At 59.4% G+C, this 113,960-nt stretch carries 99 protein-coding genes, 1 tRNA gene and 2 pseudogenes (1 of these 102 running past the window's edge); 56 read left to right on the forward strand and 46 right to left on the reverse strand.

Going from position 1 to position 113,960, the window contains the following annotated elements; translation table 11 throughout:
• On the forward strand, positions 1–1,841 hold a 1,841-nt coding region (gene pnp, locus ACIQV9_RS11050), incomplete at its 5' end, for a polyribonucleotide nucleotidyltransferase (protein WP_403101047.1).
• A gap of 130 nt (positions 1,842–1,971) precedes the next feature.
• A tRNA-Thr gene (locus ACIQV9_RS11055) sits at positions 1,972–2,047 on the forward strand.
• A 9-nt stretch (positions 2,048–2,056) separates the two neighbouring features.
• On the opposite strand, the gene ACIQV9_RS11060 is transcribed toward ACIQV9_RS11055, so the two are convergent.
• The gene (locus ACIQV9_RS11060) at positions 2,057–2,965 is read right to left on the reverse strand and encodes a hypothetical protein (RefSeq protein WP_403101049.1); all 909 of its coding nucleotides are present in this window, start codon (positions 2,963–2,965) and stop codon (positions 2,057–2,059) included.
• 315 nt (positions 2,966–3,280) lie between these two features.
• Between ACIQV9_RS11060 and ACIQV9_RS11065 the strand changes: the two genes are divergently transcribed.
• Positions 3,281–3,586: a DUF6388 family protein gene (locus ACIQV9_RS11065; RefSeq protein WP_077747454.1), complete on the forward strand. Its 306-nt coding sequence runs from the start codon at positions 3,281–3,283 to the stop codon at positions 3,584–3,586.
• Positions 3,587–3,637: 51 nt separating this feature from the next.
• Here ACIQV9_RS11065 and nadC read toward each other — a convergent pair whose 3' ends face one another.
• Positions 3,638–4,486: a carboxylating nicotinate-nucleotide diphosphorylase gene (nadC, locus tag ACIQV9_RS11070; protein WP_403101052.1), complete on the reverse strand. Its 849-nt coding sequence runs from the start codon at positions 4,484–4,486 to the stop codon at positions 3,638–3,640.
• 285 nt (positions 4,487–4,771) lie between these two features.
• On the opposite strand from nadC, the gene ACIQV9_RS11075 reads away from it, so the two are divergent.
• The 4 genes from ACIQV9_RS11075 (at position 4,772) to ACIQV9_RS11090 (ending at position 10,774) form a co-directional block, all read left to right on the forward strand.
• On the forward strand, positions 4,772–6,979 hold the full coding sequence (locus ACIQV9_RS11075) for a DUF1631 domain-containing protein (RefSeq protein WP_403101054.1): 2,208 nt from the start codon (positions 4,772–4,774) through the stop codon (positions 6,977–6,979).
• 64 nt (positions 6,980–7,043) lie between these two features.
• Positions 7,044–7,604, forward strand: coding sequence for a 1,6-anhydro-N-acetylmuramyl-L-alanine amidase AmpD (gene ampD, locus ACIQV9_RS11080; RefSeq protein ID WP_403101056.1), 561 nt, complete (start codon positions 7,044–7,046; stop codon positions 7,602–7,604).
• The gene (ampE, locus tag ACIQV9_RS11085; RefSeq protein WP_403101058.1) at positions 7,601–8,437 is read left to right on the forward strand and encodes a regulatory signaling modulator protein AmpE; all 837 of its coding nucleotides are present in this window, start codon (positions 7,601–7,603) and stop codon (positions 8,435–8,437) included. Before ampD ends, ampE begins: the two co-directional genes overlap by 4 nt.
• Positions 8,438–10,069: 1,632 nt before the next feature.
• Positions 10,070–10,774: a methyl-accepting chemotaxis protein gene (locus ACIQV9_RS11090; protein WP_403101462.1), complete on the forward strand. Its 705-nt coding sequence runs from the start codon at positions 10,070–10,072 to the stop codon at positions 10,772–10,774.
• A gap of 124 nt (positions 10,775–10,898) precedes the next feature.
• Here the strand turns inward: ACIQV9_RS11090 and ACIQV9_RS11095 are convergent, their stop codons facing one another.
• A complete protein-coding gene (locus ACIQV9_RS11095; RefSeq protein WP_403101060.1) occupies positions 10,899–11,675 on the reverse strand; it encodes a TatD family hydrolase in 777 nt (258 codons plus the stop codon).
• Positions 11,676–11,678: 3 nt separating this feature from the next.
• A complete protein-coding gene (gene cra / locus ACIQV9_RS11100; protein ID WP_403101063.1) occupies positions 11,679–12,674 on the reverse strand; it encodes a catabolite repressor/activator in 996 nt (331 codons plus the stop codon).
• 291 nt (positions 12,675–12,965) lie between these two features.
• On the opposite strand from cra, the gene ptsP reads away from it, so the two are divergent.
• From ptsP to ACIQV9_RS11120, 4 genes are all read left to right on the forward strand, one after another.
• Positions 12,966–15,827 (forward strand): phosphoenolpyruvate--protein phosphotransferase, encoded by a 2,862-nt coding sequence (gene ptsP / locus ACIQV9_RS11105; protein WP_403101065.1) that lies wholly within the window; start codon positions 12,966–12,968, stop codon positions 15,825–15,827.
• Positions 15,827–16,768 carry a 1-phosphofructokinase gene (pfkB, locus tag ACIQV9_RS11110; RefSeq protein ID WP_403101067.1) on the forward strand — a complete coding sequence of 314 codons (942 nt, stop codon included), beginning with the start codon at positions 15,827–15,829 and terminating at the stop codon, positions 16,766–16,768. Before ptsP ends, pfkB begins: the two co-directional genes overlap by 1 nt.
• An 11-nt stretch (positions 16,769–16,779) precedes the next feature.
• Positions 16,780–18,519: a PTS fructose-like transporter subunit IIB gene (locus ACIQV9_RS11115; RefSeq protein WP_403101069.1), complete on the forward strand. Its 1,740-nt coding sequence runs from the start codon at positions 16,780–16,782 to the stop codon at positions 18,517–18,519.
• Between the two features lie 187 nt (positions 18,520–18,706).
• A complete protein-coding gene (locus tag ACIQV9_RS11120) occupies positions 18,707–20,248 on the forward strand; it encodes an alkaline phosphatase D family protein (protein ID WP_403101071.1) in 1,542 nt (513 codons plus the stop codon).
• A gap of 153 nt (positions 20,249–20,401) precedes the next feature.
• Here ACIQV9_RS11120 and ACIQV9_RS11125 read toward each other — a convergent pair whose 3' ends face one another.
• Positions 20,402–22,930: a PepSY domain-containing protein gene (locus ACIQV9_RS11125; RefSeq protein WP_403101073.1), complete on the reverse strand. Its 2,529-nt coding sequence runs from the start codon at positions 22,928–22,930 to the stop codon at positions 20,402–20,404.
• A gap of 167 nt (positions 22,931–23,097) precedes the next feature.
• The gene (locus ACIQV9_RS11130; protein WP_403101076.1) at positions 23,098–25,416 is read right to left on the reverse strand and encodes a TonB-dependent receptor; all 2,319 of its coding nucleotides are present in this window, start codon (positions 25,414–25,416) and stop codon (positions 23,098–23,100) included.
• 206 nt (positions 25,417–25,622) lie between these two features.
• Between ACIQV9_RS11130 and ACIQV9_RS11135 the strand changes: the two genes are divergently transcribed.
• Positions 25,623–26,303: a Fe2+-dependent dioxygenase gene (locus ACIQV9_RS11135; RefSeq protein WP_403101079.1), complete on the forward strand. Its 681-nt coding sequence runs from the start codon at positions 25,623–25,625 to the stop codon at positions 26,301–26,303.
• The gene (locus ACIQV9_RS11140) at positions 26,300–27,055 is read left to right on the forward strand and encodes a tetratricopeptide repeat protein (RefSeq protein WP_403101082.1); all 756 of its coding nucleotides are present in this window, start codon (positions 26,300–26,302) and stop codon (positions 27,053–27,055) included. The genes ACIQV9_RS11135 and ACIQV9_RS11140 overlap by 4 nt, the downstream gene beginning before the upstream one ends.
• Positions 27,056–27,224: 169 nt before the next feature.
• Here the strand turns inward: ACIQV9_RS11140 and ACIQV9_RS11145 are convergent, their stop codons facing one another.
• A complete protein-coding gene (locus ACIQV9_RS11145) occupies positions 27,225–28,388 on the reverse strand; it encodes a type III PLP-dependent enzyme (RefSeq protein WP_403101084.1) in 1,164 nt (387 codons plus the stop codon).
• A 664-nt stretch (positions 28,389–29,052) separates the two neighbouring features.
• Between ACIQV9_RS11145 and ACIQV9_RS11150 the strand changes: the two genes are divergently transcribed.
• Positions 29,053–30,297, forward strand: coding sequence for a DUF2599 domain-containing protein (locus tag ACIQV9_RS11150; RefSeq protein ID WP_403101087.1), 1,245 nt, complete (start codon positions 29,053–29,055; stop codon positions 30,295–30,297).
• Between the two features lie 114 nt (positions 30,298–30,411).
• Here the strand turns inward: ACIQV9_RS11150 and ACIQV9_RS11155 are convergent, their stop codons facing one another.
• Genes ACIQV9_RS11155 through ACIQV9_RS11170 form a run of 4 tightly spaced genes read right to left on the reverse strand, consistent with a single transcriptional unit; the run spans position 30,412 to position 33,889 of the window.
• Positions 30,412–31,581 carry a betaine/proline/choline family ABC transporter ATP-binding protein gene (locus ACIQV9_RS11155; protein ID WP_403101089.1) on the reverse strand — a complete coding sequence of 390 codons (1,170 nt, stop codon included), beginning with the start codon at positions 31,579–31,581 and terminating at the stop codon, positions 30,412–30,414.
• A complete protein-coding gene (locus ACIQV9_RS11160) occupies positions 31,578–32,231 on the reverse strand; it encodes an ABC transporter permease (protein ID WP_403101092.1) in 654 nt (217 codons plus the stop codon). The genes ACIQV9_RS11155 and ACIQV9_RS11160 overlap by 4 nt, the downstream gene beginning before the upstream one ends.
• A 12-nt stretch (positions 32,232–32,243) precedes the next feature.
• On the reverse strand, positions 32,244–33,152 hold the full coding sequence (locus ACIQV9_RS11165) for a glycine betaine ABC transporter substrate-binding protein (protein ID WP_403101094.1): 909 nt from the start codon (positions 33,150–33,152) through the stop codon (positions 32,244–32,246).
• Positions 33,153–33,172: 20 nt separating this feature from the next.
• Entirely contained in the window at positions 33,173–33,889 is a 717-nt protein-coding gene (locus ACIQV9_RS11170) for an ABC transporter permease (RefSeq protein WP_008148956.1), read from the reverse strand.
• Between the two features lie 527 nt (positions 33,890–34,416).
• On the opposite strand from ACIQV9_RS11170, the gene ACIQV9_RS11175 reads away from it, so the two are divergent.
• The 3 genes from ACIQV9_RS11175 to ACIQV9_RS11185 are packed head-to-tail and all read left to right on the forward strand — an operon-like array spanning position 34,417 to position 36,536.
• Positions 34,417–36,000 (forward strand): peptide chain release factor 3, encoded by a 1,584-nt coding sequence (locus ACIQV9_RS11175; RefSeq protein ID WP_007942808.1) that lies wholly within the window; start codon positions 34,417–34,419, stop codon positions 35,998–36,000.
• A 9-nt stretch (positions 36,001–36,009) separates the two neighbouring features.
• Positions 36,010–36,327 (forward strand): hypothetical protein, encoded by a 318-nt coding sequence (locus tag ACIQV9_RS11180; RefSeq protein ID WP_403101097.1) that lies wholly within the window; start codon positions 36,010–36,012, stop codon positions 36,325–36,327.
• Positions 36,324–36,536, forward strand: coding sequence for a hypothetical protein (locus tag ACIQV9_RS11185; protein ID WP_403101100.1), 213 nt, complete (start codon positions 36,324–36,326; stop codon positions 36,534–36,536). Before ACIQV9_RS11180 ends, ACIQV9_RS11185 begins: the two co-directional genes overlap by 4 nt.
• A gap of 184 nt (positions 36,537–36,720) precedes the next feature.
• Here ACIQV9_RS11185 and ACIQV9_RS11190 read toward each other — a convergent pair whose 3' ends face one another.
• The 8 genes from ACIQV9_RS11190 to ACIQV9_RS11225 all read right to left on the reverse strand — a co-directional run bounded on the left by ACIQV9_RS11190 (position 36,721) and on the right by ACIQV9_RS11225 (position 47,493).
• Complete coding sequence (locus ACIQV9_RS11190) at positions 36,721–37,692, reverse strand: peptide ABC transporter ATP-binding protein (RefSeq protein ID WP_403101103.1); 972 nt, start codon at positions 37,690–37,692, stop codon at positions 36,721–36,723.
• Entirely contained in the window at positions 37,692–38,660 is a 969-nt protein-coding gene (locus tag ACIQV9_RS11195; RefSeq protein WP_403101105.1) for an ABC transporter ATP-binding protein, read from the reverse strand. Before ACIQV9_RS11195 ends, ACIQV9_RS11190 begins: the two co-directional genes overlap by 1 nt.
• A gap of 10 nt (positions 38,661–38,670) precedes the next feature.
• Positions 38,671–39,600 (reverse strand): ABC transporter permease subunit, encoded by a 930-nt coding sequence (locus ACIQV9_RS11200; RefSeq protein ID WP_403101107.1) that lies wholly within the window; start codon positions 39,598–39,600, stop codon positions 38,671–38,673.
• A gap of 7 nt (positions 39,601–39,607) precedes the next feature.
• Positions 39,608–40,618 (reverse strand): ABC transporter permease subunit, encoded by a 1,011-nt coding sequence (locus ACIQV9_RS11205; protein ID WP_131063110.1) that lies wholly within the window; start codon positions 40,616–40,618, stop codon positions 39,608–39,610.
• Between the two features lie 72 nt (positions 40,619–40,690).
• On the reverse strand, positions 40,691–42,286 hold the full coding sequence (locus tag ACIQV9_RS11210) for an ABC transporter substrate-binding protein (protein ID WP_403101109.1): 1,596 nt from the start codon (positions 42,284–42,286) through the stop codon (positions 40,691–40,693).
• Between the two features lie 78 nt (positions 42,287–42,364).
• The gene (locus ACIQV9_RS11215; protein WP_403101111.1) at positions 42,365–43,783 is read right to left on the reverse strand and encodes an OprD family porin; all 1,419 of its coding nucleotides are present in this window, start codon (positions 43,781–43,783) and stop codon (positions 42,365–42,367) included.
• 174 nt (positions 43,784–43,957) lie between these two features.
• The gene (locus ACIQV9_RS11220; protein ID WP_403101113.1) at positions 43,958–45,559 is read right to left on the reverse strand and encodes an ABC transporter substrate-binding protein; all 1,602 of its coding nucleotides are present in this window, start codon (positions 45,557–45,559) and stop codon (positions 43,958–43,960) included.
• A 308-nt stretch (positions 45,560–45,867) separates the two neighbouring features.
• Positions 45,868–47,493: an ABC transporter substrate-binding protein gene (locus tag ACIQV9_RS11225; protein ID WP_403101116.1), complete on the reverse strand. Its 1,626-nt coding sequence runs from the start codon at positions 47,491–47,493 to the stop codon at positions 45,868–45,870.
• Positions 47,494–48,966: 1,473 nt separating this feature from the next.
• On the opposite strand from ACIQV9_RS11225, the gene ACIQV9_RS11230 reads away from it, so the two are divergent.
• Positions 48,967–49,335 (forward strand): DUF6124 family protein, encoded by a 369-nt coding sequence (locus ACIQV9_RS11230; RefSeq protein WP_403101118.1) that lies wholly within the window; start codon positions 48,967–48,969, stop codon positions 49,333–49,335.
• Positions 49,336–49,649: 314 nt separating this feature from the next.
• Positions 49,650–49,835, forward strand: coding sequence for a hypothetical protein (locus tag ACIQV9_RS11235; RefSeq protein ID WP_403101120.1), 186 nt, complete (start codon positions 49,650–49,652; stop codon positions 49,833–49,835).
• Between the two features lie 694 nt (positions 49,836–50,529).
• Here the strand turns inward: ACIQV9_RS11235 and ACIQV9_RS11240 are convergent.
• Positions 50,530–51,246 carry an SIMPL domain-containing protein gene (locus ACIQV9_RS11240; protein ID WP_403101122.1) on the reverse strand — a complete coding sequence of 239 codons (717 nt, stop codon included), beginning with the start codon at positions 51,244–51,246 and terminating at the stop codon, positions 50,530–50,532.
• A 362-nt stretch (positions 51,247–51,608) separates the two neighbouring features.
• Here ACIQV9_RS11240 and ACIQV9_RS11245 point away from each other — a divergent pair, with 362 nt between their 5' ends.
• The 4 genes from ACIQV9_RS11245 (at position 51,609) to ACIQV9_RS11260 (ending at position 56,176) form a co-directional block, all read left to right on the forward strand.
• On the forward strand, positions 51,609–52,871 hold the full coding sequence (locus ACIQV9_RS11245) for an ATP-binding protein (protein WP_403101124.1): 1,263 nt from the start codon (positions 51,609–51,611) through the stop codon (positions 52,869–52,871).
• A complete protein-coding gene (locus tag ACIQV9_RS11250) occupies positions 52,864–53,424 on the forward strand; it encodes a response regulator transcription factor (protein WP_007942792.1) in 561 nt (186 codons plus the stop codon). The genes ACIQV9_RS11245 and ACIQV9_RS11250 overlap by 8 nt, the downstream gene beginning before the upstream one ends.
• A 96-nt stretch (positions 53,425–53,520) precedes the next feature.
• The gene (locus tag ACIQV9_RS11255) at positions 53,521–55,248 is read left to right on the forward strand and encodes an ABC transporter ATP-binding protein/permease (protein ID WP_403101126.1); all 1,728 of its coding nucleotides are present in this window, start codon (positions 53,521–53,523) and stop codon (positions 55,246–55,248) included.
• 181 nt (positions 55,249–55,429) lie between these two features.
• A complete protein-coding gene (locus ACIQV9_RS11260; protein ID WP_403101128.1) occupies positions 55,430–56,176 on the forward strand; it encodes a FadR/GntR family transcriptional regulator in 747 nt (248 codons plus the stop codon).
• A gap of 36 nt (positions 56,177–56,212) precedes the next feature.
• Here ACIQV9_RS11260 and ACIQV9_RS11265 read toward each other — a convergent pair whose 3' ends face one another.
• The 3 genes from ACIQV9_RS11265 to ACIQV9_RS11275 all read right to left on the reverse strand — a co-directional run bounded on the left by ACIQV9_RS11265 (position 56,213) and on the right by ACIQV9_RS11275 (position 58,377).
• Positions 56,213–56,599, reverse strand: a complete 387-nt coding sequence (locus tag ACIQV9_RS11265; protein WP_403101130.1) for a hypothetical protein — start codon at positions 56,597–56,599, stop codon at positions 56,213–56,215.
• Positions 56,600–56,854: 255 nt separating this feature from the next.
• On the reverse strand, positions 56,855–57,046 hold the full coding sequence (locus tag ACIQV9_RS11270; protein WP_403101133.1) for a hypothetical protein: 192 nt from the start codon (positions 57,044–57,046) through the stop codon (positions 56,855–56,857).
• 14 nt (positions 57,047–57,060) lie between these two features.
• Positions 57,061–58,377 (reverse strand): phospholipase, encoded by a 1,317-nt coding sequence (locus ACIQV9_RS11275; protein WP_403101135.1) that lies wholly within the window; start codon positions 58,375–58,377, stop codon positions 57,061–57,063.
• Positions 58,378–58,611: 234 nt separating this feature from the next.
• Here ACIQV9_RS11275 and kdgD point away from each other — a divergent pair, with 234 nt between their 5' ends.
• The 5 genes from kdgD to ACIQV9_RS11300 all read left to right on the forward strand — a co-directional run bounded on the left by kdgD (position 58,612) and on the right by ACIQV9_RS11300 (position 65,253).
• Positions 58,612–59,523, forward strand: a complete 912-nt coding sequence (kdgD, locus tag ACIQV9_RS11280; protein ID WP_219095707.1) for a 5-dehydro-4-deoxyglucarate dehydratase — start codon at positions 58,612–58,614, stop codon at positions 59,521–59,523.
• 58 nt (positions 59,524–59,581) lie between these two features.
• The gene (locus ACIQV9_RS11285) at positions 59,582–61,027 is read left to right on the forward strand and encodes an aldehyde dehydrogenase family protein (protein WP_403101138.1); all 1,446 of its coding nucleotides are present in this window, start codon (positions 59,582–59,584) and stop codon (positions 61,025–61,027) included.
• Positions 61,028–61,210: 183 nt separating this feature from the next.
• Entirely contained in the window at positions 61,211–62,578 is a 1,368-nt protein-coding gene (locus ACIQV9_RS11290) for an MFS transporter (protein ID WP_403101141.1), read from the forward strand.
• A gap of 11 nt (positions 62,579–62,589) precedes the next feature.
• Positions 62,590–64,143, forward strand: coding sequence for a galactarate dehydratase (garD, locus tag ACIQV9_RS11295; RefSeq protein ID WP_403101143.1), 1,554 nt, complete (start codon positions 62,590–62,592; stop codon positions 64,141–64,143).
• A 168-nt stretch (positions 64,144–64,311) separates the two neighbouring features.
• Positions 64,312–65,253, forward strand: coding sequence for an AEC family transporter (locus ACIQV9_RS11300; protein ID WP_403101146.1), 942 nt, complete (start codon positions 64,312–64,314; stop codon positions 65,251–65,253).
• A gap of 129 nt (positions 65,254–65,382) precedes the next feature.
• Here the strand turns inward: ACIQV9_RS11300 and ACIQV9_RS11305 are convergent, their stop codons facing one another.
• The 6 genes from ACIQV9_RS11305 to gatC form a co-directional block, all read right to left on the reverse strand.
• A complete protein-coding gene (locus ACIQV9_RS11305; RefSeq protein WP_403101148.1) occupies positions 65,383–65,763 on the reverse strand; it encodes a carboxymuconolactone decarboxylase family protein in 381 nt (126 codons plus the stop codon).
• Positions 65,760–66,818: a calcium/sodium antiporter gene (locus tag ACIQV9_RS11310; RefSeq protein WP_403101150.1), complete on the reverse strand. Its 1,059-nt coding sequence runs from the start codon at positions 66,816–66,818 to the stop codon at positions 65,760–65,762. The genes ACIQV9_RS11305 and ACIQV9_RS11310 overlap by 4 nt, the downstream gene beginning before the upstream one ends.
• A 50-nt stretch (positions 66,819–66,868) precedes the next feature.
• Positions 66,869–67,243, reverse strand: a complete 375-nt coding sequence (locus ACIQV9_RS11315; RefSeq protein ID WP_403101152.1) for a septal ring lytic transglycosylase RlpA family protein — start codon at positions 67,241–67,243, stop codon at positions 66,869–66,871.
• Positions 67,244–67,487: 244 nt separating this feature from the next.
• Complete coding sequence (gene gatB / locus ACIQV9_RS11320) at positions 67,488–68,933, reverse strand: Asp-tRNA(Asn)/Glu-tRNA(Gln) amidotransferase subunit GatB (protein WP_403101154.1); 1,446 nt, start codon at positions 68,931–68,933, stop codon at positions 67,488–67,490.
• Between the two features lie 10 nt (positions 68,934–68,943).
• Positions 68,944–70,395 carry an Asp-tRNA(Asn)/Glu-tRNA(Gln) amidotransferase subunit GatA gene (gatA, locus tag ACIQV9_RS11325; protein ID WP_403101157.1) on the reverse strand — a complete coding sequence of 484 codons (1,452 nt, stop codon included), beginning with the start codon at positions 70,393–70,395 and terminating at the stop codon, positions 68,944–68,946.
• 16 nt (positions 70,396–70,411) lie between these two features.
• Positions 70,412–70,699, reverse strand: a complete 288-nt coding sequence (gatC, locus tag ACIQV9_RS11330) for an Asp-tRNA(Asn)/Glu-tRNA(Gln) amidotransferase subunit GatC (RefSeq protein WP_008026876.1) — start codon at positions 70,697–70,699, stop codon at positions 70,412–70,414.
• 214 nt (positions 70,700–70,913) lie between these two features.
• On the opposite strand from gatC, the gene mreB reads away from it, so the two are divergent.
• The 8 genes from mreB to tldD all read left to right on the forward strand — a co-directional run bounded on the left by mreB (position 70,914) and on the right by tldD (position 82,250).
• On the forward strand, positions 70,914–71,951 hold the full coding sequence (gene mreB, locus ACIQV9_RS11335) for a rod shape-determining protein MreB (RefSeq protein WP_403101161.1): 1,038 nt from the start codon (positions 70,914–70,916) through the stop codon (positions 71,949–71,951).
• A gap of 143 nt (positions 71,952–72,094) precedes the next feature.
• Complete coding sequence (mreC, locus tag ACIQV9_RS11340) at positions 72,095–73,240, forward strand: rod shape-determining protein MreC (RefSeq protein WP_403101464.1); 1,146 nt, start codon at positions 72,095–72,097, stop codon at positions 73,238–73,240.
• Positions 73,240–73,731 (forward strand): rod shape-determining protein MreD, encoded by a 492-nt coding sequence (mreD, locus tag ACIQV9_RS11345; RefSeq protein WP_403101164.1) that lies wholly within the window; start codon positions 73,240–73,242, stop codon positions 73,729–73,731. Before mreC ends, mreD begins: the two co-directional genes overlap by 1 nt.
• Before the next feature lie 42 nt (positions 73,732–73,773).
• Entirely contained in the window at positions 73,774–74,370 is a 597-nt protein-coding gene (locus ACIQV9_RS11350) for a Maf family protein (protein WP_403101166.1), read from the forward strand.
• 57 nt (positions 74,371–74,427) lie between these two features.
• Positions 74,428–75,885 carry a ribonuclease G gene (gene rng / locus ACIQV9_RS11355; protein WP_008008603.1) on the forward strand — a complete coding sequence of 486 codons (1,458 nt, stop codon included), beginning with the start codon at positions 74,428–74,430 and terminating at the stop codon, positions 75,883–75,885.
• A gap of 75 nt (positions 75,886–75,960) precedes the next feature.
• Positions 75,961–79,764: a YhdP family protein gene (locus ACIQV9_RS11360; RefSeq protein ID WP_403101168.1), complete on the forward strand. Its 3,804-nt coding sequence runs from the start codon at positions 75,961–75,963 to the stop codon at positions 79,762–79,764.
• 178 nt (positions 79,765–79,942) lie between these two features.
• Positions 79,943–80,803, forward strand: coding sequence for a carbon-nitrogen hydrolase family protein (locus ACIQV9_RS11365; protein WP_403101170.1), 861 nt, complete (start codon positions 79,943–79,945; stop codon positions 80,801–80,803).
• A gap of 4 nt (positions 80,804–80,807) precedes the next feature.
• Positions 80,808–82,250 carry a metalloprotease TldD gene (gene tldD / locus ACIQV9_RS11370; protein ID WP_403101172.1) on the forward strand — a complete coding sequence of 481 codons (1,443 nt, stop codon included), beginning with the start codon at positions 80,808–80,810 and terminating at the stop codon, positions 82,248–82,250.
• Between the two features lie 49 nt (positions 82,251–82,299).
• Here the strand turns inward: tldD and yjgA are convergent, their stop codons facing one another.
• On the reverse strand, positions 82,300–82,824 hold the full coding sequence (yjgA, locus tag ACIQV9_RS11375; RefSeq protein ID WP_054049927.1) for a ribosome biogenesis factor YjgA: 525 nt from the start codon (positions 82,822–82,824) through the stop codon (positions 82,300–82,302).
• 108 nt (positions 82,825–82,932) lie between these two features.
• On the opposite strand from yjgA, the gene pmbA reads away from it, so the two are divergent.
• The 6 genes and pseudogenes from pmbA to ACIQV9_RS11405 all read left to right on the forward strand — a co-directional run bounded on the left by pmbA (position 82,933) and on the right by ACIQV9_RS11405 (position 86,805).
• Positions 82,933–84,279 carry a metalloprotease PmbA gene (gene pmbA, locus ACIQV9_RS11380; protein ID WP_010463346.1) on the forward strand — a complete coding sequence of 449 codons (1,347 nt, stop codon included), beginning with the start codon at positions 82,933–82,935 and terminating at the stop codon, positions 84,277–84,279.
• Between the two features lie 246 nt (positions 84,280–84,525).
• Positions 84,526–84,683 (forward strand): annotated as a pseudogene (locus tag ACIQV9_RS11385) (FagA protein); the annotation flags it as partial.
• Positions 84,684–84,692: 9 nt separating this feature from the next.
• Positions 84,693–84,812 (forward strand): annotated as a pseudogene (locus tag ACIQV9_RS11390) (hypothetical protein); the annotation flags it as partial.
• Positions 84,813–84,839: 27 nt separating this feature from the next.
• Positions 84,840–85,268: a hypothetical protein gene (locus ACIQV9_RS11395; protein WP_403101175.1), complete on the forward strand. Its 429-nt coding sequence runs from the start codon at positions 84,840–84,842 to the stop codon at positions 85,266–85,268.
• 1 nt (position 85,269) lies between these two features.
• The gene (locus tag ACIQV9_RS11400) at positions 85,270–85,881 is read left to right on the forward strand and encodes a superoxide dismutase (RefSeq protein WP_403101177.1); all 612 of its coding nucleotides are present in this window, start codon (positions 85,270–85,272) and stop codon (positions 85,879–85,881) included.
• A 30-nt stretch (positions 85,882–85,911) separates the two neighbouring features.
• Positions 85,912–86,805, forward strand: a complete 894-nt coding sequence (locus ACIQV9_RS11405; protein ID WP_403101179.1) for a ZIP family metal transporter — start codon at positions 85,912–85,914, stop codon at positions 86,803–86,805.
• Positions 86,806–86,813: 8 nt separating this feature from the next.
• Here ACIQV9_RS11405 and ACIQV9_RS11410 read toward each other — a convergent pair whose 3' ends face one another.
• The 10 genes from ACIQV9_RS11410 to ACIQV9_RS11455 form a co-directional block, all read right to left on the reverse strand.
• Complete coding sequence (locus ACIQV9_RS11410; protein ID WP_403101181.1) at positions 86,814–87,089, reverse strand: HPr family phosphocarrier protein; 276 nt, start codon at positions 87,087–87,089, stop codon at positions 86,814–86,816.
• A gap of 15 nt (positions 87,090–87,104) precedes the next feature.
• Positions 87,105–87,962, reverse strand: a complete 858-nt coding sequence (rapZ, locus tag ACIQV9_RS11415; protein WP_145306962.1) for an RNase adapter RapZ — start codon at positions 87,960–87,962, stop codon at positions 87,105–87,107.
• A gap of 2 nt (positions 87,963–87,964) precedes the next feature.
• Positions 87,965–88,429 carry a PTS IIA-like nitrogen regulatory protein PtsN gene (gene ptsN / locus ACIQV9_RS11420; RefSeq protein ID WP_403101182.1) on the reverse strand — a complete coding sequence of 155 codons (465 nt, stop codon included), beginning with the start codon at positions 88,427–88,429 and terminating at the stop codon, positions 87,965–87,967.
• Between the two features lie 12 nt (positions 88,430–88,441).
• Complete coding sequence (gene hpf, locus ACIQV9_RS11425) at positions 88,442–88,750, reverse strand: ribosome hibernation-promoting factor, HPF/YfiA family (protein ID WP_149657581.1); 309 nt, start codon at positions 88,748–88,750, stop codon at positions 88,442–88,444.
• Positions 88,751–88,824: 74 nt separating this feature from the next.
• Positions 88,825–90,318 (reverse strand): RNA polymerase factor sigma-54, encoded by a 1,494-nt coding sequence (locus tag ACIQV9_RS11430; protein ID WP_403101185.1) that lies wholly within the window; start codon positions 90,316–90,318, stop codon positions 88,825–88,827.
• A gap of 184 nt (positions 90,319–90,502) precedes the next feature.
• Complete coding sequence (gene lptB, locus ACIQV9_RS11435; RefSeq protein WP_010463322.1) at positions 90,503–91,228, reverse strand: LPS export ABC transporter ATP-binding protein; 726 nt, start codon at positions 91,226–91,228, stop codon at positions 90,503–90,505.
• Positions 91,228–91,776 carry a lipopolysaccharide transport periplasmic protein LptA gene (lptA, locus tag ACIQV9_RS11440; protein ID WP_403101187.1) on the reverse strand — a complete coding sequence of 183 codons (549 nt, stop codon included), beginning with the start codon at positions 91,774–91,776 and terminating at the stop codon, positions 91,228–91,230. The genes lptB and lptA overlap by 1 nt, the downstream gene beginning before the upstream one ends.
• Positions 91,763–92,335 (reverse strand): LPS export ABC transporter periplasmic protein LptC, encoded by a 573-nt coding sequence (gene lptC / locus ACIQV9_RS11445; RefSeq protein ID WP_403101189.1) that lies wholly within the window; start codon positions 92,333–92,335, stop codon positions 91,763–91,765. Before lptC ends, lptA begins: the two co-directional genes overlap by 14 nt.
• 7 nt (positions 92,336–92,342) lie before the next feature.
• Positions 92,343–92,867 (reverse strand): HAD family hydrolase, encoded by a 525-nt coding sequence (locus tag ACIQV9_RS11450; RefSeq protein WP_007941249.1) that lies wholly within the window; start codon positions 92,865–92,867, stop codon positions 92,343–92,345.
• Positions 92,867–93,841: a KpsF/GutQ family sugar-phosphate isomerase gene (locus ACIQV9_RS11455; protein WP_403101191.1), complete on the reverse strand. Its 975-nt coding sequence runs from the start codon at positions 93,839–93,841 to the stop codon at positions 92,867–92,869. Before ACIQV9_RS11455 ends, ACIQV9_RS11450 begins: the two co-directional genes overlap by 1 nt.
• Before the next feature lie 277 nt (positions 93,842–94,118).
• Between ACIQV9_RS11455 and ACIQV9_RS11460 the strand changes: the two genes are divergently transcribed.
• From ACIQV9_RS11460 to hisC, 10 genes are all read left to right on the forward strand, one after another.
• A complete protein-coding gene (locus ACIQV9_RS11460) occupies positions 94,119–94,928 on the forward strand; it encodes an ATP-binding cassette domain-containing protein (RefSeq protein WP_131061203.1) in 810 nt (269 codons plus the stop codon).
• On the forward strand, positions 94,928–95,725 hold the full coding sequence (gene mlaE, locus ACIQV9_RS11465; RefSeq protein WP_010463310.1) for a lipid asymmetry maintenance ABC transporter permease subunit MlaE: 798 nt from the start codon (positions 94,928–94,930) through the stop codon (positions 95,723–95,725). The genes ACIQV9_RS11460 and mlaE overlap by 1 nt, the downstream gene beginning before the upstream one ends.
• Positions 95,725–96,192: an outer membrane lipid asymmetry maintenance protein MlaD gene (gene mlaD, locus ACIQV9_RS11470; RefSeq protein WP_109627992.1), complete on the forward strand. Its 468-nt coding sequence runs from the start codon at positions 95,725–95,727 to the stop codon at positions 96,190–96,192. Before mlaE ends, mlaD begins: the two co-directional genes overlap by 1 nt.
• An 11-nt stretch (positions 96,193–96,203) precedes the next feature.
• Positions 96,204–96,860: a phospholipid-binding protein MlaC gene (locus ACIQV9_RS11475; protein ID WP_403101194.1), complete on the forward strand. Its 657-nt coding sequence runs from the start codon at positions 96,204–96,206 to the stop codon at positions 96,858–96,860.
• Entirely contained in the window at positions 96,857–97,162 is a 306-nt protein-coding gene (locus ACIQV9_RS11480) for a lipid asymmetry maintenance protein MlaB (protein WP_403101196.1), read from the forward strand. Before ACIQV9_RS11475 ends, ACIQV9_RS11480 begins: the two co-directional genes overlap by 4 nt.
• 114 nt (positions 97,163–97,276) lie before the next feature.
• Complete coding sequence (locus ACIQV9_RS11485; RefSeq protein ID WP_007912386.1) at positions 97,277–97,516, forward strand: BolA family protein; 240 nt, start codon at positions 97,277–97,279, stop codon at positions 97,514–97,516.
• Positions 97,517–97,538: 22 nt separating this feature from the next.
• On the forward strand, positions 97,539–98,804 hold the full coding sequence (murA, locus tag ACIQV9_RS11490; protein WP_403101198.1) for a UDP-N-acetylglucosamine 1-carboxyvinyltransferase: 1,266 nt from the start codon (positions 97,539–97,541) through the stop codon (positions 98,802–98,804).
• Between the two features lie 268 nt (positions 98,805–99,072).
• The gene (gene hisG, locus ACIQV9_RS11495) at positions 99,073–99,708 is read left to right on the forward strand and encodes an ATP phosphoribosyltransferase (RefSeq protein WP_007901570.1); all 636 of its coding nucleotides are present in this window, start codon (positions 99,073–99,075) and stop codon (positions 99,706–99,708) included.
• A gap of 126 nt (positions 99,709–99,834) precedes the next feature.
• Positions 99,835–101,160 (forward strand): histidinol dehydrogenase, encoded by a 1,326-nt coding sequence (hisD, locus tag ACIQV9_RS11500; RefSeq protein ID WP_403101200.1) that lies wholly within the window; start codon positions 99,835–99,837, stop codon positions 101,158–101,160.
• A 2-nt stretch (positions 101,161–101,162) separates the two neighbouring features.
• On the forward strand, positions 101,163–102,215 hold the full coding sequence (gene hisC / locus ACIQV9_RS11505; protein WP_403101202.1) for a histidinol-phosphate transaminase: 1,053 nt from the start codon (positions 101,163–101,165) through the stop codon (positions 102,213–102,215).
• A 117-nt stretch (positions 102,216–102,332) separates the two neighbouring features.
• Here hisC and ACIQV9_RS11510 read toward each other — a convergent pair whose 3' ends face one another.
• The 3 genes from ACIQV9_RS11510 to algW form a co-directional block, all read right to left on the reverse strand.
• Entirely contained in the window at positions 102,333–103,052 is a 720-nt protein-coding gene (locus ACIQV9_RS11510; RefSeq protein ID WP_403101204.1) for a DUF4198 domain-containing protein, read from the reverse strand.
• A gap of 12 nt (positions 103,053–103,064) precedes the next feature.
• Entirely contained in the window at positions 103,065–105,170 is a 2,106-nt protein-coding gene (locus tag ACIQV9_RS11515; RefSeq protein ID WP_403101206.1) for a TonB-dependent siderophore receptor, read from the reverse strand.
• 80 nt (positions 105,171–105,250) lie between these two features.
• Positions 105,251–106,417, reverse strand: coding sequence for a Do family serine endopeptidase AlgW (algW, locus tag ACIQV9_RS11520; RefSeq protein ID WP_403101209.1), 1,167 nt, complete (start codon positions 106,415–106,417; stop codon positions 105,251–105,253).
• 102 nt (positions 106,418–106,519) lie between these two features.
• Here algW and ACIQV9_RS11525 point away from each other — a divergent pair, with 102 nt between their 5' ends.
• The 3 genes from ACIQV9_RS11525 (at position 106,520) to cysN (ending at position 110,353) form a co-directional block, all read left to right on the forward strand.
• Positions 106,520–107,278, forward strand: coding sequence for a Nif3-like dinuclear metal center hexameric protein (locus ACIQV9_RS11525; RefSeq protein WP_109628001.1), 759 nt, complete (start codon positions 106,520–106,522; stop codon positions 107,276–107,278).
• A gap of 249 nt (positions 107,279–107,527) precedes the next feature.
• Positions 107,528–108,445, forward strand: a complete 918-nt coding sequence (cysD, locus tag ACIQV9_RS11530) for a sulfate adenylyltransferase subunit CysD (RefSeq protein WP_010463281.1) — start codon at positions 107,528–107,530, stop codon at positions 108,443–108,445.
• 9 nt (positions 108,446–108,454) lie between these two features.
• Positions 108,455–110,353, forward strand: coding sequence for a sulfate adenylyltransferase subunit CysN (gene cysN, locus ACIQV9_RS11535; RefSeq protein WP_403101212.1), 1,899 nt, complete (start codon positions 108,455–108,457; stop codon positions 110,351–110,353).
• Positions 110,354–110,533: 180 nt separating this feature from the next.
• Here cysN and ACIQV9_RS11540 read toward each other — a convergent pair whose 3' ends face one another.
• The 3 genes from ACIQV9_RS11540 to ACIQV9_RS11550 are packed head-to-tail and all read right to left on the reverse strand — an operon-like array spanning position 110,534 to position 113,935.
• Positions 110,534–111,436 carry an acyltransferase gene (locus ACIQV9_RS11540; RefSeq protein ID WP_403101214.1) on the reverse strand — a complete coding sequence of 301 codons (903 nt, stop codon included), beginning with the start codon at positions 111,434–111,436 and terminating at the stop codon, positions 110,534–110,536.
• Positions 111,437–113,536, reverse strand: coding sequence for a phosphate acetyltransferase (gene pta, locus ACIQV9_RS11545; protein WP_403101216.1), 2,100 nt, complete (start codon positions 113,534–113,536; stop codon positions 111,437–111,439).
• Between the two features lie 60 nt (positions 113,537–113,596).
• On the reverse strand, positions 113,597–113,935 hold the full coding sequence (locus ACIQV9_RS11550; RefSeq protein ID WP_131061185.1) for a DUF3565 domain-containing protein: 339 nt from the start codon (positions 113,933–113,935) through the stop codon (positions 113,597–113,599).
• On the opposite strand from ACIQV9_RS11550, the gene ACIQV9_RS11555 reads away from it, so the two are divergent.
• On the forward strand, positions 113,904–113,960 hold the 5' end (the start) of the coding sequence (locus ACIQV9_RS11555; RefSeq protein WP_140666744.1) for a peptidylprolyl isomerase. 429 nt of this gene lie beyond the right edge of the window; the window shows 57 of its 486 coding nt (coding positions 1–57); its start codon is at positions 113,904–113,906; the stop codon falls past the right edge of the window. The genes ACIQV9_RS11550 and ACIQV9_RS11555 overlap by 32 nt on opposite strands.

A 113,960-nucleotide genomic window follows, 5' to 3' on the forward strand; every position in this document is an offset into this window, starting at 1 on the left:
CCCGGACTTCCCGACTGATCGACCGTCCGATCCGTCCGCTGTTCCCAGCAGGCTTCATGACCGAAGTGCAGGTTGTCTGCACCGTCGTTTCCACCAGCAAGAAGACCGATCCGGACATCGCTGCGATGATCGGTACCTCGGCTGCCCTGGCGATCTCCGGTATTCCTTTCGATGGACCGATCGGCGCTGCCCGCGTTGCGTTCCACGAAAGCACCGGCTACCTGCTGAACCCGACTTACGAACAACAGAAAGCTTCGAGCCTGGACATGGTCGTTGCCGGTACGTCGGAAGCCGTTCTGATGGTTGAATCGGAAGCCAAAGAGCTGACCGAAGACCAGATGCTGGGCGCGGTACTGTTTGCTCACGACGAGTTCCAGGTGGTGATCAACGCCGTCAAAGAACTGGCCGCTGAAGCTGCCAAGCCAACCTGGACCTGGGCTCCACAGCCAGAAGCCACTGCTCTGCTGGGCGCTATCCGTGCCGAGTTCGGCGACGCGATCTCCCAGGCTTACACCATCACCATCAAGGCCGACCGTTACGCTCGCCTGGGTGAGCTGAAGGACCAGGTTGTTGCCAAGCTGTCCGGTGAAGAAGGCCAGCCTTCTTCCAGCGAAGTCAAAGCAGCATTCGGCGAAATCGAATACCGCACCGTTCGCGAAAACATCGTAAACGGCAAGCCACGTATCGACGGTCGCGACACCAAGACCGTACGTCCTTTGAACATCGAAGTCGGTGTTCTGCCCAAGACCCACGGTTCGGCACTGTTCACCCGTGGCGAAACCCAGGCTCTGGTAGTCGCGACTCTGGGCACCGCCCGTGACGCACAGCTGCTGGACACCCTGGAAGGCGAGAAAAAAGACCCGTTCATGCTGCACTACAACTTCCCTCCGTTCTCGGTAGGTGAGTGTGGTCGCATGGGTGGCGCGGGTCGTCGTGAAATCGGTCACGGCCGTCTGGCCCGTCGTTCGATTGCAGCCATGCTGCCTGCTGCCGACGTGTTCCCGTACACCATCCGTGTTGTATCGGAAATCACCGAGTCCAACGGTTCGAGCTCCATGGCTTCGGTCTGCGGCGCTTCCCTGGCCCTGATGGATGCTGGCGTTCCGATGAAGGCACCGGTTGCCGGTATCGCCATGGGTCTGGTTAAAGAAGGCGAGAAGTTCGCCATCCTGACCGACATCCTGGGTGACGAAGACCACCTCGGCGACATGGACTTCAAAGTAGCCGGTACCGCCAAAGGTGTTACCGCGCTGCAGATGGACATCAAGATCAAAGGCATCACCGAAGAAATCATGGAAATCGCTCTGGGCCAAGCCCTGGAAGCGCGCCTGAACATCCTCGGTCAGATGAACCAGATCATTGGTCAGTCCCGCACCGAACTGTCGGAAAACGCTCCGACCATGATCGCGATGAAAATCGACACCGACAAAATCCGTGATGTCATCGGTAAAGGCGGCGCGACCATTCGTGCGATCTGTGAAGAGACCAAGGCTTCGATCGACATCGAAGACGACGGCTCGATCAAGATCTTCGGCGAGACCAAGGAAGCTGCTGAAGCTGCACGTCAGCGCGTTCTGGGTATCACCGCAGAAGCTGAAATCGGCAAGATCTACGTCGGTAAGGTTGAACGTATCGTCGACTTCGGCGCATTCGTCAACATCCTGCCTGGCAAGGACGGTCTGGTTCACATCTCGATGCTGAGCGACGCTCGCGTTGAGAAAGTGACCGACATCCTGAAAGAAGGCCAGGAAGTGGAAGTACTGGTACTGGACGTGGACAACCGCGGCCGTATCAAGCTGTCCATCAAAGACGTAGCAGCGGCCAAGGCTTCGGGCGTTTAATTACCCCTCGCCTGACCGTTCCAACGTTGTAAAAAATGCCCCGCAGTGAAAACTGCGGGGCATTTTTTTTGTCTGTGAAACAGCGCCTGAAGTTGCTGGTCCTCGAACCCGGTGCTAGGTTTAGCCCACCGCCCGTGTAGCTCAGCCGGTAGAGCAGCGCACTCGTAACGCGAAGGTTGCAGGTTCGATTCCTGTCTCGGGCACCATTTCCCCTCTTATTTCACCTTTCTGCTCAGATCTTCCACGGTGCGCTTGAGCTGATCGAGTTGATTGTCCTGATCGCTGACTTCCCGCTTAAGGCTGGACAGGTCGCTGGAGCTCGAGCTGGAACTCGATCCGGCGCTACGCTTGAGGTCTTCCACCTGGCTGGCAAGCCGTTTCAGATCGTTTTCCTGTTCGTTGACGGTACGCTTGAGGTCGCTCACTTCGCTGGAGCTGGAGTTTGAACTGGAGTTCGAGCCGCTGCTGCGCTTGAGATCGTCCATCTGACTGGCGAGTTTTTTCAGGTTGTTGTCCTGCTCGCTGACCGTGCGCTTGAGGTCGCTGACTTCGCTGGAACTGGAGCTGGAATTCGAGGTGCTATTGCGTTTGAGTTCGTCCACGGCCTTGGCGAGGTTTACCAAACCAGTGTTCTGATCACTGACCGTCCGTTTGAGGTCGTTAACTTCGCCGGTGCTGGCGCTGGAACTCGAGCCGCTGTTGCGTTTGAGTTCGTCCATGGCCTTGGCGAGGTTTTTCAGCGCCGTTTCCTGGTCATTGACGCTGCGTTTGAGTTTGTCTACTTCGCTGGCAGTTGAGCTCGAACTGGAACCCGTGTTCTTTTTCAAATCTTCGATGAGCCGCGCCTGTGCAGTGACGGTTTTCTTCAGCTCTTCCAGATCAGCCGTACTGGTTTTTACAACTCTTTGTAATGTTTCCACCTCCTCGATACTGACGTCGGACCTGACCATCACGTTTGTGCCGTAATAGTTGTGGAAAACCAGGAATTTATCGGAAGACGTAGCGCTGTCGGATTTGTATTCCAGACCGGCTTGAGCGCTATTGGGCAGCGCCAGGGTGCCGAGCAGAAGGGCGGCCATGCCAGTTGCAGACAGGATGGACGAAAGCTTGGAAAAGTTGCGCATCACCGGGTTCCTTGTGAAGTGCCTAGATGGCACATCGCTATGACTTTGCCTTTTGAACGTTGTTCCTGGGTAGCGAAGGAAAATTTGCAGAATGTGGGATCAAAGGTTTTTTTGTAGATTTGATGTAAAAGTCCATATAAATCGTCGACCAAACGTCCTATATTCGAACGTTGAACACGCACCACTTTGCAGTTTTCAGATGATCCCCGAATGGTTCTGAAGGCCAGACAAACCGGGCTTCAAACGGTTTTTTGCGTCAGAGAGATCCTTGATGATCCAGATCCATCTTCCATTCCCCAGATCAGCGAGAACGCCATGACCGTTAAAGAATTGACCCAAGAAGCCAGACACGAAGAAGCGCTTAAAAAGTACCTGCTTGAATCGCCCCAGCTAGCTGAAGAGATCAAGGACCTGCCAGCCGACGATCAGAAAGATCAGATCCAGTGGGCGTTCGAGGATGAGGCGGAATCCCAGGGTTTGCAGCCGTGGGAGCTGACGCTCAAGTACACCTCGACCCCTGAAGAGTTCGAGGCTGCGCGCCTGGTGCTGCACAAGGAGGCAGCCGAGGTGTTGGGCGTCGAGTGGGAAGAGTACTGCGAGATGAACAATCTGGTGGTCTGACAAAAACGCCAGCCTCAATGAGGCTGGCGTTTTTCATTCAGCTATGCGTGATCAGAGACTTAAGCGCATCGACAGGTCGACAGCCTTCACATCCTTGGTCATCGCACCAATCGAAATGTAATCCACCCCGGTTTCCGCGATCGGCAGCAGCGTGTTTTCGTTGATACCGCCGCTGGCTTCCAGTTTCGCTTTGCCTGCGTTCAGACTCACGGCTTCACGCATGTCATCCAGGCTCAGCTCGTCGAGCATGATGATGTCTGCACCCGCCGCCAGGGCTTCTTTCAATTCCGCCAGGTTCTCCACTTCAATCTCGACCGGCTTGCCCGGGGCGATCTTGTGCGCAGCGTTAATGGCTTCAGGAATGCCACCGCAGGCCGCGATATGGTTTTCCTTGATCAGGAAGGCGTCGTACAGGCCGATGCGGTGGTTGTGGCAACCGCCGCAGGTCACGGCGTACTTCTGCGCCAGACGCAGTCCTGGCAGGGTTTTACGGGTGTCTAGCAGCTTCACCTGCGTCTCGGCGACAAAATCCGCCAGGTATTGCGCGCGCGTGGCCACGCCCGAGAGCAATTGCAGGAAATTCAGTGCGCAGCGTTCGCCGCTCAGCAGCGAGCGTGCCGGGCCTTCGAGGTGGAACAGCGCCTGATTGGGTTTCACCCGTTCGCCGTCGCGCACCTGCCAGTGCACCGCGACCCGTGGATCGAGTTGCCGGAAAACGGCATCGACCCACGCGGTGCCGGCAATGACCGCGTCGTCGCGAGTGATGATGGTGGCTTTGGCCAGGCGTTCGGCCGGGATCAACTGCGCGGTGATGTCGCCGCTGCCGATGTCTTCGAGCAACGAACGGCGCACGTTGGCTTCGATTTCGGCGGTCAAATCGGCGAGACGTAGATTCGGCATAACGGGCTCCACAAACAAAGTGGCCCGATTATAGGGCCATGGCGCGAGGCAACCCAAGGCATCAGAAGCGTTCCCGTCGCCTGCAAACCTGCATTTGGTCGATTCCCTTGAGTCATCGGCGCTAAGTCAGTGTCTTCCCTACGCGTCTATTTCAATACGAAGCACAGAGTCTGCTGGTGCACGGGGGCGCTTTTGCAAGATAATCCGCCTTGCTTTTGACGCCATGGCTTTGACGTGTTCTTGAGTTCACGAATATTTGCGGAATCACCGTTTCAGGAGGCTTGGATGCACAACGACGGGAATGTAGTGCCTTTGCACAAGGTGGCTACCGATCAGGCGACGCAATCGCCGCTCGCCCGCCTGCCTGTGATTCTGCTTCAGGTTCGCGACAAGGCCACTCAACAGCTCAGGCATGGTTTGCAGGAGCTGTTTGATAACGCCGATGACACGCTGTTCGAAATGGCCGACCGGGCTCGCAACGACGTCGAGCAGAACCTCTTCTTCGAAGCCATGCGCGACTTGCGACTCAAGCGAAAAAGCATTGAGCGCGGTTTTCTCGAACAATTCTTCGAGGCGTTCGTCAGCCTCTCGCAGTACGACAGTAATCAGGCGGCCTTGCCTCAGGCATTGGCGTTCGATACAGATGCTTTGCCCAATGACGACCTGGAGCGCCGCGTCGCGGTGGAGGCCATGGTCAGCAAAGTGCTGAACCGCGACGGTTTCGCCCTTGACCAGCTCACGGCCCGACTCGGCGCTCTGCTGGGCAAGGCGCTGGACGATGAGCACAACCCGCTGGGACCTGCGCGGCTCTGCGAGTATTTCTTGCAGGCCTGGCGCAACCTGGGGGTGGAGATCAAGGTCAAGCTGATCATTCTCAAACTGTTCGACCGCTACGTGCTCAGCAGCGCTGATCAGCTGTACGCCGAAGCCAATCAACTGCTCATCGCAACCGGCGTGCTACCCGACCTCAAGCCTGCGCCCATGCGACGTGCCACCGATCATGCAGCCGCCAGCGCCCATGCCGAACCGATCGAGGCCGGCGTCCACTCCGGCAATACGCCGATCGACGACGGTGTGCAGGAAGTTTTTGCCGCGTTGCAGGAGCTGTTGTTGCACGTGCGCGGCAGCGTCGCCCCCACCCTCGACGCCAGTACCCAGACCCAGCCCATTTCCACCCGCGACCTGTTGCGCCTGCTCTCGCACTTGCAGCAGTACGTGCCGACGCTGGCGACTCAGGACGACTTCGATCTGCGTAACCAGCTCGAACAACTGCTGACCCGGGTCAGCGTCAAAAGCGGCAAGTCGCGCGTGGTCGGCGTGGCTGACGAAGACGTGATCAACCTGATCGCCATGCTCTTCGAATGCATCCTTGATGACCGCAATCTGCCGGACTCCCTCAAGGCGCTGATTGGCCGTTTGCAGATCCCGATGCTCAAGGTTGCGGTGCTCGACAAGAGCTTCTTCAGCCGCGCCAGCCACCCGGCCCGACGTCTGCTCAACGAAATCGCCGCCGCGGCGATGGGCTGGGGCGAGTGCGATGACCACGAGCGTGACAGCCTGTACCTGCGCATCGAGCAAGTGGTGCAGCGCCTGTTGAACGACTTTGTTGACGATCCGGCGATCTTTTCCGAGTTGCTCGCGGATTTTCTCGCCTTCACCAGTGATGAGCGCCGCCGCAGTGAATTGCTGGAACAACGCACCCGTGACGCCGAAGAGGGCCGCGCCAGGACCGAGCTGGCGCGCCAGCGTGTCGAGCAGGCGCTGAATCAGGCGTTATTCGGCAAAGTGCTGCCCCAGGGTGTGGTGGTCTTCGTGCAGGAGGCCTGGAGCAAAGTGCTGTTATTGACCTGCCTCAAACACGGTGATGCGTCGGCGCAATGGCATGCGGATGTGCAGACCATGGAGCAATTGATCTGGAGCGTGCAGCGCCATGACGAGCCTGATGCCGGCCTGCGTCTGTTGGCGCTGGTGCCCGGGTTGCTGAAGTCCCTGCGCGACGGGCTGAGCAGCTCGGCATTTGATCCGTTCGCCACCAGTGAGTTTTTCAGTGAGCTGGAAACCTTGCACGTGCAACTGTTCGAGCGCCCGGGCCAGGCGGCTGAACAGCCCGTCGAGCCACCGGTGATGGTCGAAGTGCTGCAGCACATCGTGCTGGAAACCGCCGACGAGGGCCCGACCGATGCTGTGTCAGTGCGGTTGCCGGCGGACGATGCCGGTTTGCTTCAGGTCGATCAATTGCGCCCCGGCAGTTGGGTCGAGTTTCAGGAGGACGATGAAAACACCCTGCGTTGCAAGCTGGCAGCGATCATCGATTCCACTGGCAAATACATCTTTGTCGACCGCACAGGCATGAAAGTGCTGGAGCGCAGCCGCACCAGCCTGGCTCTGGAATTTCGCCGTGGCGCGGTGCGAGCGCTGGACGACACCTTGCTGTTCGACCGGGCCCTGGAATCGGTGCTGGGCAATCTGCGGCGTCTCAATCGCGGCAAGTGATCGCGCCCCGAGGGCCTATCGCGGCATACTGGGCGCCAACACAGTCGTCGTTGAAGGAACCTGTATGCAGTTGGACCCCGCGAGCGGTTGGTGTCAGGGCGTGTGTGTATGCCCCTCCCCCAACTTCAATGCGCGCCCCTCGGGCGAAATTTCCCTGCTGGTGATCCACAACATCAGCCTGCCGCCAGCGCAGTTCGCCACCGGCAAGGTGCAGGAATTTTTCCAGAATCGTCTGGATGTCACGGAGCATCCCTACTTTGCAGGGATTGCTGACCTGCGGGTGTCTGCGCACTTTCTGATCGAACGTGACGGCACCGTCACTCAGTTTGTCTCTTGTCTTGAGCGCGCCTGGCACGCCGGTGTCTCGAGTTTCGAGGGGCGGGACACCTGTAACGACTTTTCCGTGGGTATCGAGCTTGAGGGCACGGATGATCTGCCGTTCACCGACGCTCAGTATCAAGCGTTGACGTCACTGACCCGACAGCTGCAAAGGACATTTACGGCGATCACCGCGCAGCGCATCTGTGGGCATAGCGACATCGCACCGGGGCGCAAGACGGATCCGGGACCCGCGTTCGACTGGGCACGCTATCGCACCGCCCTGGAAAAAGAGGAACAACAATGAGTTTTCTGGTGTTGCTGTTGGCCGTCTGGATCGAGAAGTTCTCGGCCCTGCGCCATCGGGTCCAACGTGACGGCGGTTGGGTACGTGAACTGAACAAGCTTGAAGTCAGTCCGCGCCTGATCGATCGGCCATGGCTGATATTGGTGGTGCTGGTGTTGTTGCCGGTGGCGCTGCTGGGTTTGTTGTTGGTGGTGCTTGAACCGGTGGCCTACGGGTTGCTGGCGTTGCCGGTGCACCTGCTGGTGGTGATTTACAGCCTGGGGCGCGGCGATTTGCTGGCCGGCCTCGGACCGTTTCGCGACGCCTGGCGCCGGGAAGACCTGCAAGCGGCGGCCCATGTGGCGAAGCGCGACGTGGACATCTGCGCCGATAGCGGCGAGCAACTGCTTGAGCGGGTCGAAGGCCATTTGCTGTGGGAGGCTTACCAGAGCTTTTTCGCGGTGATTTTCTGGTACTTCGTGCTGGGCCCGGTCGCCGCCCTCAGCTACCGGCTGCTGGCGCTGGCCGAAGAGCACGGACAGAACCCGGCCGTGGTCGAGCGGGCTGCACAGTTGCGTCATGCGTTTGATTGGGTGCCGGTGCGTCTGTTGGCGGCCAGTTTCGCGCTGGTCGGAAACTTTGTCGCGGTCAGCCGCGTCATGCTGCATGAACTGCTGAACTGGAACATCAGCGCTGCCCAGTTGATCGAGAAAGTTGGCTTGGTGGCTGGCGAAATTCCTGCACCGGTCGTCGGACCGGATGGCATCAACAGTCTGGACCGGATCTGGGAATTGCTGCTGCGTGCGGCGGTGCTCTGGTATGCCGGTTTTGCGTTGTGGACGGTCCTTCCATAGCCCAAATCTTCTTAGACTAAGAGGCTTGCCTGTGGCGAGGGGGCTTGCCCCCGTTGGGTCGCGAAGCGGCCCCAGCGTTCGCTCAGACAGATCGAGTTGTCTGGATTTACGACTGCTTCGCAGCCGAACGGGGGCAAGCCCCCTCGCCACAGGGATATCAATCGTCCCAAGTGCGCATCCCGCCGTTAACCTTAAGTTACAAAACCCCCTGCCGATTTAAGCTATACAGAGATAGCGCTGAATAGTGGCTATCTGCCGTCGATCCGCGCCTGCCAATAAAAATAAGAATCAAAAGGGAGACTTCCAGTGAAGAGCTTGCTCTATCCCGCCGTCGCGCTGATGAATCGCCTGAGCTTCGGCATGAAGTTCAGCCTGATCAGTGTGCTGTTCCTCGTGCCGATGCTGGTGACCAACTTCTATCTGGTCCGCGACTCCTATCGTGAATTCCAGGGCACACAGATCGAACTGCAAAGCCTCGACCTGCTCGGCAGCAGCCTGACCCTGCGGCGTGATCTGGAAACCCTGAACAACCTGGTGCAAATCAACGTCACCCTCGGCCAGTCCGGCAAGACCGGCAATGTCGAGACGAAGATCAGCACCCTGGAGCAAAGTGTTCTGGCCCGCCTGCAAGGGCTGACGGCGATGACCACTGATCCGGAACAGATCACGGTTTTCGATGGCAAGCGCGATGAAATGATCGCGGCGTTCAAGGCCCAGCAGACGGAAACCTCCCTGCAAAGTAAAAGCGCGCTGATCGGCAAACTGCTCGGCAATGCGCAGATTTTCAGCCAGATCATCGCCACTCAGGCCGGCCTGAGCCGCGACAGTCAAAGCGACATGCGTCAGCTCAGCGAACTCATTACCAACGTCACTCCGCCTGTGACCCAGATCCTGGGCGACGGCCGGGCGATGGGTTCCTATTCGCTGGGGCAAGGTTTTCTGAATTCGTCGTCGAGCACCCGGTTCGATGAGCTGCTGGCGCAGATCGAAAAGCTCCAGGGCGAATACGGTCTGAAGCTCAATGATGCATTGGGCTCCAGCAAAGCGGCGCGTGACACCCTGGCCGCCCAAGCCGAGAGCAGCAAGGCCTCGCTGAAAAAGGCCAGTGAGCTGTTCGAAGAACAGGTGGTGATGGCCGATACCCTCGATGCACCGTGGCAGGCCTTTTACGACCAGGTCACCGGCCTGATGGACCAGACCTACCAACTCAATGAAGCGACCCTGACATTCCTCGGCACCCAGTTGCAGCAGCGACTGGAGCAGAACCGCACCCACATGGTCTTGCAGGCCGTGGCGCTGTCGGTGGTGTTTGTGTTGATTTTTTACCTCTACGGCGGCTTCTACGCCTCGACCCGCACCACCCTCAAACGCCTGGGCGCGACGCTGGACAAAGTCGCGGCGGGCGACATGACGGTGACCTTCCGCGCCGAAAGCCGCGATGAGCTGGGCGAGTTGGGCGAGGTGTTCAACGGCACCGTGAAGAAAATCCATGACCTGATCGAACGCGTAGGCCAGACCGTCAATGAGGTCGAGCGCCAGGCCGGGCAGGTCGAAAGTGTGTCTGCCCAAAGTAACCAGGCGGTGGCGGGGCAGCGCTCGCAGATCGAGCAGGTCGCCACGGCCATGAACCAGATGTCGGCCACCTCACTTGAGGTGGCGCGCAGTGCTGCCGCGGCGGTCAGCAGCGCTCACAGCGTCAACGACGAGACCATCAGCGGTCGTGGCCTGGTGGCGTCTCAGCAGGGCAGCATCGCGCAACTGGCCAGTGAGATCGATCAGTCGGTGCGGGTGATCAATCAATTGGCCAGCGACAGCCAATCCATCAGTCGCGTGCTGGAAGTGATCAAAAGCATCGCCGAGCAGACCAACCTGCTGGCGCTCAATGCCGCCATTGAGGCCGCTCGGGCCGGTGAGCAGGGGCGTGGTTTTGCGGTGGTGGCCGATGAGGTCCGGACCCTGGCCAAGCGCACCCAGCAATCGACCGAAGAAATCGAGCAGATGATCACCAAGCTCCAAAATGGTGTCGGCGCGGCGGTGAAAGCCATGGGCGTCAGCCATCAAGTGGCCGATGGCACCGTCGGGCAGTCGGAAAAGGTCCAGCAGGCGCTGGAAAACATCCTCGGCGCCGTCGGCATGATCGTCGACCAGAACCAACAGATCGCCGCAGCCGTGGAGCAGCAGACCGCAGTGGCCCACGACATCGACCAGAACATCGTCGAGATCAACCGCGCGGGTGAACGCACCGCCGAAGGTGCGCACCAGACCGAAGATGCCAGCCGAGCGCTATCGGCCCAGGTGCTGGAACTCAAACAACTGATCAGCGCGTTCCGGGTCTGAAAACACCGGTTCCCTTGTGGGAGCGAGCTTGCTCGCGATAGCGGCCTTTCAGTCGACATCAGTGTCAACTGTCATACCGCTATCGCGAGCAGGCTCGTTCCCACAGGTTTTTGTGCAGGGCTGACTACCAGTTGAACAACTCACAGGCATTGGCCGTGCTCGCGGCGGCCAATTGTTCGGGACTGATCGACATGATCCCGGCCAGTGCCGAGCAGATCGCCGGCAAATGCGCCGGGCTGTTGCGTTGACCGGGAAACATCGCGGGCGCCATGTCCGGTGAATCGGTTTCCAGCACCACCGACTCTAGTGGCAAATCGGCGAGCACGCGGTGCATGCGCAACGCCTGCGGCCAGGTCGCGGCGCCGCCCAGGCCGAGTTTGAAACCAAGCTTGATATACTCGCGGGCCTCTTCCTTGCTGCCGGCGAAGGCATGAATGATGCCCGCGCGTTTCAATCGAAACCGTTTGAGCGTGGCAATCACCGCCGCATGGCTGCGCCGCACATGAATCAGCGCCGGAAGATTGAAGTCCACCGCCAGTTGCAGTTGCGCGTCAAACAAGGCCTGCTGGCGCTCACGGTCGAGTGTTTCGATGAAGTAATCCAGACCGATCTCGCCCACGGCACACAATTGCCGATGACCAGCCAGGCGGGTCAGCCAGTCACCGAGTTCGAGTAAATCGTCAGGGCGATGCTGATCCAGGTACACCGGGTGCAAACCGAGCGCCGCATGCAGGTCGGGATCGCTCTGCACCAGGTCCCAGACCCGCTGCCAATTGCCCTGATAAACCCCCAGCACCACCATCCGCCGCACCCCGAGGGCGCGGCTTTCGGCGAGTAGCGCCGGGCGGTCCTCGTCGAAGTCCGGAAAATCCAGATGAGTGTGGCTGTCGATCAGCTCCACGGTTCAGTCCTGGCGAATACGCTGCTTGAAGGTCCGCGCGATGGCTTGCACGCCGGGTTGGTAATCGGACTGCTCGATGGCGGCCAACGCCAAGGCCAGCGCCTTGTCGGCAATCAACTGATGCTGCTGGGCCATGGCGTTGACCGGCAGCGGCAGGAAGTCCAGCAACTGCGTGTCGCCGAAGGTGCCGAGGCGCAGCGGACGGGTTTTCAGCGGGAAGTCGTGCAAGGCATCGAACACACCTTGAAGCAGCACGTAGGACGTGGTCACCAGCGCATCCGGCAAATGCCCCAGGCGCTGCAGCATTTCTTCCATCAGCTGCTTGCCGCACTCGCGGCTGAACGACTCGGCGTGTTCGATCAGCACCTCGCCTTTGAAACCGGTCAATGCTTCCTTGAACCCGGCGGCCCGTTCCTGGCTGATGCTCAGCTCGGGCCGTGCGCCGATCAGTGCGATCTGCTTGGGTAGCGGGTCGAGCAGGCTGCGAGTCAGTTGCAGGCTGGCCTCGCGATCATCGCTGATCACCGAACAGAAATGCTCAGGCTCCATCACCCGGTCGATGGCGATGATCGGAATGCCTTTGGCTTGCAACTGACGGTAGCTGTCGTCACCGGCCGGCAGGCAACTGGCGACGATCAGCGCATCACAACGCCGGGCGCGGAACAGTTGCAGCAATTGCCGTTCGCTGTCCGGCGCATCGTCGGAACTGGCGATCAGCAATTGATAACCGCGCGCCCGGGCACCTTGTTCCAGCAGTTTGGCAATGCGTGCGTAACTGGGGTTTTCCAGGTCCGGCAGAATGAAGCCCAGAGTGCGGGTGTGCCGACTGCGCAGCCCGGCTGCCTGGGGATTGGGCGTGAAGCCATGTTGTTCGACGACCGCACGAACGCGCTCGACGGTGGCACTGCTGATACGTTGCTGCTCGGCCTTGCCATTAATGACATAACTGGCGGTGGTAACGGACACACCGGCCAACTGTGCGATATCACTGAGTTTCAACTCGGGATTTCCTTGTTTGTTCGAGCTTGCCCCGACATTTTCGCCAATCCTACCCGATTCGGGCAGACGACCATTGTCTGAACGCATCCGACAAGTTGGACTTCAAGGATGGGACATAATCGAGTAACGTGCCAATCATTCTAGATTAAACGTTTCAGCAAGCGTATTTTCTACGTTATAAGCGCATTTGGCCGGTTCTGCCGCGAAACCGCCAAAAGTGATGACTAAGCGCCTAAGCTGGAATCATTCAAAACAATACCTGGCGCGTACAGACGCCAAAAAGGAGAAAGCATGCTCGAGCTCACCATAGAGCAGATATCCATGGGCCAGTCGGCTGTGGATAAGTCCGAAGCCTTGCAGCTGCTGGCCCGGCATCTGGTCACCGATGGCCTGGTTGCAGAGGGTTATCTCGCCGGTTTGCAGGCGCGCGAAGCCCAGGGCTCGACCTTTCTCGGTCAAGGTATTGCCATCCCCCACGGTACGCCGGAAACCCGCGATCAGGTGTTTTCCACCGGCGTACGGTTGATGCAGTTCCCCGAAGGCGTGGACTGGGGCGACGGCCAGATTGTTTACCTGGCGATCGGTATCGCCGCCAAATCCGATGAACACTTGCGACTGCTGCAACTGCTGACCCGCGCGCTCGGTGAAACCGACCTGGGCCAGGCCCTGCGTCGCGCCAGTTCCGCCGAAGCCTTGTTGAAACTGCTGCAAGGCGCACCGCAGGAACTGGCGCTGGATGCACAGATGATCGGCCTCGGTGTTTCCGCCGATGACTTCGAAGAACTGGTGTGGCGCGGTGCGCGTTTGCTGCGCCAGGCGGATTGCGTGAGCAACGGTTTCTCCGCTGTTTTGCAGCAAGTCGAAGCACTGCCGTTGGGCGATGGCCTGTGGTGGCTGCACAGCGAACAAACGGTCAAGCGCCCGGGCCTGGCCTTCGTCACGCCGGACAAACCGATGCGCTACCTCGGTCAGCCCCTCAGCGGCCTGTTCTGCCTGGCCAGCCTTGGCGAGGCGCATCAGGCTTTGCTCGAACGTCTTTGTGCGTTGCTGATCGAAGGCCGTGGCCACGAATTGGGCCGCGCCACCAGCAGCCGTAAAGTCCTCGAAGTGCTGGGCGGTGAACTGCCGGCGGATTGGCCGAGCGCGCGCATTGCACTGGCCAACGCCCACGGTTTGCATGCTCGCCCGGCGAAGATCCTCGCGCAGTTGGCGAAAAGTTTTGAAGGCGAAATCCGCGTGCGCATCGTCGATGGCCAGGACAGTGCCGTGTCGGTGAAGAGCTTGAGCAAACTGCTCAGCCTCGGCGCCCGGCGCGGTCAGGTGTTGGAATTCGTCGCCGAACCGAGCATCGCTGCCGACGCGTTGCCGGCCTTGCTGGCGGCCATCGAAGAAGGCCTCGGTGAGGAAGTCGAGCCGTTGCCCGCCGTGAGCCAGCAGCGCGAAGTGTTTGCCGACGTGGCCGAAGTGCTCCTTGCGCCAGCGTCCGGCAGCCTGGTCCAGGCGATTGCCGCTGCACCGGGCATCGCCATTGGCCCGGCGCACATTCAAGTGCTGCAAACCATCGATTACCCGTTGCGTGGCGAGTCCGCCGCCATCGAGCGCGAGCGTCTCAAGCAGGCATTGGCTCACGTGCGCCGTGACATCGAAGGCCTGATTGAACGCAGCAAATCCAAGGCTATTCGCGAGATTTTCATCACCCACCAGGAAATGCTCGACGACCCGGAACTGACCGATGAAGTTGACACCCGCCTCAAGCAAGGCGAAAGCGCCGAAGCGGCATGGATGGCGGTGATCGAAGCGGCGGCCAAACAGCAGGAATCGTTGCAGGACGCCTTGCTCGCCGAACGGGCTGCCGACTTGCGTGACATCGGCCGTCGGGTGCTGGCGCAGCTCAGCGGCGTCGAAACCCCGAGTGAGCCTGACCAGCCGTACATTCTGGTGATGGACGAAGTCGGCCCGTCCGACGTCGCCCGTCTCGATCCGACCCGCGTGGCCGGTATTCTCACGGCCCGTGGCGGCGCGACCGCTCACAGCGCGATTGTCGCCCGGGCGCTGGGCATTCCGGCCTTGGTCGGCGCCGGTGCGGCGGTGTTGCTGCTGGCGCCGGGCACGCCGTTGCTGATTGACGGCCAGCGCGGTCGTCTGCACGTGGACGCCGACGCGGCGACCTTGCAGCGCGCCACCGAAGAACGCGACACCCGCGAACAACGCCTGAAAGCCGCCGCCGAAAAACGCCATCAACCGGCGCTGACCACCGACGGCCACGCGGTCGAAGTGTTCGCCAACATCGGCGAAAGTGCCGGCGTGACCAGCGCGGTGGAGCAGGGTGCCGAAGGCATTGGTTTGCTGCGCACCGAACTGATTTTCATGGCCCATTCTCAGGCGCCGGACGAGGCGACCCAGGAAGTCGAATACCGCCGCGTCCTCGATGGCCTGGCTGGTCGTCCCTTGGTCGTTCGTACTCTCGATGTCGGTGGCGATAAACCGCTGCCGTACTGGCCGATTGCGAAAGAAGAAAACCCGTTCCTCGGCGTGCGTGGCATTCGCTTGACCTTGCAACGTCCGCAGATCATGGAAGCGCAATTGCGCGCCTTGCTCCGTGCGGCGGACAACCGCCCGTTGCGGATCATGTTCCCGATGGTCGGCAGCGTTGATGAGTGGCGCCAGGCACGGGACATGACCGAACGCCTGCGTCTGGAAATCCCCGTCGCCGACCTGCAACTGGGGATCATGATCGAAGTGCCATCGGCGGCCTTGCTGGCGCCAGTGCTGGCCAAGGAAGTCGACTTCTTCAGCGTCGGCACCAATGACCTGACCCAATACACCCTGGCCATCGACCGCGGTCATCCGACGTTGTCGGCCCAGGCTGACGGCTTGCACCCGGCGGTGCTGCAACTGATCGACATCACCGTGCGTGCGGCCCATGCCAACGGCAAGTGGGTCGGCGTGTGCGGTGAGCTGGCGGCCGATCCGCTGGCAGTACCGGTGCTGGTCGGCCTCGGCGTGGATGAGTTGAGCGTGTCGGGCCGCAGCATTGCCGAGGTCAAGGCGCGCATCCGCGAACTCAGCCTGAGCCAGACCAGAATTCTCGCCCAACAGGCCCTGGCCGTGGGCAGCGCCAATGAAGTACGCGCATTAGTGGAGGCCCTGTAATGGCCAAGATCCTTACCCTGACGCTCAACCCGGCGCTGGATTTGACGGTGCAGTTGCCGCGTCTCGAGCCCGGCCAAGTCAACCGCAGCGACGAGATGCACACCCACGCCGCGGGTAAAGGCGTGAACGTGGCGCAGGTGCTGGCCGACCTCGGGCATCAGCTGACGGTCAGCGGTTTCCTCGGTGAGGACAACCTTCAAGCGTTCGAGACCCTGTTCGCCAAACGTGGGTTTGTCGATGCGTTCATCCGGGTGCCCGGTGAGACGCGCAGCAACATCAAACTGGCGGAAAACGATGGGCGCATCACCGACATCAACGGGCCAGGACCGATGGTCAATGAGGCCGCGCAGCAGGCGTTGCTGGATCGACTTGAACAGATTGCACCGGGTCATGACGCGGTCGTCGTGGCCGGTAGCCTGCCGCAAGGGATCAGTCCGCAGTGGTTACAGGCGTTGATTGAGCGTTTGAAAAACCTCGGTCTGAACGTTGCCCTCGACACCAGCGGTGAAGCCTTGCGTGCTGCACTCAAGGCCGGCCCGTGGCTGATCAAGCCGAACACCGAAGAGCTGGCCGACGCGCTGGGCTGCGAGGTGATATCGGTGGCGGCACAAGCTGAAGCGGCGAGCCGCTTGCACGCTCAAGGCATCGAGCACGTGGTGATCTCCCATGGTGCCGATGGCGTGAACTGGTTCAGTCTCGGCGCGGCGATGCACGCCACGCCGCCCAAGGTCAGCGTCGTCAGCACGGTGGGCGCGGGCGATTCGTTACTGGCCGGCATGCTCCACGGTTTGCTCAGCGCCGACACGCCTGAACAGACCTTGCGTACCGCCACGGCGATTGCCGCGATGGCGGTCACGCAGATCGGTTTCGGAATTGGCGATGTCGCGCAGTTGGCGCGGCTCGAACAGGGCGTGCGCATCCGCACCCTGACAGAACAATAAGAGGGTTTGTCATGAAGTTAGCCATTGTTACGGCCTGCCCGAACGGCATGGTCACCAGTGTGCTGTGCGCCCGTTTGCTCGAGGCAGCGGCCCAGCGTCAGGGCTGGAGCACCAGCGTCGAAGTGGTGGATGCCGCGCATCCGGAACGTCAGCTGTCGGCGGCCACGATTGACGCCGCCGAGTGGGTGTTGCTGGTCACCAGTACACCGGTGGATATGTCACGGTTTGTTGGCAAACGCGTCTTCCAGAGCACGCCGGCCCAGGCGTTGCAGGATGTCGAAGCGGTGCTGCGACGCGGTGTTGAAGACGCTCAGGTGTATGTCGCGCCCGAAGCGGTCGCGCAACCTGCTGCCACCGTTCAAAACGCGCCACGTCTGGTCTCGATCACGGCGTGTCCAACCGGTGTCGCTCACACGTTCATGGCTGCCGAAGCCCTGCAGCAAGCGGCCAAGCGCCTGGGCTACGACCTGCAAGTGGAAACCCAGGGCTCGGTCGGTGCGCGCAACCCTCTCAGCGCCGCAGCGATTGCCGACGCCGACGTGGTGCTGCTGGCTTGCGATATCGAAGTTGCCACCGAGCGTTTTGCCGGCAAGAAAATCTACCGTTGCGGTACTGGCATTGCCCTCAAGCAAGCCGAGGCGACGCTGAATAAAGCGCTGGCCGAAGGCAAACAGGAAACCGCATCGACCGGCACCAAAGGCCCGACCAAACAAGAGAAGACCGGCGTCTATAAACACCTGCTGACGGGTGTGTCGTTCATGCTGCCGATGGTGGTGGCGGGCGGTCTGATGATTGCGTTGTCGTTCGTGTTTGGCATCACCGCGTTCAAGGAGGAAGGCACACTCGCTGCCGCCCTGATGCAGATCGGTGGCGAGACCGCGTTCAAGTTGATGGTGCCGTTGCTGGCGGGTTACATCGCCTACTCGATCGCCGATCGTCCGGGCCTGGCGCCGGGGATGATCGGTGGCCTGCTGGCGAGCACCCTGGGCGCCGGCTTCATCGGCGGGATCATTGCCGGTTTCATCGCCGGTTATGCGGCGCAGGCGATCAATCGTTATGCGCGTCTGCCGCAAAGTCTTGAAGCGCTGAAACCGATCCTGATCATCCCGTTGCTGGCGAGCCTGTTCACTGGCCTGGTGATGATTTACATCGTCGGCAAACCGGTGGCGGGGATGCTCGAAGGGCTCACGCATTTCCTTGACAGCATGGGCACCACCAACGCGATTCTGCTCGGCGTGCTGCTCGGCGGGATGATGTGCGTCGACCTTGGCGGGCCGATCAACAAAGCCGCGTATGCGTTCTCGGTCGGGCTGCTGGCCTCGCAAAGTTATGCACCGATGGCCGCGACCATGGCCGCCGGCATGGTGCCGCCGATTGGCTTGGGGATCGCCACGTTTATCGCACGCCGCAAGTTTGCCCAGACCGAGCGCGAGGCCGGTAAAGCGGCGCTGGTGTTGGGGCTGTGTTTCATCTCTGAAGGGGCGATTCCGTTTGCCGCCAAAGACCCGTTGCGGGTGATTCCGGCGAGCATTGCCGGGGGCGCGCTGACCGGTGCGTTGTCGATGTATTTCGGCTGCAAACTGATGGCGCCGCACGGTGGGTTGTTTGTGTTGGCGATTCCGAATGCGATCAACCATGCGCTGCTTTATTTGTTGGCGATTGTGGCCGGGAGTTTGCTGACGGCGGTGGCGTATGCGCTGCTCAAGCGGCCTGAAGGTGTTGAGATGGCACTAGAACCCGCCAAGGCCTGACACACCACAAAACCTGTGGGAGCGAGCCTGCTCGCGATGACGGTTTATCAGTCAACAATGATGTTGTCTGGCACACCGCAATCGCGAGCAGGCTCACTCCCACAGGGGATCTGTGGTGTTGGCATATTTTGGTGTCACACCGGTTTCATGCACACGTGCTTTAGTTTTCCTTTTCAGGGAGAACACCATGAGCGAATTCGACCTCGGCCGCCGTCGTGTCATGCAAGCGGTCGGTGCCGGGCTTTTGCTTCCAGGGCTGGCGCCGGCCGTCATCGCCTCGGTCAAGGACCGTCCGCAACTTACCGATGGCGTGCAGTCCGGCGATTTAGCGGGCGACCGGGCGATGATCTGGAGCCGCAGTGACCGACCGGCGCGGATGGTAGTGGAATGGGACACCCGCAGCCTGTTCGGCAACCCTCGTCGATTTGTCTCGCCATTGGCTGATGCGCGCACTGACTTCACCGCGCGGGTCGAACTCACCGGCCTGCCCGCCGATCAAGCGATTTTCTACCGCGTTTATTTCGAAGACGCCCAAAGCGGCGTGGCCAGTGAGCCCTGGTTCGGCCACTTGCGCAGCGTGCCGCAAAGCCGGCGCGACCTGCGTTTCGTCTGGAGCGGCGACACCGTCGGCCAGGGCTTCGGCATCAACCCGGATATTGGCGGCATGCGCATCTACGAAGCCATGCGTCTGCGCCTGCCGGACTTCTTTATCCACAGCGGCGACACCATCTACGCCGACGGCCCGGTGCCGGCGCAACTGACCACCGAAAGCGGCCGGGTGTGGCGCAATATCACCAGCGAAGCCAAGAGCAAAGTCGCCGAGACACTGGACGATTATCGCGGCAACTACCGCTACAACCTGATGGATGAAAACGTCCGTCGCTTCAACGCCGAAGTCCCGCAGATCTGGCAGTGGGACGACCACGAAGTGGTCAACAATTGGTCGCCGGGCAAGCAACTCGATGATCGCTACAAAAGCAAAGATATCCACAGCCTGGTGGGCCGCGCCCGCCAAGCCTGGCTCGAATATGCGCCCATGCGTTTACAGAGCGCCGATGGTGGCGGGCGGATTTATCGCCAGCTCGGTTATGGGCCGATGCTGGATGTGTTCGTGCTGGACATGCGCAGCTATCGCGAAGCCAATGACGACAACCTCGGCGCTGCCAAACCCTTTCTCGGTCGAGAGCAACTCGACTGGCTCAAGGCTTCGCTGAAAGCTTCCAGTGCCCAATGGAAGGTCATCGCCGCCGACATGCCGATCGGCCTCGGCGTCCCCGACGGTGAAGTCAGCCCGGGTGTGGCGCGTTGGGAAGCGGTGGCTAACGGTGATCCCGGACCGGCCCAGGGACGTGAACTGGAAATCGCTGAATTGTTGGGTTTTCTGCGTGCCCAGCAGGTGCGCAATTACGTGTTCCTGACGGCGGATGTGCATTACTGCGCCGCGCATCATTACCACCCGGATCGCGCCGCGTTTCAGGACTTCGAACCGTTCTGGGAGTTTGTGGCCGGGCCGTTGAATGCCGGGAGCTACGGGCCTAATCCGCTGGATAAGACGTTCGGGCCCGAGGTGGTTTTCGAGAAGGCACCGCCGGCTCAGAACACCTCGCCGTTTGCCGGGTTTCAGTTTTTTGGCGAGGTGAATATCGATGGGCAGACGGGGGAGATGAGTGTGGTGTTGCGGGATCTGGATGGGGTGGCGGTGTTTGAGCAGAAGCTGCAGCCAACCTGAAAAAAGTCGCGAGCAGACACCAGATTCCTGTTTGATCGTTCCCACGCTCTGCGTGGGAATGCCTCAACGGACGCTCCGCGTTCGGCTCTGTAAGGGACGCAGAGCGTCCCCGGCTGCATTCCCACGCAGAGCGTGGGAACGATCAAAGTTGCGTCAATAGACGTCGCGGCGGTAGCGACCCTGTTCGATCAGGCGGTCGACTTCTTCAATCCCGAGCACTTCGTTGAGCACGTGATCCACCCCTGAAGCCATTCCCTGCAAGCTGCCGCAGATGTAGATGACGGCGCCATCAGCCAGCCATTTCTTCAGCTCGCCGGCAGACTCGCGCAGTCGATCCTGCACATAAACCTTCTCGGCCTGATCCCGCGAGAACGCCAGATCCAGTCGCTCCAGGTCGCCTGACGTCAGCCACTCCTCAAGCTCATCGCGACACAGGTAGTCGAATTCCCGATTACGCTCGCCGAACAGCAGCCATTGCCGTTGCTGCCCATCGGCAATGCGCGCCTTGAGCAAACTGCGCAGCCCGGCGAGCCCGGTGCCATTGCCCAGCAGGATCATCGGTACAGGCTCGGTCGGCAGGTGGAAACCACTGTTACGCCGCACCCGCAGGCTGATAGTGCCGCCTACCGGCGCGTGTTCGGTCAGCCAGCCGGAGCCGATGCCGAGGCTGCCGTCGGGGTGCAGTTCCTGACGCACGATCAGCTCCAGCATGCCGTCGGCGGCGATCGAGGCGATGGAGTATTCGCGCATGGCTAATGGCACCAGGGCGTCGACCAGCGCTTGCGCGTGCAGGCCGACCAGATGCGCTCTGTTCTCGGGCAGTTGGCGACTGGCGAGGGCTTGCTCCAGCGGTTGCGACAGGCCATCGAAGGTCACCATCGCCCGGCCTTCAATGCCCAGGCCATCAAGGAAATGCTCGATCGCCCACGGGCAATTGCGTGGCAGGACTTCCACTAGATCCCCGGCCAGCCAGCTGCTGGTTGTCGGGGCGGTGAGGCCCAGCAAGTACACCGGTGAGCCGCTGCTGTCCGGGTTCATCAACTCGCGGCGGGTCAGCGTCCAGTTGTCGAAGCTCGGTGCTTGCCAGGTGTCGACCGGTGCTTGCCCGGTCAACAGGCCGAGTTGTTGCTGCCAGTGACGCAAGGCGTAAGGGTCGCCGCTGTCGACTTCCACCGGGGCGAACAAGGTCGTGCCGCCATGCTCGCCGAGCCAGGTGTGCAAGCGTCGGGCGAAACCGCAGAAGTGTTGATACTGACGATCACCGAGACCCAGGACCGCGTAGTTCAGGCTCTCCAGGCTCGACGCCCGGCCCAGAACCTTGCGCTCGAAAACCCGGGCGCTGTCCGGCGCTTCGCCGTCGCCGAAGGTGCTGACCACGAACAACGCGTTGCTGGATTCACGCAAATCCTGTTCGCTGACATTCGCCAGTGGCTGAACCTTCACCGGCAGGCCGGCCGCCTGCAATTGCCCGGCGGTCTGCCACGCCAGTTGCTCGGCAAAGCCGCTCTGGCTGGCGAAGCCGATCAACCAGGCGGGCGCATTGTTGCCCGTTTGCGCGAAGTCTTTGCGGGCGTCCCTGATCTGCTTTTTCTTGCGGCGGCGATCCAGATACAACAACCAGCCAGTGACGAAGAACAGCGGCATGGTCAGCGCGGTAATGGTCAGGATGATCCGCCCGACGATGCCGAAGTAACTGCCGACGTGCAGCGCATAGATGCTGGTCAGCAGCTGCGCCTTGAGGCTCTTGTCGCTGTAACGGTCATGCCGTTTGACGAGGCCGGTGGCCGGGTCGAGGGTGATCTGGTTCAGCGCACGGTCATGGGGCGAGGTGTTCAACAGGTAGAAAACAGTCGCCGGTTGGCCGGCCACGGGTGGCATGCGGATGTTGTAGGCGCTGAGTGCCGGACCTGCGGCGCTGTAAATGCTGCTCCACATGGCGGCGTAATCGGCGGTGGGCGCCGGGCCGCTCGGTGCAGGGCCACGACCGCTGCGAACGCGCTCGTTTTGCGGTGCGTCAGAAAGCAACTGGGTCAGGCCCTTGTTGTACCACTCATAGGACCAGGACAACCCGGTCAGCGCTGACAGGAGGTAAAACACCAGGCACCAGGTGCCGGCCACGGAGTGCAGGTCCCAGTTGAAGCTGCGGCCCTTTTTCTTCCAGTCGAGGGTCAGCCATGCGCGCCAGTTTTTCCATTGGCGCGGCCAGCGCAGGTACAGGCCGGACAGGCAGAAAAACACCAGGATCAACGTGCACGCCCCGGTGATTTGCCGACCGGTATCGCCCATGGCGAGGAAGCGGTGCAGTCGCAGCATCAGGCCGAAGAAATCCTGGCCGGTGGCCTCACCCATGAACTCGGCGGTGTACGGATCGAAGTAGCGCATCTCGCCACGGCGTTCGCCCGGTGGCGGCGTGAAACTCACCCGCGCGGCGTTGCCGCTGTCGGTATCGACCCAGAGCATCGCGACTTTTTTGCCGGAGGCGCCCTCGATTTTTTCCACCAGTTCGGCGGGCGGCAGGACGCCGGCAACCTGCTTCTCGACCTGCAGCACGGACGGATTGAGCACGCTGAGGATTTCATCCTCAAACGATACCATCGCCCCGGTGATGCCCATCAGGGCCAGGACCAGCCCGGCACTGATGCCGAAAAACCAGTGCAACTGGAACAGGGTTTTCTTCAACACGTCGCTCGCCTTGTTCGTTCGAAATAATCATCACGGCGCGCATTATGCCGTGGGTTGCTGAGAAACATTCTTTTTTACGCACAAAAGCCCCGTTCATGTGGATGAACGGGGCCGGACTCTGATTTCAGCCTTCACCACTTTCCATGTGGGAGCGGTGTGGCTGGTAATCAGAAATGGAAGTTGGTGCTCAGCAATGCCGTGCGGCCCGCCGCCTGGTTGGCGAAGTGGGTCGAGAAGGCTTTGTCGTAGTAAGTTTCGTCGGTCAGGTTCTGCACGTTCAGTTGCAGGTCGACGTTTTTGCTCAACTTGTAGGCAGCCATTGCGTCGTAACGAACGTAGGAATCGACCATGGTGGTGTTGGCCACGCTGCCGAATACGTCATCAACATAGAACGCACCGCCACCGATGGTCAGCTTCGGCGTGACCTGATAGGTCGTCCAAAGGCTGGCACTGTTTTTTGGGGTGTTAGGCAGTTCGTTGCCATCGTTGACTGCGCCCAACGCACCTCCGTCGATCTGCTCGCTGTCCATGTAGGCGTAACCGGCGAAGACCTGCCATTTTTCGGTGATCTTGCCGCTGGCCGACAGTTCGATACCTTGAACGCGGGTTTTGCCAGCGTTTTCATAGGACGTGGTGTCGACCTGAACCCGGGCGTTGTCTTTCTCGGTGCGGAAGATATCGGCGGTCAGGGACAGGCGATCGTTCAGCAAGTCCCACTTGGTGCCGATTTCGTAGTTCTTGGTGGTTTCCGGCTCCATGTCGCTGCTCAACAGATTGCCGTTGCGATCCGGAGTGCCGCCCAACGGGTTGCCTTCCTGGCCTTCGCCCAGGGTGTTGCCCGGTGGCGTGGCGGACGTTGCGTAAGACGCATAGATGCTGCCGTTTTCGGCCGGTTTGTAGACCACGCCGAACTGGCCGGTCACGAACTCGCTGACGTCATCCCCTTTGGACGTGGTCACGCTGGACGCGTTGTAGGTTTTGTATTTCGTGTCGAAGTGGTCGTAACGCAGGCCCATGTTCACCAGCCATTGCTCGGACAATTCCAGGGTGTCGAACACATACAATGCATAGGTATCGGACTGGGTATCAGTGCCGGCGTAGTTACGCGAGATCGCACCGTTCCACGGATCGTTCGGGTTCGGGTTGGCCAGCGAGGTGCAGTTGTAGCCACTTGGCGCACCGATCAATGCCGGTGAGCAGTTGGTGGTCGCTGCCGCCGTTCTCGGGGTGGTATCGACGTTGACGTTGTACGAGGACTTCTGGCTTTCCTCGCGGCTCAACTCGATGCCGGTGGCGAAGCTGTTCTTGAAGCCGGCGATGTAGACGTCACCAAACAGGTCGGTCTGGTTGGTGGTGGTCTCGGTGTTGCTGACGCGGGTGTTGGCCCGGCGCCAGACGCTGCCGTTATTGACGTTGCCTTTGCTGTCGTCCGGCTGGGTCAGGATGTAATCCTGCATGCTGCTGCCGTGGCGCAGGGTGTTCTTGACGGTCAGCGCATCGCTCAGGTCGTGCTCGATGGCGAAGGTTGCCGTGTCGGTGCGGCCTTTGCGGAAGTCACGATCGTCCAGACCGTAGAAGTTGCTGTGATCGCCACCGGCGAACGGCTTGTCCGGGTTCGACTTGGTGCGGGCGGCGGAACCTGCGACAGGGATGGTGTACGGAATGCCCGAGTCCGGCGTGTCGTTGCTTTCCAGGTGGTAGTAATCGAGGTTGACCCGGGTGTCAGTGCCCAGGCCGAACGCCAGCGACGGTGCGATGCCCCAGCGGTCGTAATCGACGCTGTCACGGCCGGCGACGTTGCTTTCGTGGCTCATCAGGTTCAGTCGGCCAGCGGCTGTGTCGGTGAACTGGTAGTTGCCGTCCAGGGTGTAACGCTGGGTCTGGTCCGAACCCCAGGTAAAACCACCGTCAAACGAGTCACCCAAATGAGCCTTTTTGCTCACCAGGTTAATGCTGCCGCCCGCAGCGCCACGGCCGCCAATGGCCGAGTTCGGCCCTTTGCTGACTTCGATGGATTCTACGGCGAAGATCTCGCGGCTCTGCGAACCGGTGTCACGCACGCCGTCCAGATAGGTATCGCCCTGAGCGTCGAAACCACGAATGAACGGACGATCGCCTTGTGGGTTGCCACCTTCACCGGCACCGAAGGTGATGCCTGGAACGGTGCGCAGCGCATCCTGCATATTGAGGGCGCCGGTGTCCTTGAGCACCTGCTGCGGGATGACGGTGACCGAACGCGGTGTGTCCACCAGCGGTGCGGTGTACTTGGGCGAGGAGGCTTTTTCAACGTTGTAGGAAGTCGCATCCTGGGCTTCGCCAGTGATGGAGGTCGCCCCCAGGGAGATCGCATTGCCCGGCGCTTTTTCGTCGGCCTTTTCGGCCGCGAAAACCATGTGGCCGGCAGAGCTGGCAGTGATCGCCACGCCAATTGCAGACGCGAGCAAACGCGGTGAACTGATCGGTAAATGTGAGTGTTGGCGTGACATGTGAATTCCCCTCCCCAAGGATTTGAGGCCGCGGAATATAGGGTAGACGCGTATTTGTATCAATTGCGAAACGTTACTATTCGCGAGGAATTTACATTCTTTACAATTTAACCTTACGGTTTTTGATGATTCGTTCGTCGTGGGGGTTTTACACAGTCAATAAGAATCAATACCATTGCCGCCTCTTTGACTTCAGGTGTCATCCGATGCTGCTGCACATTCCCGGCGTGTTCGCGAAAGAAGAAGTGCAGCGCATCCGCGAGGCGCTGGAGCAGGCGGATTGGGCCGATGGCAAACTCACCGCCGGCTACCAGTCGGCCAAAGCCAAGCACAACCTGCAGCTGCCCGAAGGTCATCCGCTGGCGAAGGAAGTGGGCGCGGCCATGCTGGAGCGGCTGTGGAAAAATCCGCTGTTCATGTCTGCGGCGTTACCGCACAAAGTCTTTCCTCCGTTGCTGAACTGTTACACGGCGGGCGGCTGTTTCGATTTTCATATCGACAATGCTGTGCGCCAGCCCAAGGGCGCTATCGAGCGGGTCCGTACCGATCTGTCGGCGACGCTGTTCTTCAGCGAACCGGAGGACTATGACGGCGGTGAACTGGAAATCCAGGACACCTTCGGCACCCAGCGCGTGAAGTTGCCGGCCGGCGATATGGTCCTGTATCCCGGCACCAGCCTGCACAAGGTCAACGCCGTCACTCGCGGCACCCGCTATGCGTCGTTCTTCTGGACCCAGAGCCTGGTGCGCGAAGACAGTCAGCGCGCATTACTGTTCGAGATGGACGGGGCGATCCAGCAACTGACTCAGGACATGCCTGATCACCCGTCGCTGGTCCGTCTCACGGGCACGTATCACAACCTGTTGCGTCGCTGGGTAGACGTATGAGTTTTCAATTGCGCCGCGAGGAAGTCCTCGACGGCGATTCGCTTAAAGCCATGCTGGAGGAAAGCCCTGCGCGTGCAGCCCAGGCGATTCTGATCGCTGCCCGCGAAGGCGTGCTCGACGCTCAGGCCTTGCTCGGGCAGATTCTGCTGGACGGGCAGGGCATCGCGATGGATCAGGCGCTGGCACTGCGCTGGTTCGCGATTGCGGCTCAGGGTGGGCACTTGATGGCGCGCAACATGCTCGGTCGTTGTCTTGAACATGGCTGGGGGTGTGTGGCGGATGCTTCGGTTGCCGCGCAGCATTATCGAATCGCGGCAGACGCCGGACTGGATTGGGCGATGTACAACTACGCCAATCTGCTGGCGACCGGACGCGGGGTGACTGAGGATCAGTTGCAAGCGTTGAACCTGTATCGCCATGCGGCTGAGCTGGGTCATGCGAAGTCGATGAACCTGCTTGGGCGATATCTGGAAGAAGGGCGGGTGTGTCCGGCAGATCCGCAAACTGCGCGTGACTGGTATCGACGCTCGGCGGTCGGCGGGGATTTTCGGGGGCAGTTCAGTTATGCCGCTGTGCTGGCGGATGAAGGCAAGATCGACGAGGCGCTGGGCTGGTTGCGCAAGGCCTTGGACGGTGGGAATCTGAATTTCCTGCGGGTGGCGAGTCAGACCTTATCGACGTCGACCGATCCAAGAATTCACGGGCTGACCACTGAGTATCAACAGCGTGTTCGGGAGATCACTCTCGGATGATCGTTCCCACGCTCTGCGTGGGAGTGCAGCCCGGGACGCTCCGCGTCCCTGCCGAAGCGGACGCGGAGCGTCCATTGAGGCATTCCCACGCAGAGCGTGGGAACGATCACACCGGACACAAAAAAGCCCATGACACGTCATGGGCTTTTTGATTTCTGTGTGCAGCGTTTTACACGTAAAACGATTTCAACGGCGGGAAGCCATTGAATTCCACCGCGCTGTAACTGGTGGTGTAAGCACCGGTCGACAACCAGTACAAACGATCACCGATCGCCAGGTTCAGCGGCAAACCGTACTTGTAGTTTTCGTACATGATGTCGGCGCTGTCGCAGGTCGGGCCGGCGATGACCACTTCTTCCACTTCGCCTTTCTTCTCGGTCCAGATCGGGAACTTGATGGCTTCGTCCATGGTTTCGATCAGGCCGGAGAACTTGCCCACATCCGTGTACACCCATCGCTCAACGGCGGTACGGGATTTACGCGCAACCAGCACCACTTCGCTGACCAGGATGCCGGCGTTGGCAATCAACGAACGGCCCGGTTCCAGAATGATTTCCGGCAAGTCATCACCGAAGTCTTCCTTGAGGAAGCGAATGATTTCTTCAGCGTAGGTTTCCAGGCTGTTGGTGCGGGTGATGTAGTTCGCCGGGAAGCCACCGCCCATGTTGATCAGCTTCAGGTGAATGCCATCTTCTTCTTTCAGGCGCTCGAAGATCACTTTGACCTTGGCAATAGCCGCATCCCAGACGCTGATGTCGCGCTGTTGCGAACCGACGTGGAACGAGATGCCGTACGGCACCAGGCCCAGGTCACGAGCGAGGATCAGCAGGTCCATGGCCATATCGGTCTGGCAGCCGAATTTGCGCGACAAAGGCCAGTCAGCGGTGGTCGAGCCTTCGGTGAGGATGCGCACGTAGACTTTCGAACCCGGTGCAGCCTTGGCGATGTTGCGCAGGTCGGCTTCGGAGTCGGTGGCAAACAGACGCACGCCCTTCTCGTAGAAGTAGCGAATGTCTTTGGATTTCTTGATGGTGTTGCCGTAGCTGATGCGATCCGGGCCGACGCCCTGGTTCATCACTTTGTCGAGTTCATAGATCGAAGCGATGTCGAAGTTCGAGCCTTTCTCTTTGAGCAGGTCGATGATTTCGACGGCCGGGTTGGCCTTGACCGCGTAGTAGACCTTGGCGAATTCGAAACCGGCGCGCAGGTCGTCATAGGCCTGGCTGATCATCGCGGTGTCGATCACCACGAACGGGGTTTCCTGTTTGTCGGCGAAGGCCTTCATTTTGTTGAAGGTATCGCGCGCGAAATAGTCTTCGACGTTGATCGACATGCTTGGGGCTCCTACAGGGCAAACAAAAAAATAAATGGGCGCAAATGAACGTCCTCCGTATCCCCACTTTGGTTCGCCTACTTCCCAAGGCATGTCGCCGAAAGCAAAAAGGCCATGGGAGGCGGTGCTTTCCCTTGGCCTTGCTGTCTCGTCGTCAGTACTTGAGCCGGATGGATCGTTTCCAGCATGGACGTTCGGCGCGAACTTTAGGGCGTGAGGGGCTTGAGATCAACAAAAAATGTCGCGTTTTTGCACACATCCGTCGTGCGGTGCGCGTCAGTCACCTGTGTAACCGACCTGCGTGACAGTGTGATGTTCCCGAGATGCGGATTTTTTGAGGTGGATCCGCTCCACGGGCGATGACAGAAGCGTTCCAATCTCCATCCACCAAAAATGAATGTTTAGTTTGGCTATAAGTGTTTTAACTTTTATTTCAATAAGATCTTGGTTTGCAGTTTTAACCTGTTATTTCTGACAGTGGTCAGGCGGCGCATATTAATAAATACTGAGTTTGAAAGTTGCTCTTGAGTGGTGAGTGGCTTTCAAGAATTAAATCAGATTTTCTGAGGGGTTATCTCTGGCGAGCAAGTATTTGTTTGCGGGCGTAAGTTTGTCTGCGAATAAGCCGTTGCTCGTCGACTGAAATATCATTGAGGAATAGTTCATGTCTACTCATTCGGCTAGGACGCTGCTGAAGGCTGTCGTGTGTTTACTGTGCGCATCAAGTTCGCCTTGGTTACAGGCAAGTGCCGGTAATGATGTGGCGACGTTGATGACGTATTACTACAACTTCACCCCGAGGGATTGCGGTAACGGCAGGCTTGCCTCAAATTGCTCCGGGTTGATGCTCAGGGGAACCGACAGCGGGAAGGGATTCCATGTGTGGAATCCCAGCCCGGCATCAGTAAAAACTGGCGGTGTTTCTGTTTCTTATCTAAGGAAGGATGCCGAGTACCAAGATCTTGGGTTGCTGAAGAGTAATGGTTTTGTTTTAAAGCCGAATGATTTTTTATCCAGGGAGGAAGTTAAGGTTGACGTGAAATGCGCCTTTCCCACTGATGCCTGGACTGATTACAGAACAGACCAGGGATGCGCCGACAATTCAAATACAGCGGAAAAAGAAAGAACTTGCCAGGACGCCGGGATTACCACAGCTGCCGACTGGTTTAAGGATTATCGTCGCGTAAAAAGTAATCATCAAAAGCAATGTGGCTTTGTAATGGATGATCGTGGCAGTTTCAATAAAGGAGATGCTTTTTATCAGTTTATAAAGGCACGAGAGCTAATAAAAGACGAGTCGATGCAGACGCAGACCGAATTGCGCCTAGGGACTTGGGAACAGGATCTGCACCCGAAACTTCCAATACTGGGCTTTATTTACACCGCGTCTTCCGGTCTGAAACTCGCTCAAAGCGATCAGAAGGATTGGTACGACGCTACGCTGGCGAAAACCGGCAAAGGCGATTGGATACCCGTTATTGCCCTCAAGCTTCCTAAAACCACAACGCAGGACGCTACGTTTACCTACAACACAAGCGATCAAGGGATTCCACCCGGGGACGCAGACAAAGGGTCATGCGACAAGTACATCGAGAAAGCCGAGTGGAATGAAAAGTACTTCGAGCCTGATATGAATAAAACCATTGCCTCCCTGATGGAGACACCGACGGCTTGCGGTAGAACCATCGGGCCGGACAAAACCAATGTCGCCTATGCGGAATTGTTCAACCTTGCGGCCAATAACAATAACTGGAATTGGGGGCATGACGGCGGCAGCATGCGGCGGCAGTTCTCCTGCCATGTGGCCAATCCGAAGATCGCTCAGGACAAAGCCACCTGGAATCTGGAGCCGGCGCGTCCCTATGTGTCTCATGAAGATGCCGTAAACATGGATTGCAATCCACGCTGACCTTCGTGCCGGTATTGCGACGAGGGGTTGGACTTAATAGATGAGGGATTGGACTTAATAAAAGTGCAGCCGGGCGCGGGCTTGATAACCCGCGCTCCGACTGTCGTGAGGGCGTCAGGCGGTGGCTGCCTGCTCCGCTACTTCAGCAGGCGAAACAATACTGGTCTTGCCGCCACGGGACTTGCCGGAACTCAGATACTCGGCAATCGATTCCTGAGTCACTTCCCCCAGGAACACTCGCTCGGCATCCATCACCGGCAACCACGAGCGGTTGAACTCGTACATGCGCGACAGCAGGATGCGCAAATGTTCGTCGTACGCTGCGGTGGCGTTGAATTCGCGCAGGTATTGCGTACAAGTTCCGGTCTGACGGTGCAAGTCGCGGCGTCGTACATAACCCAGCGCCTTGTTCTCACCATCGGTGACCACCACATAACGACGGTCCAGTTCGTCCATCAACTCCAGGGCTTCAGCCACTGGCGTTTCCGGGCTCACCGACGGTGCGTTGTCCGCCGCATCTTCGGCTTTCACCAGCAACAGACGCTTGAGGGTGCTGTCCTGACCGACGAAGTTGCTGACAAAGTCGTCCGCCGGATGCGCCAGCAGCGTGTCCGGATGATCGATCTGCAGCAGCTTGCCGGCGCGGAAGATCGCAATCTTGTCGCCCAGCTTGATGGCTTCGTCGATGTCGTGGCTGACCATAATCACGGTCTTGTTCAGCGCGCGCTGCATTTCGAAGAACTCGTTCTGGATCATCTCGCGGTTGATCGGGTCGACCGCGCCAAACGGTTCGTCCATCAGCAACAGCGGTGCATCCGCCGCCAGCGCACGAATCACGCCGATCCGCTGCTGCTGACCACCGGACAATTCACGGGGGTAGCGATTCAGATACTGTTTGGGTTCGAGCTTGATCATGCTCATCAACTCACGAGCGCGGTCGTGGCATTTCTGTTTGTCCCAGCCCAGCAGGCGCGGAACGATGGTGATGTTTTCCTCGATGGTCATGTTCGGGAACAGACCGATCTGCTGGATCACATAACCGATGTTGCGACGCAGGGTCACGGCGTCGAGGTCGGTGGTGTCTTCGCCGTTGATCAAAATCTTGCCGGAGGTCGGCTTGATCAGGCGGTTGATCATTTTCAGCGTGGTGCTTTTGCCGCAGCCCGATGGCCCGAGGAACACACAGATCTCGCCTTCATTGACGGTCAGGCTTACCGAGTCCACGGCTTTCACATCTTTGCCGTTGCTTTGGAAGGTCTTGCTGAGGTTTTGAAGTTCGATCATTTGAGCAGTCCTTTTGGAGTCAGCGTGCGTTGCAGCCATTGCAGAAGCAGGTCGGCGAAGATGGCCAGGAGACTGACCAGCACGGCGCCGACGATCAGCATCGACATGTCGCTGCGGCTGATGGAAGCGAGAATGAGTACACCGAGGCCACCGGCACCGATGGTGGCGGCGATGGTCATGACACCGATGTTCATGACCACGGCGGTGCGCACGCCGGCGAGGATCACCGGCACTGCGATCGGCAGTTCGACCATGCGCAGGCGCTGGCCGAAGGTCATGCCAATTCCGCGTGCGGCTTCGCGAATGCCCGGTTCGACGCCGGTCAGCGCCAAATAGGTGTTACGCATGATCGGCAGCAACGAGTACAAAAACACCGCCGTGATCGCCGGCATCGGGCCGAGGCCCTGGCCGAATTTCGAGTAGAACGGCAGCAGCAGGCCAAACAGCGCAATCGACGGCACGGTTAACAGCACCGTGGCGCTGGCTTGCAGCGGGCCGGCCAGTGTCGGGAAGCGGGTCATCAGGATGCCCAGCGGCACGCCGACCAGAATCGCCAGGGTCACGGCGATGCCGACCAGGGTGATGTGCTGCCAGGTCAGGTTCAGGACCAGCGGCCAGTCGAGATGGGAAAAGGCGTTCAGAAATTCCATGGCTTTTCCTCCTTAGTTGATTGGATGCTGGCGCAGGAAATCGGCGGCAACGGATGAAGGGCTTTCGTGATCGACATCGACCCGCGCATTGAGCTGGCGCATGGTGGCGTCGTCGAACAGTTCAGCCAGCGGCTTTATTTCTTCCGCCAGTTTTGGATGGGCGTCGAGGTAGTCCTGACGCACCACTGGCGCGGCGGTGTAGTCCGGGAAGTAGTGCTTGTCGTCTTCCAGCAGTTTGAGCTTGAAGGCGTTCAACCGACCGTCGGTGGTGTAGACCAGACCGGCAAACACCTGGCCGTTACGCAGGGCGGTGTAGACCAAACCAGCATCCATCTGCCGGATGTTTTTGCGGGTCAGGTTCATGCCGTAGAGGTCGACCATGCCGTCCAGACCGTCGGAACGGTTGGCGAACTCGGTGTCCAGCGCCACCAGGTGATTAGTCTTGGCTTCAGCCTGCATCACCGTGTTCAGCTCGCTGATGGTGTTGATCTGCGGGTAAGCCTTCGCGGTGCTTTCCGGCAGGGCCAGGGCGTAGGTGTTGCTGAACTTCGACGGGGTCAGCCAGATCAGGCCTTTTTTCGCGTCGAGTTCTTTCACCTTGGCGTAGGACTGGGCGCTGTCGAGTTTTTCGGTGACATGGTTGTAAGCCACCAGTGACACGCCGGTGTATTCCCACATCAAATCCAGCTGACCACTTTCGTGGGCGCTGCGGGCGAGGTTGCTGCCCAGACCGCCGGTCACCTGGGTGTCGTAACCCTTGGTGCGCAGGTATTGGGAAGTGATTTCCGCCAGCAGGGTTTGTTCGGTGAACACCCGGGCACCGATGCGGATCACCGGTTTTTCAGCGGCTTGGGCAAATCCTGCGAACAGCAGGGCGCAGCCCATTATTAAGGTCATGCCTTTTAGGTGGAAAGCTTTCATAAATATTCCTTTGCCGAGGCTTAAGACGGGCGTAGGCCACGTTCGAGCCAGAGGCGGCTGGCGAGTGTCACCAGGCCGTCGAGCAGCAAGGCCAGCAGGGCGGTACAGGCCGCGCCGAGCAGCAGTTGCGGCTGATTGTTCAGGGCGATGCCGGGGAAAATCAGGCTGCCCAGGCTGTTGGCGCCGATCAGGAACGCCAGCGGGGCGGTGCCGACGTTGATCGCCAGCGCCACGCGCACGCCACCGATGATGATCGGCACGGCGTTCGGCAGTTCGACCCGCCACAGCACCTGAGTCGGGGTCATGCCGATGCCGACGGCCGCTTCCTTGAGTGAACCTTGGACGTTTTTCAGGCCTTCATAGGTGTTGCGCACGATCGGCAACAGCGAGGCGAGGAACAGCGCGAAAATCGCAGGACCGCTGCCGATGCCGAGGATCCCCAGGGCGATGGCCAGTACGGCAAGAGGCGGCACGGTGTTGCCGATGTTGAAGATCTGCATGAAGCGTTCAGCGCGGCCCACCATGGTCGGGCGGCTGAGGAAGATACCGGCGGGGATGCCCACAACGAGGGCGGCCAGCATGGAAGCGAGGACGAGAATCAAATGGGCTTGCAGGTAAAACAACAAATCGTCGCGGTAATGTTCGATCGTGTTGATGCCAATCCAGTGGACCAGCAGGGCCAGGAGAGCGACGACAACCGCACCTCCTATCAGCCCCTTGCCATAGCGAATAGCCACAGGCGGACTCCTTTTTTCTTTGTCGGCGAACGCAGTCCCGTGGGGCATGCCATTCCTGGCTGCCGGGATTGATCAACGTTCGCGAGAAGCAGCTCCTCATACTGATAAAACCGCATGAGATCGAGCCATAAGCGCAGCCTCGTCAGGCTAACTTGCAGGTTTTGCAAACCCTGCTACGAGAGCTGTAACAGGGGAGTGGACGCCTCCACCTTTTAAAAGGTTCCATAATTAACAGCATTTAGCCACCCCGCATCCCATATTGCACATGTAGCAGTTGCCGAGCCTGCGAGTTGTGGCGAGGGGATTTAGCGAAACGTCGCACCGCCCCGTTGGGCTGCGAAGCGGCCCCTGTTTTTCCAGCCACACTGCGTCCAATGGATTACGACGGCTTCGCCGCCGAACGGGGATAAATCCCCTCACCACAGCCTCGCAGGCTCGGCAGCTGCTACAGGCGAACGGTGGTCCGTGACGGTCGGTTTGCGCTATACTCGCCGCCCTTTTTTGAATCACCTGCCAGGCGATTTCCCATGACCAAACAGGCCGCCGAAGTCGCGAAACGCCGCACTTTCGCCATTATTTCCCACCCCGATGCCGGTAAAACCACCATCACCGAGAAGCTCTTGCTGATGGGCAAGGCGATTGCGATTGCTGGCACGGTGAAATCCCGTAAATCCGACCGCCATGCCACCTCCGACTGGATGGAAATGGAAAAGCAGCGTGGTATCTCGATTACCACGTCGGTCATGCAGTTCCCGTATCGCGATCACATGATCAACCTGCTCGACACCCCAGGCCACGAAGACTTCTCCGAAGATACCTACCGCACCCTGACGGCGGTGGATTCTGCCTTGATGGTCCTCGACGGCGGTAAGGGTGTAGAGCCTCGGACCATCGCGCTGATGGACGTCTGCCGTCTGCGTGATACGCCGATTGTCAGTTTCATCAACAAACTCGACCGTGACATCCGCGACCCGATCGAACTGCTAGACGAAATCGAAGCGGTCTTGAAGATCAAGGCGGCGCCGATCACCTGGCCGATCGGTTGCTACCGCGATTTCAAAGGCGTTTATCACCTCGCCGACGATTACATCATCGTGTACACCGCAGGCCACGGCCACGAGCGCACCGATGTGAAAATCATCGAGAAGCTCGATTCCGATGAAGCCCGCGCGCACCTCGGTGACGAGTACGATCGCTTCGTCGATCAGCTGGAACTGGTGCAGGGCGCCTGTCACGAATTCAATCAACAGGAATTCCTCGACGGCCAACTGACCCCGGTGTTCTTCGGTACTGCACTGGGCAACTTCGGTGTCGATCACGTGCTCGACGCCGTGGTCAACTGGGCGCCGAAACCGCTGGCCCGTGTCGCCAACGAGCGCACCGTGGAACCGGTTGAAGAGAAGTTTGCAGGCTTCGTGTTCAAGATCCAGGCGAACATGGACCCCAAACACCGCGACCGTATCGCCTTCATGCGTATCTGCTCCGGCAAATACGAAAAAGGCATGAAGATGCGCCACGTGCGCACCGGCAAGGACGTGCGGATCGGCGATGCCCTGACCTTCTTCTCCTCCGAGCGTGAGCAACTGGAAGAAGCGTTTGCCGGCGACATTATCGGTCTGCACAACCACGGCACCATCCAGATCGGCGACACCTTCACCGAAGGCGAAGTCCTGGGCTTCACCGGTATCCCGCACTTCGCCCCGGAACTGTTCCGTCGCGTGCGTCTGCGTGATCCGCTGAAATCCAAGCAACTGCGTCAAGGCTTGCAGCAATTGGCGGAAGAAGGCGCCACCCAGGTGTTCTTCCCCGAGCGCAGCAACGACATCATCCTCGGCGCCGTCGGTGTGCTGCAGTTCGATGTGGTCGCCAGCCGCTTGAAAGAGGAATACAAGGTTGAATGCTCTTATGAGCCGATCACCGTTTATTCCGCGCGCTGGATCGATTGCGACGATAAGAAGAAGCTCGAGGAATTCCGGGTCAAGGCCGTGGAAAACCTCGCGGTCGACGGCGGTGGTCACCTGACCTACCTGGCCCCGACACGGGTCAACCTGGCGTTGATGGAAGAGCGCTGGCCGGACGTGAAATTCCGTGCGACGCGTGAGCATCATTAATCGGTAAAGATGCTCAAGTACATAAAAGGCGAAGCTTTCGGGCTTCGCCTTTTTTATTGGGAAAATCAAAAGATCGCAGCCTTCGGCAGCGCCCACAGGCGCGTAGGAGCTGCCGAAGGCTGCGATCTTTTGATTTTGGTTTTTGATCTTTTTGATCTTTTTGACCTTTTCGGCATAACCCCTATTACAAACCAATCTTCCAGCCAGCGCGATTTTCTGCTACCCGGTAGCGTCCTGTCTGGAGAACCCGGTCAATCGGAACTAAATTTCACTCAGTACCTTTCAGGCATCCACGCGTCACCCAAGAAAGGATGGAATCGGCTATGAGTATTTATCAACGAATTATGATGTTGCTTAAGGTTTTGGTGATGCTGTCCCTCGGCACGTCGGCGGTGGCGTGGGCAGAATGTGAGAACCATGAAAAACAGGCTTTGAATGGGCAAGGCGTGCACAGCGAGCTGATGATCGCTGCGACCGAAGCAGACGAGGACGACCCAGACGTCGATGAGGAAGACGAGGAAGACACGCAAACGTAAATGACGGACAAAAGAAAACCCCTCCTGCCGGACTGATGTGCAATCCAGGCAGAAGGGGTTGTTTGGGCAGCACAATCCCTGTGGGAGCGGGCTTGCCCGCGAAGACGGAGTGTCAGTCACCACATATGTTGGATGTGCCGGCCTCTTCGCGGGCAAGCCCGCTCCCACAGTATTTTTTGTTCCTTTAATCCAAGAATTGCTCGGCGTAGTGACAAGCCACCTGACGGGTGTCGACCAGACGCAGGAGCGGTTCTTCCGTGGTGCAGCGCTCGGTCGCGTACGGGCAGCGCTTGTGGAAAGCGCAGCCAGACGGCGGGTTTAGTGGGTTGGGCAGCTCGCCGACGATCTTGATTTTCGGCTTGTTCGGGTCCGGGTGAATGGTCGGGGTGGCCGACAGCAGCGCCTGGGTGTACGGGTGCAGAGGACGCTCGTAGATGTCGTTCTTCGGACCCATTTCCACTGGGCGGCCGAGGTACATCACCATCACGTCATCGGCGACGTGTTGCACCACCGCCAGGTTGTGGGAGATGAACACGTAGGCGGTGTTGAACTCTTGCTGCAAATCCATGAACAGGTTCAGCACCTGCGCCTGAATCGACACGTCCAGCGCCGAGGTCGGTTCGTCCGCGACTAGCACTTTGGGTTGCAGCATCATCGCGCGGGCGAGGGCGATCCGCTGGCGCTGACCGCCGGAAAACATGTGCGGATAACGCTGATAGTGCTCAGGACGCAAGCCCACCTGCTTCATCATCGCTTGCACTTTCTCGCGACGCTCAGCAGCGCTCAGCTGGGTGTTGATCAGCAATGGCTCGGCCAGTTGATCACCGACTTTCTGCCGTGGGTTCAACGACGCGTACGGGCTCTGGAACACCATCTGCACGTCTTTGCGCAGTTGCTTGCGTTGAGCCTTGTCGGCGCCGGCAACTTCCTGCCCGGCGATTTTCAAGGAGCCGGAGGATGGCTCTTCGATCAGCGTCAGGGCACGGGCCAGGGTGGATTTGCCGCAGCCCGATTCGCCTACAACGGCGAGGGTCTTGCCGGCTTCCAGTTCGAACGACACACCGTTCAGGGCGCGCACGGTCGCATGGCCCTTGAACAAGCCTCGGGACACTTCGTAGTGACGGGTCAGGTCGCGGGCGGTAAGTACGACGGCCATTACGCCACCTCCTGATTCAACGGGTAGAAGCAGCGGGCGAGGCTGTTGCTTTTCGGATCGAGGGACGGACGCTGGGCGCGGCAATTCTCTTGCACATACGGGCAGCGTGGCGACAGCAGGCAACCCTGCGGACGGTCGTAACGACCGGGAACGATGCCCGGCAGCGTGGCCAGGCGTGTGGCGCCCAGGCTGTGTTCCGGAATCGCCTTGAGCAATGCTTCGCTGTAAGGGTGTGCCGGAATGTCGAACAGCTGAGGAACCTGACCCACTTCGACCGCCTGGCCGGCGTACATCACGCACACGCGCTGGGCGGTTTCGGCCACGACCGCGAGGTCGTGAGTGATCAGCACCAGGCCCATGTTCTGCTCTTTCTGCAACGCCAGCAGCAGGTCCATGATCTGCGCCTGAATCGTCACGTCCAGTGCGGTGGTCGGTTCGTCGGCGATCAGCAGTTTCGGTTCGCCGGCAATCGCCATGGCGATCGCAACACGCTGGCTCATACCGCCGGAGAGTTGATGCGGGTAGGCGTCCATACGACTGGCGGCGCCCGGGATTTCCACTTTTTCCAGCAGTTCGATGGCGCGTGCGCGGGCTTGCTTGCCGGACATTTTCAGGTGCAGGCGCAGCACTTCTTCGATCTGGAAACCGACGGTGTAGCTCGGGTTCAGCGCGGTCATCGGGTCCTGGAAGACCATGGCCAAGTCTTTGCCGACGATTTGCCGACGCTGACGGTTGCTCAGCTTGAGCATGTTCTTGCCGTCGAAATTCAGCGCGTCAGCGGTGACGATCCCCGGATGCTCGATCAGGCCCATCAGCGCCATCATGGTCACGGATTTACCGGAACCCGACTCGCCAACGATGGCCAGTACTTCGCCCTTGTCCACGGAGATGTCGAGGCCGTCGACCACCGGAACGGCGTTCTTGTCGCCGAAGCGAACGTTGAGATTCTTGATTTCTAACAGTGACATTTGAATCTCCTCAGGCGGCGTTCTTGAGTTTCGGGTCCAGCGCATCGCGCAGGCCGTCGCCCATCAAGTTGATTGCCAGCACGCTGAGCAAAATGGTCAAACCAGGCAGACTGACGACCCACCAGGCGCGTTCGATGTAGTCGCGAGCCGAAGCCAGCATGGTGCCCCACTCAGGGGTTGGCGGTTGTACGCCAAGGCCGAGGAAGCCCAGTGCAGCGGCATCGAGAATCGCCGAGGAGAAACTCAGGGTGGCCTGAACGATCAGCGGCGCCATGCAGTTGGGCAGCACGGTGACGAACATCAGGCGTGGCAGACCGGCACCGGCCAGACGCGCGGCGGTCACGTAGTCGCGGTTCAATTCGCCCATCACCGCGGCGCGGGTCAGACGAACATAGGACGGCAACGAAACTACGGCGATGGCAATAATGGTGTTGATCAGGCCAGGGCCAAGGATGGCGACAATCGCCACGGCCAGCAGCAGGGACGGCAGGGCCAGCATGATGTCCATCAGACGCATGATGGTCGGGCCGAGCAGTTTCGGGAAGAACCCGGCGAACAGACCCAGAAGGATGCCCGGAATCAGCGACATCACCACCGACGACAAGCCGATCAGCAGGGACAGGCGCGAACCGTTGATCAGCCGCGACAGCAGGTCGCGACCCAGTTCATCGGTGCCGAGCAGGAACTGGATCTGCCCGCCTTCCAGCCAGGACGGCGGGGTCAGCAGGAAGTCGCGGTATTGCTCGCTCGGGTCATGCGGGGCAACCCACGGCGCGAAAATCGCGCAGAAAATCACCAGCAGCATGAACATCAGGCCGGCAACGGCGCCTTTGTTCTTGGAAAACGCTTGCCAGAATTCTTTGTACGGGGACGGGTACAGCAGGCTTTGATCGACTGTTACCGCTTGATTTGTAGTTGAAGCTGGAGTGGTCATGGTCATGATGATCTCAGCGCTGGTGACGAATGCGTGGGTTGGCAAAGCCGTAGAGGATGTCCACTACGAAGTTGACCAGAATCACCAGGCAGGCGATTAACAGGATGCCGTTCTGCACCACGGGATAGTCCCGTGCGCCAATGGCTTCGATCAGCCATTTGCCGATGCCGGGCCAGGAGAAGATGGTTTCGGTCAGGACCGCACCGGCCAGCAATGTGCCGACTTGCAGGCCGACCACGGTCAGTACCGGAATCAGCGCGTTGCGCAGGCCGTGAACAAAGACCACGCGCGACGGCGACAGGCCTTTGGCGCGGGCGGTACGGATGTAGTCTTCACGCAGCACTTCGAGCATCGACGAACGGGTCATCCGTGCAATAACGGCCAGCGGGATGGTGCCGAGCACGATGGCCGGCAGGATCAGGTGATGCAGGGCATCGAAGAACGCACCGACGTCATCGGCCAGCAGCGTGTCGATGAGCATGAAACCGGTCCGCGGCTCGATGTCGTAGAGCAGGTCGATCCGCCCGGACACCGGGGTCCAGCCCAGGGATACCGAGAAGAACATGATCAGGATCAGGCCCCACCAGAAGATCGGCATCGAATATCCCGCCAGGGAGATGCCCATCACCCCATGGTCGAACAGGGATCCTCGCTTGAGTGCCGCAATCACCCCGGCCAGGAGGCCCAGGATGCCGGCGAACAACAGCGCGGCCATGGACAGTTCCAGGGTCGCGGGGAATAGAGAGCTGAACTCGCTCCAGACGCTTTCACGGGTACGCAGGGATTCGCCAAGGTCGCCGTGGGCCAACTTGCCGATGTAGTCCAGGTACTGGGCATACAGCGGTTTGTTCAGGCCAAGGCGTTCCATTGCCTGAGCGTGCATTTCGGGGTCGACCCGACGTTCGCCCATCATCACTTCCACGGGGTCGCCAGGAATCATGCGAATCAACGCGAAAGTCAGCAAGGTGATGCCGAAGAATGTGGGGATCAATAACCCCAATCGGCGGGCAATAAAACTAAACATCTTGTGGTGTACCTCATCAGCCGGTTAGGCGTGCCCGGCATTCCTGGGTCAGGAATGCCGGTAGTTTCTTATCTACTTCACCTGGGTGGTGGCGAAGTTATTAGTGGTGAGGGGGCTAATGTGATAGCCCTCTACGTTGTTGCGCATTGCGGTGAACATACGGGTGTGCGCCATGCTGATCCATGGCTGGTCCTGATTGAAAACTTCCTGGGCTTGTTCGTAGAGCGCCGCACGTTCCGTGGGGTTCACTTTAGCCCGTGCCTGGTCGATCAGCGTCTGGAATTTCTCGTTGCACCAGCGCGCGTAGTTTTCGCCGTTCTTGGCCGCTTCGCAACTCAGCATAGGCGTCAGGAAGTTATCCGGGTCGCCGTTATCGCCCGCCCATCCGGCGGAAACCATGTCGTGCTCGCCGTTTTTCGCGCGTTTGAGCATTTCGCCCCATTCCATGACGCGAATATCGATTTTGATCCCGACCTTGGCCAGGTCAGCCTGCATCATCTGTGCGCCGAGCATCGGGTTCGGGTTGGTCGGACCGCCGCCGTTACGGGTGAACAGGGTCAGCACGGTGCCTTCCGGTACGCCGGCTTCCTTGAGCAGGGCGCGAGCCTTGTCCAGGTCGCGTGGCGGGTTCTTCAGGTCGTGGTTGTAGCCCAGCAGGGTGTCCGGGTACGGGTTGACCGCCACGGTCGCATTGCCTTTGCCGAACAGCGCGTTCACGTAAGCCGCCTTGTCGAAGGCGATGTCGATGGCTTTACGCACGCGCACATCACTCATGTACTTGTGCGTGGTGTTCATGGCGATGTACGAAACGGTCATCGCGTTCAGTTCATCGACCTTCAGTTTCTCGTCTTTCTTGATACTCGGGATGTCATCCGGCTTCGGATACAGCGCGATCTGGCACTCGTTGGCCTTGAGCTTTTGCAGGCGCACGTTGTTATCGGTGGCGATGGCCAGGATCAGCGCATCAGCCGGTGGCTTGCCACGGAAGTAGTCCGGGTTGGCCTTGAAGCGAACCTGGGCATCTTTGTTGTAGCGCTGGAAAACGAACGGGCCGGTGCCGACCGGCTTGTTGTTCAGGTCGCCGGTTTTGTTGGCCTTGAGCAACTGGTCGGCGTACTCGGCGGAATAGATCGAGGAGAAGGCCATGGCGATGTCGGCCAGGAACGGCGCTTCGCGGCGGGTCAGGGTGAATTTGACCGTGTTGTCGTCCACTTTCTCGACGCTTTTCAGCAGTTCCTTGAAGCCCATGCTTTCAAAGTACGGGAAGCCCACGCTCGACAGTTTGTGCCACGGGTGATTCGGGTCCAGCTGACGCTGGAAGCTCCAGACCACGTCTTCGGCGTTCATGTCGCGGGTCGGCTTGAAGTATTCGGTGGTGTGGAACTTGACGCCTTTGCGCAGGTGGAACGTGTAGGTCAGACCGTCCTCGCTGATGTCCCAGGAGTCGGCCAGTGCCGGAATCACTTCAGTGGTGCCGGGCTTGAAGTCCGCCAGACGATTGAAGATGGTTTCGGCCACCGCATCGGCTGTGACTGCAGTTGTGTACTGGACCATATCGAAGCCTTCCGGACTGGCTTCGGTGCAGACCACCAGGGGGTTGGCCGAGACGCCAACAGCGACACTCAGCAACGCGGCTGCGATGGCCGCACGTAGGGGAAGCATTTTCATCAAGAACCCTCTGCAATCGGTTAAAGGACAAAAGCCGAACGGCTGATTCTTCACTGAATCAGCCGTTCGGCAGGTGTATTACAGAATGTTAAACGGGATGGTGGTCACAAGACGGAACTCGTTGAGGCTGCCATCCGCCTGGTTTTCGCTGGCGCGGTGAGCGGTGTAGGTCGCGCGAACAGTGGTGGCCTTGAGCGGGCCGCTCTGTACGGCGTACGAAGTACCGATGCCGTATTCATAATGGTGCTCGCCGTCCATCGACTGCACGCCGTCGTAACCGCCGCCGGCATAGTGAGTACCGTCGATGCCCCAGCCGCGAGCCTGGTAGATGTTGAACTTCAGACCTGGAATGCCGTATTCAGCCATGTTCAGACCATAAGCAATCTGGAACGATTTCTCGTTCGGGCCGTTGAAGTCCGACAGCAGGGAGTTGGCCAGGTAGATGCCGTTGGTTTCGTGCAGGTAGTCGAAGTACTCGTTACCGTTCACTTCCTGGTACGAGAAGGTCAGAGTATGAGCCTGGTGAGTCAGGCCGAACGACAGCGAGTAGGTATCGTTGTCGATTTCGCCCAGCAGCTTTTTGCCTTCGTCGACGGTCTTGTAGTAGTTCAGGCCGGTGGTCAGGCTCAGTACCGAGCTGTCACCCAGAACGTGGGAGGCGCCGAAGTAGTACTGGTTCCACAGGTCTTCGGCCTGGGTGCCCCAGAGGCTGGTGGTCAGGCTGGCGAACGGCGTGTAGGTGATACCGGCGGTGTTGACGTGATCAGCTTCAGCGGTACCGTCGCCGTATTCGGAACGGAACTTGCGCTGGCTCTGTTCGGTACGCGGCGAGTTACGGTCGAAGGTGCCGAGGTCGAAGGACAGGTTTTCCAGCTCTTCACTGTGCAGGGTCACACCTTCGAAGCTTGAAGGCAGCGGACGGTTACCGATGACATCCACTTGGGGGCTGCTGAAGTTCTGGCGACCGGCCGTCAGCGTGGTGTTGGAGAAACGTGCCTTGACGTTGGCCAGGCCCAGTTTGCTCCACTGATCAACGGCGTCACCGCCATTTTCAGTCAAAGTACGGTTGTTGCCACGGCCGCTCCGACCTGGCTCAGGAGCACCACCGTTACCGGACGCGAGGTCTTTGCGATCACGGTCCAGAGCAATAGCGTTGTAGGCCGCCACTTCGGTGCTGAAACCGACAGTACCCTCGGTGAAGCCCGAGTTGTACTTGATGATCGTGCCTTGCACCCAGTTGATGCGACGGTCAGTCGTGCGAGTCTCGCCGTTTTTACGATAGTTGAGCGTCGCGCCCCGCTTGAACGATTCGTTCGCATACCAGTTACGCGTGGAACCGGTGATCGATTGGCCTTCAACAAAACCGGTGGCTTCGCTTTGGGCGCTTTTCTCTTTAACGGTAACCGGCGTGAACGCCTGGCTTTGGGTTTCTGCGTAAGCCGAGGCGGTTACGCTGCTGATGGCCAGGGCCAATAACGCGGTGCTGCTCAGTTTCATGGGTGAAGCTCCTTACTTTCTTTTTTTTTAATGCCGGTCTTTTTTGGTGATCCGGCTATTTGGTTTAGAACTCATACAAGGCTTCGCAAACGTTTGCTGATGGCCTGATCGGCGAATGACGGCAATACGCTTGCGTGAGGGCGCAATGCGCCCCCAGCGTTTCTGGCTAATCGGTTATTGGTCGATACTGACGCCCGAGAACACGTTACGACCGAATGGACTCACCTTGAATCCTTCGATTTTGGCGCTCAACGGCTGGTTGACCGTCGAATGGGCGATAGGCGTGATCGGCACTTGTTGCTTGAGATAGTGCTGCGCCTGTTTGTAGAGCACGGTGCGCTGGTCGCGGTCGGTGACGACCTTGGCCTGCTTGATGAACTTGTCGTAAGCCGGATCGCACCACATGGAGTAGTTGTTGCCACCAATGGCGTCGCAGCTGTAAAGCGTGCCGAGCCAGTTGTCCGGGTCCCCATTGTCACCGGTCCAGCCAATCAGGCTGACGTCGTGCTCGCCATTCTTGGTGCGCTTGATGTACTCGCCCCATTCGTAGCTGACGATTTTCACTTTGAGGCCGATTTTTGCCCAGTCAGCCTGGAGCATTTCGGCCATCAACTTGGCGTTCGGGTTGTAAGGGCGCTGAACGGGCATCGCCCACAAGGTGATTTCGGTGCCTTCTTTCACGCCGGCAGCCTTGAGCAGTTCCTTGGCTTTTTCCGGGTTGTAGGCGACGTCCTTGATCGTGTCGTCGTAAGACCATTGGGTCGGCGGCATGGCGTTGACGGCCAGTTGACCGGCGCCTTGGTAGACGGCGTTGAGAATGCCCTGCTTGTTCACCGCCATGTCCAGCGCCTGACGCACTTCGAGTTGGTCGAACGGTTTGTGGCGGACGTTGTAGGCGATGTAGCCCAGGTTGAAACCAGGCTTCTCGATGAGCTTGAGTGCCGGATCGTTCTTCAACGCGGGCACGTCGGCGGGGCGCGGGCTCAGGGTGATCTGGCACTCATTGGCCTTGAGCTTCTGCACGCGCACCGAGGCGTCGGTGTTGATCGAGAAGATGAGGTTGTCGAGCTTGACCCGGCTTGGGTCCCAGTACTGCTTGTTGCCGGTGTAGCGGATGTTGGAATCTTTCTGGTAGCTCTTGAACGCGAACGGGCCAGTGCCGATCGGCTTCTGGTTGATGTCGCTCGGCTTGCCTTCCGCCAGCAGTTTGTCAGCGTATTCGGCGGACAGAATGGCAGCGAAGCTCATGGCGATGTTCTGGATGAACGCGGCGTCGACGCTGTTGAGCGTCATGACCACGGTCAGCGGCCCGGTCTTCTCGACCTTGGCGATGTTCTTGTTCAGGCTCATCCCGTTGAAATACGGGAACTCGGTCGGATAAGCCTTACGGAAAGGTTGCTGCGGATCGAGCATGCGATTGAACGTGAACAGCACGTCATCGGCGTTGAAATCACGGGTCGGCGTGAAGTACTTGGTCGTGTGAAATTTCACCCCTTCGCGCAGGTGAAAGGTGTACTTGAGGCCGTCCTCGGAAATATCCCAGCTCGTCGCCAGGCCGGGTACGACGTTGGTCGCGCCTTTTTCAAACTCTGCCAATCGGTTGTACAACGGCTCGGCGGCATCGTTGTCGGTCGATGTCGTGTACTGCGCAGTATCGAAACCAGCGGGGCTGCCTTCGGAGCAGAACACCAGGCTGTTATTGGCGGCCTGGCTGATGGAAGTGGCGGCCAGCAGGCCGGTGCCCAGCAATGCGGATAAAACCAAGGTATTGCGCATGACGCTCCCTTTTCTCGTTCGCTAAGTGTTTTCAATGAGCCGCCGTCCCGTCCGCGGATGTGGAGGCATCACTGAGTTCAAACCATGACGTGCAGCAAAACCGAGAGCCCACGCATGCACTGGTCAGATCCTGACGGTATGAGCCGTGGGTCTGGCAGTAAATGCGTAGAGTCCGAAAGACTTGTGGGAAAAGGCAACGCATCCGACGTCACGGCGGTCATCCGCGACGGAATTGGATGTAGGCTGTTTCCTACTTTCTCGGCAGATAAAACAACGGCGACGTTAAAAAACGTCGCCGTTGCAAAATCTTATTTGCTGACGCTGACGCCGTAGAAGGAGTTCAAGCCAAACGGGCTGATCTTGAAGTCTTCAACGTTGTTGCGCATGGGTTGGAACACCGTCGAGTGAGCGATAGGTGTCATTGGAACAGCGTCTTTGAGGACGTGTTGCGCCTGTTTGTACAGTTCGGTGCGCTTGCCCTGGTCGGTTGTGCGCTTGGCTTCCTTGACGATGCCGTCGAACTTCTTGTCGCACCACTTGGAGAAGTTGTTGCCCTGCAGCGAGTCGCAGCCGAACAGCACGTTCAGCCAGTTGTCCGGGTCACCGTTGTCGCCGCTCCAGCCAATCAGCATCGCGCCGTTTTCGCCGCCTTTGGAACGCTTGATGTACTCGCCCCACTCGTAGGTCACGATCTTGGCCTTGATACCGACCTTGGCCCAGTCGGACTGCAGCATTTCAGCCATCAGCTTGGCGTTCGGGTTGTACGGACGCTGCACCGGCATCGCCCACAGATTGATCTCGGTGCCTTCTTTGACGCCGGCTTCCTTGAGCAGCTCTTTGGCTTTCTCAGGGTTGTACGGCGCATCCTTGATGGTGGTGTCGTAAGACCACTGGGTTGGCGGCATGGCGTTGACGGCCAGTTGACCAGCACCTTGGTAGACGGAGTCGATGATCTGCTGCTTGTTGACGGCCATGTCCAGTGCCTGACGCACTTTCAATTGAGCCATCGGGTTCGGCTGATCGCTGCCCTTGATCTTGTCCATCACGTTGTAGGCGATGTAACCCAGGTTGAAACCAGCCTGGTTAGGCACCTTCAAGGTCTTGTCTTCTTGCAGCGCCTTCAGGTCGGCCGGACGTGGGAACAGAGTGATCTGGCACTCGTTCTTCTTCAGCTTCTGGATACGCACCGACGGGTCGGTGGTGATGGCGAAGATCAGGTTGTCGATCTTGACGTCTTCAGGCTTCCAGTAGTCCTTGTTCCCGGTGTAGCGGATGTTGGAGTCTTTCTGGTAGCTCTTGAACACGAACGGGCCAGTGCCGACCGGCTTCTGGTTGATATCGGTGGCCTTGCCTTCCTTGAGCAACTGGGCAGCGTACTCGGCGGACTGGACAGACGCGAAGCTCATGGCCATGTTCTGGATGAACGCGGCATCAACTTCTTTGAGGGTGAATTTGACGGTGTGGTCGTCGACTTTATCGATCTTGGTGATGTTGGTGTCCATCCCCATGTCGGTAAAGTACGGGAATTCGGTTGGGTACGCTTTGCGGAACGGGTCGTTCTTGTCAATCATGCGATTGAAGGTGAACAGCACGTCGTCGGCGTTGAACTCACGAGTCGGCTTGAAGTACGGGGTGGTGTGGAACTTGACGCCTTCACGCAGGTGGAAGGTGTAAGTCAGGCCATCATCGGAGATGTCCCACTTGGTCGCCAGACCAGGAATCACGGCGGTGCCGCCGCGCTCGAACTGGGTCAGGCGGTTGAACATGGTTTCTGCAGAGGCGTCGAAGTCGGTTCCGGTGGTGTACTGACCAGGATCAAAACCGGCCGGGCTCCCTTCGGAGCAAAACACCAGGTTAGTCGCCGCTTGGGCGAAAGGTGCGGAGGCTAACAAGCCTGCGCCGACTAAAAACGGAATGACCGCGTGTTTAAGCATGTTGGCCTCATGATTTGTTGTCATTTTTGGAATTAGAGGACGACCTCGTGAGCCGTGCCTGCGGATACTTATGCAGGGGCCATACCCATTGCAAGATCCTGAGTGGCCACAGGCGTTAAACGGTGGCACGAACGTACCTTAATGTCGCATATGTATAAATTCATGCGCATTTGACCGTTTGCGCAGGGTTTTTTCGGTGCGTCTGGCGCACCTGCTCGGGGCGATCCGGACGTCTTGCGCACTTGATTGGAGCGCGGTGTTACTTATTTATACCCATCATTGAGGGGCGTGCGGGCGTGAATGAGACTGAGTTCCAATTTGGTGGGTAGGTGATTGTTGTTTAAAGGGTTGTTGTGTCTGTGGGGGCAGATTGTTTCGTTACTGTTTGCCAGTGGACATCTGGGGGGATGCTTTGGATTTGGGATTGGGTGGGTGCCGCCCGTGCGTGGTGGTAGTACCCGAGGGTGCAACCGTTTGCTGCTTGCGGTAGCGCTTTTGGTTTTTTCAAAGGGTTGAACGTCTTGTAAATGAGCATTTTTGACGGATGCGCGGTGGACCGGAAGGGAGCCCGAAGCTGACTGATTACTTTCAGGTGTACCCAGTCCCATTGTGGGAGCGGGCTTGTTCGCGAAGGCGGCCTGGTAGCCGACCATTTTCTTGTTGGTTGTGTACATATCCATTTCTGCGGTAACGGCGGCTGGCGGTTTCGCCCTTACGGCGAGGCACTTTTTTCAAACGCCAAAAAAGTACCCAAAAAGGCTCGCCCCAAACGTCCGGCCCCTCGCTAAGGCTCGGCGTACCTTCGCTCCGGCATCCATCCGGGGACACTGCCCTCCGGTCTGCTTCGCGACGACCTACATGCAGCGTGTTCGACTGCGTCGAACGGCGCTACGCGCCACTCCCCGGATGAACACCTCCACTCAGCCTCCCGACGGGGCGGGTGGATCAAGATCAAAAGCAGGCGAGCTAACGCTCGGCCTGTTGAGTGGTGAGAAGCGAAGCGTGTACACCGAACCCTTGTAGGCGCGAGCCTGCTCGCGATGGCGGCCTGGCAGCCGACCAATCTCTTTCTGCTGCCCCCGATTGATCGTTCCCTACGCTCCGCGTGGGAATGCCGCCCGGGACGCTCCGCGTTCCATTTTTGTGTTGAAAGATGTGTAAGAAACACAGCGCTTTCCCACGCATTTTTCAGGTTGCCGGGTAGGAAGCAGTCCTTCTAACCTTTGGCCGTCGCTGCAATTTCAGCGACCGGGCGTGGAAACCTGGATCTCTTAGTAGCCGCATAGCTGGCCCATCGTATTCGTTGCCGACGTCTTCGTTCGTCTGCAAACTGCGTCATGGCGGCTGTGCGTGGGCAGACTTCGGTCTGGCCGGGTCCTACTAACCGGTATTTCCACCCTGCGTGCAGCCGCCACCTATTTGTCGTGTGGAAACGACAATGGATGGCTCCATTTTTTAAGTAGGAGTTTTTCCATGGATAAGTTAATCCCCGATCCACCCTTCAACACCACAACCCCCAACGCCGAAACCCCCGAAACCGAAGCGCTCCTCAAAGACCGCGAAGCCATAAAACGCGCCCTCGATTACTACCTCGATCCACCCGACCAATACGCCCCCAAACCCCGTCGTCCCAGCACCATGTTCATGATCGCCCCGGACATGGATAGCGAAAGTCTCCTGGCACAAGCTTGCGAATCCCTGGCGTCCGCCAGTGTCATGACCAGTGATTTCGCCGCGAACCTGATCGGCCCGCAGCGCAATACGGTGTTGGCAATTCAGCAAATCATCATGCTGGCGGAGTTGGCGGTGAATCGGGCGCTGGATAACGTCGATCCGGTGTAGACCGCGTTATCGTTTTTCGCGAGCAGGCTAGCTCTCGCATTAGATCGGGTTGTGACATAAATGGTGTGTTCCATACGGACCCACTGTAGAAGCCTGCTCGCGGCATATCGATCAGCAAAAAACCTCGATTGTCAGTAGCTCAATGGTTGACGTTTTTCTAACGGGTCAAATCAGTTTGATTACTGCCAGTACCTGTCAGGTTTGACAGTAGAAATATCCCGCAACTTGATTGAGGATGGTCGCAGCCCGTAACAGTCTTGCACTGGCTAAGCGGTCGGGCTTACAACGTGCAGAATTTATATAAGGAAATAATCATGACCAATGAAGAAAAAAATGACATCCGACAACATGGCTATGAGGTTGTCCAATACTCCGCGTATAACAATTCATGGTGGCAGATTCTCCAAAGTGGAAACCCAATTGAGGGTGAGTATGGTGAAGAAAATACGGCTTGGAGTCGCGCTAAAGATTTGATTAATGCGGATAAGTATAATCACTAGCCACCCCCTTCACTGTTATCGCGTGCAGACTCGGCTCGACAGATTCGGTAGCGACTTTGTGGGGGGGGTACCCTGCTCGCGATAGTGTGAAGGTGCCTGTTCGGTGCAATGCAATCATTTTTCGAGTGGGCGAATTATTGGTTTTAATCGCTATTCCAAAATAATGTTAAAAATGTGCAGGTATTCGCTTTTACCTGTTATTTCTTACAGTAGACATGTTTTTGTTTTGGTTGAGTGTGATTCAGGCAATAGAGTTTGTTTCTGTTAGGTTGGGCTCGTTTAGATAGCGAGTCTTTGGTTGTCGTTTTTGTAAGGATGAATCATGAGTTATCCAAAAGTTACTGAATATAAAGGCTATTTGATTTATGAGTATGATTCGGCGTATCAAGAGAATCCTTACCGGGTTCATAAGAAGGATGGGGAGGAGACCAGGGAGGTCAGTATGTTTTGTAAAACAAAGGAGCAAGCTGAACAACTAATTCGATCGTACACCCCCCTCCCATCGGGAGGTCGCGGGTAATAATTTCGAAAGAATCACCTAATGTTGTTCTCGAACTGGCTCATTCCGGGCGGCATCTCGATAATAGCGACGGCCCCAAGCCCTCTCAAATTGACGGGCTAACCCAATTTTTTACAGGCAATAAAAAACGGCGATCACTTCGGTAATCGCCGTTTTTATGGACGGATTAGCCAATCAAGGCATCAACACTTCAATCGCCCCATCCGCCGTCATGCTCACCTGGCTGGTGCCTGCCTCAACTTCAGGCGTCACCGGCGCCCCATCCATGCTCGCCGCTTTCATCATCATCGGCCCGCGCATGTACGGTTGTGGATAACCGTTGCTGTTCAGGTTCAGGTTGACGATTTTGTAACCCCTGCCGCCTAACGCATCGGTCGCCAGTTGCGCGCGAGCCTTGAACGCGGTGACGGCTTCTTTCAGCAGCGCATCCTCGCTGGCCTTGCGGGTTGGCGTGGCGATGGCGAAGTCCATGCCGCCCATTTTCAGGTCGGTCAGCAGTTCGCCGGTCAGCTTCGAGAGCGCGGCGAAGTCGGAGCTTTCCAGGCGCAGTTCGGCGCGTTCACGCCAGCCGGTGATTTTCTGGCCCTTGGTGTCGTAGATCGGGTAGCTGTTGCGGCTGCCCTGGCGCAGGGTGACTTCCTTGACCTGTTTGGCCTGGGCCAGCGCTTTGTTCATGGTGGTGCTGACGTCGGCGGCGAGTTTGGCCGGGTCGGTGTTTTGTTCTTCGGTGTAGAGGGTCACGATCATCAGGTCGCGGGCCACTTCCTGACTGACTTCGGCACGCAGGGAAATCTGGTTGTAATGAAGCTCGTCGGCGGCCAGGGCCGGGAGGCTGGCGACGGTGCCAACGCTAAGGGCAAGAAGGGCGGCGCTGCGGCGGAAACTGTGCATGAAAACTCCTTGGACGGTGCGCAGGGGTTAAGGTCCGAGCCTGCGTGAAACCATCAGACTCTAACTTTAATGATCCGGTTCGCACAGTTACAACTTCTATACAGATGCCGGTGATCCCTGTGGTGAGGGGGCTTGCCCCCGTTGGACTACGCAGCAGTCGCAGAACGGCTGACTGGATTTGACTGACATAACGCGCTGGCTGGATTTGGGACTGCTGCGCAGTCCAACGGGGGCAAGCCCCCTCGCCACAGGGGGACTGCGAGCCTTCCTGCCATGTGGCTGTTTGCCGCACTTTTGCCTGCCAGCCCCCGTGCTTGGTTATACTCCGTGCGATCCGCCTGGAGCGCTCATCAGGAGAGCTCATGCTCGCCCCCGTTCAAATTACTTCCGCCACTCGCCAGAACCTCTGGCGGCTGACGTTCATCCGCACCTTGGTACTCGCCGCTCAGGCCGGTTCCGTGGGCCTGGCCTACTGGTTCGATCTGCTGCCGTTGCCGTGGGTGCAACTGGCGATGACGCTGGGTTGCTCGACGCTGCTGTGCGCGTTCACCGCGGTTCGCCTGCGCACCTCATGGCCGGTGACCGAGCTGGAATATGCCCTGCAACTGGCCTGCGATCTGTTTATCCACAGCGCCTTGCTGTATTTCTCCGGCGGCTCGACCAACCCGTTTGTCTCGTATTACCTGGTGCCGCTGACCATCGCCGCCGTGACGTTGCCGTGGCGTTATTCGGTGATTCTTTCCGGGATCGCGCTGGCGCTTTATACCCTGTTGCTGGCGCGGTTCTATCCGCTGGAAACCTTCCCCATCGCCCGCGAAAACCTGCAGGTCTACGGCATGTGGCTGAGTTTCGCCCTTGCCGCAGCGGTCATCACCTTCTTCGCCGCACGCATGGCCGAAGAGCTGCGCCGCCAGGAAGAACTGCGCGCCATCCGCCGTGAAGAAGGCCTGCGCGACCAGCAATTGCTGGCCGTCGCAACCCAGGCTGCCGGCGCCGCCCATGAACTGGGCACGCCGCTGGCGACCATGAGCGTGCTGCTCAAGGAAATGCGCCAAGACCATCCCGACCCGCTGTTGCAGGACGATTTGAGCGTGCTGCAAGATCAAGTCAAACTCTGCAAAGAGACCTTGCAACAACTGGTGCGCGCCGCCGAGGCCAATCGTCGTTTGGCGGTGGAGATGCAAGACGTTACCGACTGGCTCGACGAAGCCCTGAACCGTTGGCATCTGATGCGCCCGGAAGCCAGTTACCGCTTCCAGCGCTTGGGCCAGGGCACTGTGCCGCGCATGGCGCCGCCGCCGGATCTGACGCAAGCGCTGCTGAATTTGCTGAACAATGCCGCTGATGCGTGTCCCGAAGGGCTGCAGGTAACGCTGGACTGGAATGCCGAAGACTTGACCATCAGCATTCGCGACCACGGCGCCGGCGTGCCGCTGGCCATTGCCGAACAGATCGGCAAGCCGTTTTTTACCACCAAGGGCAAAGGTTTCGGCCTGGGCCTGTTTTTGAGCAAGGCCAGCGTGACACGCGCCGGCGGCTCAGTGAAACTCTACAGTCATGAGGAAGGCGGCACGCTCACCGAGCTGCGCCTGCCCCGTGTCGCCCGAGGAGACGAACATGAGTGACGAGATCCAAGTCGAAGGCGAAGAACTGCCGCATTTGCTGCTGGTAGACGACGACGCTACTTTTACCCGGGTGATGGCCCGTGCCATGGCCCGTCGCGGTTTTCGCGTCAGCACCGCCGGTTCCGCCGAAGAAGGCCTGACCATCGCTCAGGCCGACCTGCCAGACTACGCCGCGCTGGACCTGAAAATGGACGGCGATTCCGGTTTGGTGCTGTTGCCCAAGCTACTTGAGCTAGACCCGGAAATGCGCGTGGTGATCCTCACCGGTTATTCGAGCATTGCCACCGCCGTCGAGGCGATCAAGCGCGGCGCCTGCAACTACCTGTGCAAACCGGCGGACGCCGACGACGTGCTGGCCGCGCTGCTCTCCGAGCACGCCGACCTCGATACCCTGGTGCCGGAAAACCCGATGTCGGTGGATCGCCTGCAGTGGGAACACATCCAGCGCGTACTGACCGAACACGAAGGCAACATCTCCGCCACTGCCCGCGCCCTGGGCATGCACCGCCGCACGCTGCAGCGCAAACTGCAGAAGCGTCCGGTTCGCCGCTGAACGGTTGCTGAACGATTATCGCCAGCCCTCGCGATAACCCGAACCGATCATCTATGATCGGTTCGTGTGTGTTCTTTTCTTTATCGAGCCTTTTCCATGAATCAGAACGCTGAGTACTCCGCGGTCAACGATGCTGTGCGCGGGCAGTTTTTTCGAAAAGTCTGGGCGATGATCACGCCTTACTGGCGCAGCGAGGAGAAGGTCAAGGCCTGGACGCTGCTGATCGCGGTGATTGCGTTATCGTTGATCAGCGTGGGGATCTCGGTGTGGTTCAACACCTGGTACAAGGATTTTTACAACGCGCTGCAGCAAAAAGACGAAGCGGCGTTCTGGCGGCTGATTCTGTATTTCTGCGGGATTGCGGCGGTGGCGATTGTCGGTGCCGTGTACCGGCTCTACCTGACCCAGATGCTGACCATTCGCTGGCGTGCCTGGCTCACGGAAAAGCATTTCGCCCGCTGGCTTGGCAACAAGAATTACTACCAGCTGGAGCAGGGCGGTTACACCGATAACCCGGACCAGCGGATTTCCGAAGACCTCAACAATTTCACCTCCAATACCCTGGAGTTGGGCATCGGTTTGCTGCGCAATATTGTCAGCCTGGTATCGTTCTCGATCATTCTGTGGGGCGTGTCGGGCAGTATCGAAGTGTTTGGTTTTACCATTCCCGGCTACATGTTCTGGTGTGTGCTGGTGTATGCCGTGGTCGGCAGCTGGCTGACCCATTTGATCGGTCGCCGCTTGATCGGACTCAACAACCAACAACAACGCTTCGAAGCCGACCTGCGTTTCTCCATGGTGCGGATTCGCGAAAATGCCGAGAGCATTGCGCTGTACAATGGCGAGCCCAATGAAAACCGTCGCTTGAGCAACCGCTTCGGGATGGTCTGGCACAATTTCTGGGACATCATGAAGGTGTCCAAGCGTCTGACGTTCTTTACCGCAGGTTACCAACAGGCAGCCATCATCTTTCCGTTCATCGTCGCTTCGCCGCGTTACTTGTCCGGCAAGATCGAACTCGGCGAGCTGATGCAAATCAGTTCGGCGTTCGGCAATGTGCAGGAGAGTTTCAGCTGGTTTATCAGTGCGTACCAGAACCTCGCGTCGTGGCGCGCCACTTGTGATCGTCTGCTGAGTTTCCGCCAGGCCATGACTGATAACGAAGAACGTGCGCCGGCGATCGATGTGCAAAATTCCGGTACGGCTTTGAAAGTGCACAACCTGGGCCTCGATCTGGCCGACGGTCGTCATTTGCTGACCAACGCCGACATGACCGTGGAGGAGGGCGAGCGCGTGATGCTCAGCGGTCGTTCCGGCAGCGGCAAGTCGACCTTGTTGCGGGCGATGGGACACTTGTGGCCGGCGGGCCACGGCAGCATTCGCCTGCCTGCGGCGCGTTACCTGTTCCTGCCGCAAAAACCGTATCTGCCGATTGGCACGTTGCGCGAGGCGCTGAGTTATCCACAGGCCGGCGAGACCTATCCGCACGAGCGGTATGTGCATGTGCTGGAGACTTGCCGTTTGCCGCACCTCGTTGCGCGTCTGGACGAAGCCAATCACTGGCAGCGCATGCTGTCGCCGGGTGAGCAGCAACGCCTGGCTTTCGCCCGCGCGCTGCTTTACGCACCGCAATGGCTGTACATGGACGAAGCGACCTCGGCGATGGATGAAGAGGATGAAGCGTCGCTGTACCAGGCGTTGATCGATGAGATTCCGGGGCTGAGCATTGTCAGCGTCGGGCATCGCAGCAGCCTGAAGCGTTTCCATCCAAGGCATGTGCGCATTGAAAATGGCCATTTGGTGGACCAGACCGTGATCGCATAAACACCTCCGCCCCCTGTAGGAGCGAGGCTTGCCCGCGAAGAACGATGACACGGTCCTCATGTGGAACCGCGTGACGGCATTCGCGGGCAAGCCTCGCTCCTACAAGAGTGGTGATGGTGATCGTACAACCGCGTTGAGCTATGATGCGGTTTCAGCCGATTTTTCGAGAAAGACGTTCACCATGGAAAACCCGATCGACGCACCACGCCTCCCTCGCAAGCGCCGTAGCCTCGCACAGGAATTGGTGACGGTGTTGTCCGAGCAGATCCGCGACGGTCATCTCAAACGCGGCGATAAATTGCCCACCGAGTCGGCGATCATGGATGCCCATGGCGTCAGCCGCACCGTGGTGCGCGAGGCGATTTCCCGTTTGCAGGCGGCTGGCCAGGTGGAAACCCGCCACGGCATCGGCACTTTCGTGCTCGACACCCCGAGCCCGAGCGGTTTCCGCATCGACCCGGCGACCGTGGTCACGCTGCGTGACGTGCTGGCGATTCTGGAACTGCGTATCAGCCTCGAAGTGGAGTCCGCCGGCCTCGCCGCGCAACGCCGCAGCCCGGAACAGCTGGCCTTGATGCGTGCCGCGCTGGACGCGTTGAATGAAAGCGTCTCCCATGCCAGCGATGCCGTGGCGTCCGACTTCCAGTTCCACCTGCAAATCGCCCTGGCGACCGGCAACCGGTATTTCACCGACATCATGACCCACCTGGGCACCAGCATCATTCCGCGTACGCGTCTCAACTCCGCGCGTCTGGCCCATGACGACCAACAGCACTACATGAATCGTCTGAGTCGTGAGCACGAAGAGATTTACGACGCGATCGCGCGCCAGGATTCGGATGCGGCGCGGGCGGCGATGCGGTTGCATTTGACGAACAGTCGGGAAAGGCTGCGCCATGCGCATGAAGAGGCGCAGGCGCAGCGCTGACATCACCGTATTGATGAGGTGATTTGTTTTGTTACCCTAGCGCTCTACGCTAAGTTTCAAGGAGTACGACTCTTTTTCAATTTCCCCGAACTTGACTGTGTAAAGAAGTTCCGCATTACCTTTGTTGGAAATGATTTCGAACACATCGGTAGCTGGAAATTTTTTGATGTTGACTTTGTCATCTTTAATATTGATTCCGCCGTACCATGAATCAGTTTTACCTTTGTCATTGATGACGTTTATGTAGGCCATCGCGAATTGTCCCGGGACTTGACCCTTATATTGAATGCCTAATTCTAAGTACTCACCAATATCTGCCAGTTTGAGGGTGGTTCCAGAAAATTGCGGGGTGGTTGGCGCCTCTAGCTCCGGAGATCCAGATGATTTAAAAGGGGTAGATGTTTTCTTTATAGTATCGTCCATGTCCATCTCCATTTGATAACAGGTAATCGCGAATACTTATCCGCGACACCAGTTCATCAGAGGGGCTTCATCTCGGCTACTGTCAGAAATTACAGTTTCGACGAATGGTCAGGGTTTATTCGTTCAGTCAGCTGCGCCATGGGAAATGCCATCGCGAGCAGGCTCGCTCCCACAGTGGGTCATTGGCGCCACGAATATCTTGTTCACCAAAGATCCCTTGTGAGAGCGAGCCTGCTCGCGATGGGGCCATTAACTTCAGCCAGTTTTCAGAATCGAACGATCCACCCGCACGGCCAACTGAACCACCGCAGATTTAACATCGAACGTCACACTTCCATGCTTATCCACAACTCCCTGAGCAATCGGCACACCTTTGGACAATAACTCCAACGGCGCCCCCTTCAGCGATTGCCCCGAAGCCAATTCCAGTTTCAATTTAATCGTCATCATCGATCTCCTTATCAGGCGACATTGCCAGTGGGTTTGTAGTCCTTGAGCAGCAGGTAAGTGCTCCAGCCCCACCAGTCATCGACGGTGGCGGTGTCGTTCAGGTTGTTGACGTCCTTGCGCCGCAGCACCTTGCTGCCTTCAACCCGGAACAGCGGTGAAAAGTTGTTGGCCAGGTTCAGCACGGCTTGCAGATCCGGCGTCTTTTGCAAGGCGCCGAAATTGCCGGGCACCGGGGCGGTGCCGCTGAGATACGCCGCAAACACCTCGTCCGCCGACACTTGAACGGCCTGATTAACCTGAACGCGATTGGCGCTGTCGATGGCGTCGAAGTAACGTTTGTCCCCATACGCGCGCCATTGATCGCCGTTGCCATTGCGCACATTGAGGCCGAATTTGCTGTCTTCATCGTGCATGAAACGCGTGATCAACGAACCCAGATCGCTCGGCGTGACCACCGCTGCCAATTGTTTGCGCGGCACTCGCAAGTGCCCGGCGGAAAACAGGTCGGTCAGGTAGTGATCGGCAAAAGCGTTCATCGCATAGGCCAGCTCCAGCTGCTTCTCATCGCCGGTGGTGTGGGCCAGCACCGCTTGTTGCACCGCTGCGGCATGCCCGGCGATGTAGGCCAGCAGCGCCCACTCGGCAAAGTGATCGGCATTGTTGGCAGCCAGTTTCAAATAGCGTCCCAATGGAAACAGCGCCGAGACGAAACTGCCGCCGCCGGTGATTCTGTTCCACTCTTCGGACAACGTATCTCCGAGGGCGTCATACGCCTCGTGAGGCTGTTTACCGTCCTTGATCGCCTGCTTGATCGCGGCGATTTCCTTTTGCATCACGCCAAGGATCAGCTTGGCTTCGGCATTGGAGGCCGGCAGTAAGGCCAGGGAGTTGAAGGCATTGGTAAAACGCTGGATTCGGTCGGCGGCTGTCGCGCCTTCGCTGATCGGTTGATCGGGAATTCCATAAAAATCCCCACCCAGCGCAACGACCTGGCCATAGGTCAGCGCCAGCCCATTGGGTAAATGCAGTTCTACCTGCGAAGCGGGGATGGCCGGTGCGTCCTTGACGAAACGCAGCAGCGTGCTGTCGCCGATGGCGGTGTGTTCGCCACCCTCGAACCTCAGCTGTGGCTTGCCTTTCAGGGTTTTTCCGGAAGCTGTGGGCGGAGGCGCGGGAAGGGGAGTCGTAGAGTTGTGATGATCAGCAATCTGCAAGATCACGTGCTGGTTATCCCCGATGAGGGGGATGCCATGCTCGGTAAAAAGATCATCCAGTTCGGCAATGACCTGTTTCGGTTTTTCCTTCGGTTGTGCGTGTAGACCTGACATTTCTATCTCCTTGATATGTCGTCGGTACGATCAAAAATAACTGTATGTATATACAGTTATCCGAATCATAGATGAGAAATTTCCTACGTCAAGAAAATACCTTTCCGACCCAAATTCTGTTGTCGGCGATGAAATGCAGTTGACGGTTATTATTTAAGTTGTACGATGACCTACAACTCGGCCACAGGCTGAACGCTTTCTCACACAAACGTTACTACCCAGGGTGTTCGAATAATGAATCCACAAGAACTGAAGTCCATCCTCTCTTCCGGCCTGCTGTCTTTTCCGGTCACCGATTTCAATGCTCAGGGCGACTTCCATCGCGCGGGCTACATCAAGCGTCTCGAATGGTTGGCCCCATACGGCGCCACGGCGTTGTTCGCCGCAGGCGGCACCGGTGAGTTCTTCTCTCTGGCGGCCAGTGAATACTCGGAAATCATCAAGACCGCCGTCGACACCTGCGAAACCAGCGTGCCGATTCTGGCTGGCGTGGGCGGCTCGACTCGCCAGGCCATCGAATACGCACAGGAAGCCGAGCGTCTGGGCGCCAAAGGCTTGCTGCTGCTGCCGCACTACCTGACCGAAGCCAGCCAGGACGGCGTTGCCGCCCACGTTGAAGCCGTGTGCAAATCGGTGAACATCGGCGTGGTGGTCTACAACCGCAACGTCTGCCGCCTGACCGCTCCGTTGCTGGAACGCCTGGCCGAGCGCTGCCCGAACCTGATTGGCTACAAGGATGGCCTGGGCGATATCGAGTTGATGGTGTCGATCCGTCGCCGCCTCGGCGATCGCTTCAGCTACCTGGGTGGTTTGCCGACCGCCGAAGTTTATGCCGCTGCCTACAAGGCACTCGGCGTACCGGTTTACTCCTCGGCGGTGTTCAACTTCATCCCGAAAACCGCGATGGATTTCTACCACGCCATTGCCCGCGAAGATCACGCCACCGTTGGCAAGATCATCGACGACTTCTTCCTGCCGTACCTGGACATCCGTAACCGCAAAGCCGGTTACGCCGTGAGCATCGTCAAGGCCGGGGCAAAAATTGCCGGCTATGACGCAGGTCCTGTACGCGCGCCGCTGACCGATCTGCTGCCAGAAGAGTACGAAGCTCTGGCCGCGCTGATCGACAAGCAAGGTGCGCAGTAACACACCCGATTAATAAGGCCGCTGAGCAATCAGCGGCCTTTTGCGTGAGGAGATTGTTGTGGCTGATACAAAGCGTTTCGATAACTACATCAACGGTGAATGGGTCGCGGGCAGTGATTACTGCGCCAACATCAACCCGTCCGAACTGACCGATACCATCGGTGACTACGCCAAGGCTGATCTGGCCCAGGTCCACGCCGCCATCGACGCCGCTCGCGCTGCGTTTCCGGCCTGGTCCACTTCGGGCATTCAGGCTCGCCATGATTCGCTGGATAAAGTCGGCACTGAAATCCTCGCGCGTCGCGAAGAACTCGGCACTTTGCTGGCCCGGGAAGAGGGCAAGACCCTGCCCGAAGCCATCGGCGAAGTAACCCGCGCCGGCAACATCTTCAAGTTCTTCGCCGGTGAATGCTTGCGCCTGTCCGGCGACTACTTGCCGTCGGTACGCCCCGGTGTGAACGTCGAAGTGACGCGCGAAGCGCTGGGTGTGGTCGGTCTGATCACCCCGTGGAACTTCCCGATCGCAATCCCTTCGTGGAAAATCGCCCCGGCCCTGGCCTACGGCAACTGCGTCGTGCTGAAACCGGCCGATCTGGTGCCGGGTTGCGCTTGGGCGCTGGCGGAAATCATCTCCCGCGCAGGCTTCCCGGCCGGCGTGTTCAACCTGGTGATGGGCAGCGGTCGCGTGGTTGGCGATGCGCTGGTTCAGAGCCCGAAAGTCGACGGCATCAGCTTCACCGGTTCCGTCGGTGTCGGTCGTCAGATTGCGGTCAGCTGTGTGTCGCGCCAGGCCAAGGTTCAGCTGGAAATGGGCGGCAAGAACCCGCAGATCATTCTCGACGACGCCGACCTGAAACAAGCGGTCGAGCTGTCGGTGCAGAGCGCGTTCTATTCCACCGGTCAGCGTTGCACGGCGTCGAGCCGCTTCATCGTCACCGCCGGGATTCACGACAAATTCGTTGAAGCCATGGCCGAGCGCATGAAGTCGATCAAGGTCGGCCACGCGTTGAAAACCGGCACCGACATCGGTCCGGTCGTTTCGCAAGCCCAGCTTGAACAGGACATGAAGTACATCGACATCGGCCAGTCCGAAGGTGCACGTCTGGTCAGCGGCGGCGGTCTGGTGACCTGCGATACCGAAGGCTACTACCTCGCGCCAACGCTGTTTGCCGACAGCGAAGCCGCGATGCGCATCAGCCGTGAAGAGATCTTTGGCCCGGTGGCCAACATCGTTCGCGTCGCGGATTACGACGCCGCGCTGGCCATGGCCAACGACACCGAATTCGGTCTGTCGGCGGGCATCGCCACTACGTCGCTGAAGTACGCCAACCACTTCAAGCGCCACTCCCAGGCCGGGATGGTGATGGTCAACCTGCCGACGGCAGGCGTGGACTACCACGTTCCATTCGGTGGGCGTAAAGGTTCATCCTATGGATCCCGCGAGCAAGGTCGCTACGCGCAAGAGTTTTACACCGTCGTGAAGACTAGCTACATCGGCTCCTGACAGAAGAAAAACCGCGGTATCGGCATCGATACCGCAACCCGTGTAGGAGCTGTCGAGTGAAACGAGGCTGCGATCTTTGCTTTTAAAGATCAAAAGATCGCAGCCTCGTTTCACTCGACAGCTCCTACAGGGAACACACCCGTTTCACCCGCGCATAAAAATAATCAGTGGGAGTACATCTACATGCAAGCGACCAAGCCGACTCACGTCCGCTATTTGATTTTGCTCATGCTTTTCCTTGTGACCACGATCAACTACGCCGACCGGGCCACTATCGCCATCGCGGGCTCCAGCCTGCAAAAAGACCTCGGCATCGACGCGGTCACCCTCGGTTATATCTTCTCTGCATTCGGTTGGGCCTACGTGGCCGGGCAAATTCCCGGTGGCTGGCTGCTGGACCGTTTTGGCTCGAAAAAAATCTACGCGCTGAGCATTTTCACTTGGTCGCTGTTCACCGTGTTGCAGGGTTATGTCGGCGAGTTCGGCATGTCCACGGCGGTGGTTGCGCTGTTCATGCTGCGCTTCCTGGTGGGCCTGGCCGAAGCGCCATCCTTCCCTGGCAACGCACGCATTGTCGCGGCCTGGTTTCCGACCGCTGAACGCGGTACGGCCTCGGCGATTTTCAACTCGGCGCAATACTTTGCCACCGTGTTGTTCGCACCGCTGATGGGCTGGATCGTCTACAGCTTCGGCTGGCAGCACGTGTTCATCGTCATGGGGGTGATCGGCATCATTTTCTCGGGGATCTGGCTGAAGGTGATTTACAGCCCGCGCCAACACCCGATGATCAACGAAGCCGAGTTCAAGCACATCGCCGACAACGGCGGCATGGTCGACATGGACCAGGACAAAGGCAAAGGTACAAAGGCTGACGGTCCGAAGTGGGATTACATCCGCCAGTTGCTGACCAACCGCATGATGCTCGGCGTGTATCTGGGCCAGTACTGCATCAACGGCATCACCTACTTCTTCCTGACCTGGTTCCCGGTGTACCTGGTGCAGGAGCGCGGTATGACCATTCTCAAGGCCGGTTTCATTGCCTCGTTGCCGGCGATCTGCGGCTTCATCGGTGGGGTGCTCGGCGGGGTGATTTCCGATTACCTGCTGCGCAAAGGCCATTCTCTGACCTTCGCCCGCAAAGCGCCGATCATCGCCGGCTTGCTGGTCTCCAGCAGCATCGTGGCCTGCAATTATGTCGATGTTGAATGGATGGTCGTCGGCTTCATGGCCCTGGCGTTCTTCGGCAAAGGTGTGGGTGCGCTGGGTTGGGCCGTGGTGTCCGACACCTCGCCGAAACAGATCGCCGGTCTCAGCGGTGGCTTGTTCAACACCTTCGGCAACATCGCTTCGATCACCACCCCGATCGTGATCGGCTACATCATCAGCTCCACCGGCTCGTTCAAATGGGCGCTGGTGTTTGTCGGTTGCAACGCACTGGTCGCAGTGTTCAGCTATCTGGTGATCGTCGGTCCGATCAAGCGTGTGGTGCTTAAAGAGCCGCCCGTCAGCGGCCCTGAAGCCCACAATAAATTGTCTCAAGTGCATTCCTGAGGAGCGGCGTCATGCAGTTGATTGAACATTCCGACTCGCCGCGCTACATCCGCCTGCACAAGCGGGACAACGTCGTGATCGTGGTCAATGACCAGGGCGTACCGGCCGGCACCGAGTTTCCCGATGGCCTGGTGACGGTGGACTTCGTGCCGCAGAGCCATAAAGTCACCCTGGAAGACATTCCCGAGGGTGGCCAGGTGATTCGTTACGGCCAGACCATTGGCTACGCGTTGCAGCCGATTCCGCGCGGCAGCTGGGTCAAGGAAGATCAACTGCGCATGCCCACCGCGCCACCGCTGGACAGCTTGCCGCTGTCCACCGAAGTGCCGGCCGCGCAGGCACCGCTGGAAGGTTTCACATTCGAGGGTTATCGCAATGCCGACGGCACCGTCGGCACGCGCAACATTCTTGGGATTACCACGACCGTTCAGTGCGTGACCGGTGTGCTCGATCATGCGGTCAAACGCATCAAGGACGAGTTGCTGCCGCTTTATCCTAACGTTGACGATGTGGTGGCGTTGACCCACAGCTACGGCTGCGGCGTGGCGATTACCGCGACTGACGCGTACATCCCGATTCGTACCGTGCGCAACCTGGCGCGTAACCCGAACCTGGGGGGCGAGGCCTTGGTCATCAGTCTGGGCTGCGAGAAATTGCAGGCCGGGCAGGTGATGCACGAGAACGACAGCTCAGTGGATTTGAGTGATCCGTGGTTGTACCGCTTGCAGGATTCCAGTCACGGTTTCACCGAGATGATCGAGCAGATCATGGCGTTGGCCGAAACCCGTTTGAAGAAGCTCGATCAGCGTCGCCGGATAACCGTGCCGGCGTCCGAGCTGATTCTCGGCATGCAGTGCGGCGGCAGCGATGCGTTTTCCGGCATTACCGCCAACCCGGCGTTGGGTTATGCCTCGGACCTGTTGCTGCGGGCTGGCGCGACGGTGATGTTTTCCGAAGTCACCGAAGTGCGCGACGCGATTTATCTGCTGACTTCTCGCGCAGAGACTGAGGAAGTTGCTCTGGAACTGGTGCGGGAAATGGACTGGTACGACCGTTACCTGGCCAAGGGTGAGGCGGACCGCAGCGCCAACACCACGCCGGGCAACAAGAAAGGCGGGTTGTCGAACATTGTCGAGAAATCCCTGGGCTCAATCGTCAAATCCGGCAGCAGCGCGATCAACGGGGTGCTTGGCCCTGGCGAGCGCTTCAAGCGCAAAGGGCTGATTTTCTGCGCGACCCCGGCCAGTGATTTTGTCTGCGGGACGTTGCAATTGGCGGCGGGGATGAACCTGCATGTGTTCACCACCGGGCGCGGCACGCCGTATGGTTTGGCGATGGCGCCGGTGGTGAAGGTGTCGACCCGGACAGAACTGGCGCAGCGCTGGCCGGACCTGATCGACATCGATGCCGGGCGGATTGCTACCGGGCGGGCGTCGATTGAGGATCTTGGGTGGGAGTTGTTTCACTACTACTTGGACGTGGCCAGCGGCAAGAAACAGACGTGGGCCGAGCAGCACAAGCTGCATAACGACATCACCCTGTTTAATCCGGCGCCGATCACGTAATGATCGTTCCCACGCTCCGCGTGGGAACGCCTCTTGTGACGCTCCGCGTCACGCTTTTGGGACGCGGAGCGTCCCGGGCTGCATTCCCATGCAGAGCGTGGGAACGATCCGGGTGAAAGTGGCTTATCATTAGCCCCCTAACGACGCTCACCCAAGGTTCCCTCCGGCATGCTGGCAATTTTCCTCGAAACCCTGAACATCACCGCGCCGGTGTTTGCCATGCTGTTCCTGGGGGTGGTGCTCAAACGCATCGACTGGATCAACGACAACTTCATCCACACCGCGTCGGCCCTGGTGTTCAACGTCACCATGCCGGCGTTGCTGTTTCTGGGCATCCTGCATGCCGACCTGCGCGCCGCACTGCAACCGGCGCTGCTGATCTATTTCTCGTTCGCTACGCTGGCGTGTTTCGCCATCGCCTGGGGCTGGGCGATCTGGAAGTGCCCGCGGGAAGACCGGGGGATTTATACCCAGGGCGCGTTTCGCGGCAACAACGGGGTGATCGGTCTGGCATTGGCGGCCAGCATGTATGGCGACTACGGGATTTCCCTCGGGGCGATTCTCGCGGCGCTGGTGATCCTGTTTTACAACACGCTTTCGACCATCGTGCTGGCGGTGTACAGCCCGGTGATCAAGTCCGATCCGTGGAGCATCTGCAAAAGCGTGATGGTCAACCCGCTGATCATCAGCGTGTTTGCGGCGGCGCCCTTCGCGTATTTCAAGATCAGCCTGCCGGGCTGGCTGGAAACCTCCGGTCAGTACCTCGCGCAAACCACATTGCCGTTGGCGTTGATTTGCATCGGCGGCACGTTGTCGCTGGCGGCATTGCGCAAAAGCGGCAACATGGCGCTCAGCTCAAGCCTGGTGAAGATGATCGGCCTGCCGGTGCTGGCGACGCTGGGGGCTTGGCTTTGGGGATTTCGCGGGGCGGAGTTGGGGATTCTGTTCCTGTACTTCGGCAGCCCGACCGCCGCGGCCAGTTTTGTCATGGCCCGTCAGGCCGATGGCAATCATGAATTGGCGGCGGCGATCATCGTCATCACCACGTTGATGGCGGCGGTGACCACCAATATCGGGATCTTTTTGTTGCAGTGGGGCGGGTGGATTTAGCTTCGGGATTTTCGCTGATTTCCAGGGCTTCTTCGCGGGCAAGCCTCGCTCCTACAGGGGCTCACCGAGCCTGTAGGAGCGAGGCTTGCCCGCGAAGGCGCCAGTCCTGTCACCACAACTTTTGAAGACTTACTCAGGCTTCTGATAAGTATCGATCACTTCCTGCGCCGCCCGAAACGCATCGATCGCCGCCGGCACACCGGCGTACACCGCGCAATGCAACAGCGCCTCACGGATCTCATCCACGGTGCAACCGTTGTTCAACGCACCGCGCACGTGACCTTTCAGTTCCTGTGGGCACTTCAACGCGGTCAGCGCGGCGAGGGTGATCAGGCTGCGGGTTTTCAGCGGCAGACCTTCGCGATTCCACACGCTGCCCCAGGCGTGTTCATTGACGAAGTCCTGCAGCGGCTGGGTGAACTCGGTGGCATTGCCCAGTGCGCGGTCGACGAACGCATCGCCCATCACTTGGCGGCGGACTTCAACGCCAGGCTTTTTATGGTCGGTCATGGCATTTCCTTCTTGTGGTGTTGGCGACGCCAGGCGCGCAGCGACGTGAACAGTAGATAGGCCACCAGCGCCGGCAGGACGTAAAACAGCATCAGGTGTTCAAGCTTGCCGGCCAGTGGCATGCCGGTGGTGAACGACACCACGTGCAGACCGTAAGCGAGATACAGCCCCAAAAACAGCAGACCTTCGGCGCGGGTCACCCGGTAACCGGTGTAGAACAGCGGCAGGCACAACACTGCGACACCGAGCATCACCGGCAAGTCGAATTCCAGGGCATTGGGCGAGACCGACAGCGGAGAGGGGGCGATGAGCGCAGTCAGGCCGAGCACACCCAGGAGGTTGAACAGGTTGCTGCCGATCACGTTGCCCACGGCGATGTCCCGTTGACCGCGCAAGGCAGCGATCAATGAGGTGGCCAGCTCCGGCAGGGAGGTGCTGACGGCAACGATGGTCAGGCCGATGACCCGCTCCGACAACCCCAGATCAGTCGCGACCTCCACAGCGGCGCCCAGTAACAAATGGCCGGCATAGACCAGCATTGCCAGTCCGGCGACGATCATCAGCACGCTGCTGAACCACGGCGCCCGAGGTGTTCCGTCATGAGAGGGTGGACGGGCCGAGTGTCGCGACTGGCGCAGCAGCAAGCCCAGATACAGCGCCAGGGCGGTCAGCAGAATCATGCCGTCCACGCGGTTCAGCTCTTCATTCCACGCCAGTAAAAAAACCAGCAGGCTGGCGCCGATCATCAGCGGAATATCCAGGCGCACCAGTTGCCGCGAAACCCGCAGCGGAATGATCAGCGCCGAAAGCCCGAGGGTGACGAGGATGTTGAAGATGCTGCTGCCGATCACGCTGCCGACGGCGATATCGGCGTTTTGCGCCAGGGTGGCTTGCAGGCTGACCGCCATTTGCGGCGCGCTGCTGCCCAGGGCGACGATGGTCAGGCCGATGATCAGCGGGCGCACCTGCAAGCGCGCCGCCAGGCGCACGGCGCCACGGACCATCAGCTCGGCGCCGGCGATCAGCAACAGCAAGCCGCCGAGCAATTCAATCACGCTGATCAGGGGTAAATCGGCAAGTCCGAAAATGGTCGGGGCTCCGTCTGTTAATCGTCGATGGCTTGCACACGAACCCGTGCGGTGCCGCTACGGAGCATACCCAGTTGTTCGGCGGCCTCGCGAGAAAGATCAATCAGGCGCCCACGGGTATGCGGCCCGCGGTCGTTGATCCGGACCACGCAGGACTTGTCGTTATTCAGATTGGTGACCATCACCCGCGTGCCAAACGGCAACTGGCGATGGGCCGCGGTCAGGGAATTCATGTTGAAACGCTCGCCGCTGGCGGTGCGTTTACCTTGGTGTTTGGCGCCGTAATACGAAGCTACGCCGGTCTTGTCGTAGCCGTGTGGATCGATGGCATCGTTGCTGGCGCAACCGGCCAGCAGAGAGAGCAGGGCGCAGGCACCCAGTAGACGCTTCATTCAAAGGCTTCCACAAACAAATGTGGGAGCCAGCTTGTTGTTGGCAGGTGGGCTTGTTGTGGCGAGGGGGCTTGCCCCCGTTGGACTGCGCAGAAGTCCCAAAACCTGAAAACGCGGTGTTCAGAAATTGGGGCCGCTTCGCGACCCAACGGGGGCAAGCCCCCTCGCCACAAAAGCCCCGTAGCCACAACCAGCCCGCTCCCACAGGGATTAGAGCCAGGCTTTAAATCTGGCTCCACTCTCATCAGCCTTCGAGCTTGCTTTTCAGCAGTTCGTTGACCTGTTGCGGGTTGGCCTTGCCTTTGGAGGCTTTCATGGCCTGGCCGACGAAGAAGCCGAACATCTTGCCGCGTTTGGCTTCGTCTGCCGCGCGGTATTGCTCGACCTGATCGGCGTTGGCCGCGAGCATTTCGTCCAGCACCGCCGAGATCGCGCCGCTGTCGGTCACTTGCTTGAGGCCGCGCTTGTCGATGATCTCGTCCGCGCTGCCTTCGCCGTTGGCCATGGCTTCAAACACTACCTTGGCGATCTTGCCGGAGATGGTGTTGTCCTTGATGCGCAGCAGCATGCCGCCCAGTTGCTCGGCCGAGACCGGCGACTGGTCGATTTCAACGCCTTGCTTGTTCAGCAGGCTGCCCAGTTCCACCATGACCCAGTTGGCCGCCAGCTTGGCGTCGCCGCTGATGCTCACGACTTTCTCGAAGTAATCGGCTTGCTCGCGGCTGGTGGCCAGGACGCTGGCGTCATACACCGACAGGCCGAACTGCGCCTGGAAGCGTTCGCGTTTCTGCGGTGGCAATTCCGGAAGCGTGGCGCGCACGTCGTCGAGGAACGAGTTCTCGATGACCACCGGCAACAGGTCCGGATCGGGGAAGTAACGGTAGTCGTTGGCTTCCTCTTTGCTGCGCATCGGACGGGTTTCGTCCTTGTTCGGATCGTACAGGCGGGTCTGCTGGATCACCTTGCCGCCGTCTTCGATCAACTCGATCTGACGGCGTACTTCGCTGTTGATCGCCTTCTCGATGAAGCGGAACGAGTTGACGTTCTTGATCTCGCAACGCGTGCCGTATTCAACCTGGCCTTTCGGGCGGATCGACACGTTGCAGTCGCAACGCAGCGAGCCTTCGGCCATGTTGCCGTCGCAGATGCCCAGGTAACGCACCAGCGCGTGGATGGTCTTGACGTAGGCCACGGCTTCCTTGGCGCTGCGCATGTCCGGCTCGGAAACGATTTCCAGCAGCGGCGTGCCGGCACGGTTCAGGTCGATGCCGGTGGCACCGTTGAACTCTTCGTGCAGGCTTTTACCGGCGTCTTCTTCCAGGTGCGCACGGGTGACGCCGACACGTTTGATCGTGCCGTCTTCCATGGCGATGTCCAGGTGGCCCTTACCGACAATCGGAAGTTCCATCTGGCTGATCTGGTAACCCTTCGGCAGGTCCGGGTAAAAATAGTTTTTACGGGCGAACACGTTGTGCTGGCCAATCTCGGCATCGATAGCCAGGCCGAACATCACGGCCATGCGCACGGCTTCCTGGTTCAGCACCGGCAGTACGCCGGGCATGCCGAGGTCAACCAGGCTGGCCTGGGTGTTCGGCTCGGAACCGAATGTGGTGGAGCTACCGGAAAAGATTTTCGACCGGGTGGTGAGCTGGGTATGAATCTCCAGCCCGATCACGACTTCCCATTGCATGTGTTTCTCCTCAGAAGCCGGTTGGGGTGCGGGTGTGCCAGTCAGTGTGTAACTGATACTGATGGGCAACGTTCAACAGGCGACCTTCCTGGAAATACGGGGCGAGCAGTTGCACGCCGACCGGCAGACCGTCGACAAAACCTGCGGGCATGGACAAGCCCGGCAAGCCCGCGAGGTTGGCGGTGATGGTGTAGACGTCTTCCAGGTACGCAGCCACCGGGTCGCTGTTCTTGGCGCCAAGCTTCCAGGCCGGGTTCGGCGTGGTTGGGCCGAGGATGATGTCGACCTCATTAAAGGCGGCCATGAAGTCGTTCTTGATCAGACGACGGATCTTCTGCGCCTTCAGGTAGTAGGCGTCGTAGTAACCGGCCGACAGCGCGTAGGCACCGACCATGATCCGGCGTTGCACTTCCGGGCCGAAACCTTCGCCGCGGGAGCGCTTGTACAGGTCGATCAGGTTGACCGGGTTTTCGCAGCGGTGGCCGAAACGCACGCCGTCGAAACGCGACAGGTTGGAGGAGGCTTCCGCCGGGGCGATCACGTAGTACGCGGGGATCGCGTGCTGCATGTTCGGCAGGCTGATTTCCTTGATCACGGCACCGAGCTTTTCCAGCTCCTTGACGCTGTTGTGGATCAGCTCGGCGATGCGCGGGTCGAGACCGGCGCTGAAATATTCCTTCGGCACGCCGATGCGCAGGCCTTTCAGCGAACCGTTGAGGCTGGCGCTGTAATCAGGCACGGGTTCGTCGATGCTGGTGGAATCTTGCGGGTCGAAACCGGCCATGCCTTGCAGCAGGATTGCGCAGTCTTCGGCAGTGCGCGCCAGAGGACCGCCCTGATCGAGGCTGGAGGCGTAAGCGATCATGCCCCAGCGCGAAACACGACCGTATGTCGGTTTCAGGCCGGTGAGGTTGGTCAGTGCGGCGGGCTGACGGATCGAGCCGCCGGTATCGGTGCCAGTGGCCGCCGGCAGCAGGCGCGCGGCAACCGCGGCCGCCGAACCGCCGGATGAACCACCCGGAACGTGTTCCAGGTTCCACGGGTTTTTCACCGGGCCGTAGTAGCTCGACTCGTTGGCCGAACCCATGGCGAATTCGTCCATGTTGGTCTTGCCCAGGGTCACTGCGCCGGCAGCGGCCAGCTTGGCAACGACCGTGGCGTCGTACGGTGCCTTGAAGTTGTCGAGCATCTTCGAGCCGCAGCTGGTGCGGATGCCCTGGGTGCAGAACAGGTCTTTGTGGGCGATCGGCGCGCCGAGCAGGGCGCCGCTCTCACCATTGGCCCGGCGTGCGTCGGCGGCTTTCGCCTGCTCGAGCGCGAGGTCTTCGGTGAGGCTGATGAAGCTGTTGAGCTGAGGATCGAGCTGGGCGATACGCGCCAGCAGGGTTTTGGTCAGCTCTTCGGAAGAAAACTTTTTATCGGCGAGTCCGCGGGCGATCTCGGCCAGAGTCAATTGATGCATTGCAGGCTCTTTCCCTTTAGTCGATGACTTTCGGAACCAGGTACAGGCCGTTTTCGACCGCTGGTGCGATGGACTGATAGGCCTCGCGATGATTAGTCTCGGTCACGACGTCTGCACGCAGGCGCTGGCTGGCTTCCAGTGGGTGGGCGAGCGGCTCGATACCGTCGGTATTGACCGCCTGCATTTCGTCGACCAGCCCCAGAATGCTGTTCAGGGCCGAAGTGATGTGTGGAAGATCGGCATCATTAAGGCCCAGACAGGCCAGATGAGCGATTTTTTCCACGTCGGAGCGTTCAAGCGTCATGGGATTCTCCAGTGGAAGGAAAACAGAACGGATGCTATCCGTGTGTTAGATTGTCGGAACACTACCGCATTTCTACGGTCATAAGGCCGCGATTGTGGGGGTTGGTGCACAGAAAAGCGGCCAATTTAACATATTGGCGCCTTGCCCAAAATCCCTGTCGTTGTTAGAGTTTGCCGCACTTTTTTACCCACGCGTTGCCTAGGGTACCTTTCCCATGTTCAAGAAACTGAGTGGCATGTTTTCCAGCGATCTTTCCATTGACCTGGGCACTGCCAACACCCTTATTTACGTGCGCGAGCGCGGTATCGTCCTGAATGAGCCATCGGTTGTGGCTATTCGGACACACGGTAACCAGAAAAGTGTCGTTGCTGTCGGCACCGAGGCGAAGCGCATGCTCGGCCGTACGCCGGGCAACATTGCTGCCATTCGTCCGATGAAGGATGGCGTAATCGCCGACTTCAGCGTCTGCGAAAAGATGCTGCAATACTTTATCAACAAGGTTCACGAAAACAGCTTCCTGCAGCCAAGCCCGCGGGTGCTGATTTGCGTTCCATGCAAATCCACCCAGGTTGAGCGTCGTGCCATCCGTGAATCGGCCCTTGGTGCCGGTGCTCGCGAAGTGTTCCTGATCGAAGAGCCAATGGCTGCTGCGATCGGTGCCGGCCTGCCGGTTGAAGAAGCACGCGGTTCGATGGTTGTCGATATCGGTGGCGGTACCACTGAAATTGCGCTGATCTCCCTGAACGGTGTGGTCTACGCCGAATCCGTGCGGGTTGGCGGCGACCGCTTCGACGAAGCGATCATCACCTACGTGCGTCGCAACTACGGCAGCCTGATCGGCGAATCCACTGCCGAGCGCATCAAGCAGGAAATCGGTACGGCCTACCCGGGCGGCGAAGTTCGTGAAGTCGACGTTCGTGGCCGTAACCTGGCCGAAGGCGTTCCACGTGCCTTTACCCTGAACTCCAATGAAGTGCTGGAAGCTCTGCAAGAGTCCCTGGCCACCATCGTTCAGGCTGTGAAAAGTGCATTGGAGCAATCGCCTCCGGAACTGGCTTCCGATATCGCCGAGCGTGGCCTGGTGCTGACCGGTGGTGGCGCCTTGCTGCGCGACCTCGACAAGTTGCTGGCCCAGGAAACAGGTCTGCCGGTGATCGTTGCCGAAGACCCGCTGACCTGCGTTGCTCGCGGCGGTGGCCGTGCATTGGAAATGATGGATAAACACACCATGGATCTGCTTTCCAGCGAATAAGTCGCCGGATCGCCTCTATGCTGTTGAGCGCGCAGGCAGCACTTTGCAGTGCTGCCTGTTGGCGTTTATCTTCTGTCAGTCTGCATCCAGGCCGGTTTGATGCCGTATGAATAAAGAGAACATTTGCCTGGGAGGAGCGGCTTATTAAACCGCTTTTCACCAAAGGCCCCTCACTGGGCGTGCGCTTGTTGGTGCTGGCTGTGCTATCGGTCGCGCTGATGGTGGTCGATGCCCGCTTCACACTGCTCAAGCCAGTGCGTAGCCAAATGTCGCTGGTACTGATGCAGTCTTACTGGATCACTGACCTGCCGCAGCGGTTATGGCAGGGTGTGGCCAGCCAATTCGGCAGCCGTACCGAGCTCGTCGCCGAAAACGAAAAACTCAAGACCGAGAACCTGCTGTTGCAGGGCCGCATGCAAAAGCTGGCCGCCCTCACCGAGCAGAACGTTCGGCTGCGCGAGTTGCTCAACTCTTCCGCGCTGGTCAACGAAAAGGTCGAAGTGGCCGAGTTGATCGGCATGGACCCCAACCCCTTCACCCATCGCATCATCATCAATAAAGGTGAGCGCGACGGTGTGGTCCTCGGTCAGCCGGTGCTCGATGCCCGCGGCCTGATGGGGCAGGTGGTCGAGTTGATGCCGTATACCTCTCGCGTGCTGCTGCTGACCGACACCACCCACAGCATTCCGGTGCAGGTGAACCGCAACGGTCTGCGGGCGATTGCCAGCGGCACTGGCAATCCGGAACGCCTGGAACTGCGTCACGTTGCCGACACGGCTGACATTAAAGAGGGCGATCTTCTGGTCAGTTCCGGCCTCGGTCAACGGTTCCCGGCCGGTTACCCGGTGGCGACGGTCAAGGAAGTGATCCACGATTCTGGCCAGCCGTTTGCCATCGTCCGCGCCGTGCCGACCGCCGCGTTGAACCGCAGCCGCTACCTGCTGCTGGTGTTCACCGACGGCCGCACTGCCGAAGAGCGCGCCAACGACGCTGCCCAGGCGCAAGAAGCGCTGGACCAGCACGGTGGTGGGCCGATCATTCCGGCGACCGTGCCTAAACCCGTGTCGGCGACCGTGGTGGTGCCCGCCGCAGCTGCTGCGCCTACTGCAACGCCTGCCGCAACGCCGGCAGTACCAGCACCGGCGGCAACCCCGGCCAACCCTGCGGCCGCCAAGCCACCCGCATCGCAACCTGCTGCAACCAAACCGCCAGCCACTCAACCGGCTGCGGTGAAGCCTGCCGCCAAACCGCCTGTCTCCGCGCCGGCTTCCACTGGGGGACGAGAATAATGGTCGGTGCTACCGCATCCCGAAACGGCTGGATGATCTGGCTGACGTTTGCCATTGGCCTGCTGCTCAGCGTTTCACCGCTGCCGCAATTCATGGAAATCCTCCGTCCGCTTTGGCTGGCCTTGCTACTGGCGTTCTGGGCGTTGTACTTGCCGCAGAAAGTCGGCATGGTCACCGCGTGGTGCCTGGGCCTGGCGGAAGACGTGCTGTACGGCACGTTGCTGGGCCAGAACGCGTTGATCCTGACCCTGATCACCTTCCTGGTGCTGTCGCTGCAACAGCGCCTGCGCATGTTCCCGATGTGGCAGCAGAGCCTGGTGATCCTGGTCATCTTCGGCCTCGCGCAGCTTGTTCAATTGTGGCTGAGTGCGCTGACCGGCAACCGTCAGCCCACGCTGGCGCTGGTCTTGCCGGCACTGGTCAGCGCATTGCTCTGGCCGTGGATCAGCTACGGTTTGCGCGGGTTGCGTCGACGCTACAAAATCAATTGATTCGGTCAGGCATTGGCCCGGACTAGACAGGGAGATGTCTTGATGAGAAAGCTTTATCTGGCCTCAGGCTCGCCGCGTCGGCGTGAGCTGCTCACGCAGATCGGCGTGCCGTTCTCCGCCATCAGCGCGGACATCGATGAAACCCCTTTAAAAGATGAAACCCCGTCGGCCTATGTCGAGCGCCTGGCGCGCGGCAAAGCCGAGGCCGGGCGCGGCGCGGTCGTGTCCGACGCCGATTTTTGCGTGCTGGGCGCCGACACTGCCGTGGTGCTCAACGGGAAAATTCTCGGCAAACCGGTGGACGAAGCCGATGCGTGCGCCATGCTTATGATGTTGGGCGGTCAGGAACACGAAGTATTGACCGCCATCGCGGTGCTTGACGGTGAGCGTTGTGAGTCCCGTGTAGTTCGCAGTCTGGTGCGCTTTCGCAACATCGCTCGCGATGAAGCGGCGGCCTACTGGACCAGTGGCGAACCCCGGGACAAGGCCGGTGGCTATGGCATTCAAGGACTGGGCGCGGTGTTTGTCGCCGGGCTCAATGGCAGTTACTCGGCGGTGGTCGGACTGCCGCTGTGCGAAACCGCTGAGCTGCTTGGCCATTTCGGCATACCCTGTTGGCAAACCCTTAACGCGCGCTGAGCGTCGTACTGACAAGATGCGGCCATTATCGTGAACATGCCTGAACGAGACCCTGCCATGAGTGAAGAGATCCTGATCAACATCACGCCGATGGAATCGCGTGTGGCGGTGGTCGAAAACGGTGTCCTGCAAGAGGTCCATGTCGAGCGTACACAAAAGCGCGGGATCGTCGGCAACATCTATAAAGGCAAGGTCGTGCGGGTATTGCCGGGCATGCAAGCCGCCTTCGTCGATATCGGTCTGGACCGCGCCGCGTTCATTCACGCCTCGGAAATATCCCTGCGCGAAGGCCCGGCGGTGGAGAGCATCAGCGCGCTGGTTCACGAAGGCCAGAGTCTGGTCGTGCAGGTCACCAAGGACCCGATCGGCTCCAAAGGCGCACGCCTGACGACCCAGCTGTCGATTCCGTCGCGCTATCTGGTGTACATGCCGCGCACGGCCCACGTCGGCATTTCGCTGAAGATCGAAGACGAAGCCGAGCGTGAGCGTCTCAAGCAAGTCGTCACCGATTGCGTGGCCAAAGAAGGCATCAAGGAGGCGGGCGGTTTCATCCTGCGTACTGCGGCCGAAGGGGCTGGTGCCGATGAGATCCTCATGGACATCCGCTACCTGCGCCGCCTCTGGGATCAGATCAACGAACAGATCAAAACCATCAGCGCGCCGAGTGTGATCTACGAAGACCTCGGTCTGGCGTTGCGCACCTTGCGCGACCTGGTGAGCCCGAAGATCGAGAAAATCCGCATCGATTCCCGGGAAACCTTTCAGAAAACGACGCAGTTCGTCGCCGAACTGATGCCGGAAATCGCCGATCGTCTTGAGCATTATCCGGGCGAGCGGCCGATATTCGACCTGTACGGCGTCGAAGACGAAATCCAGAAAGCCCTCGAGCGCAAAGTGCCGCTCAAGTCCGGCGGTTATCTGGTGGTCGATCCGGCCGAAGCCATGAGCACTATTGACGTCAACACCGGGGCGTTCGTCGGCCATCGCAACCTCGAAGAAACCATCTTCAAGACCAACCTCGAAGCCGCGACCGCCATCGCCCGTCAGCTGCGCCTGCGCAATCTGGGCGGGATCATCATCATCGACTTCATCGACATGGAAGACGAAGAGCATCAGCGTCAGGTCCTGCGCACGCTCGAGAAACAACTGGAGCGTGACCACGCCAAGACCAACATCATCGGCATCACCGAGTTGGGCCTGGTGCAGATGACTCGCAAGCGCACCCGCGAAAGCCTCGAACAAGTGTTGTGCGAACCGTGCAGCAGCTGCCAGGGCCGCGGCAAGCTGAAGACGCCGGAAACGGTCTGCTACGAAATTTTCCGCGAAATCCTCCGCGAGGCGCGTGCCTATCAAGCGGAAGGCTATCGTGTATTGGCGAACCAGAAAGTCGTCGACCGTTTGCTTGATGAAGAGTCGGGTAATGTCGCCGAGCTGGAAGGATTTATCGGACGCACCATTCGTTTCCAGGTGGAAACCATGTACTCCCAGGAACAATACGACGTGGTGCTGCTCTGAATCGCTGTGTTTCAACCTTACTAGAACGGCTGGCCTCAGCTTTTTGCAGTATTTTTGCCATGGGAGCCAACTGACATGGAACGTCTGACACGCATTTTGGCCGCACTGACCCGCTGGGGTCTTGGCCTGTGCGCGTTGGTCCTGGTGTTGATGGCGTTGTATGTCAGCCTCGGCCGGGAGCTGACGCCTCTGGTGGCCGAATACCGTGCCGACGTCGAAACCAAAGCCAGCGCCGCCTTGGGCATGCCGCTGCAGATCGGCAAGCTGGAAGGTAACTGGAGCGGTTTCGCACCGATTTTGCTGACGCACGATGTGACGGTCGGCGAGGGCGCCAACGCCCTGCACCTGGATCAGGTACGAGCGGTACCGGACCTTTGGGAAAGCCTGTTGGCTCGCGAAGTTCGCATTGCCCACCTGGAACTCAACGGCCTGAAGATCAGCCTCAAGGAAGGCGCGGACGGTCAGTGGGCGCTGGAAGGGCTGCCGGTGCAACAAGATCAGCCGCTTGATCCGCAGCAGTTGCTCAATCGCATGCAAATGGTCCAGCAGCTGTCGGTGATCGACAGCCAGGTGACGTTGCAGCCACAGGACCACCCGCCGCTGACCCTGACTTACGTTGGCCTGAATCTGAAAACCGGCGTCTCCCGCCAGCGCCTCGATGTCCGTCTTAACCTCCCAGACGGCCAACCGGTGGCCATGAGTGTGCACACGCGTATTCGCGCCAGCCAGTGGAAGGATGGCGAGGCCGAGGCCTACCTGAGCCTGCCGCAAAGCGACTGGTCGAAATGGCTGCCCGAGCGTGTGACCCGGCAATGGAATTTCTCCGAACTCAAGGCCGGTGGCGAGCTCTGGGTGAACTGGGGCAAGGGCGCGCTGCAAAGCGGCGCCATTCGCTTGAACGCGCCGCAACTCAAGGGTGCCTATGCCGAGCGCAAGCCGATCCAGATCAACAATCTGGCGCTCAACGGTTACTTCCAGCGCAGCACCGAAGGCATGCTGGTGACCCTGGATTCCCTGGCCATGAACTTCGGCGAGACCCGCTGGGAATCGCACCTGCAACTTCGACAGACCGCCGCCACCGACAAGGCTGAAGAGCTTTGGCATTTGCAAGCCGACCGCCTCGATCTTACCCCGCTCACGCCGCTGATCAACGCCTTGGGACCGCTGCCCGAAGGCGTTGCCACCGCGGTCGAACGACTCAAGGTGACCGGTGGGCTACGCAACGTGCTGATCGATCTGCGGCCCAATGCCACCGATGACAGCAAGTTGAGCTTTGCCGCCAACCTCGATCAGGTCGGCTTCGACGCCTACCACGGCGCTCCGGCGGCGCGAAATGTCAGCGGCAGCATCAGCGGTGACCTCGGCCAGGGCGAACTGCGGATGGACAGCAAGGATTTTGTCCTGCACCTGGACCCGATTTTTGCCAAGCCATGGCAATACATTCAGGCCAATGCGCGGCTGACCTGGAAGCTCGACAAAGAAAGTTTCACCCTGATCGCGCCATACCTGAGGGTGCTGGGCGAGGAGGGCAAGATTGCCGGTGACTTCCTGATCCGCCTGCATTTCGACCACACCCAGGAAGACTACATGGACCTGCGGGTCGGCCTGGTGGACGGCGACGGTCGCTACACCGCCAAGTACTTGCCGACCATGCTCAGTCCGGCGCTGGACGAATGGCTGCGTACGGCGATCCTTAAAGGCGCGGTGGACCAGGGCTTCTTCCAGTATCAGGGCTCGCTGAACCATGGCGCCGCCGAGACGGCGCGCAGCATCAGCCTGTTTTTCAAGGTGCACGATGCCGAACTGGCCTTTCAGCCGGGTTGGCCACATGTCAGCAAGGTCACCGGTGATGTGTTCGTTGAGGACAGTGGCGTGCGGATCCTGGCCAGCAAGGGCCAGTTGCTCGACACTCAGGTTCGTGACATTTACGTCAATATTCCCCATGCGCCGGAAGGCCAAAGCGTTCACCTGTTCCTCGACGGTGGGTTCTCCGGCGGATTGGGCGATGGCCTGAAGATTCTTCAGGAAGCGCCGATCGGCACCGCAGACACCTTCGCCGGTTGGGAAGGCGAGGGCAATCTGCAAGGCAAGCTGAAGCTGGACATTCCGTTGGTCAAAGGCGAGCAGCCGAAGATTCTCGTCGACTTCAAGACCTCCAAGGCGCGTTTGAAGCTGGCCGAGCCTTCCCTGGAACTCACGCAACTCAAGGGCGATTTTCGCTTCGACAGCGCCAAGGGCTTGAGCGGACAGAACATCACCGCGCGCGCCTTTGATAAACCGGTCACCGCGCAGATTTTTGCAGATGGCAGCGCGGGCAATCTCAAGACCCGTGTCACTGCATCCGGTCAGGTCGAGGTCAAGAAACTCACTGACTGGTTGAGCGTCACCCAGCCATTGCCGGTGTCCGGTTTGATCCCGTATCAGCTACAACTGAGCCTGGATGGCGCCGACAGTCAGTTGATGGTCAATTCCAGCCTCAAAGGCGTGGCGATCGACTTGCCCCCGCCGTTCGGCATGACCGCCGATGCTGGCCGCGACACCACGTTCCGCATGACCCTGCAGGGACCGGAACGGCGTTACTGGGTCAACTATGGTGAGCTTGCAGATTTCACTTTTGCGGCGCCGACCGGCAATTTTGCCGACGGTCGTGGCGAGTTGTTCCTGGGCGGCGGCAGTGCCGTGCTGCCCGGCGCCAAAGGGTTGCGAGTGCGCGGCGTACTGTCGGAACTGGATGTAGGGCCGTGGAAGGATCTGGTGGACAAGTACGCCGGCCAGGATCCGGGCGGCAATGCCAAGCAATTGCTCAGCAGTGCCGACTTCAAGGTCGGTAAACTCAGCGGTATCGGCACGACGCTCGATCAGGCGTCGGTGCAATTGAACCGCAAAGCCGCAGCGTGGGCCATGCAACTCGACAGTCAGCAGGTCAAGGGCCGCGCGAGCATCCCCGATGCTAAAGGCGCGCCGATTGCGATCAATCTGCAAACCGTGCGGTTGCCGGCGCCAGACCCGACGGTCCTGGCCGATGAAAACTCACCGGACCCGCTGGCCTCGGTGGACCCGACCAAGATCCCGGCGCTGGATATCACCATCAATCAACTGTTCCAGGGTCAGGACCTCGTTGGCGCCTGGTACCTGAAAGTCCGTCCGACCGCCAGGGGCATTGCGTTCAATACGCTGGATCTGGGCCTCAAGGGCATTTTGTTGCAGGGCACTGGCGGATGGGAAGGCATACCCGGCAGCTCCAGCAGTTGGTACAAAGGGCGGATCAGCGGCAAGAATCTCGCTGACGTGCTCAAAGGCTGGGGCTTTGCGCCGAGCGTCACCAGTGAAGAGTTTCATATGGATGTCGACGGTCGCTGGCCTGGTTCACCGGCGTGGCTGGCCACCAAACGGTTCTCCGGCACCCTCGATGCTTCGTTGAATAAAGGCCAGTTCGTTGAGGTCGAAGGCAGCGCCCAGGCGCTGCGTGTGTTCGGCCTGCTTAACTTCAATTCCATCGGTCGCCGTCTGCGCCTGGACTTCTCGGACCTGTTCGGCAAAGGTTTGAGTTATGACCGGGTCAAAGGTCTGCTGGCCGCGACCAACGGGGTTTATGTGACGCAGGAGCCGATCCGGCTGACTGGTCCGTCGAGCAATATCGAACTGAACGGTACCCTGAACCTGGTGGCCGATCAGGTGGACGCGAAGCTGCTGGTGACTTTGCCGGTGACCAACAACCTGCCGATTGCTGCGTTGATTGTCGGCGCACCGGCCATCGGTGGCGCGTTGTTCTTGATCGACAAGCTGATCGGTGACCGCGTGGCGCGTTTCGCCAGCGTCAAATACACGGTCAAAGGCCCATGGAAAGAGCCGAAAATTACCTTCGACAAGCCTTTTTGAAAGGCCGCTCTCCAGATCTATGGAGTAGCATGGTCCTCGGTTCTGATGCTTCACCCCTGATCTTTGTAGGAGCGAGGCTTGCCCGCGAATCGACGCACCGCGGTGTGTCAGGCAAGATGCCTTCGCGGGCAAGCCTCGCTCCTACAGGGTTGGGTTGATTCCCGATAAGGAAATGGCCATGACTTTTGCGGTGATTCAAATGGTCAGCCAGAGCGATGTGCTGGCCAACCTGGCCCGGGCTCGGCGTCTGCTCGAAGAGGCCGCGGCCGGTGGCGCGAAGCTGGCGGTGCTGCCGGAAAACTTCGCCGCCATGGGCCGTCGCGACATTGCCGACATTGGCCGCGCCGAGGCTTTGGGCGAAGGTCCGATCCTGCCGTGGTTGAAACAGACCGCCCGTGACCTCAAGTTATGGATAGTGGCCGGCACGTTGCCGTTGCCGCCGGTGGACCATCCGACGTCCAAAGCGCATGCCTGCTCGTTGCTGGTCAATGATCAGGGCGAAACGGTGGCGCGCTACGACAAGCTGCACCTGTTCGACGTGGACGTGGCGGACAATCGCGGGCGTTATCGCGAATCCGATGACTATGCTTATGGCAGTGGAGTCGTGGTGGCGGACACGCCCGTTGGCCGGGTCGGCCTGACGGTGTGTTACGACCTGCGTTTCCCGGAGTTGTATAGCGAATTGCGGGCTGCGGGCGCGCAATTGATTACCGCGCCGTCGGCATTTACCGCGGTGACCGGCGCGGCGCATTGGGATGTGCTGATTCGCGCGCGGGCCATCGAGACTCAATGTTATGTACTCGCGGCTGCCCAGGGTGGGACACATCCGGGGCCGCGAGAAACCTGGGGGCACGCCGCAATCGTCGACCCTTGGGGTCGGGTGCTGGCCCAACAGGATCAAGGCGAGGCCGTGCTGCTGGCCGAACGCGATAGCAGCGAACAGGCGTCCATCAGGGCGCGGATGCCGGTGTCCAGTCACCGGCGCTTTTTCTCGCAGGGCGCGCAGCGACCTGCCCGGAACGACGAATTTAAGGCGTAAACATATGAGCGAGTTGTTGTCCTCCGTCAGTGAACACCTCCTGGCGCCCGGTGGCGTAACGATCGAGAGCCTGCAAGGTGTGCTCGGCGATCTGGCCGGCCCGGGCATCGATGCCGCGGATCTGTATTTCCAGGGGCAGATTTCCGAGTCCTGGGCGCTGGAAGACGGGATCGTCAAGGAAGGCAGCTTCAACCTCGATCAAGGTGTGGGCGTGCGTGCGCAATCGGGTGAAAAAACCGGTTTCGCCTACAGCAATGCCATCACCCTCGAAGCCCTCGGCGCTGCGGCCCGTGCGGCGCGTTCGATCTCCCGCGCCGGGCAGAACGGCACCGTGCAGGCCTTCACCACGGCGGACGTCGCCCAGTTGTACGGGCCGGACAACCCGCTGGAAGTGATGAGCCGCGCCGAAAAAGTCGAACTGCTCAAGCGCATCGACGTCGCGACTCGCGCCCTCGATCCGCGTATCCAGCAAGTCACCGTGAGCATGGCCGGGGTCTGGGAGCGCATTCTTGTCGCTTCGACCGATGGCAGCCTGGCCGCCGATGTGCGGCCGCTGGTGCGCTTTAACGTCAGCGTGATCGTCGAGCAAAACGGTCGCCGCGAGCGCGGTGGTCATGGCGGTGGCGGTCGTACCGATTACCGTTATTTCCTCGCTGAAGACCGCGCCATGAGCTATGCCCGTGAAGCACTGCGTCAGGCATTGGTGAATCTGGAAGCCATTCCTGCGCCGGCCGGTACGTTGCCGGTGGTACTTGGTTCGGGCTGGTCCGGCGTGCTGCTGCACGAAGCGGTCGGCCACGGCCTGGAAGGCGACTTCAATCGCAAGGGCAGTTCGGCCTACAGCGGGCGCATGGGCGAGATGGTTGCGTCCAAGCTGTGCACCATCGTCGATGACGGCACGCTGGCCGGGCGTCGCGGTTCCCTGAGCGTCGATGACGAAGGCACGCCGACCGAGTGCACCACGCTGATCGAAAACGGCGTACTCAAAGGCTACATGCAGGACAAGCTCAACGCGCGCCTGATGGGCGTGGCCCGCACCGGCAACGGTCGCCGTGAATCCTACGCGCACCTTCCGATGCCACGGATGACCAACACCTACATGCTGGCGGGCGAAAGCGACCCGGCGGAAATTATCGCCTCGGTGAAGCGCGGCATCTATTGCGCCAACCTCGGCGGCGGGCAGGTGGACATCACCAGCGGCAAGTTCGTGTTCTCCACCAGCGAGGCGTACCTGATCGAGGACGGCAAAATCACCGCCCCGGTCAAAGGCGCAACATTGATCGGCAACGGCCCGGAAGCCATGAGCAAGGTGTCGATGGTCGGTAACGACCTGGCGCTGGACAGCGGAGTAGGGACGTGTGGCAAGGATGGGCAGTCGGTGCCGGTGGGTGTCGGCCAGCCAACGCTGAAAATCGATGCGATCACTGTGGGTGGCACAGGATCGTAAAAGGATGGAGCTTCGGGTGAGCCGCTTGGCGACTCACCCGATTCGAGATTTAACGCAGACCGCGTTGAGTCTCGTCAAGCTCACGGATGTACTTGAAGATTTTACGGCTCGATGCCGGTGGCTTGTTGGTCGCCAGTTCGTGCTGGGCCTGACGGATCAGGGAGCGCAACTGCTGACGATCAGCCTCCGGGTAGTCGAGCACGAACTTCTCCAGGACCGCATCGTCGCCTGCGATCAAGCGATCGCGCCAGCGTTCCAGGCCATGGAAACGTTCGTTGTATTGCCGGGTGGAGGCATCGAGTTGATCGAGCAGCATCAAAATGGCGTCAGTGTCCTGATCGCGCATTAGTTTGCCGATGAACATAAGGTGCCGTTTACGCGCGATATTCGCGGTGTGCTTGGGCGCATCAGCCAGTGCCCGGCGCATAGCGTCGGTTAACGGCAGTTTTGCCAGCAAGTCAGGCTTGAGCGTTGTAAGGCGCTCGCCGAGGTCAACCAGAGCATGAAGCTCGCGTTTAACCTGGGATTTGCTTTTTTCTCCCGTATCGAGGGAGTCGTCGTAAGAATCAACCATGGTGGCCGTCCGCAAAGAAACGCCGCCATGATAACCAGTCGGGGGCCGCTTGTCCGGCCCGGTCGCTCGAAGGCCCCAGCCGAAAGCAGAATTTGAGTGGAGAACAGCATGAGTGCAGTTGAAAGCGTCGGCCCACAAGCGTTGCCGGCACTGCAAGAACAAGTCGAGCAGATCATCGCTGAAGCCAAGCGTCAGGGAGCCAGTGCCTGTGAGGTGGCCGTGTCCCTGGAGCAGGGCCTGTCCACCTCGGTGCGCCAGCGTGAAGTCGAAACCGTCGAATTCAACCGCGACCAGGGCTTTGGCATCACCTTGTACGTCGGTCAGCGCAAAGGCTCGGCCAGCACCTCGGCCAGTGGTCCTGAAGCAATTCGTGAAACCGTCGCGGCGGCGTTGGCCATCGCCAAGCACACCTCCGAAGACGAAGCTTCCGGCCTCGCGGATGCCGCGCTGATGGCCAGGGATCTGCAGGATTTCGACCTGTTCCATGAATGGGACATCACTCCGGAGCAAGCCATCGAACAGGCGCTGACCTGTGAAGCAGCGGCATTTGCTGCCGACAGCCGGATCAAGAACGCCGATGGCACCACCCTTAGCACCCATCAAGGCTGCCGCGTTTACGGCAACAGTCACGGTTTCATCGGCGGTTACGCGTCGACCCGACACAGCCTGAGTTGCGTGATGATCGCCGAGGCCGATGGCCAGATGCAGCGCGATTACTGGTACGACGTGAACCGTCAGGGCAACTTGCTGGCCGACCCGGTGAGCATCGGCCAACGCGCCGCGCAACGGGCCGCGAGCCGATTGGGCGCCCGTCCTGTGCCGACCTGCGAAGTGCCGGTGCTGTTTTCCGCGGAACTGGCCGGTGGCTTGTTCGGCAGCTTCCTCTCGGCGATTTCCGGCGGCAGTCTGTATCGCAAGTCGTCGTTCCTGGAAGGTACGCTGGGTCAGAAACTGTTCCCGGAATGGCTGACCATCGATGAGCGTCCGCACTTGATGCGCGCCATGGGCAGTTCGGCGTTCGACGGTGATGGCTTGGCGACTTACGCCAAACCGTTCGTCGAAAAAGGTGAGTTGGTCTCCTACATCCTCGGCACTTACTCCGGCCGCAAGTTGGGCATGCCGAGCACCGCCAACGCGGGTGGCGTGCACAACCTGTTCGTCACCCATGGTGATGAAGATCAGGCCGCCTTGCTGCGCCGCATGGGTCGCGGCTTGCTGGTCACCGAGCTGATGGGCCAGGGGCTGAATATGGTCACCGGCGATTACTCTCGTGGTGCAGCGGGTTACTGGGTCGAGAACGGCGAAATCCAGTTCGCGGTCCAGGAAGTGACCATCGCCGGCAACATGCGTGACATGTTCAAGCAGATCGTTGCCGTCGGTAATGACCTGGAATTGCGCAGCAACATTCGCACTGGTTCGGTGTTGATTGAGCGGATGACTGTGGCCGGTAGCTAAACCCCCGACCGTTACACAAAAAGGCGCGCTATCTATCGGATGGCGCGCCTTTTTTATTGGACTCACGCAAAACCCTGTGGGAGCGGGCTTGCCCGCGATGACGGAGTATCAGGCAACGAAGATATTGAATGTGATGGCCTCATCGCGGGCAAGCCCGCTCCCACAATGTACTCGGTACATCGCTGGGGTTGTTTTGGTTCTCATTATCATCTAATAATAAATCTCATTAACGAATGAGCCCGGATCATGAGTTCAGCCTTGCACGAGCAGCCTTACCTCGAAAGCTGCGCTGGATGAGTCGCCAGATCCGTTGCGCGATGGACCCCGACGAGCCGCGTCTGATCGAGCATTACCTGGCTGAAGGCCGGTATCTGGCGTGTTGCACGGCCACTTCGCCCTGGACATCGCCGAAAAAGAAGGCCTATCAGCAGGGGCGGCCGTTGATCGATGTCGCCCTGGAACACACCGACCTGACGCGCAGCCAACTGGAAGAATTGCTCAATCCAGAGAAGCTCACCGCAGACGGCGTGTAATCACCGCTACCGCTTTGGAGGCTCACCATGGAGCACTGGAAACGCACGATCGAAAGGGCCAATCGCCATTTCATGCTGGGCGAATTGGTCGATGCCCGCGAGGCTTACTTGCAGGCCCTTGCCCTGGCCCAGGTGTTGTTCGAGCGCTGGGCGGATGCCGACGAAGCGGTGGCGGCCTGCGTGATTTCCCATCACAACCTGGCGGACCTGCATTTGCGTCTGAACCAGCCGGAGGAGAGCGCCGAATACTTGTGCGCGATCCATCAGCGGTTGTTGCAGACCCTGCAGGACCCGCGCCTGGCCCCGGCCCTGCGTGAAGCCGCGCTGCGCCAAAGCAGCAAAACTTATGTCGAGCTGCTGAATTTCATCAGCGAACACTGCGAATACCCGCGCACCCACCGTTTGCTGCACACCGATACCGCATCGCCTGCGCCTCTACATCATGGAGTCCATTGAAATGGCTTTTACCTTGCCTGCCCTGCCTTACGCTTACGATGCCCTGGAACCGCATATCGATGCGCAAACCATGGAGATCCACTACACCAAGCACCATCAGACCTACATCAATAATCTCAATGCCGCGGTCGAAGGCACCGAATTTGCCGAGTGGTCGGTGGAAAAGCTGGTCGCCAGCGTCCAGCAACTGCCGAAAAAACTCCGCGCGGCGGTGATCAATCAGGGCGGCGGCCACGCCAACCATTCGCTGTTCTGGGAAGTGATGGCGCCTCACGGCGGCGGCAAACCCGACGGTGCGCTGGCCAAGGCGATTGATGAGCAACTGGGCGGTCTGGACAGTTTCAAGGATGCGTTCACCAAAGCTGCGCTGACCCGATTTGGCAGTGGCTGGGCGTGGCTCAGCGTCACGCCGCAAAAGACCCTGATTGTGGAAAGTAGCGGTAACCAGGACAGCCCGTTGATGAATGGCAATACGCCGATCCTTGGCCTGGACGTCTGGGAGCACGCTTATTACCTGCAATATCAGAACCGTCGTCCGGAATACATTAATGCGTTCTACAACGTGATCATTTGGCCTGAAGTCACTGCGCGTTATCAGGCTGCGCTGGTTTAAGTCCTCTATAAAAACAATCCAAGGCTGACTATGGGCACTGAAACACTGGCAATCGGCAGCGGACGAATGTTTCGTTACGCGTTGGGATCGCTGTTGCTGCTGGCGGGCATGTCGTTATTGGTCGCCCATGGGCTGGCGTGGCTGAATCTCGAACCCAAACTGTTGCGTGCTCTGCAGGGCGGGGCGATTTGCGCCCTGGGCACTGCGTTGGGTGCGGTGCCGGTGCTGGTGATTCGGCGGATGCCACAGGCGGTCAGCGACACACTGCTCGGTTTCGGTGCCGGGGTGATGCTTGCGGCGACGGCGTTTTCGCTGATCGTTCCGGGTATCTCCGCTGCTGAAAGCCTGGGGCTGACTCCCTGGGCGGCCAGTGGCCTGATCAGCTTCGGCATCATGCTCGGCGCGTTCGGGCTGTTTCTGGTGGACCGAAAGGTGTCTGGCGCTTCGCCGGAAATGTTCGTCGGAACGCTGGAGCGGCCATTCATCCCGCCACGGATCTGGCTGTTTGTGTTTGCCATCATTGCCCACAACATTCCTGAAGGCATGGCGGTCGGAGTCTCGGCCGGTGGTGGAATGCCCGATGCTGACAGCCTGGCCATGGGCATCGCGTTGCAGGATGTGCCGGAAGGACTGGTAATCGCGCTGGTGTTGGCCGGGGCGGGAATGTCGCGGGTCAAGGCGTTCCTGATAGGTGCTGCGTCAGGTCTGGTCGAGCCGGTCTTCGCGCTGTTGTGCGCCTGGCTGGTGAGCCTGGCCGAATTGCTGTTGCCGTTGGGATTGGCGTTGGCGGCGGGTGCGATGTTGCTGGTGGTCACCCATGAAGTCATCCCCGAGTCGCGGCGCAATGGTCACGACAAGCTGGCGAGCCTTGGCTTGTTGATCGGGTTTTGTTTGATGATGGTGATGGATACTGCACTCGCCTAGGCGAGTGCTTAGCCGCCTTCGCCGAAGTAGTCGTTGATCAAATCCACCAATGCTTGCAAGGCATCGTCGGCCTGCTCACCTTCGGTACTCAGGTGAATTTTTGTTCCCTTGCCGGCGGCGAGCATCATCATGGCCATGATGCTTTTGCCGTCTACCATGGACTCGGGAGTACGTCCGACCCGTATCGTGCAATCCTTGAACTCACCGGCAACGCCAACGAATTTTGCCGAAGCACGGGCATGAAGGCCCAGCTTGTTGATGATTTCTATTTCCCGAGCAGGCATCGCGATGTGAATCCTTTAGCTGAGGTCGCGGTGGCGAACCTGGACGTTCTTCAGGGATTGTTGCAGGACCTGGCCCAGACGTTCGGTCAGGTAGACGGAGCGGTGATGCCCGCCGGTGCAGCCAATGGCAATGGTGACATAAGCGCGGTTGCTGGCGGCAAAGCGCGGCAACCACTTGAGCAGGTAAGTGGAAATGTCCTGAAACATCTCTTCGACGTCCGGTTGTGCCGCCAGGTACTCGGCCACCGGTTGATCAAGCCCGGACTGATCGCGCAATTCCGGCTTCCAGTAAGGGTTGGGCAGGCAGCGCACGTCGAACACCAGGTCGGCATCTACCGGCATGCCACGTTTGAATCCGAAAGATTCCACCAGGAACGCAGTGCCGCTATCTGGCTGGTTCAACAGGCGCAACTTGATGGTATCGCGTAGTTGATACAGGTTCAGGTTGGTGGTGTTGACTTTGAGGTCCGCCAGATCGGCGATCGGCCCCAGCAAACTGGTTTCGTCCTGAATCGCCTCCGCCAACGAACGGTGGGCAGTACTCAGCGGGTGGCGACGGCGGGTTTCCGAGAAGCGTTTGAGCAAGGTCTCTTCGTCGGCGTCCAGGTACAACACATCGCATTTGATATGCCGACTGCGGACTTCTTCCAGCAGCTCCGGAAACCGCGATAGATGACTCGGCAGGTTGCGCGCATCGATAGATACAGCAACCAGCGGTTGTGCGAGTTCAGTATGAATCAGCGCTCGCTCGGCCAGTTCCGGCAGCAATCCGGCGGGCAGGTTGTCGATGCAGTAGTAGCCGTTGTCCTCGAGAACATCGAGTGCGGTACTTTTACCTGAGCCGGAACGGCCACTGACGATGATCAGGCGCATGATTAATGACCGTTTTGCTCGTCCAGGACAACCTGATACAAGGCTTCATTGCTCGGGGCGCTGCGCAGTTTTTCGCGGACTTCCTTGCGATCGAGCATGCTGGCGATCTGGCGCAGTAGTTCCAGGTGGGCATCGGTAGCGGCTTCCGGGACCAGCAGAACGAACAGCAGGTCAACCGGGGCGCCGTCGATGGCGTCGAAATCGATGGGTGCATCGAGGTGCATCAAGGCACTAATGGGTGAGGTGCAACCCTTGAGGCGACAGTGGGGAATGGCGATGCCGTTGCCAAAACCGGTAGAACCGAGTTTTTCACGGGCGACCAGGCTCTCGAAAACATCCTGCATGGCCAGATCCGGCACTTCGCGGTGGATAAGGTTGGCAATTTGCTCGAGGGCTTTCTTTTTGCTGCCGCCCGGCACGTTCACGAGGGAACGGCCGGGGGTCAGGATGTTTTCAAGTCGGATCATGGGTTGGGAGTGTTAACGACCGGTCGCGCCCTGAAGGAGGCTTTGGGTCTTTTCCTTATGCTTTTTGAGTTGTTTATCCAGCTTGTCGGTCAGTGCGTCGATCGCCGCGTACATATCGGTATGCTCCGCGTTTGCGACCACTTCATTGCCGGGAATATGCAGCGTGGCTTCGATTTTCTGCTTGAGCTTTTCGACCGTCATCGTGACCTGCACGTTGGTGATCTTGTCGAAATGCCTCTCTAATCGTTCGAGTTTTTCGCCGATGTAGGCGCGCAGAGGTTCGGTCACTTCCAGTTGGTGTCCACTGATGTTGACTTGCATACAGCTTCTCCTTCGTTGCCAGTGCATAAAGCGGTAGATCAGATGATCTACCACTGGAACGCTGTGGCGTGGCTCTACATCAACCGCTTGCGTTCGCTCGAAGGCGCGATCCCTAGAGATTCGCGGTACTTGGCGACGGTGCGGCGAGCCACCTGAATGCCTTGTGCCTCCAGTAAACCAGCGATCTTGCTGTCACTCAACGGCTTTTTCTGATTTTCCGCGGCAACCAGTTTTTTGATGATCGCGCGGATCGCTGTGGACGAGCATTCACCGCCTTCGGAGGTGCTGACGTGGCTGGAGAAAAAGTATTTCAGTTCATAGATGCCCCGAGGGGTATGCATGAATTTCTGCGTGGTCACCCGTGAAATCGTCGACTCGTGCATCCCCACCGCTTCGGCGATGTCATGCAGCACCAGCGGTTTCATCGCTTCGTCGCCGTACTCCAGGAAGCCGCGCTGGTGCTCGACAATCTGGGTGGCCACTTTCATCAGGGTTTCGTTGCGACTTTGCAGGCTTTTGATGAACCAGCGGGCTTCTTGCAACTGATTGCGCATGAAAGTGTTGTCGGCGCTGGTGTCGGCGCGGCGCACAAACCCGGCGTATTGGGCGTTGACCCGCAGTCGTGGCACCGATTCCTGGTTCAGCTCGACCAGCCAGCGCTCATTGTCCTTGCGCACGATCACGTCAGGGACAACGTACTCGGCTTCACTGGACTCGATCTGCGAGCCCGGGCGCGGGTTGAGGCTCTGCACCAGCTCGATGACCTGGCGCAATTCATCTTCCTTGAGCTTCATGCGACGCATCAGCTGGCTGTAATCACGGCTGCCGAGCAGGTCGATGTAGTCGGTGACCAGACGTTTCGCTTCGGCCAGCCAAGGCGTCTTGGCTGGCAGTTGGCGCAATTGCAGCAGCAGGCATTCGCCCAGGTTGCGGGCGCCAATGCCGGCTGGTTCGAATTGCTGGATGCGGTGCAGGACGGCTTCGATTTCGTCCAGTTCGATGTCCAGTTCCGGATCGAAGGCCTCGAGAATTTCCTCGAGGGTTTCGTCCAGGTAGCCCTGATTGTTGATGCAGTCGATCAGGGTCACGGCGATCAGGCGATCGGTGTCGGACATCGGTGCCAGGTTCAGTTGCCACAACAAATGGCTTTGCAGGCTTTCACCGGCCGATGTGCGGGTGGTGAAATCCCACTCGTCGTCATCATTGCTCGGCAGGCTGCTGGCGCTGGTCTGGTAGACGTCTTCCCACGCGGTATCGACGGGCAGCTCGTTGGGAATGCGCTCGTTCCAGTCGCCTTCCTCGAGGTTATCCACCGTCGGGGCGGTTTCCTGGTAAGAGGGTTCCGAAATATCGGCGTTGGGGAGCTGTTCGGCTTTGTCGGCCAAGGGGTCGGCGTTATCGAAGTCGTCGCCTTCTTCCTGGCGTTCGAGCATCGGATTGGACTCCAGGGCCTCCTGGATTTCCTGTTGCAGGTCCAGGGTCGACAATTGGAGCAGGCGGATGGCCTGTTGGTGCTGAGGTGTCATCGTCAGCTGCTGGCCCATTCTCAAGACTAGCGATGGTTTCATGGCAGGGGCTTAACACCTTATTCGCCGGCGCACATGCGCCATCCACTACAGGGCGCCGGAGCGCCAAACATAAGCAAATTATATGCCCGAAACTGCAGCGTTTGCCTAGAGCGCTGTAACAATAAAAAAGTATTGATTTTTTATCGAGACAAGCGCTCGGACAATCAGCCAGACACCTTAGCGCTTAAAGGCGGAATTCGTGGCCCAGATACACTTCCTTGACCAGTTCGTTGGCCAGGATGGTGGCGGAGTCACCTTCGGCGATCAGTTGGCCATCGTTGACGATGTAGGCGGTTTCGCAGATATCCAGGGTTTCACGGACGTTGTGGTCAGTGATCAGCACGCCAATGCCTTTGGCCTTGAGGTGGTAGATGATCTGTTTGATGTCGCCCACCGAAATCGGGTCCACACCGGCGAATGGTTCGTCGAGGAGGATGAATTTCGGGTTGGTGGCCAGTGCCCGGGCGATTTCCACCCGGCGACGCTCACCGCCGGACAGGCTCATGCCGAGGTTGTCGCGGATATGGCTGATGTGGAATTCCTGCAGCAGGCTTTCCAGCTCCTTGCGACGCTCGGCCTTGTCGAGTTCCTTGCGGGTCTCGAGGATGGCCATGATGTTGTCCGCCACCGACAGTTTGCGGAAGATCGACGCTTCTTGCGGAAGATAGCCGATACCGGCCTTTGCACGGCCGTGCATCGGTTGGTGGCTGACGTCCAGATCATCGATCAGCACGCGGCCCTGATCGGCCTGCACCAGGCCGACGATCATGTAGAAGCAGGTGGTCTTGCCGGCGCCGTTAGGACCTAGCAGGCCGACGATTTGACCGCTGTCGATGGACAGGCTGACGTCGCGCACGACCTGGCGGCTCTTGTAGCTCTTGGCCAGATGCTGAGCTTTCAGAGTTGCCATTACTGGGCCTTTTGCTCGTCGGTTTTCTTCTTCGGCTGGATCACCATGTCGATGCGCGGGCGCGACTCGGTGACCTTGGCGCCTGTCGCGCGACCGGCGCTCGCAAGCTTTTTCTCGGTGTCGTAGACGATTTTCTCGCCTTGGGTGGTGTTGTTGTCCTTGTCGATAACTTTTGCCTTATCGATCAGCACGACGCGGTTTTGCGAGGCGTGGTACTGGATAGTCACCCCCCAACCCTGAACAGGCTTGGTGTCGCCAGCCGTCTGCATCTGCTCGAAGTAGGCCAGGTTGCCCACCGAGGTCACCACATCGATGTCGCCAGCCGGGGTGCGGGTGATGGTCACGGTATTGCCAGTGACCTTCATCGAGCCCTGAGTAATGATCACGTCACCTTTATAGGTGGCAACGCCATTCTTGTCGTCCAGTTGGGCGTCGTCGGCCTGAATGCGGATAGGCTGCTCTTGATCGTTCGGCAGAGCCCAGGCGCTCACGCTTCCCAGTGCTGCGCCCAGACTGAGCAAAATAGGGAGAGTTTTAACGAGCCTCATACTGTCCTCTTACGTTCGATAGCAGGTGTATCCTGCTTTCTTTCAAATACGCTTTCATTCCGTTGCCTGTCGATACACCGCCAGCGCCGTCGATTCTAACGGGTTGATCGGTCTGCGCATATTGCTCCTTGGGGAACACAGTCATACGGGTGGTGGTAATCAGGGTCCTACGGTTTTTCTCGTCGAAACGGGTGATGCGCACCGAATCGATCAGCTCGACCTGAGTGCCGTCCGGGTTGACTTCGCCGTGCTCACTCTGGACGTGCCAGGGGAACTGCGTACCGCGAAACATGTTCAGGTCGGGGTTGGTCAGCAACGTCACCTCGCTCACTTTCAGGTGTTCGACCTTGTCGGACGTCATTTCGTACTGCAATTTGCCGTCCGGCAGGTACTGCACGCTGTGTGCGTTGAGGGCGTAATAGTCGATCGCGCTTTCATCGACCTTGGCTACGGGTTTGTCGAGGAAGCGTTCCGGGCTGATGTTCCAGTAGCCGACCGCGGCGAACAGCGCCGCGATGCAGCCGAACAGCAGGAGGTTACGAATCTTTTTGCTCAGCATAATGGGCTCACAGGTACGCGGCGTTGGCCGCATCGAGGCGGCCCTGGGCGCGCAGGATCAATTCACAGAATTCGCGAGCGGCACCCTCGCCACCACGGGCCAGGGTAATGCCATGGGCGTGTTCACGCACGAAGCTGGCAGCGTTTGCTACGGCCATGCCCAGGCCCACGCGGCGAATCACCGGCAGATCCGGCAAGTCGTCACCCAGGTAGGCGACCTGTTCATAGCTTAGGTTGAGTTGGGCAAGAAGTTCGTCGAGCACCACCAGTTTGTCTTCGCGGCCCTGGTAGAGGTGTGGAATGCCGAGGTTCTTCGCCCGCCGTTCGACCACCGGGGTCTTGCGGCCGCTGATGATAGCGGTCTGCACGCCGGCTGCCATCAACATCTTGATGCCTTGACCGTCGAGGGTGTTGAACGTCTTGAATTCGCTGCCGTCTTCGAGAAAGTACAGGCGCCCGTCGGTCAGCACGCCATCGACGTCGAACACCGCGAGTTTGATCTGTTTGCCGCGTTGCAGCAGGTCCGTGCTCATTACATTACTCCCGCACGCAGCAAGTCGTGCATGTTCAAGGCGCCGACCGGGCGGTCTTCGCTGTCGACCACGACCAGTGCGTTGATCTTGTGGTCTTCCATGATTTTCAGGGCTTCGGCGGCGAGCATCTCGGCGCGAGCGGTTTTGCCGTGCGCGGTCATGACCTGATCGATGGTGGCGCTGTGGATGTCGATGCTGCGGTCCAGTGTGCGGCGCAAGTCACCGTCGGTGAAGATCCCGGCCAGTTTGCCATCGGCTTCCAGGATCACGGTCATGCCCAGGCCCTTGCGGGTCATTTCCATCAGTGCATCCTTGAGCAACGTGCCGCGCTGAACCTGCGGCAGTTCCTGACCGGCGTGCATGACGTTTTCGACTTTCAGCAACAGGCGTCGGCCCAGCGCGCCGCCCGGATGGGAAAAGGCGAAGTCTTCAGCGGTAAAGCCCCGGGCTTCCAGCAGCGCAACGGCCAGGGCATCGCCCATGACCAGCGCGGCGGTGGTCGACGAAGTCGGCGCCAGGTTCAGCGGGCAGGCTTCGTGCTCGACGTGAACATTGAGGTTGACCTCGGCAGCCTTGGCCAGCGCCGAGTCCGGATTGCCGGTCACGCTGATCAATTTGATGCCCAGACGCTTGATCAGGGGCAGCAGGGTGACGATTTCATTGGTGGAACCGGAGTTCGACAGGGCCAGGATGATGTCGTCGCGGGTGATCATGCCCATGTCGCCGTGGCTGGCTTCGGCCGGGTGCACGAAAAACGCTGTGGTGCCGGTGCTGGCCAGGGTGGCGGCGATCTTGTTGCCGATGTGCCCGGATTTGCCCATGCCGACCACGACCACGCGGCCTTTGCTCTCCAGAATCATCTCGCAAGCGCGTACGAAATCTGCGTCGATATGGGGCAGCAAGCCTTGTACGGCTTCCAGTTCGAGGCGGATGGTGCGTTGTGCAGATTGAATCAGGTCGCTGGATTGGCTCATGTCAGAAATCGTATAGCCTGATGAAAAGGCGGCGATTATAGCGGTAATGATCAAAACCCTCACGCAAGTTCGTCACGCTTTGTCATTCCCTGTTACCGAATCCCTTCTGAATGGGGCTTTTTGCCTGGCATGTTGCTGAACATGGGCCGGCTTGGGCCTTGGGCGCTTGGCCTTTGCAGTGATATAGTTCGCCGCCAGTTCGGCCTGCCCGGGGAGGTATGTGCTTTCGTCAGAAAGCCAGGCGTCCGAGTGTGAGGCTGCATCGCAAGGAGTTTAGATGAGTGCCGATAACGCCTACGCGGTCGAGCTGAAGGGACTGTCCTTCAAGCGCGGTGCGCGCAGCATTTTCAATAACGTCGATATCCGTATCCCGCGCGGCAAGGTCACCGGCATCATGGGGCCTTCCGGGTGTGGCAAGACCACGCTGTTGCGGTTGATGGGCGCACAGTTGCGACCCACCAAGGGCGAAGTCTGGGTCAATGGCCAGAACCTGCCAAAGCTGTCGCGCAGCGATCTGTTCGATGCGCGCAAGCACATGGGCGTGCTGTTCCAGAGCGGCGCGCTGTTTACCGACCTCGACGTGTTCGAGAACGTCGCCTTTCCGCTGCGCGTTCATACCGAGCTGCCGGAAGAAATGATCCGTGACATCGTCCTGCTCAAATTGCAGGCCGTGGGGTTGCGTGGCGCCATCGACCTGATGCCCGACGAACTGTCCGGTGGCATGAAGCGCCGTGTTGCGCTGGCGCGGGCGATTGCCCTCGATCCGCAGATCCTCATGTATGACGAACCCTTTGTCGGCCAGGACCCTATTGCCATGGGCGTGTTGGTACGCCTGATCCGCTTGCTCAACGATGCGCTGGGCATCACCAGTATTGTGGTCTCCCACGATCTGGCCGAGACCGCCAGCATCGCCGACTACATCTATGTGGTGGGCGACGGGCAAGTCCTGGGGCAGGGCACTCCCGAGGAGCTGATGAACTCGCAGGAACCGCGTATTCGTCAATTCATGACCGGCGATCCCGACGGTCCGGTCGCATACCACTTTCCAGCGACGGATTACCGCGCAGATCTTCTGGGGAAGCGTTGATGCGCAAGATTTCACTGTTGGAACGCGTGCGTCGATTCGGCCATGCCGGCATCGATGTGCTGGCTGTGTTCGGCCGTTCGGCGATTTTCCTGTTTCATGCCTTGCTCGGCCGCGGCGGTATCGGCGGCGGTTTTGGCCTGCTGATCAAGCAACTGCATTCGGTGGGCGTGATGTCCCTGGTGATCATTGTGGTCTCCGGGGTGTTCATCGGCATGGTGCTGGCGCTGCAAGGCTTCAATATTCTATCCAGCTACGGTTCGGAGCAGGCGGTCGGGCAGATGGTTGCGCTGACGCTGTTGCGTGAACTCGGCCCCGTGGTCACGGCCTTGCTGTTTGCCGGGCGCGCAGGTTCGGCGCTGACCGCCGAGATCGGCAATATGAAGTCCACCGAACAGTTGTCCAGTCTGGAAATGATTGGCGTCGACCCGCTCAAGTACATCATTGCCCCGCGCCTGTGGGCCGGCTTCATTTCCCTGCCGGTGCTGGCGATGATTTTCAGCGTGGTCGGTATCTGGGGCGGTTCGTGGGTGGCCGTCGACTGGCTGGGTGTCTATGAAGGTTCTTACTGGTCCAACATGCAGAACAGCGTGACGTTCACCGATGATGTGCTCAACGGCATCATCAAGAGCATCGTCTTCGCCTTTGTCGTGACCTGGATCGCCGTATTCCAAGGCTATGACTGCGAGCCCACTTCCGAGGGGATCAGTCGTGCCACTACCAAGACCGTGGTGTATGCCTCTTTGGCTGTGCTCGGCCTGGACTTTATTCTGACCGCCTTGATGTTTGGAGATTTCTGATGCAAAACCGCACCCTGGAAATCGGTGTCGGCCTTTTCTTGCTGGCTGGCATCCTGGCTTTGCTGTTGCTGGCGTTGCGGGTTAGTGGCCTGTCCCCGAGTGCCACCACCGATACTTATAAACTTTATGCGTATTTTGACAATATCGCCGGTTTGACGGTCAGAGCTAAAGTGACCATGGCCGGTGTGACCATCGGCAAGGTCACGGCGATCGATCTGGACCGCGACAGTTTCACCGGTCGGGTGACCATGCAACTGGAAAAGCGCGTAGATAACCTGCCCGCTGACTCCACTGCATCTATCCTGACGGCTGGCCTGTTGGGCGAGAAGTACATCGGTATCAGCGTGGGCGGGGAAGAAGCCCTGCTCAAGGATGGTGGAACCATCCACGACACGCAGTCGTCGCTGGTGCTCGAGGACCTGATCGGTAAATTCCTGCTCAATACCGTTAGCAAAGACGCCAAATGAGGAGCTTTTGAATGATCTCTACCTTGCGACGTGGCCTGTTGGTATTACTCGCGGCCCTGCCGTTGATGGCTAACGCCGTGGCAGCGCCCTCAGCGCACGATATCGTGAAAGACACCACCGATCGGTTGCTCGCCGATCTGTCGGCCAACAAAGAGAAGTACAAGCAGGATCCGCAAGACTTTTACACGGCGCTGAACACCATCGTCGGGCCAGTCGTGGATGCCGAGGGCATTTCCAAAAGCATCATGACGGTCAAGTACTCACGCAAAGCCACGCCGGCGCAGATGAAGACCTTTGAAGAGAACTTCAAGAAGGGCCTGTTCCAGTTCTATGGCAACGCCTTGCTCGAGTACAACAATCAGGGCATCACCGTCGACCCTGCCAAGGATGAGTCCGGAGACCGTACCAGCGTTGCCATGACGGTCAAAGGCACCAATGGCTCGATCTATCCTGTGTCTTACACACTCGAGAAGATCAATGGCGAGTGGAAACTGCGCAACGTGATCATCAACGGCATCAACATCGGCAAGCTGTTCCGCGATCAGTTCGCTGATGCGATGCAGCGCAATGGCAATGACCTGGACAAGACCATCAACGGTTGGGCCGGGGAAGTCGCCAAGGCCAAGGAAACCAGCAAGAGTCAAGCCCCTGAGAAGCAAGCCCAATGAGTGTGTCGGCCATTCGGATGAGCGAAACCGGCGAGCTGCGACTGAGCGGCATGCTGGATTACCTCACCGGCCCTGGTCTGCGCAAGCAGGGGCAGGCGTTGATCAAGTCCAGCACGGCTGCCGAAGTGGTAGTCGATTGTTCGGCAGTGTTGAAGTCCAGCAGCGTAGGCTTGTCCCTGCTGCTGTGCTTCATGCGCGATGCAGAGGCGGCCGGCAAGGCGCTGAGCATCCGCGGGATGCCAGAAGACATGCGTGAAATCGCTCAGGTCAGCGAATTGACCGAGCTGTTGGCGCATCCCTAACCAGCATCTATTAAGAAGCCCCCCGTCAGAGTCCTGCTTCGCGGGGTTCGCAGGCGCGGGGCTTTTTTGTATGATGTCCGACCCGCGCGCACAGGGCGCCGATTGAGGTTGAGCATGCAGGCCGTAGAAGTGAAGAGCTTCCTTGAAGGAAAGCTGCCCGGAACGTTGGTAGAAGTTGAGGGCGAAGGCTGCAATTTCCAGCTGAACGTGATTAGCGATGAACTGGCGGCGTTGAGCCCGGTGAAGCGTCAGCAGCAGATCTATGCCCATTTGAACCCATGGATCACCGATGGCAGCATCCATGCGGTCACTATGAAATTTTTCAGCAGCGCGGCCTGGGCCGAGCGCACCTGAGCCCAAGGGCGTCGAGATTCTTATGGATAAATTGATTATTACTGGCGGCGTTCGTCTTGATGGCGAAATCCGCATCTCCGGGGCAAAGAACTCTGCCCTGCCGATCCTGGCTGCAACCCTGCTGTGCGATGGCCCGGTAACGGTTGCCAACCTGCCGCACCTGCACGACATCACCACCATGATCGAGCTGTTCGGCCGCATGGGCATCGAGCCGGTGATCGACGAGAAGCTCAGCGTCGAAATCGATCCGCGCACCATCAAGACCCTGATCGCACCGTACGAACTGGTGAAAACCATGCGTGCATCGATCCTGGTGCTGGGCCCGATGGTTGCCCGTTTCGGTGAAGCCGAAGTCGCCCTGCCTGGCGGTTGCGCCATTGGCTCGCGTCCGGTTGACCTGCACATCCGTGGTCTCGAAGCCATGGGCGCGGTCATCGACGTCGAAGGCGGCTACATCAAGGCCAAGGCGCCTGAAGGCGGCTTGCGCGGTGCGCACTTCTTCTTCGACACCGTCAGCGTGACCGGTACCGAAAACATCATGATGGCCGCCGCTCTGGCCAAGGGCCGCAGTGTGTTGCAGAACGCCGCTCGCGAACCTGAAGTCATCGACCTGGCGAACTTCCTGATCGCCATGGGTGCCAAGATCTCTGGCGCCGGCACCGACACCATCACCATCGATGGCGTTGAGCGTCTGCACCCGACCACCTACAAAGTGATGCCTGACCGTATCGAAACCGGCACCTACCTGGTGGCGGCAGCCGTGACCGGCGGTCGTGTGAAGGTCAAGGACACTGATCCGACCATCCTCGAAGCCGTTCTTGAGAAACTCAAGGAATCGGGCGCGGAAATCACCTGCGGCGAAGACTGGATCGAGCTGAACATGCACGGCAAGCGGCCAAAAGCCGTCAACGTGCGGACTGCTCCGTACCCGGCGTTCCCGACCGACATGCAGGCGCAGTTCATCTCCCTCAACGCCATTGCCGAAGGCACGGGCGCTGTGATCGAGACGATCTTCGAAAACCGCTTCATGCACGTTTACGAACTGCACCGCATGGGCGCCAAGATCCAGGTCGAAGGCAACACGGCCATCGTCACCGGTACCGAGAAGCTGAAAGGCGCGCCAGTGATGGCCACCGACCTGCGTGCTTCGGCCAGCCTGGTGATCTCGGCACTGATCGCCGAAGGCGACACCCTGATCGACCGCATCTACCACATCGACCGTGGTTACGAGTGCATCGAAGAGAAACTGCAGATGCTCGGCGCCAAGATCCGCCGCGTACCGGGCTAGTTTCTGCTGCATGGGCACAGGGAGGTGCCCTCCATGTGGTGTAACAGCGTCACGAGCGAATGCAAGACAAGGCGAAAACTGGCGAGAAAGCGGAGTTGACTTTAGTCAACGAGCATTTCGAGCCAGTTTTCAACGCAGGATTGCAGAGCGCAGTAGCTGTTACTCCATATGGATGAATTCGTTTCAAGTCGAGCCGTTCCCGGCTCGATGTGTGTCCGGCGCCGTTTGCGACCGGGCATCAGTAGCCTGATAAGGACTGACGTTTCCCATGTTGACCATCGCACTGTCCAAGGGCCGCATCCTTGACGACACCCTGCCGCTTCTGGCTGAAGCGGGCATCGTGCCGACCGAGAATCCGGACAAGAGCCGCAAGCTGATCATCCCCACGACTCAGGCCGACGTGCGCCTGCTGATCGTGCGCGCCACCGATGTGCCGACCTACGTCGAGCATGGTGCCGCGGACCTGGGCGTCGCCGGTAAAGATGTGCTGATGGAATATGGTGGCCAGGGTCTGTACGAGCCTCTGGACCTGCGAATTGCCCTGTGCAAGCTGATGACCGCCGGCCGTGTCGGCGATGTCGAGCCCAAGGGCCGTCTGCGGGTGGCGACCAAATTCGTCAACGTCGCCAAGCGTTACTACGCCGAGCAGGGCCGTCAGGTCGACATCATCAAGCTCTACGGCTCGATGGAGTTGGCGCCGCTGATCGGTCTGGCGGACAAGATCATCGACGTGGTCGACACCGGCAACACCCTGCGCGCCAATGGCCTGGAACCCCAGGATTTCATTGCCGACATCAGCTCCCGGCTGATCGTCAACAAAGCTTCGATGAAAATGCAGCACGCCCGTATCCAGGCGTTGATCGACACCCTGCGCAAGGCAGTGGAGTCTCGACACCGCGGCTGATTCACCTGCGCGACCTTGAGTCGCGCCCGTCTATCCGCCTCATAGCCAGAATTCTCAGGTGCCCAAGCGGAAACGACTGCTAAGTTAGGGCGCCTGAGTTTTTGCCAATCCTATGAGGCTCTCGCTATGACCGCACCGACTGCAATTCGCCGACTCAACGCTGCTGACCCGGATTTCGCGCATCATCTGGATCATCTGCTGAGCTGGGAAAGTGTGTCTGACGACTCGGTCAATCAGCGCGTGCTGGACATCATCAAAGCCGTGCGCGAGCGTGGCGACGCGGCGCTGGTGGACTTCACCCGGCAGTTCGACGGCCTCGACGTTGCGTCCATGGCGGATCTGATCCTGCCGCGCGAACGCCTGGAACTGGCCCTGACCCGGATCACCGTGCCTCAGCGCGAAGCCCTGGAAAAAGCCGCGTCCCGCGTGCGCAGTTACCACGAAAAGCAGAAACAGGACTCCTGGAGCTACACCGAAGCCGACGGCACGGTGCTGGGCCAGAAGGTCACACCGCTGGATCGCGCCGGCCTGTACGTCCCGGGCGGCAAGGCGTCGTACCCATCCTCGGTGTTGATGAACGCGATTCCGGCCAAGGTCGCCGGCGTGACGGAAGTGGTCATGGTGGTGCCGACCCCGCGCGGTGAAATCAACGAACTGGTGCTGGCCGCGGCGTGCATTGCCGGTGTTGACCGCGTCTTCACCATTGGTGGCGCGCAAGCGGTCGCCGCATTGGCTTACGGCACCGAAAGCGTGCCGAAGGTCGACAAAGTGGTTGGCCCGGGCAACATCTATGTCGCCACCGCCAAACGCCACGTGTTCGGCCAGGTTGGCATCGACATGATCGCCGGTCCGTCGGAAATCCTTGTGGTGTGCGACGGCCAGACCGATCCGGACTGGATTGCCATGGACCTGTTCTCCCAGGCCGAGCACGACGAAGATGCCCAGGCGATTCTGGTCAGCCCGGACGCCGAGTTCCTCGACAAGGTCGCCGCCAGCATCGCCAAACTGCTGCCGACCATGGAACGCGCCGAGATCATCGAAACGTCGATCAATGGCCGTGGTGCGCTGATCAAGGTCCGCGACATGGACCAAGCCATCGAAGTGGCCAACCGCATCGCGCCGGAACACCTTGAGCTGTCCGTTGCTGATCCGCAGGCCTGGCTGCCGAAGATTCGCCACGCTGGCGCGATCTTCATGGGCCGTCACACCTCCGAAGCCTTGGGCGACTACTGCGCCGGTCCGAACCACGTGTTGCCGACCTCCGGCACCGCGCGGTTCTCTTCGCCGCTGGGTGTGTACGACTTCCAGAAGCGTTCGTCGATCATCTTCTGCTCCGAGCAAGGTGCGTCCGAACTTGGCAAGACCGCTTCCGTGCTGGCCCGTGGCGAGTCGTTGACCGCCCACGCCCGTAGCGCTGAATACCGCATCGTCGACGACAAGCAGGGGAACTGAAGATGAGTAAATTCTGGAGCCCGTTCGTCAAGGATCTGGTGCCTTACGTGCCGGGCGAGCAGCCGAAACTGGCGAAACTGGTGAAGCTCAACACCAACGAAAATCCTTACGGCCCGTCGCCCAAAGCCCTGGCGGCGATGCAGACTGAACTCAACGACAATCTGCGTCTGTATCCGGACCCGAACAGCGATCTGCTGAAAAACGCCGTGGCTGCGTATTACGGCGTGCGGGCCAATCAGGTGTTCCTCGGTAATGGCTCGGACGAAGTCCTGGCGCACATCTTCCACGGCTTGCTGCAACACGACAAAGCCGTGCTGTTCCCGGACATCAGCTACAGCTTCTATCCGGTCTACTGCGGGTTATACGGCATCAAGTTCGACGCGGTGCCGCTGAACGAGCAGTTCCAGATCAATCCGGCGGACTACGCCAAGCCGAACGGCGGGATCATCTTCCCGAACCCGAACGCACCGACCGGTTGCCTGCTGGCACTGGACGCGGTGGAGCAAATCCTCAAGGCCAGCCCGGATTCGGTGGTTGTGGTGGATGAGGCTTACATCGACTTTGGCGGCGAAACCGCGATCACGTTGGTGGACCGTTATCCGAACCTGCTGGTGACTCAGACCTTGTCCAAGTCCCGCTCGCTGGCCGGCCTGCGGGTTGGGCTGGCGGTGGGGCACCCGGATTTGATCGAGGCGCTGGAGCGAATCAAAAACAGCTTCAATTCCTATCCGCTGGATCGCCTGGCGAATGTCGGGGCGGCGGCGGCGTTCGAGGATCGCGAGTACTTCGACAAGACCTGCCGGTTGGTCATCGAGCATCGTGAGTGGGTGGTTGCGCAATTGGAAGGGAAGGGGTTTGAGGTGCTGCCGTCGGCGGCGAACTTCATTTTCGCCCGTCATCCGAAGCACGATGCGGCCGGGCTGGCGGCGAAATTGCGCGAGCAGGGTGTGATTGTGAGGCACTTCAAGCAGGCGCGGATTGCGCAGTTCCTGCGGATATCCATCGGTACGCCGGAGCAGAATCAGGCGCTGATCGACGGCCTCGGCGACCTCTGATCCAGCGCTGATCCCGTAGGAGTGAGGCTTGCCCGCGAAGAGTGATGACACGGTTTACCTGTTACACCGAGCTATCGTTCTTCGCGGGCAAGCCTCGCTCCTACAAGGTTTTCTGGGTTACTCGTGATGCGGTTCACCCAGGAACGTCAGCGAACTAAACACCCCGCGCGTCGCCACATCCGGATTGTCCTTCAGCACAATCTCCATCTGCGCCGAAATCACATTCAACCCTTCATTGCGTACCACCACCTGCGCCCGGCCGTCGGCATCCGTCTCGGTGCTCAACGTATTCGGCGCACTGCGATAATCGCCAGTCAACTTCACCCCCGCCGCCGGTTTCCCATCGAGTAGCACCCGCACTGGCAGTAACTTGCCCGGTCCGACCGTCAGCGGATCAACCTCCGGCAGAATCAGCAGTTTCATCTGATCAAGCTTCGGCAACTTCGCTCCTGGTTGATAAATCGCCAGGCTGTATTTGAAGGTCTGCGTCGACTCGATCGCCCCCGGCACTTTGCTGCGTCCTTCGTTGATCCATTTTTTATCCGCCGTCTGCGACCACATGCCGTTGTCCAGCGCCACCGCCATCACGGCGGGCGGCTTCAGCGGCTGCAAGCGGGCGTGATCGGCCAGGCGCTGCACGGTCACCGGGATCATTTTGCCGTTGACGTCATAGGCCCAGGCGCCACTGATTTTTTGTGCCTTGAAGGCGTTGTCTTCGGCGCCATGGCCGTAAATCACTTCGATGTTGCCGCGACGTTGTTCGGTCCAGAGACCATGGGCCGAGACCTGGCCGGTAAACAACAGGCCGAGCAATGCCAAGGGTTTGAGGTGTTGCATGGGAACTTCCTTTTACAGATTGAGTGTGAGGCTGACGGTGAAATTGCGCGGCTCGCCGGGGTTGACCCAGTAATTGCTGTACGAGCGCTCGTAGTATTTCTCGTCGAAAAGGTTGTTCAGGTTCAGGCTGACAGTGACGTTTTCACTGGCCTTGTAATGGGCCAGCAGGTCGACGGTGTGGTAGGCCGGCAGCTCGAAATCGCTGCCGGATTCGCCCGAGCGGTCGCCGACGTAAGTGAACGCCGCGCCGACGTCCGAGCCGCGTAAATGGCCATCCTGAAATTCATAAACGCCCAGCAGACTGCCGCTGCGTTTGGCGACGCCGAGGATTCGGCTGCCGGTGGGAATCACCTTGTCGCCCTCGGTCACCTCGGCGTCGATGTAGGCGAAGGCACCGATCACTCGCACCGCGTCGGTCACTTGCCCGGTGACTTGCAAGTCGAATCCCTGGCTGCGGGCCTTGCCCATGGCGCGACTGGTGTCCGTGCCCGGGTCGAGTGCGAGGACGTTTTCCTTTTCGATATGGAAGGCGGCGAGGGTGCTGCTCAAGCGATCGTCGAACAGCTCGCTCTTGATCCCGACTTCGTAACCGACGCCTTCTTCCGGGTCGAAGGATTTGCCACCAGCGTCCAGGCCATTGTTCGGTTTGAACGAGGTGGAGGCGTTTGCGAACAGCCCGACTTCGGATGTCAGCTGATAGAGCAGGCCGGCCCGTTGGGTCAGGGCATCGTCGCTCTGGCGGCTGGTGGCGCCACGGCTGTGATCGTCGATGCGTTGCTCGAAATGTTCGAAGCGAGCACCGAGCATGCCGCGCAGTTTGTCGGTGAAGACAATCTGGTCCTGCAGGTTCAGCGCCCGGCTTTCGACGTGTTCAAAAAGGTCAGTGCCGGAGCGCTTGCCGTTGGGTTTCGGCTGACCGTAGACGGGCTGATAAATGTCGATGGCGTAGGGACCGCCGGCAATGGTGGTGACTCGTTCGTTCTTGCGGAAGTTTTCATACTCGCTGCCAATCAGCAGCTCGTGCTGCCAGCTACCGAGGTCGAACAGACCGCGCAATTCGAGTTGGGTGATGCTGTCGTGCCAATTTGTATCGCGCTCGCGGTAGCGTCGGTTGAGGGTGTGGCCGTCGGCATTCAGTGGGCGGTTTTCGGAAGCGTAGCCCCAGAGTTTGCCTTCCTTGTAATGGCTGGCCAGGCGCAGTTTCCAGTTGTCATTGAGATGATGTTCGAGCGCGGCTTGCAGCAGGTTGTTGTGGTTGTCGATGTTGCCGTCATTGGGTTCGCCAAGGAAGGTCGAGCGGGAGACGCCACTCCATTTGTTGTTCGGCGCGACGATGCCACGATCGAACGTGGAACTGTGGCGGACGAATTCGCTCTCCACCAAGAGGCTGGTGTCCGGGTTCAGTTGCCAGCTGAAGGAGGGCGCGACGAACACTCGTTGGCTGTTCACATGATCGCGAAAACTGTGGTTGTCTTCGACGGCCAGATTGACCCGGGATAAAACGTTGGCGTCGTCATCCAGCGGCGTGTTGACGTCGAGGGCAGTGCGATAGCGATCCCAACTGCCGACGCTGGTTTTCAGGGTGGTGAAAGCTTCGGGCTGAGGTTTCTTGGTGACGATGTTCACCGTGCCGCCCGGATCACCGCGCCCGTAGAGACTGGCGGCGGGGCCTTTTAGCACTTCGATGCGCTCGATGTTTGCGACGTCCGGGGTGCTCGGGTAACCCCGGTTGGCGCTGAAGCCGTCCTTGTAGAACTCCGACGTGGTGAAGCCGCGCACGCTGTATTCGTAAAGTGTCAGGCCGCCGAAGTTGTTCTGCTTCGACACTCCACCGGCAAAATCCAGGGCGCGCTCGACGCTGGTACTGCCCAGATCATTGAGTACACGGACGGGAATCACGCTGATGGATTGCGGGATATCGCGGATCGCGGTGTCGGTTTTGGTCGCGCTGGAAGAACGCGTAGCGCGGTAGCCCTTGACCGGGCCGGTGGGCGATTCATAGTCGGAGGTGACGCTGATGGCATCCAGTTCGAGGGTGCCGGGCTCTTCGGCGAAGACCGGATCCCCCAGCAGGCCAAGGGCAAGACTTGCCACAGAAGCCATTGTTCGAGACGACATGTTATGTTGTTCCAATTGAGATATTGAAACAATATAACATGCCTAATGAGAATGTCTGCTGTTAGCCCGAGATCTTCGGGCTAGGGTGAGTTTTCTTCTTTCTCTTTAACCGGCGCCGGTGGTGGACGCAGGCCGATCTCAGCCGTGAGCTTCAGCTCTTTGCCGTTGCGCATTACCTGAATCGTGACCTTGTCGGTCGGTTTGATCCGCGCGACCTGGTTCATCGAACGACGACCGTCGCCGGCCGGTTCGCCGTCAATGCTGAGGATCACGTCACCCAATTGCAGGCCGGCCTTCTGCGCCGGACCGTCACGGAAAATCCCCGCGACCACAATCCCCGGACGCCCCGACAGGCCAAACGACTCCGCCAGTTCCTGACTCAACGGTTGCACTTCGATGCCGAGCCAACCGCGAATCACCTGGCCGTGTTCGATGATCGACTTCATCACTTCCATGGCCAGTTTGACCGGGATCGCAAAACCGATGCCTTGCGAGCCGCCGGACTTGGAGAAGATCGCCGTGTTGATGCCGGTCAGGTTGCCGTTGGCATCCACCAGCGCGCCGCCGGAGTTGCCGGGGTTGATCGCGGCGTCGGTCTGGATGAAGTCTTCGTAGTTGTTCAGGCCCAATTGGTTACGGCCAGTGGCGCTGATGATGCCCATGGTCACGGTCTGGCCGACGCCAAAGGGGTTGCCGATGGCCAGCGCCACGTCACCGATGCGGATGTTGTCTGAACGGCCGACGGTAATCGACGGCAGGTTTTTCAGATCTATCTTCAGCACCGCGAGGTCGGTTTCCGGGTCGCTGCCGATTACGCGGGCCAGGGTTTCGCGACCGTCCTTGAGCGCGACCACGATCTGGTCGGCGCCGCTGGTCACGTGGTTGTTGGTCAGCAAGTAACCTTCCGGGCTCATGATCACGCCCGAACCCAGGCTCGACTCCATGCGCTTCTGCTTGGGCGAGTTGTCGCCGAAGAAGCGGCGGAACTGCGGATCTTCAAACAAAGGATGGTTCGGTTTGTTGATGACTTTGGTGGTGTACAGATTCACCACCGACGGCGCGGCGGTGGTCACCGCGTCGGCATAGGACACCGGACCTTGCTGCATCGTGGTGGTTTGCGGGGCTTGCTGCAGGTTGACGTCGAGGCTCGGAAGCCCGACCCATTGCGGGTAACGCTGGATGATCAACAGAGCGATAAGCACGCCGGCCAACAGCGGCCAGCCGGAAAAACGCAGCGCCTTGAGCATTAAGCACGTCCTGAGAGGTTGCAGGCGGTATGAGACCGCCCATAATGTCGCGCATTATACGAGGCGCAGCTCGCCTCTGAACGGGATATTTAGGAGTCTTTTATGGCCGTCGCCTTGAGCACCCTGGTCGAAGAAGCCGACCGTTACCTTAACAGTGCCAGGATTGCCGATTACTGCCCCAACGGCTTGCAGGTCGAAGGTCGGCCGCAGGTGATGCGCATCGTCAGTGGCGTCACCGCCAGCCAGGCGTTGCTGGACGCCGCCGTCGAAGCCCAGGCCGATCTGGTGCTGGTGCATCACGGCTATTTCTGGAAAGGCGAGAACCCGTGCATCACCGGCATGAAGCAGCGTCGGTTGAAAACCCTGCTCAAGCACGACATCAGCCTGCTGTCCTATCACTTGCCGCTGGACCTGCACCCGGACGTCGGCAACAACGTGCAGCTGGCGCGTCAGCTCGACATCACGGTCGAAGGCCCGCTGGATCCGGACAACCTTAAGGTGGTCGGCCTCGTAGGTTCGTTGAGCGAACCGATGACGCCCCGTGATTTCGCCCGTCGCGTTCAGGAAGTCATGGGCCGCGAGCCGTTGCTGATCGAAGGCAGCGAAATGATCCGCCGCGTTGGCTGGTGCACCGGTGGCGGCCAGGGTTACATCGATCAGGCAGTGCTGGCCGGTGTCGATCTGTACCTCAGCGGCGAGGCTTCCGAACAGACTTTCCACAGCGCACGGGAAAACGACATCAGCTTCATCGCCGCCGGCCACCATGCCACCGAGCGCTATGGCGTACAGGCGTTGGGTGATTACCTGGCCCGTCGGTTTGCGCTGGAGCACATCTTCATCGATTGCCCCAACCCGATCTGATTTCCACACCATTCCCTGTAGGAGCGAGGCTTGCCCGCGAAGAACGATAACGCGGTGCATCAGGCATACCGTGTATCGTTCTTCGCGGGCAAGCCTCGCTCCTACAAGGGGCCGGAGCCCAAACGAGGGGGTATATTCATATACCCTTTCGATCTAGTCGGCGTCCTGATTAGAAGAGGTCGCTGTGCTAGGATTCCCCGCTCGAACACGGCCCGCTGGCCGTCCATAAGATCGTTTTCGTGAGTAGCCATGGTCGACAAACTGACGCATCTGAAACAGCTGGAGGCCGAAAGCATCCACATCATCCGCGAGGTCGCCGCCGAGTTCGATAACCCGGTGATGCTGTACTCCGTCGGTAAAGACTCCGCCGTGATGCTGCACCTTGCGCGCAAGGCATTCTTCCCGGGCAAACTGCCGTTCCCGGTGATGCACGTCGACACCCGGTGGAAGTTCAAGGAAATGTACGCGTTCCGCGATCGCATGGTCGAAGAACTCGGCCTTGACCTGCTGGTCCACGTGAACCCCGATGGCGTCGCGCAGGGCATCAACCCGCTGACCCACGGCAGTGCCAAGCACACCGACATCATGAAAACCGAAGGCTTGAAACAAGCCCTCGACAAGTATGGCTTCGACGCCGCTTTCGGTGGCGCTCGCCGCGACGAAGAGAAGTCCCGTGCCAAAGAGCGCGTGTATTCCTTCCGCGACACCAAGCACCGCTGGGACCCGAAAAACCAGCGCCCGGAACTGTGGAACGTCTACAACGGCAACGTCAACAAGGGCGAATCCATTCGTGTGTTCCCGTTGTCGAACTGGACCGAACTGGACATCTGGCAGTACATCTACCTCGAAGGCATCCCGATCGTGCCGCTGTATTTCGCCGCCGAACGTGACGTCATCGAGATGAATGGCACCTGGATCATGATCGACGACGAACGCCTGCTCAATCACCTGAGCGATGAAGACAAGGCGCGCATCGTCAAGAAGAAAGTCCGTTTCCGCACACTGGGTGACTACCCGTTGACCGGTGCGGTCGAGTCCGAGGCCACCAGCCTGACCGACATCATTCAGGAAATGCTCCTGACGCGAACTTCCGAACGCCAGGGCCGGGTCATCGACCACGATGGCGCAGGCTCGATGGAAGAAAAGAAACGTCAGGGTTATTTCTAAGGGGTTGTCATGTCGCACGCATCTGATTTGATCAGCGAGGACATCCTCGCCTACCTGGGCCAGCACGAACGCAAGGAAATGCTGCGCTTTCTGACCTGTGGCAACGTCGACGACGGCAAGAGCACCCTGATCGGGCGCCTGCTGCACGACTCCAAGATGATCTACGAAGATCACCTGGAAGCCATTACTCGCGACTCGAAAAAAGTCGGCACCACCGGCGAAGACATCGACCTGGCCTTGCTGGTCGACGGCCTGCAGGCCGAGCGTGAGCAGGGCATCACCATCGATGTCGCCTACCGCTATTTCTCTACCGCCAAGCGCAAATTCATCATCGCCGACACCCCCGGCCATGAGCAGTACACCCGCAACATGGCCACCGGTGCGTCCACCTGTGACCTGGCGATCATCCTGGTCGATGCCCGTTACGGCGTGCAGACCCAGACCCGTCGCCACAGCTTCATCGCCTCGCTGCTGGGCATCAAGCACATCGTGGTCGCCATCAACAAGATGGACCTAAACGGCTTCGACGAAACCGTGTTCGAGTCGATCAAGGCCGATTACCTGAAGTTCGCCGAAGGCATCGCGTTCAAGCCGACCACCATGGCCTTCGTGCCGATGTCCGCTCTGAAAGGCGACAACGTGGTGAACAAGTCCGAGCGCTCGCCGTGGTACACCGGTCAGTCGCTGATGGAGATTCTCGAGACCGTCGAGATCGCCAACGACCGCAACTACACCGACCTGCGTTTCCCGGTGCAGTACGTCAATCGTCCGAACCTGAACTTCCGTGGTTTCGCCGGTACGCTGGCCAGCGGCGTCGTGCACAAGGGCGACGAAGTCGTCGTGCTGCCGTCGGGCAAGAGCAGCCGCGTGAAATCCATCGTCACCTTCGAAGGTGAGCTGGAACACGCAGGTCCTGGCCAAGCGGTGACGCTGACCATGGAAGACGAGATCGACATCTCTCGCGGCGACTTGCTGGTGCACGCCGACAACCTGCCGCAAGTCACCGACGCCTTCGACGCCATGCTGGTGTGGATGGCCGAAGAGCCGATGCTGCCGGGCAAGAAATACGACATCAAGCGCGCCACCTCTTACGTGCCGGGTTCGATCACCAGCATCGTCAACCGCGTTGACGTGAACACGTTGGAAGAAGGTCCTGCCAGTGCGTTGCAACTGAACGAGATCGGTCGGGTCAAGGTCAGCCTCGACGCAGCGATTGCGCTAGACGGTTACGCCAGCAACCGCACCACCGGCTCTTTCATCGTCATCGATCGTTTGACCAACGGCACCGTTGCCGCCGGCATGATCATCGCTCAGCCGTTGGCGCATGGCAGCAGCACGCACCACGGCAAACTGGCGCACGTGGCCACGGAAGAACGCGCCCAGCGTTTCGGCCAGCAACCGGCCACCGTGTTGTTCAGTGGTTTGTCGGGCGCGGGCAAAAGCACCCTGGCTTATGCGGTTGAGCGCAAGCTGTTCGACCTGGGCCGTGCGGTGTTTGTACTCGATGGTCAGAACCTGCGTCACGACCTGAACAAAGGTCTGCCGCAGGATCGTGCCGGGCGTACCGAGAACTGGCGTCGTGCGGCGCACGTTGCGCGTCAGTTCAACGAAGCCGGTCTACTGACGCTGGCAGCCTTCGTTGCGCCGAGTGCCGAAGGTCGTGAGCAGGCCAGGGAGCTGATCGGCAAGGAGCGTCTGCTGACGGTCTATGTCCAGGCCTCTCCGACGGTCTGCGCTGAGCGTGATCCGCAAGGACTGTACGCGGCGGCCGGGGATAACATCCCGGGTGATTCCTTCCCGTACGACGTGCCGCTGGACGCCGACCTCGTGGTCGATACCCAGTCGCTGTCGCTGGAAGAAAGCGTCAAGCAAGTGCTGGATCTGCTGCGTCAGCGTGGCGCGATCTAAGCGTTAGCCGTTAATAAAAAACCCGCCGATGAGCGATCATCGGCGGGTTTTTTTGTGCCAGTTCGGACGCCTTCGCGGGCAAGCCTCGCTCCTACGGGTTTGTGTCGCGTCATATGTTGCGATCATCCCAAATCCGTAGGAGCGAGGCTTGCCCGCGAAGAGGCCGGTACAGGCGCCTGATTACTTCGCCGGATACTCCCGATGCATCTGCTCCAGCAACGCATCCTTGTCTTCCCACAACTGATTGATCCAGCCCTGAAACTGCAATCGATACTCCCCATCCTGGTCGTAATTCTTGCCGATGAACTGCGGCGGAATCTTCAGCTCCTGAAAATGCACCACCACCTCTTTCACATTCCCGCACAGCAGGTCCCAGTAACCGGGACGCCCGCCCGGGTAGTGAATGGTCACGTTGACGATCGACTCAAGCTGTTCACCCATCGCATCCAGCACAAACGCAATGCCGCCAGCCTTGGGCTTGAGCAGATACTTGAACGGTGATTTCTGCTGGGCATGCTTGCCTTCAGTGAAACGCGTGCCTTCGACAAAATTGAAAATCCCCACCGGGTTACTACGGAACTTGTCGCAGGTCTTGCGGGTGGTTTCCAGGTCCTTGCCTTTCTTCTCCGGGTGCTTTTCCAGGTAGGCCTTGGAGTAGCGCTTCATGAACGGAAAGCCGAGGGCCCACCAGGCCAGGCCGATCACCGGCACCCAGATCAGTTCCTGTTTGAGGAAGAACTTCAGCGGTTGGATGCGACGGTTGAGCACGTACTGCAACACCATGATGTCGACCCAGCTCTGGTGGTTGCTGGTGATCAGGTAGGAGTGCTGATAATCCAGCCCTTGCAGGCCGCTGAGGTGCCAGCGGGTGCCGCAGACCAGGTTCATCCAGGCCTTGTTGTTGCTGATCCAGGCTTCATGGGTATGGCTCATCAACCACAGCGTGAAACGCTGGGTGAGGGCAAAGGGCAACACCTTGAAGATCGCCACGCAGAACAAAAACGAGCAAAGCAAAATGGTATTCAACGCCAGCAACAACGATGCAATCACGCCGCGCACGGCGGCAGGTAGAAAGGCCAGCATTTAAAGATCCATAGGTCGGTTGGCAGCTTGAATCGCGGTCAATGCGATGGTGTACACGATGTCATCGACTTGCGCGCCGCGCGGCAGGTCGTTCACCGGTTTACGCAGGCCTTGCAGCATCGGCCCGAGGCTGACGCAATCGGCACTGCGCTGCACGGCTTTGTGCGTGGTGTTGCCGGTGTTGAGGTCCGGGAACACGAACACCGTGGCGCGACCGGCTACCTGGCTGTTCGGCGCCAGTTGCCGGGCAACGGTTTCGTTGGCAGCGGCGTCGTACTGCAACGGGCCGTCGATCAGCAACGAGTTCTGCTGTTCGTGGGCGAGCAGCGTCGCTTCGCGAACCTTCTCGACTTCTTCGCCGCTGGCCGATTCACCACTGGAGTAGCTGATCATCGCCACGCGCGGGGTAATGCCGAATGCGGCCGCCGAGTCGGCGCTTTGCAGGGCGATCTCGGCCAGTTCGCTGGCGCTCGGGTGCGGGTTCATCACGCAGTCGCCGTAGACCAGCACTTCTTCCGGAAACAACATGAAGAACACCGACGACACCAGCGTGCAGCCCGGCGCCGTTTTGATCAGCTGCAGGGCCGGGCGGATGGTGTTGGCGGTGGAGTGGATGACCCCGGAGACCAGACCGTCGACTTCATCCAGCGCCAGCATCATGGTGCCGATCACCACGGTGTCTTCCAGTTGTTGCTCGGCCATTGGTGCGTTGAGGCTTTTGCTCTTGCGCAGGGCGACCATCGGTTCGATGTAATTGCCGCGAATCAGGTCTGGGTCAAGAATCTCCAGGCCGGGCGGCAACTCGATACCCTGGGCGCGGGCGACGGCTTCGACGTCTTCCGGTTTGGCCAGCAACACGCAACGGGCGATGCCCCGCGCCTGACAGATCGCCGCGGCCTGCACGGTCAGCGGCTCGCTGCCTTCAGGCAGGACAATGCGCTTGTTGGCGGCCTGGGCGCGCTGGATCAATTGATAACGGAACACCGCGGGTGACAGGCGCATTTCACGCGGGGTGCCGCAACGTTGGTGCAGCCAGTTGGCATCCAGATGACTGGCAACGAAGTCGGTGATGATCTCCGCGCGCTCGCGGTCGTCGATCGGGATTTCCTTGTTCAAACCGTTTAACTGGTTGGCGGTGTCGTAGGAACCGGTGCTCACCGACAACACCGGCAAGCCCGCCTGCAACGCGCCTCGGCACAGGTCCATGATGCGCGGGTCGGGCAGGGTGTCGCTGGTCAGCAACAGGCCGGCCAGGGGCACGCCGTTCATGGCGGCGAGGCTGACGGCAAGGATGATGTCGTCGCGATCGCCGGGGGTCACCACCAGCACGCCGGGCTTGAGCAGCTCCACGGTGTTACGCACGGTGCGGGCGCAGATGATGATGTTGGTCATGCGCCGGGTTTCGTAATCGCCGGCATTGAGAATCTGCGCGCCCATCAGATCGGCGACGTCGCGAGTGCGCGGGGCGTTCAATTCCGGCTGGAACGGGATGCAACCCAACAGGCGGAAATCACCGCTGCGCAGCAACGGCGAATGCTCTTTGAGGCGCGAAGCGAAGGCCTCCATGCTTTCATCGGTCTTGACCTTGTTGAGGATCACGCCGAGGACTTTCGGGTCTTTCGGACCGCCGAACAATTGCGCCTGCAATTCCACCCGGCCAGACAATTCGGTCAGCACTTCGTTTTCCGGTGCCGAGACCAGGATCACTTCGGCATCGAGGCTTTTCGCCAAATGCAGATTGACCCGTGCGGCGTAACTTGCGCTGCGGGTCGGGACCATGCCTTCGACGATCAGCACGTCCTTGCCGACGGCCGCTTGCTGATAAAGGGTGATGATTTCTTCGAGCAGCTCATCCAGCTGACCGTCGCCAAGCATGCGCTCGACGTGAGCCAGACCGAGTGGCTGCGGCGGTTTCAAGCCGTGGGTGCGCGCCACCAGTTCAGTAGAGCGTTCCGGGCCGGTGTCACCCGGATGCGGCTGGGCAATCGGTTTGAAAAAGCCGACTTTGAGGCCGGCGCGCTCAAGGGTGCGCACCAGCCCGAGGCTGATGGAGGTCAGACCCACACCAAAATCGGTGGGCGCGATAAAAAAAGTTTGCATGCGGATTCTCTAAGGGTGCATGGCAATGGCGATCATCTATAGCTGACGATCTACCGAAATTCAGTCGCCAAGGTTATCGCTAACCGAGCCTTGTGCGCACCAACCACAATCAAAGGGCTGGCCTATTTTTTCAATACGTTGCGCGGGGTCCAGGACCCAGGCGCGCGATTGCCACGGTGGTTGGTGACGCAGGTGCTGGGTGTGGCCGCAGGAAAGCTCCGCCACCCAATGCCCGTCCTCATCCTGATGGAAACCTGTGACCGTCGAGCCTTTCGCCGCGATCCGTCTGTCCGGGTTGTGTTCGCTTTCGGACGATTGCTTCGCTAAACTTGGCCTTTCTTCATTCTTATGCAAAAGGTCTCGCCCCATGCTGATCGCCGCCAATAAGGCTGTCTCCATCGACTATACCCTGACCAACGACGCT

The organism is Pseudomonas sp. NPDC099000 (assembly GCF_044759925.1).
Taxonomy (GTDB): Bacteria; Pseudomonadota; Gammaproteobacteria; order Pseudomonadales; family Pseudomonadaceae; genus Aquipseudomonas.

What these genes read in the sequence shown, in the direction of transcription:
- ACIQV9_RS11060 (WP_403101049.1), bottom strand. Translation starts at nt 2,965, where the DNA reads ATGCGCAACTTTTCCAAGCTTTCGTCCATCCTGTCTGCAACTGGCATG.
- ACIQV9_RS11065 (WP_077747454.1), top strand. Translation starts at nt 3,281, where the DNA reads ATGACCGTTAAAGAATTGACCCAAGAAGCCAGACACGAAGAAGCGCTT.
- nadC (WP_403101052.1), bottom strand. Translation starts at nt 4,486, where the DNA reads ATGCCGAATCTACGTCTCGCCGATTTGACCGCCGAAATCGAAGCCAAC.
- ACIQV9_RS11075 (WP_403101054.1), top strand. Translation starts at nt 4,772, where the DNA reads ATGCACAACGACGGGAATGTAGTGCCTTTGCACAAGGTGGCTACCGAT.
- ampD (WP_403101056.1), top strand. Translation starts at nt 7,044, where the DNA reads ATGCAGTTGGACCCCGCGAGCGGTTGGTGTCAGGGCGTGTGTGTATGC.
- ampE (WP_403101058.1), top strand. Translation starts at nt 7,601, where the DNA reads ATGAGTTTTCTGGTGTTGCTGTTGGCCGTCTGGATCGAGAAGTTCTCG.
- ACIQV9_RS11090 (WP_403101462.1), top strand. Translation starts at nt 10,070, where the DNA reads ATGTCGGCCACCTCACTTGAGGTGGCGCGCAGTGCTGCCGCGGCGGTC.
- ptsP (WP_403101065.1), top strand. Translation starts at nt 12,966, where the DNA reads ATGCTCGAGCTCACCATAGAGCAGATATCCATGGGCCAGTCGGCTGTG.
- pfkB (WP_403101067.1), top strand. Translation starts at nt 15,827, where the DNA reads ATGGCCAAGATCCTTACCCTGACGCTCAACCCGGCGCTGGATTTGACG.
- ACIQV9_RS11115 (WP_403101069.1), top strand. Translation starts at nt 16,780, where the DNA reads ATGAAGTTAGCCATTGTTACGGCCTGCCCGAACGGCATGGTCACCAGT.
- ACIQV9_RS11120 (WP_403101071.1), top strand. Translation starts at nt 18,707, where the DNA reads ATGAGCGAATTCGACCTCGGCCGCCGTCGTGTCATGCAAGCGGTCGGT.
- ACIQV9_RS11130 (WP_403101076.1), bottom strand. Translation starts at nt 25,416, where the DNA reads ATGTCACGCCAACACTCACATTTACCGATCAGTTCACCGCGTTTGCTC.
- ACIQV9_RS11135 (WP_403101079.1), top strand. Translation starts at nt 25,623, where the DNA reads ATGCTGCTGCACATTCCCGGCGTGTTCGCGAAAGAAGAAGTGCAGCGC.
- ACIQV9_RS11140 (WP_403101082.1), top strand. Translation starts at nt 26,300, where the DNA reads ATGAGTTTTCAATTGCGCCGCGAGGAAGTCCTCGACGGCGATTCGCTT.
- ACIQV9_RS11145 (WP_403101084.1), bottom strand. Translation starts at nt 28,388, where the DNA reads ATGTCGATCAACGTCGAAGACTATTTCGCGCGCGATACCTTCAACAAA.
- ACIQV9_RS11150 (WP_403101087.1), top strand. Translation starts at nt 29,053, where the DNA reads ATGTCTACTCATTCGGCTAGGACGCTGCTGAAGGCTGTCGTGTGTTTA.
- ACIQV9_RS11155 (WP_403101089.1), bottom strand. Translation starts at nt 31,581, where the DNA reads ATGATCGAACTTCAAAACCTCAGCAAGACCTTCCAAAGCAACGGCAAA.
- ACIQV9_RS11160 (WP_403101092.1), bottom strand. Translation starts at nt 32,231, where the DNA reads ATGGAATTTCTGAACGCCTTTTCCCATCTCGACTGGCCGCTGGTCCTG.
- ACIQV9_RS11165 (WP_403101094.1), bottom strand. Translation starts at nt 33,152, where the DNA reads ATGAAAGCTTTCCACCTAAAAGGCATGACCTTAATAATGGGCTGCGCC.
- ACIQV9_RS11175 (WP_007942808.1), top strand. Translation starts at nt 34,417, where the DNA reads ATGACCAAACAGGCCGCCGAAGTCGCGAAACGCCGCACTTTCGCCATT.
- ACIQV9_RS11180 (WP_403101097.1), top strand. Translation starts at nt 36,010, where the DNA reads ATGCTCAAGTACATAAAAGGCGAAGCTTTCGGGCTTCGCCTTTTTTAT.
- ACIQV9_RS11185 (WP_403101100.1), top strand. Translation starts at nt 36,324, where the DNA reads ATGAGTATTTATCAACGAATTATGATGTTGCTTAAGGTTTTGGTGATG.
- ACIQV9_RS11190 (WP_403101103.1), bottom strand. Translation starts at nt 37,692, where the DNA reads ATGGCCGTCGTACTTACCGCCCGCGACCTGACCCGTCACTACGAAGTG.
- ACIQV9_RS11195 (WP_403101105.1), bottom strand. Translation starts at nt 38,660, where the DNA reads ATGTCACTGTTAGAAATCAAGAATCTCAACGTTCGCTTCGGCGACAAG.
- ACIQV9_RS11200 (WP_403101107.1), bottom strand. Translation starts at nt 39,600, where the DNA reads ATGACCATGACCACTCCAGCTTCAACTACAAATCAAGCGGTAACAGTC.
- ACIQV9_RS11205 (WP_131063110.1), bottom strand. Translation starts at nt 40,618, where the DNA reads ATGTTTAGTTTTATTGCCCGCCGATTGGGGTTATTGATCCCCACATTC.
- ACIQV9_RS11210 (WP_403101109.1), bottom strand. Translation starts at nt 42,286, where the DNA reads ATGAAAATGCTTCCCCTACGTGCGGCCATCGCAGCCGCGTTGCTGAGT.
- ACIQV9_RS11215 (WP_403101111.1), bottom strand. Translation starts at nt 43,783, where the DNA reads ATGAAACTGAGCAGCACCGCGTTATTGGCCCTGGCCATCAGCAGCGTA.
- ACIQV9_RS11220 (WP_403101113.1), bottom strand. Translation starts at nt 45,559, where the DNA reads ATGCGCAATACCTTGGTTTTATCCGCATTGCTGGGCACCGGCCTGCTG.
- ACIQV9_RS11225 (WP_403101116.1), bottom strand. Translation starts at nt 47,493, where the DNA reads ATGCTTAAACACGCGGTCATTCCGTTTTTAGTCGGCGCAGGCTTGTTA.
- ACIQV9_RS11230 (WP_403101118.1), top strand. Translation starts at nt 48,967, where the DNA reads ATGGATAAGTTAATCCCCGATCCACCCTTCAACACCACAACCCCCAAC.
- ACIQV9_RS11235 (WP_403101120.1), top strand. Translation starts at nt 49,650, where the DNA reads ATGACCAATGAAGAAAAAAATGACATCCGACAACATGGCTATGAGGTT.
- ACIQV9_RS11240 (WP_403101122.1), bottom strand. Translation starts at nt 51,246, where the DNA reads ATGCACAGTTTCCGCCGCAGCGCCGCCCTTCTTGCCCTTAGCGTTGGC.
- ACIQV9_RS11245 (WP_403101124.1), top strand. Translation starts at nt 51,609, where the DNA reads ATGCTCGCCCCCGTTCAAATTACTTCCGCCACTCGCCAGAACCTCTGG.
- ACIQV9_RS11250 (WP_007942792.1), top strand. Translation starts at nt 52,864, where the DNA reads ATGAGTGACGAGATCCAAGTCGAAGGCGAAGAACTGCCGCATTTGCTG.
- ACIQV9_RS11255 (WP_403101126.1), top strand. Translation starts at nt 53,521, where the DNA reads ATGAATCAGAACGCTGAGTACTCCGCGGTCAACGATGCTGTGCGCGGG.
- ACIQV9_RS11260 (WP_403101128.1), top strand. Translation starts at nt 55,430, where the DNA reads ATGGAAAACCCGATCGACGCACCACGCCTCCCTCGCAAGCGCCGTAGC.
- ACIQV9_RS11265 (WP_403101130.1), bottom strand. Translation starts at nt 56,599, where the DNA reads ATGGACGATACTATAAAGAAAACATCTACCCCTTTTAAATCATCTGGA.
- ACIQV9_RS11270 (WP_403101133.1), bottom strand. Translation starts at nt 57,046, where the DNA reads ATGACGATTAAATTGAAACTGGAATTGGCTTCGGGGCAATCGCTGAAG.
- ACIQV9_RS11275 (WP_403101135.1), bottom strand. Translation starts at nt 58,377, where the DNA reads ATGTCAGGTCTACACGCACAACCGAAGGAAAAACCGAAACAGGTCATT.
- kdgD (WP_219095707.1), top strand. Translation starts at nt 58,612, where the DNA reads ATGAATCCACAAGAACTGAAGTCCATCCTCTCTTCCGGCCTGCTGTCT.
- ACIQV9_RS11290 (WP_403101141.1), top strand. Translation starts at nt 61,211, where the DNA reads ATGCAAGCGACCAAGCCGACTCACGTCCGCTATTTGATTTTGCTCATG.
- garD (WP_403101143.1), top strand. Translation starts at nt 62,590, where the DNA reads ATGCAGTTGATTGAACATTCCGACTCGCCGCGCTACATCCGCCTGCAC.
- ACIQV9_RS11300 (WP_403101146.1), top strand. Translation starts at nt 64,312, where the DNA reads ATGCTGGCAATTTTCCTCGAAACCCTGAACATCACCGCGCCGGTGTTT.
- ACIQV9_RS11305 (WP_403101148.1), bottom strand. Translation starts at nt 65,763, where the DNA reads ATGACCGACCATAAAAAGCCTGGCGTTGAAGTCCGCCGCCAAGTGATG.
- ACIQV9_RS11315 (WP_403101152.1), bottom strand. Translation starts at nt 67,243, where the DNA reads ATGAAGCGTCTACTGGGTGCCTGCGCCCTGCTCTCTCTGCTGGCCGGT.
- gatB (WP_403101154.1), bottom strand. Translation starts at nt 68,933, where the DNA reads ATGCAATGGGAAGTCGTGATCGGGCTGGAGATTCATACCCAGCTCACC.
- gatA (WP_403101157.1), bottom strand. Translation starts at nt 70,395, where the DNA reads ATGCATCAATTGACTCTGGCCGAGATCGCCCGCGGACTCGCCGATAAA.
- gatC (WP_008026876.1), bottom strand. Translation starts at nt 70,699, where the DNA reads ATGACGCTTGAACGCTCCGACGTGGAAAAAATCGCTCATCTGGCCTGT.
- mreB (WP_403101161.1), top strand. Translation starts at nt 70,914, where the DNA reads ATGTTCAAGAAACTGAGTGGCATGTTTTCCAGCGATCTTTCCATTGAC.
- mreD (WP_403101164.1), top strand. Translation starts at nt 73,240, where the DNA reads ATGGTCGGTGCTACCGCATCCCGAAACGGCTGGATGATCTGGCTGACG.
- ACIQV9_RS11350 (WP_403101166.1), top strand. Translation starts at nt 73,774, where the DNA reads ATGAGAAAGCTTTATCTGGCCTCAGGCTCGCCGCGTCGGCGTGAGCTG.
- rng (WP_008008603.1), top strand. Translation starts at nt 74,428, where the DNA reads ATGAGTGAAGAGATCCTGATCAACATCACGCCGATGGAATCGCGTGTG.
- ACIQV9_RS11360 (WP_403101168.1), top strand. Translation starts at nt 75,961, where the DNA reads ATGGAACGTCTGACACGCATTTTGGCCGCACTGACCCGCTGGGGTCTT.
- ACIQV9_RS11365 (WP_403101170.1), top strand. Translation starts at nt 79,943, where the DNA reads ATGACTTTTGCGGTGATTCAAATGGTCAGCCAGAGCGATGTGCTGGCC.
- tldD (WP_403101172.1), top strand. Translation starts at nt 80,808, where the DNA reads ATGAGCGAGTTGTTGTCCTCCGTCAGTGAACACCTCCTGGCGCCCGGT.
- yjgA (WP_054049927.1), bottom strand. Translation starts at nt 82,824, where the DNA reads ATGGTTGATTCTTACGACGACTCCCTCGATACGGGAGAAAAAAGCAAA.
- pmbA (WP_010463346.1), top strand. Translation starts at nt 82,933, where the DNA reads ATGAGTGCAGTTGAAAGCGTCGGCCCACAAGCGTTGCCGGCACTGCAA.
- ACIQV9_RS11395 (WP_403101175.1), top strand. Translation starts at nt 84,840, where the DNA reads ATGGAGCACTGGAAACGCACGATCGAAAGGGCCAATCGCCATTTCATG.
- ACIQV9_RS11400 (WP_403101177.1), top strand. Translation starts at nt 85,270, where the DNA reads ATGGCTTTTACCTTGCCTGCCCTGCCTTACGCTTACGATGCCCTGGAA.
- ACIQV9_RS11405 (WP_403101179.1), top strand. Translation starts at nt 85,912, where the DNA reads ATGGGCACTGAAACACTGGCAATCGGCAGCGGACGAATGTTTCGTTAC.
- ACIQV9_RS11410 (WP_403101181.1), bottom strand. Translation starts at nt 87,089, where the DNA reads ATGCCTGCTCGGGAAATAGAAATCATCAACAAGCTGGGCCTTCATGCC.
- rapZ (WP_145306962.1), bottom strand. Translation starts at nt 87,962, where the DNA reads ATGCGCCTGATCATCGTCAGTGGCCGTTCCGGCTCAGGTAAAAGTACC.
- ptsN (WP_403101182.1), bottom strand. Translation starts at nt 88,429, where the DNA reads ATGATCCGACTTGAAAACATCCTGACCCCCGGCCGTTCCCTCGTGAAC.
- hpf (WP_149657581.1), bottom strand. Translation starts at nt 88,750, where the DNA reads ATGCAAGTCAACATCAGTGGACACCAACTGGAAGTGACCGAACCTCTG.
- ACIQV9_RS11430 (WP_403101185.1), bottom strand. Translation starts at nt 90,318, where the DNA reads ATGAAACCATCGCTAGTCTTGAGAATGGGCCAGCAGCTGACGATGACA.
- lptB (WP_010463322.1), bottom strand. Translation starts at nt 91,228, where the DNA reads ATGGCAACTCTGAAAGCTCAGCATCTGGCCAAGAGCTACAAGAGCCGC.
- lptA (WP_403101187.1), bottom strand. Translation starts at nt 91,776, where the DNA reads ATGAGGCTCGTTAAAACTCTCCCTATTTTGCTCAGTCTGGGCGCAGCA.
- lptC (WP_403101189.1), bottom strand. Translation starts at nt 92,335, where the DNA reads ATGCTGAGCAAAAAGATTCGTAACCTCCTGCTGTTCGGCTGCATCGCG.
- ACIQV9_RS11450 (WP_007941249.1), bottom strand. Translation starts at nt 92,867, where the DNA reads ATGAGCACGGACCTGCTGCAACGCGGCAAACAGATCAAACTCGCGGTG.
- ACIQV9_RS11455 (WP_403101191.1), bottom strand. Translation starts at nt 93,841, where the DNA reads ATGAGCCAATCCAGCGACCTGATTCAATCTGCACAACGCACCATCCGC.
- ACIQV9_RS11460 (WP_131061203.1), top strand. Translation starts at nt 94,119, where the DNA reads ATGAGTGCCGATAACGCCTACGCGGTCGAGCTGAAGGGACTGTCCTTC.
- mlaE (WP_010463310.1), top strand. Translation starts at nt 94,928, where the DNA reads ATGCGCAAGATTTCACTGTTGGAACGCGTGCGTCGATTCGGCCATGCC.
- mlaD (WP_109627992.1), top strand. Translation starts at nt 95,725, where the DNA reads ATGCAAAACCGCACCCTGGAAATCGGTGTCGGCCTTTTCTTGCTGGCT.
- ACIQV9_RS11475 (WP_403101194.1), top strand. Translation starts at nt 96,204, where the DNA reads ATGATCTCTACCTTGCGACGTGGCCTGTTGGTATTACTCGCGGCCCTG.
- ACIQV9_RS11480 (WP_403101196.1), top strand. Translation starts at nt 96,857, where the DNA reads ATGAGTGTGTCGGCCATTCGGATGAGCGAAACCGGCGAGCTGCGACTG.
- ACIQV9_RS11485 (WP_007912386.1), top strand. Translation starts at nt 97,277, where the DNA reads ATGCAGGCCGTAGAAGTGAAGAGCTTCCTTGAAGGAAAGCTGCCCGGA.
- murA (WP_403101198.1), top strand. Translation starts at nt 97,539, where the DNA reads ATGGATAAATTGATTATTACTGGCGGCGTTCGTCTTGATGGCGAAATC.
- hisG (WP_007901570.1), top strand. Translation starts at nt 99,073, where the DNA reads ATGTTGACCATCGCACTGTCCAAGGGCCGCATCCTTGACGACACCCTG.
- hisD (WP_403101200.1), top strand. Translation starts at nt 99,835, where the DNA reads ATGACCGCACCGACTGCAATTCGCCGACTCAACGCTGCTGACCCGGAT.
- hisC (WP_403101202.1), top strand. Translation starts at nt 101,163, where the DNA reads ATGAGTAAATTCTGGAGCCCGTTCGTCAAGGATCTGGTGCCTTACGTG.
- ACIQV9_RS11510 (WP_403101204.1), bottom strand. Translation starts at nt 103,052, where the DNA reads ATGCAACACCTCAAACCCTTGGCATTGCTCGGCCTGTTGTTTACCGGC.
- ACIQV9_RS11515 (WP_403101206.1), bottom strand. Translation starts at nt 105,170, where the DNA reads ATGTCGTCTCGAACAATGGCTTCTGTGGCAAGTCTTGCCCTTGGCCTG.
- algW (WP_403101209.1), bottom strand. Translation starts at nt 106,417, where the DNA reads ATGCTCAAGGCGCTGCGTTTTTCCGGCTGGCCGCTGTTGGCCGGCGTG.
- ACIQV9_RS11525 (WP_109628001.1), top strand. Translation starts at nt 106,520, where the DNA reads ATGGCCGTCGCCTTGAGCACCCTGGTCGAAGAAGCCGACCGTTACCTT.
- cysD (WP_010463281.1), top strand. Translation starts at nt 107,528, where the DNA reads ATGGTCGACAAACTGACGCATCTGAAACAGCTGGAGGCCGAAAGCATC.
- cysN (WP_403101212.1), top strand. Translation starts at nt 108,455, where the DNA reads ATGTCGCACGCATCTGATTTGATCAGCGAGGACATCCTCGCCTACCTG.
- ACIQV9_RS11540 (WP_403101214.1), bottom strand. Translation starts at nt 111,436, where the DNA reads ATGCTGGCCTTTCTACCTGCCGCCGTGCGCGGCGTGATTGCATCGTTG.
- pta (WP_403101216.1), bottom strand. Translation starts at nt 113,536, where the DNA reads ATGCAAACTTTTTTTATCGCGCCCACCGATTTTGGTGTGGGTCTGACC.
- ACIQV9_RS11550 (WP_131061185.1), bottom strand. Translation starts at nt 113,935, where the DNA reads ATGGAGACAGCCTTATTGGCGGCGATCAGCATGGGGCGAGACCTTTTG.